The following is a 115,343-nucleotide window of genomic DNA, read 5'->3' as shown; positions in this document are numbered from 1 at the left end:
GCACTCAGCTATGCAAAGCCCGATCGACAATACCTAGCGGTTGAAAGTGCCGATCGAGGCAAACTCTCACTCCGGCGGATAGGGTTTGACTCGATCGGGCGGTTAAGACTCGGTTATGCTCTTGAGTCCGCTGGGAGGGGACATCGTTTGACAACACCAGGTTTCAACCGCTGTTTGAGCTTCGGGATATCTAGAGATTAGCTCACTGTTGATTTAGTTGAGCTCTGAGTGTCTCAATTCGTTTGCGGTTAACTCCTAAATCCGACTGTCCCAGACGCGATGCCGATCGCGCGTGAATGACTTTTGCGCCATCATCTACCAAAAATTCCACGTCATCGACAAACCCCATCAAAGGACTCGTGAACTCCGCATAGAGGTAATTATCAGTTGCAGTGATAATTTTAGTTTTCCCCGACGACTCGATCGCCCCTTTGAGCTTTGCCATTGCTTCTGTAGGCGACGAAGTGTAGGCCAAAGGCTCAATTTGGTGTTCGGCATCTTGACTGAAGCTGCTGACGCAGTTAGGCGAAGCAGGGCACGCTGCGAGTTTTCCTGACACAATACCGATATTGGCGGGTTTTTTTCCAGCAAACATTGTTTTTTCTCCGGGAATTAGGATAAAAATAGCGATCGACAGTACCGCTACCGCTAGCAGTGATATTAAAATAACTAGGACTCTTTTCAATGCTTGAGGCGATTTTGTTTCAACTGTCTGCAAAGGATTATCCCTCCTGAAAGTGCAAATTCATTCTAATTTTAATATTATTAATTGAAATTGACCTCAAAAAATCAAAAAACTTTACCTTGTTCTTCAATCAACCAATAAGTCAACATTGTTCCTTTACCTTTTACCGAAATCTCACCCCGTTCTTCAAAAACAAACCGAGCTTTCAATCGCTCGTAAGTTGTCGCAGTCACTTGAATTTTACCCGGCAATCCGTTCGACTCCATCCTAGACGCAACATTCACAGTATCCCCCCACAAATCATAGCTAAATTTGCTAATTCCAATAATTCCCGCCACCACCGAACCGCTGTGAATTCCGATCCGCAATTCAAAACTTTCTCCAACTTTAGTATTAAAACTTCTCAAAGCTGCCTGCATTTCCAAAGCTAAAAGTGCGATCGCCTCAGAGTGATCCTCCCGCACCGTCGGCAAACCTCCAACCACCATATAAGCATCCCCAATCGTCTTAATCTTTTCCAACCCGTGCAACTCAGACAACCTATCGAACTCCGAAAAAATCGCGTTCAAAATTTCTACCAACTGCGTCGGACTTTTGTGAGCAGAAAAATCTGTAAAACCCACCAAATCAGCAAACAATACCGTCACATCATCAAAATGATCCGCTATCAACTTTTGCTCTTTTTGCAAGCGATCGGCAATAGGTTTCGGTAAAATATTCAGCAGCAATTTCTCTGTTTGCTCTTGCTGCAATTTCAGCGCTGCTTCAGCTTGTTTCCGCTGAATCAGCGAACCTAGCTGCATCGCAACCGCACTCACCAATTCCAACAAGCGCGGCTGACATTCCAGATTGTTTTCTTGATAAAAAATCAAAATTGCTAACACTTGATTGTCTGCCAAAATTGGCACACCAAAAGCCGCTTTTAACCCCACATTCATCGCAATTTGCGATTGTAAAAAAACTTGTTCTGGTGCAGTAGAAACATCCTCTATCCATTCAGACTGCTGCGACTGCCAAATCCTCCCCGGGAGTCCCACACCAGCAGCAAAAGTTAACTCCCAATTTGTCTGTCGGAATTGGGCAAAACTCGAATCGCTGACGTACCTACCTGTAGCGCATTTTAAAACGCCCTCACTGCAAGGAATCCAAGCTTCGCCCAGATTCCATTCAATAGTTTGGCAAATTAAACCTAAGATCACATCTATAGCCGACTCAAAACTCTCAGATTTACTAATAGCTTGAGTAGCCTTCAGCAGCAACCTCGTTTCCATTTCCACCTGGTGACGTTCGGCAATTTCCTCGTGCAACTGGACATTTTTAGTCGTCAATATTTGATTTTTTTCTTGCAATTGCATTTGCAAGGAACGCACAGTCAGTTGATTGCTAACTCGCGCCAATACTTCTTTTACCTGAAAAGGTTTTGTGATATAATCTGCTCCGCCCACCTCAAAAGCTTGTGCCTTATTTATTCCTTCTTCTAGCGCGCTGAGAAAAATAATCGGAATTTCTTTAAATTCCGGTTGTGATTTCAATTTCTTACAGAGTTCGTAGCCGTCAATATCCGGCATCATAATATCTAGCAAAATCAAATCTGGTACGCTAGATTGAATTGCATCTATAGCAGAAAAACCGTTGGTAACAGGTCGGACTTTATAACCATTTTTTTGCAGAATTCTAATCAACAAACGCAGATTATCTGGCGTATCATCAACTACTAAAATATCTGCTTGATAGTTTTCAGTTTGTTCCGCCTTCATCTGCATTATTTGATTCCTCCGCCTCGGTAATTAAATTAAGAATTTTCTGATAATCAAAATTATCGAGATGCCCCTGGAGGATGTCGGAAAATTCACGATGAGCATCCCTTATTTCCTCGATTGTCCTGGAAATTAAGTCAAAATCAGCATTACGGATTACCTGCTTCATCTTCTCTATCCATTCTGCGGGAAGTGCAGGTAAATAAGCAAGCGCAACAATAGAGGGAGAGTTAGATAGATTATCGCCCCTTGACATCAAATAAGTCGAGGGAGAGTAGAGATACTTGACCCCTAAGTGTTGGTTGAGGCTATTAAATATATCATTTTTGCGGAAAGGTTTGCTAATAAAATCGTCGCAGCCGACTAATAAAGCAAAGGATCGCCTGCCTTCAATTGTACTAGCAGTCAAAGCAATAATCTTCGGAATCGGAGATTCAAACTCACAAACACTCATTGGAGCCTTGCCTTGCTGCTTTTGCTCTCTCTGCTGTATTCGGGTTCTAATTTCTTTAGTAGCTTCGTAGCCGTCCATCACTGGCATTCGCACATCCATCAAAATTAAATGCGGCTGCCAGTTTTCCCAGATTTCTACTGCTTCGCTGCCGTTGCTGGCTTGTTGCAGCACAAAACCCAAAGGAGAAAGCATTTTGACTAAAAGTTGGCGGTTGTCTTCGCGATCGTCCACAATTAAAATCCGGTAGCAAGGTTGATTTGGTTCCAATCCCGTAACTTCCAGGTTAATTTGTGGTTCGGGAATATCCGCAGCATAAACCGCACCGACTGGAATCTCAAATTTAAAACTCGTGCCAATTTCCAGTTGACTTTCTACGACGATTTCTCCTCCCATCAAGCGGACAAATTGACGGCTGATAGTCAATCCTAAACCAGTACCTTTCTGAGCATTTTGACCGGAAGTCGTCTGCACGAATGCCTGGAAAACATTGCCCACTTCTTCGGGAGAAATGCCTACTCCTGTATCTTTTATTTCAAACTGAAGGAAAACCATCGGTTCTGAGTTTAAATCTTCAGTATCCTTTGTCAATTCAACTATTGCTAATTCCCTGGAAGTTATGGCGAAGTCCCGAATACTTGTTGCGGTATCAAACATAACTGTAGGTCTATCTAATAAATCTACTATTCCAGAATATTTTAACTTTCTAATTCTTAAAACTATTCCGCCTGTCGGTGTGAATTTAACGGCATTGCTGAGGAGATTTATCAGGACTTGCCGCAGTTTAACCTCATCGGTTCGCACGTACTGGGGAACGTCAGCCTCGCGCTCGAAAAGCAATTGCAATTCTTGACTCTGTGCTCGAAATAGAAACATATCTTCCAAGTCATCAAGCAAGCGGTAGAGGTCGAAGTTTTTCGGGACGATCGCCATCCGTCCCGCTTCGATTTTTGACAAGTCTAAGGCTTGATTGATCAGAGTCAGCAAGTGTTCGCCGCTGCGGTGAATAATTCTTAAATTTTCTCGATTTTCAGCAGAAAAATTGGGGCTTGGTTCCATGATTTGTGCAAACCCGAGTATGGAATTGAGAGGGGTTCGCAACTCGTGGCTCATATTAGCAAGAAACGTGCTTTTAGCTTTGTTTGCTGCTTCAGCAGCTAAGGCGGCTTGTTGCAGTTGTTCTGTGCGTTCGTCAATTTGGACTTCTAAGGTGTGCTGGTAGTCTGCTAGTATTTTTTCGGCTTGTTTGCGATCGCTAATATCTTGAAAAACTGCGATCGCATAAGTAATATTTCCGCTAGCGTCAAAAATCGGTGTGGTATTGATCTCGATCGCAATTATTTTGTCATCCTGACGGATTTCTACATCGTCAACCCTGACAAATTCCCCTTTCAGCGCGCGCAAAACTGGCAAATTATCCGGCGGGTAAAGCTCATCAGTATTGGCAACATAAAGTTGATAACTTGCAGCTAATTGTTCCGCTGTGCTTTCCGGGATCGTGTCTGCACCCAGCAAATCCCGCGCTGTCTGGTTAAAATAGGCGATCGAGCCGTCTGGATTGTAAACAGATACCCCCACTGGTAAAGCTTCTAAAAATTGATTCAGGCGGCTTTCACTCGCAGACAGCGCCGCATTTACTTGCTTCAACTCCTGATTTACTTCTTGCCGTTTCAGGATTTCATCTGTTAACTTTTGGTCTTGCAAATAACTGTGAACAGCTTCTACTACCGTTAATTTCAAATCTTCATTTTGCCAAGGTTTAGGGATATAACGGTACAACTTAGCATACTTAATAGCATTGCTCAAAGCTTCCAAATCTGCTTGGCCCGTCAGCATAATCGTCAGCGTATCCGGCGAGCGTTCGTGAATTTGCTTGAGCAATTCGTCCCCTTTAATATCCGGCATGATATAATCGGAAAGCACCAAAGCAATCTCGTATTCATCTGCCTGCAAATCTGCCAGCAACTCTAAAGCATCTTCCCCTCCTTCCGCCGTTTCAATAATACAACTATCCCCGATCGCCTTTTTCAGCTCAATCTTTAAACTCTTCAAAACATCAGGTTCGTCGTCAATACAAACAATTACAGGTTTTTTCATAACTTGGCCAGCCCAGATTTTATTGTCTCTATTAACTCTTTGCTACTCCAAGGTTTGTACAAACAGCAGTATAAATCGGCTTTTTTGACTGCCCGCTCAACTGCCGCTGCATCCGCTTGTCCCGTCAACATCACCGTAATAATTTTAGGATATTTTTGGTGAACTTTAATTAAAAGTTCGTCACCTTTAATTCCCGGCATCAGCCAATCAGAAACAACCACAATCACCTGAAATTTTTCTTGAAAATCCTCAAGTAAATCTAAAGCTTCATCACCACTTTCAGCCAATTCGTAAAAGTAATCATCTTTAAATTCATTCTTGAGCTGCATCTTGAGAGTATTCAAGATATCTGGTTCGTCGTCAACGCAAAGGATTACAGGCTTACTCATTTGTTTAATCGCTGTTGGGATTTTAGCCAGCGGGCTTGCGAAAATTACTTGCTGCTAGGTGATTGATTTCAGGCGAGCAGACAAGGTATCTATCCCCCATCTTATACCATTTTCCATTGGAGCATAGGAATTGTCAATTTGGAATCATTCATGACATAATAGTAGGGAGCGCCGGTTTAAATTTGCCTTCTTTTTTAAAAAAAAGTAAGTTTTATTTAATAGATTGGCAGCGACACTGTAAAGGTTGTCTGCCCCGGTACAGATTCTACATCAATTGTGCCTTCGTGTTTCTTAACAATTTTTCTCACAATATCCAATCCCAAACCGCTACCTTCCCCCGCAGATTTAGTCGTAAAAAATGGCTGAAAAATTTTGGGAATAACTTCTGGGGGAATACCTTTGCCATTATCAGTAAACTTGAGAATAATATTTGCCTCTTGCTGCTGAGTCTCTAGAGTCAAAATACCTTTATAATCCATTGCTTGCAGGGCATTGTGAATCAAATTCGTCCAAACTTGATTTAAGTCATCGGGATAGCAAGTTATTTCGGGTAGATTTCCATAATCTTTAACTACTTCTATACCGTGTTTCAGTTGATTTTGATAAAGAGTTAACACCGTGTCAATACCGTCGTGCAAGTTCGCATGGACTTTTTCTTGCTTGTTATCGAAATGAGCGTAACTTTTCAAGGCAAATACTACTTTCCCCGACTTAGCTGTCGCTCTTTGGATCAGGCTAATACTTTTTTTAAAGCTCGAAAATTGATAAGCAGTATTGAAAACTACTTCCCAATCAGGCAATTTGAAAAATGGCAACAACTGTTCTATGTTGTCGTAAATTTCCATATCAACTAAAGTATCAGCAATTTCATCAGGGGTTGGAACCGATTCTGCAGTCAAATCTCTAATCAACTGCTGCTTAAATTTGCGTTTCTCCCTACTGGTAAATAAATTTGTTTGATTGGTAGATCGGTAAAGTAAACTTAAGAAGTAACCTTTACTTTCTTCAGAAATCTCTTGAAAAAATTGAGGCATTTTGGGTAAATTATCGTCCCAAAAATTAGCTATGTTATCAATAGAGGAACCTATAATGCCCAGGGGCGTATTGATTTCGTGGGCAATGCCGGCAATCAGTTGTCCTAGTGCAGCCATTTTTTCCGATTGAATCAAATGCTCTTGGGTGGCTTGTAGTTCCTGGATCGCAGTTGCTAAATCTTGATTTTTTTCTTGCAAAATTTGTTGTAGCGAACAAATTTTTAAATGAGTTTCGATCCGGGCTAAAACTTCTTCAACTTGAAACGGTTTGGTAATAAAGTCCACTCCCCCAACTCCAAAAGCTTTGACTTTATCCATCACGTCATTAATCGCACTGATGAAAATCACCGGAATATCTTTTGTGATTTCAGAATCTTTAAGCTGCTGACAAACTTCATAACCGTCCATTTCTGGCATCATCACATCGAGCAACACTAGATCTGGGGGCATTTTTTGAGCTGCAGAAAGTGCTAGTTTGCCGTTGGGAACCGGGCGAACTTTATAGCCTTTTTCGCTCAATATTCCTGCCAGCAATCGCAGGTTTTGTGGCGTGTCATCTACTACTAAAATATTAGCTCGATTAATGTTAGTCAAAGTTGAATTCATTGGGTATTTACTGTTTTTGGCTGCGAGAAATTGTGTTTAAAATTCTGTCGTATTCAAAATTATTAATGCAGTCTTGAAGCGCGTCCGCAAGAGAGGGGTTGACAGTGCGAACTTGTGCGATCGAACTGGCGATCGCCTCCATGTCCACACTCAAAATATTTTGCTTGAATTGAGCCATCCAATCGTCGGAAACAGAGGCGATCGCCTCCGGTGTCAGTATATCTTGACTTGAGTCCCCTAAACCTGTCGCGCTGACGGCAGTTGAATCTTCATAAATATAGCGTACTCCTAAATGTTTACCCATTGCCACAAAGATATCCTCTTCTCGGAAGGGTTTACGCATAAAATCATCGCAACCGGCCGAAAGAATCACCGCCCGTTCTTCCTCCAAAACACTAGCAGTCAAAGCCACAATCGCCGTTGCTTGCCCGCTAGTTGTAGTTTTAATCTGTTTCGTTGCCTCGTACCCGTCCATCACAGGCATTCTCATGTCCATCCAAATCAGATGCGGTTCCCACTCCATAAAAATATCCACCGCTTCTTTACCATTACTTGCTTCTCTCAACTCAAATCCGAGCGGACTCAGAAGTTTTACCAAAAGTTGACGGTTCAGGGGTTTGTCGTCCACAATTAGCAAGCGGTAACGCGGCTGATCGGGTGCGAGGGCAACAACTCGAACTTGAGTTTTTTTGCTTTCAATATCGGCAGTTTCCACCAGATGAACTTGGATGTCAAACTGAAATATTGTGCCATTTTCTAGCTCGCTGCTAACAGTAATTTCACCTCCCATTAATTGTACAAACTGTCTGCTGATCGCTAAACCTAAGCCAGTTCCTTCCTGAGAATCTTTACCTGTTTGTGTCTGTACGAACGCTTCAAACAAATGAGGAATTTCCTCAGCAGCAATACCTGCACCAGTATCTTGAACTTCAAAATGCAGCCAGTAGCGACCGGGCAATTGGTTAAGGCTGTTTTTGTGTAGCTTTCCTCTTCCTGCTTTGACTTGCACCGACACTCCCCCTTCGGAAGTAAATTTAATTGCATTGTTGAGCAAATTAATTAAAACTTGGCGCAATTTGACTTCATCGGTGGAAATATAATGGGGAACTTCCGCCTCTCGATCGAAGATTAAATGCAAGCTTTTTTCCTCAGCTTTGAGCGCAAACATATCTTCTAAATCGTCTATTAATCGGTATAAATCGAAGTTTTTTTCATAAATAGTAGTACGTCCTGCTTCGATTTTTGACAAGTCTAAAACTTGGTTTATTAAAGATAGTAAATGTTCGCCACTCCGCAGGATAATTCCGACATTTTCTTGATTTTCTTGAGACATAGTTTTACTGCGGAGCATGACTTGAGCAAAGCCGATGATTGCGTTTAGGGGCGATCGCAATTCGTGACTCATATTGGCGAGAAATGTACTCTTAGCTTTGTTTGCTGCTTCAGCCGCTTCTTTCGCCTGCTGCATTTTGATTTCCGCTTGTTTGCTATCAGTAATATCCTTAATAAAACCTTCGTAGTAAAGTAGACTTCCGGCGACATTGCAGACAGCGCGAGAATTTTCAGAAATCCAGATAATGCTGCCATCTTTGCGGTAAATTTCCGATTCAAAGTTAGCCAGTATTCCGTACTCGTTCATCAGCGTAATAAATTCGTCGTGGCGATTGGGATTTACATAAAGCTGGTTATTGAAATTCGGCTGGGATGCGATTAGTTCTTGCGACGATTCGTAACCGTAGAGGTTAGCTAAAGCGGGGTTAGCGCTGATGTATTGTCCGTCAGCAGCAGTCTGAAAAATGCCGTTTAAAGCGTTTTCATAAATATTTCGGTACTTTTCTTCGGCTTCCCGGAGAGCGTTTTCTGCTTTTTGGCGATCGGTAATATCGCTCGAAATCGACAGAAAACAAGGTTCTCCGTCAATTTCGATGGTTTCAATAGACAGCAGCGCCGTTCTTTCTGTACCGCTTTTATTGCGAAACCTGAGTTCGTAATTGTGAATAGCCGTTTTATTTTTTAACATTTGAATCATCCGATCGCGCTCTGCCAAAGTCGCCCAAAAATTCAGTTCAACCGCTGTTTTTCCAATAATTTGATCGTGACTGTAGCCCATCATCCGGCAAAAGCTGTCATTAACTTCAATGTGACTACCATCACTGATTCTCGTGATCGTAATCGCATTGGGACTGGAACGAAAAGCCTTAGAAAACTTTTCTTTTGCTTTCACAAAATCGGCGGTACGTTCTGCAACTTGTACTGCTAAATTTTGGTTGTATTCGGTTAACAGTTTGTCCGCCTGTTTGCGTTCAGTAATATCTTGAAAAGCGCACATTCCGTAGATAATGTTGCCTCGATCGTCGTAAATAGGAGTGCCCCAAACTTGCAGGGGAACAATTTTGTCAGTCAAGTAGATTTCAACGTCATCAACAGTGACACTTTTGCCCTGCAAAGCGTTTAAAACTGGGTCGCGCTCCGCTGGATAAATTTCCTGAGTACCAGCTAAATTAACTCGGTAGGATTGTCGCAAATTTTCAGAGTTTGCTGCTATAATTCCTTGACCTAAAAGTTGCTCCCCTGTAGGATTAATATAGTGAGGTTGACCATTTGGCTCGACAATAAAAATGCCAATCGGTACTGCATTTAGAAATTGTTTTACTCGGTTTTCGCTTTCTAAAATCGAAGTAAATGAGTGCTGTAATTGCTCTGCCATGCTGTTAAAAGCAGCCGCAAGTTCTCCGAGTTCATCTTCGCGATTCAGAGCGAGCTTTGTATCCCATTCATTCTTTGCCAAAGCTTTCGCCGCTGCATTCAATTTTAAAATCGGCTGCACCACCCATTTAGCAGTAAAAATTCCCAGAATTGTCGCTACGATCAAAGCTGCAACCGACAGCAAAACAGTCGTGCGGGTATTGGCGTTAATTTGCTCCATAAAGTCGGACTCTGGTACAACTACGACAATCAGCCAATCCAACCCCCGATCGTCTTTAAAAGGAGTTACCTCCATAAAATTGCGCTTTCCGTCAATATCAAAAGTAAGCTGTTGAGAATTTTTGATTTTAGCTAAGCTTTGGTAGGTTTTTTCTAAATGCTGTGCGGTTAGGCGAATTACGGGATTTTTGCTGACTGAAGCTTGGACGCGCTTTGCTTCTTTACCTTCCACTGCGAATTCTTCGCCCGCCGTTGAAGAGGCAATTAACATTCCCGATCTTTCCATCACAAAAGTTTGCCCAGATTTACCAATTTTGAGGCTGACGAGAAATTGTTTAATTTTGGAAAACAGCAAATCGCTGCCAGCTATTCCTAACAGCTTCCCCGCAGCATCGTAAATAGGCATAGCAGCAGTAATGGCTAGCTCTCTTGTCAAAAAGTCTGTATAAATTGGACTCCAGATAGGTTTTTTTGCGAGCGCCGCTGCTACGTACCAAGGACGAATTCGCGGGTCGTAAATATTATTAGATATTTCTACTAATTTAACGCGGTTTCCTTGAGAATCACCAGTATATCGAGCTAATTTATTGCCAGTAGATTTGTCAGCAGCAGAGATGAGAATCCGATCTTTAGTGCGAATTGCTCCAGAGTGTTCTCCATTTTCTGTGGCTACGTAAATGATGCTTATTGTATCAAAATATTGAATTTGTTCGAGGAAATGAAGTTCTAATTTTTGTTTTTCTTCGAGGTTCAACTGCCCCAATTTTATGCCTTGAACGTTGAGGTGATTGACAATGTGGGGAATTGACATATAGTTTTCCATGCGGTCTTTGATGCGATCGCTAATTTCTCCCCGCAACTGAGCTGCTACATCGTTAACCGCCCGCTGACCGTTTTGGAATGATAGCCAACCGACAACTCCTACGGTGCCGACAATTTGCACTAAAAAAGGCACTACGAGCACTGTTTGTAATGGAACTTTACCTAACATTTTGGTGGCAAAGCGATTCAGCGGTTTAGGAAACATATTCATCCTAAGAATAATTGAAATTGGCAAGTGAAATTAGTAGATGTTAAAATTTTGGAGCGATAGACGAGCTAGTTTTATTGAATCCGGTTACTTACTTAAAAAAAAGTGGGGAGCATTTGGGACTTTTTACAAAGCCCCAGATGCTCCCGAGAGATTATTATGAGTGCAGGGCTGGGATTTTACCTTTTTGACAAACGTACAGGCATTCATTAATATTAATATACCGTATTTTTGCGGAGAACAGGTGATTGGGCGCGATCGCCCTATCGGTAGCTGCCGGCCCCCCTAAAACTGCTTTTACTTGCGATTCAACTCCACCCTTTCGCCGTAACGCAACAGCATATCCAAACTCTCCAAACGATTTTGCCAAGTTTGTACCTGATAGCTATTGTCCCGAGAATGCAGCCGCATCAAAGATGAAAACTGAGATTGAAAATTTGCCAACAATCTTTTAGCCGTCGCTAAACTTTCACCCGAAGGATTTGCCGCCAATTTGCTCAAAGCTTGCGCCAATTCATCCGATCGACTTTGGAGAACTTTCAGTTCAGATTCCGACACCTGCAACTGATTGTTAGCCAACAAAAAACTCCATTCCTGCTTGAGAGCAGTATAGCGCGAAGCCGCGGCTGCAAACGGCTGCCGGTAAGGAATCGGTTCTGCAGCATTCGTAGAACGCACCCCTCGCCCTTGAGTGCGGTTAAAAAAGCCTTGCATGGCGCTGCTGATACTTTCCACCGCAAAAATAGCATAGCCCCCTGTCGGCAAATCGCGCAAAGCTTGAATTTGGTCGATCGCCACAACTTGCGGGAGAGTCAACAACTTAACCGACGGAGAAATCAAAGCCGAACCGAGCATTTGTTCCTTCGCCAACGGTTCCGTAACGCGCTGAAGTCGGTTAGTATCCAAAGCATAAGTCATCGGCACAATCAAATCTACAATACCCTGACGGGCCCAAACTTCCCAATTTTGCTGAATTTTGTAAATCCGCTGACTTTCTGGGTGAGGAAACACCGCCACCGACAGAATTGTGCGGGGAGAATTCGACCCCAAAAGCCGATAAACTTCAGCGACAAAACTATTAATTTGATTAGTTTTAAATTCAACCCACTGCCGCCACAAACTGCCGTCCTTGGGGGAAATATTCACTGGATCTGTACCAGTCAACTGTTTGAATTGCTGCCTCGCCACAGCACCGTAGCCGTAGGTAAAACCCGCGTTATCATTTTGAAAAGGATAGCGAATGTAGTCTAACTGTACTCCATCTACTTTGTAGCGGGTGGCAATTTCGTTGATAATTTGGAGTAGATAACTGCGCGCTTCCGGGTTTGCTGGATCGATATAAAATTTACCGTCATTAGGATTTTGGATGCGTCCTTTATTGTCAATATTTGCCCAACTTGGATGAGCGGAAAGCACCGGGCCAGGATAAGAATCAGGTTGACCAATTAAAGCATTGTGGCGTTTATTTCCGGTGGCAAAAATCCAAACCCAAGCGTGCAGTTCCAGGCCTCGCTCGTGGGCTAATTTAACAGCAGATTCCAGCGGGTCCCAGCCAACTGTGAGGGGGTTTTGTTGGGGTGCAACTTGACTGGGATAAATTGGATATCCGGCATTCACAGTTTCAAAGAAAACGGTATTGATACCAGCGGCGGCGAGCCGATCGAACACTGCGGCCAAACCTTGTTCAGATCGAGCGGCCACGATCGTACCGCGATCGAGCCAAACCGCCCGAATTTCCGCCCCGACGCGCGGCCCTTCCTGGGGGTAATTTTGCCAGAGTAACTGGCGCGCTTGCACCCACTGCTGTCTGGCCTCGGCGTATTTTTGTTGTTGCAGGAGTTGGTCAAAATTTTGCAAAACCTCCCGCGCGTTGGCGATCGCCCGCATCATAGTCCCTGGTATCACAGACGGACGAATGGCGGCTGGGCCGCCGGCACTGTTGCTTCCAGCCACGAGTTGAGCGGGGTTAGGAGCACTGAGATTGACGGCGGTATTCCCGGAATTAGATGCTGTCAAGGCGCTTTCAAACCTACCGAGGAGGTTGGTGAGTTCTTGGCGCATCAAGTAGGCTTCAATGCTGACGATCGGCTGATTGGAATTTGCCTGCACGTCCAAACCCGCCGGCGCTGACTGATCTGAAGGGTCTGTAAAATTTGCGGGGACTGGTTCGGGAAGCGAGGGAGCAGGAGAAAGTGTACTCAGCGGGGTACTGCGCGGCGCAGGGGCGGTGTTTCTAGAGACTCGGTTGGGGGGGATTGGCAGCGGGGGGGATGCCGCTGTTGGCTGCGCTGAGGAGGCAGCGATTGTGCCTCCCCAGCGGGCGATCGAGGCCTGCAGCCAAGCTTTGTCTAAATTTGACGAACCGTCGGTACCCCAGCGCCAGCCGAGATAGGTAGCGCGATCGGTGGCGATCGCCGCCGAGGAACCGGAACTATTTTTCCAAGTCGCGACTGTTTGACTGTTGGCGTCGGCGGGAATCAGGACACCGCCTAGAACTGAGCCGTTTTGTTGTTGGGCCGGCATCCAATTGCTAGAAGTATTGCAGGCGAGATCCCGACAGCGCGCGCGCGGTTGTGGTACCGCCGGCTGGGTTAACGGAAAAGCCCAATAGGCCCCAAGGAGCGATCGTAAAGATTGGCGCACCAAAGCCGGGGAACTGCGCCCTACAGGGCCAGAAGCAATCAAACGGCCGCCCTGGGATGCCCAAGCTTCTAAAACTTTAATTTGCGCCGGGGTCAAAGTTTCTATGTTGGGCAAAAACAGGACGTTAACGCCTGCTAAATCCGCCGTACTTTTGATTTCTTCGAGATTAATTGGTTTGTAAGCAATGCCGCTTTCCCAGAGGCGCGTGGTAATTTTCACCCAGTCAGGAGAATTTTCGGAACTGCGAACAACGCCCAGAACTACTTCGGCGAAACTGGGTGAGGGAAATAGAATGAATGTATTTAGTAATGTACTCGCTAGGGTTCCAATCAAGACTCTTTGCAAGAAGGTGAAAAGGCGATTTTTTTGAGTCTGAGAGATGGTTTTAGGCGTTTGACTGGTTCTTTTGAGCTGTTGCATTGACACGAGAATTACCCACCACACCGCTTAATAAAATTTTAATAACAATTTAGATCGATCCGCACCATACAATTTTTTCTTCTGTCGTGCAACGTGCGATCGGGAAAATATACGATCGCCCGCTGAGGATGGGAGCGCATTCGATCGCAAATTTTATCCTAAACTCAGATTGCGCGCGATCGAACAACCGCCATAAAAAAGGTTCGATTGTTCGGACTTTAGTCCGCAAAAATCAGGACTTTAGTCCGAACGATCGAACCTTCACTACTGAATTGCAGTTTCATTTACCGGGAATCGATCGATCAACTGCATCGCCCGACAAGCATTCCTCCGCAAAGAATCCGAAACGTGAGGAACATGAGGAATCTGAGACAAGAAATCCAAAGTCCGGCGCAAAATTCGCACCACATCTCCTTCATCCAAACTCGTATGACTAATCAGTTCCAGCCATTCCACACCCAGAGCCCACTGTTCCACCAAAGTCACTAAATCCCGTTCCAGCCAAATCGGGATCGCAGCTTCGTGGCGGTACTGCACTTGAAACAACCGGCGGCGCAGGCCTTTTTGCAGGTTGTCCAAAGGTGCTAAAACTTCCGGCGACAGCGAGTAATGAGTCCAACTGTCAGGCCTGGAAACTTCTGTAACCAAGGCCGCGCAAGCAGCAGCGAGGTGGTGGGGGTCGAGTTCGTCAAACTCTGAAGACATCAGGGACAAACCCAGCCACAGTTCGTTATCGCCGCGAATGGCGGCGCAGGCTTGACCCAAAACTGTGGGTACTAATCTGTCGGAGGAGTCGTCTCGGTTTCCATCTGCCGAAATTACTCTTTCCAAACAGCCGAAGTTTAGCAAGATGTCAATTAAGTTGAGAAATTGCTCCCAATAGCGAGCTCGCTGCTTTTCTAAGTCTTGTTCGCTTTTGCGGATTTCTTTTTTCAATTCTTCCCGGCGGCGCTGGCGTTTGAGCAAAGTACCGGGATTGCCCCATTCTAGAACTGGGTGAATTTCTAGTCGATCTTCTAGGGCTGCGATTTTCTGCAGTTGCTCGATCGCCTCCGGGCTCGGTTCCGGTGCGGGCAATTCTGGGATCGATCGGGCAATTGCCACGGTTTCTTCGGTTCCCAAGCGACACTGGCCGAGTCTCAGAGTCAGTTCGGCCGGGGGGATCAAGGTATCTGCGACACTCAAGCGAGGTAGTTCGGCGTGGAGGGTGGCGACATCGCTAATGGCGACGATGTACCAGCGGTTGTCTTTACCCAAGCACACCAAGTTTGGTGCTTGGCCCGAACCTGCGATTTTGGCAACTAAGATGGCGGGTACGGGGGTTGCGTGCGATCGTTTGGCTGTCGGAACGTGCTTGCCTTTGAGACTCAGAACCGTGCCGAGCACTGCAAAAGACACGGCTACGGACATCTCCTTAATGCGCGCTTCTTCTGCTTGCTGCAATAAAATTTTGAGCAAACGTTTGTCTTCTTTGAGTCTTCCCTGCAATTTTTCGTAATCGGCGAGTTGTTTTTCTAGGTAAGAGACATTACCTCCGGCCGCCAGGGATTTGTCGATCGCCACTAATTCTGTTTCCAGTCGGTCTAATTCTGCTTGCTGCGGCTGCAAGTACAAGGTAGACAGGTATTGACCGAAACTGCGCTCTACTAACTCTTGAGCTTCATCGATCGTGTGAGTTTGCAGCAAATTCAGCACCATGCCGTAGCTGGGCGTAAATTGACTGGCGAGGGGGTCGGCTTTGGCTGTTGCCAAATAAGAGGCTTCTTTTGCACCTTCAAAGCGCGTCTGAACTGCGACAACGTGCCCCAGTTCGTCCATCCCACGGCGACCGGCCCGACCGGCCATTTGCAGGAATTCTGAAGCGTTTAGCAGTCGGTGTCCCTTGTCGGTGCGCTTGGACAAGGTGGAAATGACTGTGGTGCGGGCGGGCATATTAATGCCGGCTGCGAGGGTTTCGGTGGCAAATACGACTTTAATCAAACCTCTGCCAAAGAGTTCTTCTACTAAGCCTTTCCAAGCGGGTAAAATGCCTGCGTGGTGGGCTGCGATGCCTTTTAAAAGTGCTTCTTTTTGACCGAAGCGTTCTGCTTCTGGGTTTCGCTGTAAAAAATCGTCAATGATGCGTTTGAGTTCGGCTGTTTCGGCTTCGTTAACCAGGGATAAATTTCCGACTTCTGCGACTGCTTGGTCGCACCCGCGACGGCTGAAGATAAAGTAGATTGCTGGTAGCATATCTCGATCGTCCAACCGGCACAAAACATCGGTCAAACTGGGAGTGGGAATGCTGCCTCTTTCTGCTTTTTGCTGCTTCTTTTTGGGGACTAACCGCGGATTAGCTCTTTTGCCGGTTTCGTCTAGCAGGGGAAATATGCCTTTTTGATTGGCAAAGTGGAATTGCAGGGGTACTGGTCGAAAGTCTGAGTAGACTAGCTGTGTGGGCCCGTGAACTTTGTTAATCCAGTCTGTGAGTTGGTCGCTATTGGCGACGGTGGCTGAGAGGGCGAGCAGTTGAATTTCGCCGGAACAGTAAATGATCGATTCTTCCCAGACTGTACCGCGCTGGCGATCGTTCATGTAGTGACATTCGTCGAGCACTACGGTTTCGACTCCGGTGAGGGAAGCGCCGACTGCTCCGATCGGCGTACCGTAGAGCATATTCCGAAATATTTCCGTAGTCATCACCAAAATCGGCGCATCTCGATTGACAGAGATGTCGCCCGTGAGCAAACCTACGCTGTCGTCTCCAAATTGCCTGCGGAAGTCGCGCAGCTTTTGGTTGGAGAGAGCTTTTAGGGGAGTGGTGTAGAACACGCGCCGCCCCCGGAAAAGTGCTTGATGGATGGCGTATTCGCCGATTAACGTTTTCCCGGAGCCTGTGGGAGCGCACACCACAACGGATTTACCTGCATCGAGGGCGGCGATCGCCTCTCTCTGAAAGTTATCTAGCTCGAATGGAAATATGGTCTTCAGATCCAGCTCTGGGCGGTTCTGGGAATTATCTGGCACAAGGATTATTCTGAGGTTGCAGGGTAATTATGCTTAAATCTTGCTGAAAGCAAGGCAGCAGAGGACTGTATTGATTTTAAACCTTTGTCAGCCGATCGGAACTCGGAGGAAGTAAGGGAGTGGGTGATTCGGGCTTTTATACTTAGTGCCTCAAAAATCTAGTATAGCGATCGAACCAGGTTTGCAGTCTGGACTGCTGTTTTTTTTTCGATCGTGTCCGATCGATTAACCGCACGCACGCGCAGGTTAATCGATCGGACTTCAGTCCGCACTACTAACCATGTTTGTTATGGTAATCTACCGGACACGATCTAACCTGATATTTCTTGACCTACCTTTACCCCACACGATCGCCGATAAATTCCAAATTTTGGGAAGATTTTTCCTAGAAGGGCGGGTTTATTTAGATTGTCATTAAGCTGCCTAAATTAGGGTTAACCCTCCCCTACAATATCAGTCAATTTATGGTTGAATGAAAATACCGATCGCATTATGGACTCTCGCAGCAGTAGACGGCGGGCGATCGAGCAAACTCCCTCCCAAATACAAACTCGTCGAACTTCCCCCATCCAAATTTAAAGCCTCCACAGCACCCATTTGCTGCAATATCTGCGCCAGTTCCGCAAAATTTGGGCCCGCCCCGCCCGCGCGATTGTGCACCGCTACAATCAGCAAATTCCCCGCAGCAGTTCGCCCGATCGCACTCCGAATCGCCGTCTGTCGAACATAGGCATCGCTAAACCCTTCCGCCTTAGCATCCAAAACAACTCGACTGTTTTGTACCAACACCGGCCCGCCGCCTAGAATGTAAGGAAAACGGTTAAAATCTGCCGGAATTGTGTTAGTTTCCAAACGCAATAAACTGCCAGCAGTTAATTGAGAAGCAGGGGAAAAATTGGAACGCAAAGCCAAAACATAACCGTTTGCTGGAATCGGGAAATTTGTTGTTCCCGGCGCGCCTCCGGGAGATTGACTGACAACTCTATCGCCCGCAACTGTCACAACTATTTCATTATCAGAAAACGGAGTATAAGTTTTTCCCCAATCGGGATTGTAGCGGCCGATTCCTGATGTCACATAGGCACTATTTAACTGTGAAACAGACAAACGTTGATTTGCAGGAGTTATTAAAGTTTCTTGCAAAGTCAAACGAGCGATCGCAAATTCGCCCCGATCGTTCCAAGCGATCGCCCCCCGATTCAAAATTGGCCCGGAAAGCCATTTATTTTCCCGCCGAATCGCGCCTAAAGCTAATCGATTGATGCGATTGAAAAATCCGGCATTAATTGCAGCCACAGTTCCCGAAAGTTCTGCTGTTTGCAATAGAGGTGCAGTACCTTGATCTGTCGGCGGATTGCTCAAAAGCGGTCTAATTGTGACACCGGATTGGCGGGGATTAATTTCTAACCCAACTACGGGAAAACGAGCGGTTCCTAAATTTTGATATTGCTGCCGCCACCGCACGCCCGGAGCCCAAAGAATGTTTTTTTCTACTAGGGAATCCGGGCGAATGTCGATAACTAATCGATTGGGATTTCCTAAACTGAAAACTTGTGGCCGCCAACCTAATGGAATTTGTACCTTGACTTTGGTTTGATTCCCCGCAGGTTCGATTTTTAACGATCGCACTTGTTTGCTGGTTGCAAAAGCGCGATCGATCGAAGTGAGATCGATCTTGGCATCGATCGCGATCGACCATTCTTGAGTGGCGATCGGTGCAGAGGGCGCTAGCGGCTGCGAGAACGCGGGTTTAGTCGGGTCGTCTGGTGTTTCGAGGTTTCGGGCTGGGGGCGCTGTCTGCTGCGGGATAGCGGGCTTTGTGGGGTCGTCGGGAGTGTCTCGCGGTGGGGTTGTTGGGGACGGGCTCGGTGTATCGACGAAGTTGACTTGCCAGGGGGCGGGGCGATCGAGATCGATCACTGTGCGATCGCCCCATTCTCTCGCTGCTTGCCGAATGCCGGTAATATTGGCAGTTGGAGAAGTAATTTTTAGAACATTCCCCTCAGCAGATATCTGCCAGCCTGCAAGTTTAGCAAAATCTGTAACATCTAAGTAGCGATACGAGCCTGTTGCCCTGGCTGTCAAACTTTTAGCATCGGTGAAAGATACCGAAAACCACTGCACCGGTTGTTTGTTACTGTCGGCGGTGTTGAGCAAATCCACTCCCGCACTCTGCATCAAGCCCACATCAGCAATCCAAGTTCGGAAATTTGCCGAAGTGCTGTTTGTTGGCTGCACAGTCCAAGCTAAGGGCAGAATCCGGCCGTTGAGAGACACTTGGCGGCCTTGTTTAATTCTGGCAACTGGCGGTACAGATTGAGCCAAATTGACCTCCGTTAATTCACGATTCAGGAACAAGGAAGAGGGCAATAAATTGTGTAATGGATTGGAGGAAAAACTAGAAGTTCTCCCACTCGAAGCCTCTTGCGCTATTCCGGGTTGATTCCAAAGCAAAGACTGGGCGATCGCCAGTACAGGTAAAATCGAGACTGACAATATTGAACGCCAATAAGACAAATTACATTTCATATCAAATTCGTTAGCATCGGAATACTAAATTCACTGTTGACTGTTGACTGTTAACTGTTGACTGTTAACTGTTAACTGTTGACTGTTAACCGTTAACATAAAGAGTGCAACCGGAATTGATATCACAACTTACAACTCACAATTTCAATCCTAAACGAATATAGCAATCGTAAATCATTTGTGAATTTCTTACTCCCTCTCCTTAGCAAGGGGAGGGTTGGGGCAGGGTAAAAAGTTTACGACTCCTGCAAGGATTGCTATAGGTATATAGCAACCCGGAATATCCCTATGTTTCTTCTTACTAAACGGCGCTAATTGCGTTAAAGTCTAGCACGAACTGCTCATACCGGAATAGAAATCACAAACTCCGAACCCTGCCCCAAGGAGGAATTCACGAGTAACGTACCTCCATGTTTTTCCACAACAATTTGGTTGGCGATCGACAATCCCAATCCAGTTCCTTGACCCACAGCCTTAGTTGTAAATAAATGGTTAAAGATGTTTTCCTTGACTTCCTTCGACATCCCCACTCCATTATCCTTAATCCGAATCAAAACCTGATTTTTATCTTCGCTCAGAACAGTTTGAACCGTGATTTGATTAGGTAGGACTTTAATTTCACTAAAACTGCGCTCCTTATTTGACTCTTCCAGAGCGTCAATGGCATTAGCCAGCACATTCATAAATACCTGGTTCAACTGTCCGGGAAAGCATTTCACTAGGGGCAAGTTACCATACTCTTTCACAACTTCAATAGCAGGGCGTAACTCGCTCGCTTTTAAACGGTGCTTGAGAATCAGCAGAGTGCTTTCAAGTCCGTCGTGAATATTGAAAGAAACTGGTCGATCGCTATCAGCCCTAGAAAACGTTCTCAAACTCGTACTGATATTACGAATGCGATCGACTCCCTCATTCATTGAGCTAATCAATTTCGGCAAATCTTCTCGCAAATACTCCAAGTCCATCTCCTCAATTTCTGCTTCAATTTCCACTCCCGGAGCCGGAAATTTTTCTTGATACAAGTCGATCAAGTGGAATAAATCCCCCACGTATTCTTGAGCGGGTTGCAAATTGCCGGCGATAAAGCCTACGGGATTGTTAATTTCGTGGGCTACCCCTGCGACTAAATTTCCGAGAGCAGACATCTTCTCACCCTGCACCAATTGCAGTTGCATCTGTTGAAGATTGTGGATAGAGGACTCTAGTTTTTGGGCATAATCCTGAGATTGTTGATACAATTGGGCGTTTTGTAAGGAAATTGCTGCTTGCGAGCAGAGGATGTTGAGGATGGCGACGCGATCGCGCGTGAATACTCCTGTTGCTAGATTATTTTCCAGATACAAAATCCCCATCATTTTGCCTTGATAAAGGATGGGAGTGCAGAGGATACTCTTAGATTGCTGTTGGAGAATGTAGGGGTCAGATGCAAATCTTGGTTGAGTGCTACCATTATCCAAAACTAGGGTTTCTTTTGTACGTTTGACGTAGTTGATTAGGGTTAGAGGAATTACTTCGCTCTCCTCAACCGGAATAGATTGCAGAAGGCAGTCTTGACGGTTTGTGCAGTGGACGTTTATCTTCCAGTTTCCCTCTTCATTCAAAATTAATGCTCCGGTTTGTGCTCCGGCATTCTTCACCACCACTTGCATCAGGGTAGTGAGCAATTGATCGAGTTGAATTTCGCTAGATAAAGCTTGAGAAGCTTTGATAACTGTCGGCAAATCTACTAATTCCGAACTGCAGCTAGTGCTACCGATAAGTGTTCTATTCGTGTTAGATAGGGATGATTCACTATGGCTGGAGGTATGAATTGTTTCGCTTGGATACTGGCGAGTTCGCTCCTGTTGCAGGATCGGAGCAAGCAATTGGGGATAGCGCTGTTCTAGATAATCAATCTTTGCTTTTGCTCCCCAACGAGCGTAGGCATAGTAAGCATCGATTAGATAGGGTTGTGCAAGTTTTTCTTTCCCCCATTCTAAGTAAAATTTGGCGGCAAGTTCGTGAGCTAGTGCTTCTTCGTTGATGTACTCGTTTTCTTGGGCGAGGGCGATCGCCTTGTCATACATTTCGATCGCTTCTATTTTTTGGTTTAAAACCCGCTGCCGTTCTGCCTCCACTAGATAGAATTTGTGCAGATAATTCATGGGGGCATGATGCGCCCATTTCTGCATTTTTTCTTGATTAGCTTGTACTCTGTCAAGAATACCCTGTTGCTCTGACTGTGGAGTATCAAAATACACCGCCAACCTCACTAGAGAATCGTAGAAATAGAAGATAGGAACAGCAGGTAATCCTATCACTGCGTCTAAATAATTTTCTACTAAAGCAATATTTTCCATCGCTTTTGAGTAATTTTCAAACCAGTAATTAAGTAAAACTTTGTTCCAATATATGTAAGCAACACCCAATCTGTCGTTTGCTTGCTGGTGCAATGGTAACGTAATTTGCTCGTCGCAGGCTTCACCCTTTAAAATGCAGGAACTTTCACTTTTGCCGAGCATATTTAATGTAGCCTGCCAATAGGTTTCTATATAATGAAGCGGTGTTTCTTGCTTGATTTTATCAACAGCATCTCTGTAAGTTGCCATCTCTCTTTCAAGGACAGTCAGTTCTTTGCCACTCAAGTAACTGAAACACGAGTACATTAGTAGACCATAGCCAGCAAACTCTAAATCACCTGTCTCCAGTCCGCTAGAGTAAACTGACAGTAAAGGTTCTAAGGTTTCTCTCAGATGATCTTTCCAAGGTCGGATAAATATATTTACTATGAGGAGTGTCTTGGCTTTAATTTCTTGAGCATTTAACTTTGACACGAGAGTTAAAGCCAATTGACCGAACTGATAACCTGAATCAATATCTCCTACAACTCCGCAAAGCAGAAGACCATAATTGGCATAAGCAAAGGGAGACACGGAAGCATTCCCATATTGAACGGATAAATCTACTTGTTTGCACACCGTCAAAGGCACCAGTTCTGGGGCTGCTATATATGCAGGAGTAAAGATAATTGATAAAAGTCTTATGGCTGCTAGTTTATAGGGATCGCTCATTTGAGGTAGGTCAATTAAATCCTCAATTCGCTTCCCCTTGAAAATTGATGCAGTTGCCCCTAGTGCCTGCTCAATATCTGACGGGTTCACTTGAGAAGGAAATTCGACTCCCAACACCTTTAAGACTTGTAGCGTTGTATTAACTGCTTCTAGTAACTTGTTTTGAGCTATATAAGCTTGAATTTGAACTTCGTACACTTTTACTTTGTCCAGCAGCGTTTTGGCGCAGTTTTCCACGACTGATGCTAATTTGTCCATCTGGTCAAAATCACCGCTGAGATAGGCCGCTTCTGCTGCTTTTGTAGACAATGCCAAGGTTAGTTCGTATTGATTGTACCAACAATTTTCTGTCAGTAATTTCCTGCCAATATTGAAATATTCAACCGCTGCAGTATAAGCGGTAGCAGCTTTGGCTTTTTTTCCAGCAACCAGATTCAACCGTGCTAGTTGCTCCCGTTGTGCCTCTTGGGTAATTAGCTCAACTCCCACATTCAAGTGGTTGACAATATCAAAAATTCTTTCTTCTCGATCGGCTTCAGGCGTATTCTTTAACAGCAGTTGACCGATTTTTAAGTGCGTAGATCGCTTTTGGTCATCGGGAATTAGGGAATAGGCTGCTTGTTGAACGCGATCGTGTAAAAACTTGTATTTGGGTAATTGGTCGTGGGTAATTGATAATTGATCAAATTCATTCCCATTCCCAATTACCGATTCGCTATTTCCCTCTCCTTGATAAAACTTGTAAACCTCGCTAACAGGTAAAATCAATCCTTCTTGCAGCGCCTTCCATAAAGCTGTTGCGGTTTCTACTGGCGAATTTTCATCAACAATTGCTAAGGTCGCCAAATCGAACTGACTGCCAATACAAGCAGCTAACTTTAAAACGAACTGTGTCCTGGTTGGCAACTTTCGCAACTGAAGTGCCATGAATTCTACTACATCATCTGTTAGTGCCAAGGTTCGCACTCGGACGATATCGCACTGCCAATACCGAGATTCACAATTAAATTCAATTAGCCTATCTTCATGCAAAGACTTGAGGAATTGTGTGCTAAAAAATGGATTGCCTAGGGTTTTTTGATAAACGAGTTCTGTCAAAGGTAGAGCCAACGCTCTAGAACAAGCTAGAGTATCGGCAACTAAACTATTTACGTCGGCTCGATCGAGGGGAGCTAAGGTAATAGTATTCACCTGGGCCGCGGTTTTTTGAATCTCTGCTAACGTCAGCATCAATGGATGCGCTGGAAACACTTCGTTATCCCGATAAGCCCCAATTAATAAGAGATAGCGGTTATCAATATCGCTCATCAGCAGTTGAATTAATTTTAACGATGCTGAGTCTGCCCATTGCAAATCGTCCAAGAAAATCACTAAAGGATGTTCTTTTACTGTGAAGACTTGAATGAATTTTTCCAACAACAAATTGAAGCGATTTTGACCGGCACTGCCCGAAAGTTCGGGGACTGGCGGTTGCGGCCCCATAATACGTTCGAGTTCGGGAATGACTTCAACTATCGCCCCAGCGCTATCGCCCAAAGCTGCCACAATTTCTAACTTGAATTTTTCTAGTTTGGCATCTGTTTCCGATAGCAATTGTCCCATTAAATCGCGAAAAGCTTGGACAAATGCTGAAAAGGGGAGGTTGCGTTGGAATTGGTCGAATTTGCCTTTAATAAAGTAGCCGCGCTGCCGCACGATGGGTTTGTGGACTTCGTTGACGACGGCGGTTTTACCAATGCCGGAGAAACCGGCCACTAGCATCATTTCTGTGCTGCCGCCACTGACGCGCTCGAAGGCGGATAGCAGGGAGAATACTTCGCTTTCTCTACCGTATAATTTTTCGGGGATGATGAAGCGATCGCACAAATCTCGCTCCCCGATTGTAAAGTTAGTCAGCGCCCCTGTCTCTTGCCACTCGTGCCAACAAGTTTCCAAATCAAACTTCAGGCCTAGGGCGCTTTGATAGCGCTCTTCAGCATTCTTTGCCATCAGTTTGCTAACAATTTCAGACAGCACCAATGGAACTCTCTGGTTGATAATTGAGGCTGCGAGTGGTTGTTTGGCGAGGTGGCAGTGTACCAAATCCATTGGATCGTCTGTTTGGAATGGTAATTTTCCTGTTAGTAATTCGTAGAATGTTACTCCTAACGAGTAGAAATCTGTGCGGTAATCAATGCCTCGGTTCATTCGCCCAGTTTGTTCAGGAGATATGTAAGGTAAAGTGCCTTCGAGGACGTTGGGAGTTTGAATTTCTTGGGTTTCGCGAGGTAGCAGTGAGGCGATGCTGAAGTCAATCAGCTTGACTTCTTTGCTGGTGGGGTTAATTAGAATGTTGGCGGGTTTGAGGTCTTTATGAATAACGTGGTGGCGATACAGTCCATCAAGCGAGTTGGCAATTTGAATTGCAATGGGAAGAAACTCGTTAATGGGCAAGCCTTCCAGAGGTTCCTTGCTGGCGAACACTAAACTAGCGAGGTAGCTACTTAAGGAAATTCCGCCAAAGTCTTCCATCACCAGAGCATAGTGGTTATGGTAAGTTTCCAGGCTGTATGCCTTGACACTGCCGGGGATCTCTAAGTTTTTAGCAATGACGTACTGGTTACGGAAGTGAACCAGTTCGTTGAAGCAGGGAAAGTTATTTCGCAGTAGTTTGATCGCGACCGGCTGCCCATTTGAAGAGCGAAGACCGCGATACACTAGAGTTCGAGTGCCTGCGTATATTTGCTCGTTTATGTGATATCCTAGAAAAAGATTTGTTATGCTACCCATACCTACGTATTCCTACTGTTTTTGTCAAGCCTGAAGCTTTTTATAGTTGCTATCTACTATTGTCGCTCTATCTCCCGTGCTCTAGCTTGAATTACATCTTTCTTAACATATTTGGGAGAGCAATTTATGAAAGAGCTATTTGAACAACAAGACTTAATATTTTATGTAAGAGCTGTTGATACGGCAGTTGAGACTAAGTAGAAAATGACTTAGCTAAAGCTGATGGAACAACAGCAGTTCAGGGAAGAGGAACTTCAGAAGCCCATTAATAGGCGTGGCATAATTATGGGATAATTTTTGACACTCTCGGCCCTAAATAAACTGAGATTCTTGATTCAAAAAGGTGGCGCTGGCTCTACCAGATACTCCCAAGTTGTCAGAAATCCTTGAAATAGCCTTCATTGATGAGTTACAAACGAACGTTTGTAGCTAAAAAAATACAAATTAGGGTTAGGGACAACTGTCAACCTTTTTCGGCAAGCCATCTTAGCCGGGGTTCTGGACGATCGCTTATAAGACTTGCACCCCAACTCTGACTGTAATGGGTGAAATTTTATCAATTTTTTGATAAACTTGATGTTCGCGGCTTGAGAGTTGACTTCACAATAAGACAGGTTTCACCAGTTGTGAACCGCGCTGCTACATTGCACCTACCGACTGAGCGGGCAGGTGGTTTTTGTGTCTGCGGGCGCTGACGAAAGCAACTCAACAGCGCAGCAAGCAAAATAACGCTAAAGTTACTATCTACCTGAGTCCGCAAGGCTACCCTTCCGAACTCAGGAAAAACCCACACAAAAAACTCGCGAAGCGCAGCTATCCCGTAGGGAATCCCCTGCAATGTATCTAGTTGCAGGGCGGCGATCGCCCAAAGAATCACTGTTTTTTCACAGCAGGGTATTCTAGGAGACATCTCCGAGAGGATGCGAGCGACATAATTTAAAATTGGCAAACAGGGTTTCAGTCCTCAGTGCAGGCAGCATCGACGTAAATTTTTATCTAAATCAGCTTGCTATGTGCTGTTTCAAGATTTACTAAGATCCCACCACTCGGCAGCCTTCTCTCTCCGAGCTATAAAAACGCATCAACCACACAATCACGGAAATAACATTCAATCAACATGGGTAACACGATCGATCCAAACAGAAACGTGCATCAGACTGAGCGAGGAACTCCCTATGCCGGCCAAAGCTGGTTAGTGGAAGAAAGAGATGCCTGCGGTGTGGGGTTTATTGCCAACCAAAGCGGCGAAGCTACGCACTCGATTATTGAAAAAGCACTCCCAGCTTTAACTTGTTTAGAACACCGTGGCGGTTGCAGCGCCGACCAAGATTCCGGCGACGGTGCGGGTTTGATGACCGCGATTCCTTGGGAATTGCTGGATGCTTGGTTTGCCGAACAGGGAATTGTGCCTCCGGCACGGGAAAACTGCGGCGTGGGAATGCTGTTTCTGTCTCAAGATAAATTTCAAGCAACTATAGCGCGGCAGGTGGTTGAGCAAGTTCTGGCCGAGCGCGGGCTGAAACTTTTGGGATGGCGCCAAGTTCCCATTGTACCGTCGGTTTTGGGCCCGCAAGCGCTAGAAAATCAACCTCAAATCGAACAAGTAATTGTCAGTTCACCGGACTTAACCGGAGACGAACTCGATCGGCAGCTATTTCTGGCGCGCCGCACGATCGGACACGCCCTGTCAAATCGCCCCAACTTCACCCGCGAAGACTTTTATACTTGCTCTTTCTCCTGCCGCACGATCGTCTATAAAGGCATGGTGCGATCGGCCGTACTAGCAGAATTTTACCCAGACCTGAAAAATCCCGCTTATAAAAGCTCCTTTGCCGTCTATCACCGGCGCTTCAGCACCAACACCCTGCCCCGCTGGCGCTTAGCCCAGCCGATGCGCTTGCTGGGACACAACGGGGAAATTAACACGCTGTTGGGCAATATTACCTGGATGAAGGCGCGGCAAGCCAATTTAGCTCACCCGAATTGGAGTCAAGCTGATATCGACACGTTCAACCCAATTGTCAATCCTGAAAGCAGCGATTCGGCAAACTTGGACAACGTGATGGAGTTGTTGGTGCACTCCGGCCGCACCCCCCTGGAATCCCTGACAATTCTGGTGCCCGAAGCTTACAAAAATCAGCCGGATTTGGCGACCTATCCCGAAATTGTCGATTTTTACGAATATTACAGCGGCATTCAAGAACCTTGGGACGGCCCCGCACTGCTGGTATTCAGCGACGGCAAACAAGTAGGTGCTACGCTCGATCGCAACGGTTTGCGGCCGGCCCGCTACTGCATTACTAAAGACGGATTGGTAATTGTGGCTTCCGAAGCCGGAGTTGTCGATATTCCCGAAGCAGATATTGTCGAAAAAGGCCGTTTGGGGCCAGGACAAATGATTGCAGTTGACCTGCAAACCCAAGAAATTCTCAAAAATTGGCAACTCAAGCAGCGAATTGCTAAGCGGCATCCCTACGGTGAATGGCTGCAAAAACACCGCGAGACCTTGGAACCGCAGCCTTTTGCGGAAACCCCAACCCTCGACTCGCAAACGCTGTTAGCAACCCAAACTGCTTTCGGTTATACAGCCGAAGATTTGGACATGGTAATCGTCGAGATGGCGAGTTCTGGGAAAGAACCGACTTTCTGCATGGGCGATGACGTTCCCTTAGCTGTGTTGTCAGAAAAGCCTCAGTTGCTGTACAACTATTTCAAACAGCGGTTCGCTCAAGTGACAAATCCGCCGATCGACCCCCTGCGCGAGGGAATGGTGATGTCGCTGACGATGAGTGTGGGCCTGCGGGGCAATTTACTGCAAGCAGTGCCGGAAAATGCCAAGCGGCTGAAAATTGATTCCCCCGTACTCAACGACGCTGAACTGTCTTTCTTGAAAGAGCAAAAGTCTTTCCTAGCTACCGAATTATCAACGCTTTACAAAATTTCGGCCGGGCCTGGCGGTTTGAAAACCGCAGTCGAGCAACTTTGTCAAAAGGCGGCTGCTTCGGTGCGCGAGGGTTCGAGGATTCTGATTTTGAGCGATCGAGTCTCGAAGGCCGAAGGCGAATCTTATGCTGTTGGATTGAGTGCAGAATGCACTTATATTCCGCCCTTCCTCGCAGTTGGTGCGGTTCACCACCACTTAATTAGCGTCGGGCTGCGGATGCAAACTTCGCTGGTTGTCGATACCGCGCAATGTTGGAGCACTCACCACTTCGCTTGTTTGCTGGGTTACGGGGCGGTGGCTGTTTGCCCTTACCTGGCCTTGGAAAGCGTGCGCGCTTGGTGGTCTGACAGCAAGACTCAAAACTTGATGCAGCACGGCAAAGTTCCCAATATTACAGTGACACAGGCTCAAGCTAGATACCGCACAGCGGTGGAAAATGGGCTGCTGAAGATTATGTCGAAAATGGGGATTTCGCTATTGTCTAGCTATCAAGGGGCGCAAATCTTTGAGGCGATCGGCATTGGCGGCGATTTGCTAGATTTGGGCTTCAAAGGCACTGTTTCCCGGATCGGCGGTTTGAGTGTGGCGGAACTGGCTAACGAGGTAATGTCTTTCCACAGTCAGGCTTTCCCAGAATTGCACCTCAAAAAGCTGGAAAATTACGGCTTTGTGCAGTACCGCCGCGGTGGTGAATATCACATGAACAGCCCGGAAATGGCGAAGGCTTTGCACAAGGCTGTGACTACTTTTAAGGCTCAGACTAACGGTAACGGCAATGGGGCCGAACCAAAAATGACACCCATGGGTGTCAAAAATTCTGACACGGCTTACGATCACTACGAGGTTTACAAGAAACTGCTCGAAAACCGCCCGGTAACGGCTTTGCGGGATTTGCTGGATTTTGTGAGCGATCGCCCTTCCATTCCCATCGAAGACGTAGAATCTGTAGCAGATGTGGTCAAGCGCTTCGCCACCGGCGGAATGTCTCTCGGCGCTTTGTCCCCGGAAGCCCACGAAACGCTAGCGATTGCGATGAACCGCATCGGCGGCAAATCCAACTCCGGCGAAGGCGGCGAAGACCCGGTGCGCTACAAAGTGCTAAACGATGTGAGCGAAGCAGGTTTATCACAAACGCTACCTCACTTAAAAGGTTTGCAGAACGGCGATACAGCTTCTTCATCCATCAAACAGGTAGCTTCGGGACGCTTCGGGGTGACTCCTGAGTATCTGATGAACGCCCAACAAATCGAAATTAAAATCGCACAAGGTGCGAAACCGGGTGAAGGCGGTCAATTGCCGGGGGCGAAAGTGAGCGAGTACATTGCTTATTTGCGCCGATCAAAACCGGGTGTGACGCTGATTTCGCCTCCTCCTCACCACGATATTTATTCGATCGAGGATTTGGCGCAGTTGATTTTTGACTTGCACCAAATCAATCCGAAAGCAGGAGTTTCGGTGAAGTTGGTGTCGGAAGTCGGCATCGGGACTGTAGCCGCTGGTGTCGCCAAGGCAAATGCTGATGTGATTCAAATTTCCGGCCACGATGGCGGCACTGGTGCTTCTCCATTGAGTTCGATTAAGCACGCAGGTTCTCCGTGGGAACTCGGATTGACAGAAGTTCACCGGGTGCTGATGGAAAATAAATTGCGCGATCGAGTTTTGCTGCGCGTTGACGGTGGCTTTAAAAGCGGCTGGGACGTGATTGTAGGCGCTTTGATGGGCGGCGAAGAGTACGGTTTCGGCACGGTGGCAATGATTGCAGAAGGCTGTATTATGGCTCGCGTTTGCCACATGAATAGTTGTCCGGTGGGCGTGACAACTCAACAAGAACACTTGCGGAAACGGTTCCCCGGAACGCCGGAACACGTGGTTAATTTCTTCTATTTCGTAGCACAAGAAGTGCGGAGTTTGCTGGCAAAATTGGGTTATAAGTCGATCGCAGATATCATCGGCCGCGCGGATTTGCTGAAAATGCGCGAGGGGGTGCAACTAACTAAAACCCAAGCGATTAATTTGGATTGTTTGACCAAGTTACCGGATACTAAGAGCGATCGATCTTTCTTGATCCACGGCGACGTAAACACCAACGGGCCTGTGTTAGACGACGATTTGCTGGCGGATGCTGAGATTCAAAGGGCGATCGCCAATCACGGCACTGTTAGCAAGAGTGTAAAATTGGTGAATACCGATCGCACTGTAGGCGCAAGAATCAGTGGTGCGATCGCACAGCAACACGGTAACACCGGCTTTAGCGGTCAAATCACCCTCAATTTCACTGGTAGCGCGGGCCAAAGCTTCGGCGCGTTCAACTTGCCGGGGATGACGCTGGTACTGTCAGGCCAAGCCAACGACTACGTTGGTAAAGGAATGCACGGTGGCGAAATCGCGATCGCACCGCCGGCTGGTGCGACTTATGATGCTTCTGAAAATGCGATCGTCGGTAACACTTGTTTGTACGGCGCGACGGGGGGAACTCTGTTGGCTGCGGGTAAAGCTGGCGAACGGTTTGCGGTGCGCAACTCGATGGCGAAAGCAGTCATTGAGGGTGCTGGCGATCACTGCTGCGAGTACATGACTGGCGGTGTAATTGTCGTGTTGGGAAAAGTCGGCCGCAACGTCGGCGCTGGAATGACTGGCGGTTTGGCTTATTTCCTCGATGAAGATGGCAGTTTCCCGGCTCATGTCAACGGGGAGATTGTGAAGATGCAGCGCGTTTGTACGGCGGCTGGGGAGGCGCAATTGAAGGAGTTGATTGAGGCTCAGTGCGATCGAACTGGCAGCAAGAAAGCTGAGAAAATTTTAGCAAATTGGTCGGAATATTTGCCTAAGTTCTGGCAAGTTGTGCCGCCAAGTGAAGCGAATTCGCCGGAGGCTTCGGAACAAAAGATTGCTGTGGAAGTGTAATTTTACAGTTGCTTAAATAGATGAGGGGCGACGCGAGTTGCCCCTTTTTTGGGATTATTCCTTACTATAGCAATCTTCAATCATTTTCTATGTATAGGTGTACTGATGGATTTTGGGAAAATCAAATTTATGTTCCTTTGTGAAAAACTCAAACAAAAATTTAATTATCTTAAAAAACTTACATAAATACCAATACTTTCGTAAAAAATTTTTAGATTGTAACCAAATAGCTTCCACGGGATTCTGTTCGAGAGCATTGGGAGTAAATAAAATACAAGTGATGGATTAATCATCAGGTTATTTCTCACGATTAACTTCTGACAAATAATCTCTAAATTCTCCCTATCTATGATAAATAGCTACATCCAAAATCAAGATAATTTTCCGCTCTTTGTATTTATTTTGTAAGTATTTTTTTATGAATTAAAATGTTGATTTTAAATCCCCAGATTTATAAACTTTAACATGGAATTTTTTGGTTTGATAATGAGCGTGCGCCAAAATAAGTTTGTCTATTTTTTTGATTGGTAATTGGGACTACAATTCTTAGATCGGAGCGAGCCCAAGCTTCGCCATTAATATCGCCATGAAGTAGATGACATTCATCTAAAAAAAATACTATTATTTCTCTAGATTCTATACCAACCTTGTTTTTGGCTAAAATATTGTTAATTTATTCCCTCTTTCTTTTACCAGTTCGGGTTCAGATTTGGGATTGATTTTCTGAGTTTTTTTCCAGATGATCTTCGCCAGAGATAAGAGTTCATAATAGCTATGTTTAGATTTATAGCTGACACCAAATTCTCGCTCTAAATAAGTAACTCGCTCATCAAAATCCCAATATTCTTTATTCTTTAGCCCTTCGATTACTTCAGTTTTGTGTAGAGATGTTAAATATCCTTTTGACCCTTTATACCCTAGTTTGATTCCTGCGATGCCTTTGGTTTTAAATTGTTTTTTCCAATAACCAATAAAAAATTTACTTACACGCCATATTTTGCTAATTTCATGGTAGAGCTTACCTTTGATAGCTATCCTTACAGCTATTGCTCGCTTGAGTTCTCTTACAGTTCGATCGCTTTTAATGAAAGATTCTAACGCCGCTCTTTCTTTTTCTTATCTTTCTGTGGCAGTTGTAAGTTATTAATCTTTTTATTGTCACAATCAATTATTGCATATAATTATAGCGGTTTTCACAAAAGTGAGGTATGCCCTATGCCCACGGAGGCCTATGTTCTATCCCAAATAGTACCTCCTATGAGAGCTTGAAAAGCTATATATCATAATAAGTTTAGATAATGATTTAGGATTGCTATAGTCTTAAACATTATCAGCGCCTAAACGAACCAAAGTCTTTTGATGTAAGGGTTTTAGGCTTATTCAGCAAGCCCTATTTACTCACTCCCCCTTGACAGATCAAGACAGTATCTACAAAATGCTAATGACCAATGACTACCCTTCGACTTCGCGATCGGCTAAAATGACTAATGACTACCCTTTGACTTCGCGAGCAGCTAAAATGACCACCATTCGACTTGCTTCGGCTCCCTTCGGCTTCGCGATCGGGCAAGACGCTGGCTCACAAGTCGCGAGCGGGTAAGATGACCAATGACTAATGACTTCTTCTATAACATTCGCAATTGACAACCATGCAAACTAGCGAAAACACCGTCAAAATTGCCCTCGCGCCGGGGAATTTGCGCCGCGTTCACCATATCGCTTTAAACGTGCGGGACATGAAAGCTTCCCGCTACTTTTACGGTACAATTCTCGGTTTGCACGAACTCACAGGTGCAGAAATTCCCGCAAGTTTAACAGAAATGGTAGCAGCGGGTAAAGTGGCTAATTTCATCACCCCAGATGGGACTGTAATTGACTTATTTTGGCAGCCAGATTTGGAACCGCCAAACCCGAACCCGGAGAAAGCTTTTACTCGCGCCAACCACTTGGCTTTTGATATCGATCGCGATTTGTTCGATCGCGCGATCGAAGTGCTAAAATCTCATCAAATTGCGATCGACAGCGGCCCCGTCACGCGCGCTACAGGACGCGGCATTTACTTTTACGATCCCGACGGATTTATCATCGAAATCCGCTGCGATGCAGCTTAAACGGTCGCTATCAGGTTTGCGGTGCGCTATCCACGCCCCACATTTACTAGATTTAAAGTTGTGTCACTTCCCTCTTTGCTAACAGGTTGCTTCGGCCAAGTAAATCTAAAAATTGCTCCTTCACCTTCCGCAGATTCCAGCGAAATAGTGCCCCCTTGGCCTTCCACAATCTTCTTCACCAGCGACAAACCAATACCAGTATTTTCAACTTTATCGCGAGCTTCCAAGGTCTGAAAAATCACAAAAACTTTATCGTGATATTGAGCAGCAATCCCCGGCCCGTTATCGGCTACTGAAAATTCATAAAAATCATCTAACTCTGTAACGGATATATTTACATCACCGGATTCAGCTCGATTGTGCTTGATAGCGTTACTAATTAAATTAGCAAAAACCTGGTGCAACGCCAATTTTTCGGCGACAAAAGTTGGCATTCCCGATTCAACTTTCACATCAAATCCCGCCGGCGGTGCCAAAGAATCAATAATTTCTGCTAATAAATTCTCAACTTTTACAGTTTCTGAAGCTACTTGAATGCGCCCGACGCGGGAATATTGCAGCAGTCCCTCAATCAATCCTTCCATCCTGTGAACTCTGCCGCGCAGCAGGTTCATTTGGTGCAGAGTATCCTCTGTCATGGACTCGCTGAGGTCTTCTTCTATCCAACTGCTGAGATTGGCGATCGCCCTCAGCGGCGCTTTCAAGTCGTGAGAAACCACATAAGCAAACTGGTCTAATTCTTGATTCCGCTTTCTCAAAACACTCGTCATTTGAGCCAGCGACTGCGCCGTCCAACTCAACTCTCTAGCGCGCAACTTAAGGGATTCCTCAGCTTGTTTGCGTTCCCTAATATCCTCTATCACACACATCAAAAATTGACTGCCATTTTGTTCTCGCAGCAGCGAAACCGTCAAGTTTGTCCACACCAACTCTCTGTCTGGGCGGACAAAGCGCTTTTCTACACAATAATTATCAATTTCTTCTGCTAACAATTGGCGCAAAAATTCTAATTCCTTTGCCAAATCTTCCGGCAAAGTAATCTCCTGATTTTTTTTCTGCATCAATTCTTTCCGGCTGTAGCCCAAAATTTCGCAAAGTTTTTGGTTGACTAACATAAATTTGCCTTCTACAGTGGTTTGGGCCATGCCGACTGCCGCTTGTTCAAAAGTATGGCGAAACCGGAGGGCACTTTCAGCTAAGGCAATTTCTGAACGTTTGCGATCGCTAATATCGTTGCTGATCTCCAAAATTGCCACCGGTTGATCTTGCTCGTCGTGCTGCAAAGTCCACCTGCTGGCTACCGTTATTTTTCTGCCGTCTTGCTTGGTTCGCACCATTTCTCCTTGCCAAGAACCATGCTCAAAAAGCATTTTTTGAATTTGCTCAAAAGGCTGCTTCCATTCAGTTTGCAAAATATCGTGAATATTTTTGCCGGTTGCTTCCGACTTCCGCCATCCGTAGAGCAACTTCGCCCCCAAATTCCAATAATAAATCTCCCCTTTCAAGTCTAGTACCGCGATCGTATCGTTCGCCAAATCCAGCATTTGCGCTTGCTTGCGGAGAGTTTCTTCAGTTTGTTTTCTTCCTCTGATATCGCGGCAAATCGCAATAAACAAGTGTTGATTTTTCAGACGCATTTCGCTGATGGCCAACTCCATCGGAAACTTGATTCCGTCGCTGCGAAGTCCCATTGTTTCTTGCTGGTAAGTTGTCAGCTTAGCATTAGGATTTAATGTGAAATATTCGATCGAATAATCTCCGGCGCTGCAGTGCGGTTGCGGTTGAGCTATCAGCCGGCGCAGGTTCGAGCCAATTGCGCGATCGGCACTTTTGCCAAAAATCTTTTCGGCTGCCGTATTAAAAGACTCAATATTTCCCCGTTCATCCAAAGTAATGATCGCGTCAGCCGCATTATCTACCACAGCTTGAATGCGAGTTTTGCTTTCTTCTAAGCCAGCTTCCCGCTTCTTCAATTCCTTCTCTAAACTATCAAATAAATACCAGCAAGCCACGGCACCCAAACAGCCGACAAGCAAACCACCTATTTGCAGGAAATTAGTTAAATCTCTCAACTCCCGTATTTGCCGCTCTTGAACGTTCTGGTAAGCTTTGTTTGCTTCACCAAACGCATCAATTTTATCGCGCAGCTTATCCATCTTCAATTTGCCTATACCGAACACCTGATTTATTTCTGGCGACGGCACTCTTGTTGCCGAACTATCGAGCTGCTTTAAAGTGTTTTGCAAGAAATTGATGTGTTGTTCGGTAATTGTTTTAATTTCTGCAAATTCCTGAGCTTGCGGTTGATTTTTCCCCACCCTCAACTTGAGTTTAGCTAACAGCGGAGGCAATTTTTTTTTTGCTTCTAAATATGGTTCGAGAAATTCGCGCTGCTTCGTTAACCCGTAACCGCGAATTCCGGTTTCTGCATCCACTATCCCTGTTAACAAGCGGTTGGTTTCGTTAAGTATTTCCTTGTTAGTATTTGCTTGATTTCTGAGCTGTATGGCACTCTCGCGGAGTCCTGAAATTGCGATTAGTGAGGCAAACATACCAATCAAGGGGATGGCAACGATGACTGTTCCCCGCTGGCGAATTGGTCGGTTTGTCCAGATCAGTTGGACTAAGCGATCGAGCAAATACTTCACGGATCTTCAAGGAGAAAGTTTGCTGGCAGTATATCGCTTTTTGGCAATTTATGCTATTGATTAAGTTGTTTTTTTTGTTGGGCGCGAGCCCGGGCGTAACCGTGGAAACTAGATCCGGCCCGGGGCGATGGCTATCTGCTGAGAGTGACAACAGATTTTTTAGCCAGCTTTTTGAAGGGAGGCAATGAGAAGGAAAGGCGTTTGTTCGGCAACGATATTGTAGGCGAAACAGGAATTGTTGTTTCTGCTTTACCTGCGTTTTCGCTTTCGGCTTTTGCTTTCCAACTAGAGTCTGTTGCGGAAGGGTTCTCAACTGTTGCGATTACAGTAGTCCACCTGCCTGTAGCGGGATCGCGATGACAAGTGAAAGGATTTGTGTTTAGCGGTTGACTGCAAGGTTTAATCGACATATAGATGCACTCCTTTGATTCTGATAACTTGCGCGCTGTTGAAGGCGGCATTGCTATGAAGCCTGTAGAGGCTGCTGTTGGAAGGCCCTTCGGATTCGGCAAAAGACACCTATGGTGTTTCTGCCTCCTTAAGCCTGTGAGAATTCCTGATTTCCTGTTAACTTTTGCCTTCTACTGGTTAGCGACCCTAGCATTATTTTTAACAAATTGTCTTTCTACAAGCAATCCCCCCTCAATCTGATTGAGGTGCGACTTTTGAATAATGCAGCGAGGCGCTAGATCCGGGCGACGGCAAAAGTTTAGGATAATAAGATATTCTAAGCTGGGAACAAATATTATTGTGTGATGAGCAACAGAGGTCGATCGCGATCGGTGTCACAATTAACAGATTATGATAATTAGGGATAGGTCTTTAGGAATAGCTCATATAGCCTGTCTCAAAAAGCTCAGGATTTTAGATTTTCGATTTTCGATTGGGGGATTGAGGGATTGATACCTCATTTTTGTGAGAACTGCTAGATTAAGTGCGATCGATTACCACAACAAAAAGGGTTCGTAGTGTGGACTTTATTGATTGCATTTAATCCACCGAACATGATATTATTAGGAGTTTGTCATTGAGAATCGCTTGACCAATGACCAATGACCAATGACTAATGACCAATGACCAATGACCAATGACCAATGACTAATGACTAATGACCAATGACCAATGACCAATGACTAATGACTAATGACTAATGACCAATGACTAATGACTAATCTCAACTTGTGCCTTTAATTTAACAGTAAAAGTAGAGCCGACATCCAACTGACTATCAAGACTAATATCGCCGCCCATCATCTGACAAAACAAGCGGCTAATCGTCAATCCCAAACCGGTGCCGCCGTACTTGCGAGTAGTCGAAGCATCGCCTTGCACAAAAGGTTGAAACAAACTCTGCTGCTGCCCGACCGACATTCCAATGCCCGTATCAGATACCTGCAAATAAACCCAATCGCTACCCCCTGCTGCTTCCCTAGTCGCACTCAGCAGCACAGTTCCACCTTCGGTAAACTTCAAGGCATTCGATAGCAAATTGAAGAGAATTTGCCGGACTTTAGTTAAATCTGCGTACATAATTCCCAAATTCGGAGAGTAAGAAACCTGCAATTGATTGTGATTTTTTTCCACTAAAGGGTGCAAAGTTGCAACGACTTCTTCTATTAAATTACCGATGTCGAATTCTTCTAAATAAAGCTCCATCCGACCTGCTTCTATCTTAGACAGATCGAGAATGTCGTTGATTAAAGTCAGCAAGTGTTTGCCTGCGTTACGAATTTTTTGGGTATCGGGAATGATGTTTTTTAGTCCTGATTCGAGTGCTTCTTCTTGTAGCATTTCGCTGTAACCGATAATCGCGTTGAGCGGTGTTCGCAACTCGTGGCTCATATTGGCTAAAAAAGTGCTTTTAGCTCTGGAAGCTGCTTCAGCTTTGTGTAAGGCTTCTTGCAAGGCTATTTCGGCTCTTTTGCGCTCGGCAATTTCGATGCGGAGCAGTTTGTTGGCGGCGGTGAGTTGAGCGGTGCGCTGATCGACGGTCATTTCTAGCTGGGCTTTGGCTTTGGAAAGTGCTTCCTGAGCGCGCTGGCGTTCAAATCCTTCGATCGCCAGCGCGACCAAATTTGCTAAAGAATCGGCGAAGGTGCGTTCCTCCAGAGCCCACTGGCGGGGCGCGCCGTGTTCCAAGGAGAGGATGCCTACGATCTGACCGCCGAGCCTGATTGCTACATTTAATATAGATGAGTTTGGTTTGTTGGGATTCGGTAGCGCGGGGGAGTGTTGGGCTACCGGAGATGAGTGGCACAAATTTGTGGCGATCGAGTTTGAAGTGTTGGGCGCAGTTTTTAATGCTTTGTCCTCAGCTAAGTTTTCGCCCGGTGTGTCGCCTTCGACATCATCTAAGATTGATGAAAGTTGTAAATCGCTTGTCGCCGATAGGGGCTGGCGGCTCAAATGATTCTCGCTGGTGCGATCGTACAGGTCGAGACAAACTAATCTGAGGTTGGAGATTTTAAATTTAGAATGATTGACCAAATCTGGGTTTTCTTCTCGGGCGGCGGTTTCTGGATCGAGTGATTCTGTTTGGCTGCGGGCGATCGCTCGGTTGATAAAATTTAGCTGGGGTTCGATCGAATAGCGACTGCCAAATCTGAGATGGTTGTAAAGCCAGACGCTGACTTTTTCCACCTCCAAAGTGCGGGCTGCAGCCTCGGTAATTTCGCGAATTCCCACATTCAGCGCACCGCTGTTGAAAGTCCTCTGCCGGCCTAGCTGCAACAAAGCCAGACTCTGGCGGCGGAGACGCTTTTCGCTCTCTTTAAGGGTTTGTTCTGCTTCCTTGCGCTGGGTGAGGTCGTACAAGGCGCACAATGCTGTCTGTTGACCGTTAAACAGCAGGGACTCAACGGAGATTGTGGCCCAGAAGGGAGTACCATCTGACTTTTTGCAGTGGAGTTCGTAGTTTTGGAGGTATCCGTTTTTGGCGAGGGCTTCTAGTACCTTTGGGCGATCGTCCGGGTTTAAATAAAAGTCTGGGGTGCTGCAGCCGATCAATTTTTCTAGGGGTATGTTCAGCAGAGAAGCCAATTGAGAATTCGCATACATAATTAAGCCGTCACCGAGGCGAGAAACCAATACCGGAACGGGAGTTGTTGAGGCGATCGCCCGAAACTGCTCTTCGCTCGATCGCAGCGCCACATCAGCTTTAGAGAGCAATTGAGCGTCCATCGTGTCCGAATGTTCGGTGGTAGTCTCCAGCAAAATTTCTAGGTCAGCTTTTTCGCGCTTCAAGTTTTCAAGTTCCGCACTCAGCCGCTGAACGTCCAAAAGTAGCTGTTCTCTCGATGGTTCTTCCTGCATGGCAATTGACAATTGGTATTTTTTAGTTGGGTCGGAAGTTTTTTAAGGTTCGGGGCTAGCTTAACTATGACTTACGAGCCTTCACTTGAGTCTCCCGATCTCGGTTCTCGGACTTGGGGTGGGACTCACATAGAGCTTTTGCGATTTACTATTCCAATTGTAAGTGCAAGGAAGGGATCGGCTGCTGTAATTTTTTCAGGAATTTTTCCCGCCAGGGTATTTGTTTAGAGCCTTTTAGGGTTATTTGAATATTTTTTTGCTGGCGCACTTCGATCGCAAATTTTGAGAGGATGTTAATTCCCGAAATATTTAAGAATTCTGGCTTTCGTAAGTCTAAAGTAATCGTGTTTGGCGAGGAGTCAGCAACAAACTTGAGCAGCATGGGCGATCGGCGCGTGTTCTTGGGCCTGTCTGAGCCGGAACGAGCCGCAGCAGGTGATTGTTTGGGCAGCGCGATCGTACTCAATGCTATAATCTTTAACCTGAATCTCCATACTTCAGTTGCCGGTTGTGAACGGTAAAGAAGTTGTGGCTGCGGTAGCCAGCCACCCGTGCGTCAGGCTGGAGCGATCGAATTTCTGCCTAAATGTTGCCCAATGCCTTGGTTGGTGTATTGCACTGCATCTACTGCCAACTCTACCATTGTGGCAGGGCATTTATGAGTTATTTTGCGATCGATCTGTTGCAAGTTGTGGAAGTTGACGAGACCAGCTTTTGCTGAAATTCCGAGTTATCAATTCAGTTTGTTTTTTCGGTTTGCTATTGACAAAATCCCCAAAATGTGAGAGAAATTTCACATCTAGCACCTCAGTGAGTTGGAGAATATTTAATGGCAATTTCTGAAATTACAGAAAAGCTTTTGGCTGCTAAAAAAGCTAAAGGAATTAGTTTGGCCCAATTGGAAAAAATTTTGGATCGCGACGAAGTTTGGATTGCTGCGGTTATTTACCGTCAAGCTACGGCATCGATCGATGAAGCAGAGAAAATTGCCTCAGCCTTGGGACTGTCGGGCGAGATGGCTGCGTTGCTGACCGAACCTCCGTTAAAAGGTTCTTTGGATGCTGCTGTTCCGGTAGATCCGTTGATTTATCGCTTCTATGAAATCATGCAGGTGTACGGAATGCCGCTCAAAGCAGTAATCCACGAAAAATTTGGTGACGGGATTATGAGCGCGATCGACTTTACTATGGATGTCGAGAAAGAAGTAGACCCAAAAGGCGATCGAGTAAAAATAATTATGTCAGGCAAATTTTTGCCCTACAAAAAATGGTAAGCCCGTGCCGCTTTGCCCGAAAGTGAAAATTTAAAATTTAAAATATGGTCGCAGGGCTGACGACTAATGACCGTGCTTCAAAAGTGCTAACTTAGAAATAGAGACCGCGAAGCTTGACCAGGCAAAAATTGAGACAAGCCCCCTGACTTAACTCGTGTATATCCCCAAGTTTTAGACCAAGGTTCAACTTCAAAAAATTATTTGTGGAGTAAATCTCAAATCTCAAACTCGTACGCTCGCGAAGCCGAAGTATCTCAAATCGACAGACTGGCTTGGGTGTTCTTTCGAGAAATTTTTCTAGGGCAAAGATATCGCTCCCGCCGCAACTTCCCCAGTCAAAACAAGCAACCGCAACCGTAAAGTAAGAGGCAAATATGTCAAAGTATGACTCCAATCTCAGATGCTCCTTTTGCGGCAAGTCGCAGGAGTACGTCCGCAAGTTAATAGCTGGGCCCGGCGTGTACATTTGCGATGAATGCGTGGAACTGTGCAATGAAATTTTAGAGGAAGAATTTTTTGACTCTAGCAAAACAATTGGTCAACAGATTCCTCAATCAGAGGTGCGAGAGTCTCAGGGACAAGGAACGCGACGCCCGAGTCGATCGAACAAATCTAAAATTGTTTTAGCTCAAATTCCAAAACCAACAGAGATTAAGCAGCATTTAGACAACCACGTCATCGGCCAACATTCAGCCAAAAAAGTCCTTTCTGTCGCAGTTTACAACCATTACAAGCGCTTGAGCGCCGACCAGGCCAAAGACAGCGGCAAATCTTCCCCCGACGGCGATGTCGAACTGCAAAAATCCAACATCCTGCTAGTCGGGCCCACAGGTTGCGGTAAAACTTTGTTAGCGCAGAGTTTGGCACAAATGCTCGAAGTTCCTTTTGCGGTAGCCGACGCAACAACGCTAACAGAAGCTGGATATGTCGGCGACGATGTAGAAAATATCTTGCTGCGGCTGTTGCAAATGTCGGATTTTGATGTCGAATCAGCACAGCGCGGGATTATTTATATTGACGAAATTGACAAGATTGCTCGCAAAAGCGAAAACACTTCGATTACCAGAGATGTATCGGGAGAAGGAGTGCAGCAAGCGCTGCTGAAAATGTTGGAAGGAACGGTGGTTAATGTTCCCCCGCAAGGCGGCCGCAAACATCCTTACCAAGATTTTATTCAAGTTGACACGAGCAAGATTCTATTTATTTGCGGCGGTGCTTTTGTCGGTTTGGAAAAAATAGTCGATCAGCGTTTGGGTAAAAAATCCTTGGGCTTTATTCAGCCAACTGAAAGTGACAGCAACTCGACACTGGCTGCGAAGGATAAGCGGGTTGTTGATATTTTGCAACAGGTACAGCCGGACGATTTAGTTAAGTTTGGTTTGATTCCTGAGTTTGTCGGGCGGATTCCGGTGGTGACGGTGATTTCGCCGCTGGATGAGGCGGCTTTGATGCAGATTTTGACTGAGCCCCGGAATGCGCTGGTGAAGCAGTATCAAAAGCTGTTGAAGATGGACAGTGTGGAGTTGGAATTTGAGCCGGATGCGCTGCGGGCGATCGCCCAGGAGGCCTATCGGCGCAAAACCGGCGCGAGAGCTCTCCGCAGCATTTTAGAGGAGTTAATGCTGGATGTGATGTACGAGTTGCCTTCTCGTAAGGATGTTGCTAACTGTATGATTACCAAGGAAATGGTCGAGAAGCGATCGACTGCTGAATTGCTGTGGCATCCCGCATGGCGGAAGCACGAAACAGCTTAATTTGTAGTATGTAGGGTGTGCGGCGCGCACTCTACAGACTTAGCAAATGTACTTTATGGCAGTTAAAAAAATGTCAGTCAATGTAGCTAAAACCAGTAAAAAATCGAGATTGCCAGTATCCTGTTTGCTGCCGAGGATTGCAATTTACAGCGCGCTTGGGGCTGGCATCATGGCGTTATGTTACGATTTCCAACTCAATAGGATCGTCCCGCCCCCGTCTCCGGCAACGGCTAAGATGAAATTGTTAGAAGCCACACAATATATGTCAAGCATCTATCAAGGGCAGCAACATTACTATGCAGAATACGGTCAATTTAGCGATTCCATTGCAAAATTGGGTCTGGGACTTAAAGAACAGACCAAGAACTATAATTACACAATCGTCTCATCAATGGGCCCGGTTCAAACTAGGCACAATCACCGCGAACCAGCACAATTTGAAAGCGCGATCACGATCGCCAAACCTACTTCTAGGAACCCCGGGAAATCCTACACTGGGGCAGTATTTGCTTACAAAGAAAAGGGTAGCAATCTAATAACAATTATTGGTGATACATGCGAGAGCGATCGGGAGAACGCAAGTTATTCAGAAACTTGGAGTCCGCCAACTTTTGACGGCAAAGAAATTCACTGCCAGCCCGGAACAACGTTGTTACCGCCAAGTGCCGTGCCACCCCCCCCCAGAGTTAAGGTAAGACCTTGAAACTATTTTGCGTCACTTTTTGACCGTCTAAGTAAAATTGAAATTGCCAATTGCCGGGTTTGTCATCTTGTTTAAACTTGTACCAGCACCAAGTATTTAATCGATCGCCCGTCGTTTTTAAATAAGATTGACTCTGGGCTGCGAATAGTCCTTGAGGGTTGACAACCTTACAATAACTTCTATATTCTCCTTCTGCCAAGTTAGCAGCACTTACAGCAAAATAGACTTTTTTCTTTTGCTTCAAAGACCAAACATCCCTAAGTTTCGTTGATTCTAATTCGTCAGTTAACATTACTTGAGTCTTAGGGTTCAAATTTGCTGAGTTGATTACTCGTTTGAGATCTACTGCTGTTGGAGGTTCGGGAGATTTCCCAAAAAGCGGAATAAAAATAGCAGAAATTGCTGTTAATACTCCGACTGATATCAATACCGGTTTTAAGTTGTTACGCTGCTGAACTACTTCGAGGGGAATTAAAGCATTTAAGGCGGCCTCTGCTGAAGGATAGCGGTGTTTGAAATTAGGTTCCACCATCTTTTGCAGCCAATCAAGAAACTCTGGAGTTAGCTGTGGCAACCGATGTTTAAAATTAATCCGCCCGGTATCGTCCATCAAACTTCCAACTTCGGTAGAATTGATGCCGATTAGCAAGCAAATTAGCGTCGCGCCGAGACTGTATAAATCCGATGCAACAGTTAGCTGCCGATTGAACATTTGTTCTGGCGGCATAAAGCCCAAAGTGCCTTTAACAACGCTGCTGGCGGCCACTTCTCCCCCGCCGATTCTAGCAAATCCGAAATCGACAAGGCTGACATTCATCCGGTCATTTACTAAGATATTTTCTGGTTTTAAATCTCTGTGGATGACTGGCGGAACCCGATTTTGCAGGTATTTGAGTATTTCTAAAACAGAGATAGCAATTTGCTTGATTTGTTCGGGCTTCCAGCGGTTAGAATTTGCCAAGGAAGGGGCATTTTTGTATTCTTGCACCATGCAGAAACCCGATGCAGTTGGGAAGGAATCTAAATAGCGGGGAATGCTAGGATGGTCGAGTTCTCGCAAAATCTGAATTTCTTGTTCGCACGCTTGATATTGAACCCAATTAGCGCCTGTTTGGGCAAATTGAAATTGTTTGACGGCGACGGAACGTTTGGTATTAATTTCGGTAGCGAGATAAGTAACTCTACCGCCAGCGCGATTGTGTCCGAGTTCGCGGGTTATTTGATAGCCGTAGTTGGAAAAGTCAGGAAAAGCATTCATAGGTAAATAGTTGATAGTTGATAGTTGATAGTTAGTAGTTGAGAGTTGTGATAGTTAATAGTCAGGTTTTTAAAAGTGGGATTTAAAGCGAACTCTCGAAACAATCCGCCAACAACAGGCAGGAATGCAGACTTTTAATATTTAGTAAGGTTGGTAGTGAGGACTTCAGTCATTGAGGTTGAAAGTCCTTGCTGCGAACAAGTTTTTACGGTTTAATTAAATTTGGTCGGGATTTGCGATAGTTGGCAAGCATTCTTTTTGGTTTAAAAACGATCGAGTCAATTAACGGAATTCCAGTGACGGCTAGAGATGTCATTATCGTTCCTCCTACAAATAATATTTCTCTGGGTTCAACCCATTTTAATTGAAATTCTAATACTCTAAATAGTATAAATGCTACTAACAAACTCATACAAAATCCGGCAGTAAAGAAAGCTCTTTTGGTAGCATCTACTTCAAGAATTTGTCGGGCTATCTGCTGGTCAATCAGCTTGTTAAATACCGAATTGACTATCTTGTAAATCAGGGATGCCAGCGCTAGAATCAATAAAACTCTAAAGCTATTAGCATACAATGAAAATGATAAAAGCAGCATGATTACTGCTACTATCGTAATATTTTCGAGCGTAACATTCGTAATCCTTCCTCCTAGTATTAAGGCTCCAAATAAAGTTACTGCGAGCGAAACCAGCACTGACCCAGCATACACAAAACTTATTAATTGATAATCGATCGTACCCTTCGCGGCATCAAAAAAAATACTGGTTAATATGCTGCTAATAAAACCAGAAAAAATCAATCCTATTAACCCTCCACATAAAGCTAGAAACCAATTAAAATCATATTTGTTTGATTGGGCTGTAATGGCGATTTCGGCGACTAAAAATCCCAATAAGCCACTCGTAAAACAGATTGGAAGCAGGATAGTAGTAGTCCCAGAATACAAAAAGATGTCACCCTCCAGATAGGGGTAAGTAGAATCAATCAAGGCAAATATCAAAACTGTTAACAGCAAACAGCACATAGAAGTTGCTAAGATCAAACAGCACATAAAAGTCAGCCTGAATACCGACAAAAAATTAGTTTTTTGCGGTACGGGCAGCGGGGCTGTCGTAGTTTGCAATTCTATTGTATGAGTTTCGGGTTCCGAATTTGCGCGCAAGATGATTTGGCGGTTGTAAGTTTGACTTGCCAGCAATTTGCTCGTATCGACTGCGATTTGGCACTCGATATTATTGCTTTCAAATGCCTGCGGTTCAAAGGATATCCAAGAGTGGTCGTAGGGCGTGTGGGGCGGATCGTTCGGATGCGGCGCGACTTCCCACCTGCCACAAAGCATTGTATGGGGAATTGGGTTGCTAATTGCAATAGTTTGTGTTAAGATTTCTCCATATTCAGTAGCCGTGAATTGAATTCGATCGCGCTCAATTCTCACTTTCGGCAAGCTGCTGACATCCAAAGATTGTAGCGCAGTTAAAGCATCCGCAGCCGATAAATATCTGTCTTGCAATCTCGGCGCTACCATCCTCTCCAACCAATTCATCCAACCCTGCTGCAGTGGGGGTACTAAATGCCGGAAATGAATGCCATAATTGGCATCAACTAAGTTACCGACATCCGCAGATTTCGTACCAGTTAACAAGCAAATCAGCGTTATCCCCAAGCCGTAAAGGTCGGATGCTTGTGTTAATTCCCGGTTAAACATTTGCTCTGGCGGCATGAATCCCATTGTGCCTTTGACAACGCTGCTGGCGGCGATATTTCCGCCTCCCAAGCGCGCAAAACCGAAGTCTACTAAGTAAACGTTTAAGTCTTCGTCTATTAATAAGTTCTCTGGTTTGATGTCGCGGTGAATTACGCGCGGTTTCTGGGATTGCAGGTAAGCTAGAATTTCTAAAGTGCCGATCGCAATTTGTTTAATATCCGGCGGCGAGAAATTTCGGGCGATCGCACTTTCGGCATTTTTGTATTCCTGCACCATGCAAAATCCGCTGTCAGTCCCGAAAGCATCGAGATAGCGGGGAATTCCAGGGTGTGCGAGCTTTTTGAGCACTTTGATTTCCTGTTCGTAAGCTTCGTATTCTGTCCAACTAGCACCTAATTGCGCGAATTGAAATTGCTTAATTACAACTAATTTTTGAGAGTTCGTATTTTTTGCTAAATAGGTAACTCTGCCACCGAGACTGTTGTGGCCAAGTTCTCTTTCAATTTGATAGCCGTGAGTTGAAAAATCGGTGAAGGCATTCATATAGTTTCACTCCTCAGATTCAGATTCAAAATCCACGCGGTCGTAAATATCACCCAACCGCATCTCAAACTCAACACAACTCAATTGTAATACCGTATCAGCACCATCATACTCAGACAAAATCCACTTATTATCATCCGTCTTGCAAAAATGTTCAACGTGCATCTCGTATTGATCGATCAAAACATACTCTCGAAAACTAGGAATAGAACGGAAAAGCTTAAACTTGCCGCCCCTGTCATAATCCTCCGTCGATGGCGATAAAACCTCAGCCACCATCACCGCATTAGTAATCGTATCTTTCCTACCCTCAGCAAACTCCAATTTCCCCGCCACCAACATTACATCAGGATAAGTATAAACCCGCTTCGACGGTATCCACAAACGCAAATCGTTGATAAATACTCGATACGGTTGTCCTTTCGTAGCAAAATTTAGTGTACCGCTCAAATTAAGAGCTATTTGATTGTGATTTGGTGTTCCGCCTGTCATAGGGATTATCCTGCCATCCTGATATTCACTTCTAAATTCTGCGATTTCTTCCAGTTTTAAATACTCTTCAGGAGAGTAATAAGTATGTACTTTTTTCTCAACTTTTTCCTCAACTACTTGTTCGCGGATTTCTGTTAATGCAGTCATAGTACATCCTCGGACTATCGTATTTACAATTATACAGGAATTCAATCCTTAAAAAATTGGAATGTCAGGACTAAAATCCTTGCTAAGAACGGGGTTGATTTATGTGTGTAGATATTAAAACTTGCTTTTACCAAGATAACTTTTTTGGAAAAGGGCGCCAAGTGCGGTATGATATGAAATTGCGATCGGTTCTAGCGGGGAGCAGCCGCTAGAGGAAACGGGGAAAGTTCGGTGCAAGTCCGGCGCTGTCCCGCAACTGTAATGAAACCCTTGTGGTTTATAAAGTCAGAATGCCCGCCGATATCTAACTCACTTTTGAACGCATCTGCGAGGTACGGATGATGGATGGAATTAATGCTGCTGTACGCACAAAGCACAGTCTGTTTGTTTGTACTGCTTGCGCTAGTATTTGGAAAGACGGCAAGCGCGAAGGCAAAAGCGGCGGCCAACAATTTATGGAAGATTTATCGAAACTTGCTAAAGATTGGGAGTTTTGCGATCGATTTGAGATTCAAGAAGTTGAGTGCATGAGTGCTTGCAGTCACTCTTGTGCGGTGTCTTTTGCTGCTGTGGGAAAGTACACTTATCTATTTGGTGATTTGCCTGCAAATGAGCCGGAAAGCATCGAGGCTGTACTGGAATGCGCGGGTCAATACTATGCTAAACCTGATGGTTTGTTGCCTTGGTCAGAGCGTCCTCAAGCTCTGAAAAAAGGCGTTTTGGCTAAAATTCCGCCGCTGGGGAATTAGAGCCTTTTCTCGTTACCAGGCTCTGCTTATTGGTGACAACTTAACGTCAAGCCGACCGGATCTCTTGTTTTTATCAAAATCTAGATCCCCCCTAACCCCCCTTAATAAGGGGGGGGCAAGAAATATGCTCAAAGTCCCCCTTCTTAAGGGGGATTTAGGGGGATCTAGACTTCGCATAAAAACGACATTTATTGTGGGTTTTAGTCTTAAATTCTCACCTATGGGCAGAGCCTGGGAACGAAAGATCCCATCACAAAACAAAAAACAAAATTATCAATGCACAAAATTCCTGTTACGGTTATCACTGGTTTTCTCGGTAGCGGCAAAACTACCTTAATTCGCCATTTGTTGCAAAACAATCAAGGCCGCCGCATTGCTGTTCTGGTTAACGAATTTGGCGAGATTGGAATTGACGGAGAGTTGCTGCGCGATTGCCAAGTTTGCGATGAAGAAGAAACTGTCAGCAGCAATATTGTTGAACTGACAAATGGTTGTCTTTGCTGCACTGTTCAAGAGGAATTCTTGCCGACTATGCAGGAGTTATTGAAGCGCAAAGACCAAATTGATTGTATCTTGATTGAGACTTCTGGCTTGGCACTTCCTAAGCCTTTGATTCAAGCTTTTCGCTGGCCGGAAATTCGCACTGGCGCTACTGTAGACGGTGTGGTTGCTGTTGTTGATTGCGAAGCTATTGCTAGCGGTAATTTTGTCGGTGATATCGATGCTTTGATGGCGCAGCGGCAGGCTGATGATAGTTTGGATCACGAAACTCCGATCGAGGAATTGTTTGAAGACCAGTTGGCCTGTGCTGATATGGTACTGTTAACGAAGGTCGATCGCGTGGATGCGGAAACTCAACAGAAAGTTCAAACCTGGTTGCAGCAAGAGTTGCGCCCGAGTGTGAAAATTGTTCCGTCTAAGGGTGGCGAAATTAACCCTGATGTGCTGTTGGGATTTAATGCGGCGGTTGAGGATGATTTGGAGTCCCGCCCGAGTCACCACGACACGGAGGAGGAACACGAGCACGATGATGATATTAACTCGACTTTCTTTATTGCCGATCGCGAATTTGAACCGGAAGCTTTGGTGAAAAAGCTGAAAGCCTTGATGCAGCAGGAAGAAATCTATCGGATTAAAGGGTTTGTGGCGGTTCCCAAGAAGCCGATGCGGATGGTGTTGCAAGGTGTGGGCGATCGTATAGAATATTTTTACGATCGCCCTTGGCAACCTTCCGAACTCCGTCAAACCAAATTAGTGCTAATCGGAAGAGAGTTGGAGCGCGATCGAATTGCAGCTATAATTAGCAGTTAATTATCCGAAATTCTTAGTCATATCGCGTGCGATCGACCCACTACAAACGGTTCGTAGTGCTGACTTCAGTGCGCTTTCATGTGGCGGACTTAAGTCTGCACTACGAAAAACTTTGATGGCGGTTAATAATAATCGCCCGCGATATCAGCATCAACAACGATTCGATCCAAACACAAACAATTGAAAATTTAGTCTTGACAAAATGCTAGATTACGATAACATTTTAGTCAAGGACTGAATTCCTCACTACTAACCCATTTTATCGCAGGTTTGCTGCACTATCCTTAAGGGCGATCGACAATTATGAACAAACAGCAATTTCTCGAACAACTCAACAGCATTCTCGACCAAAACCACCTGCTGAAACACCCATTCTACCAAATGTGGAACGAAGGCAAACTAGACATCGCAATGCTGCAAGAATACGCACAAGAATACTACCTGCAAGTCCACAATTTCCCCACCTACGTCAGCGCTACCCACGCCGCCTGCGACGACATCAAAATTCGTCAAATGCTCCTCGAAAACCTGATAGAAGAAGAGAGAGGCGCAGCAAATCACCCCGAACTGTGGCTGCGCTTTGCCGAAGGTTTGGGTTTAGACAGAAATGCAGTTCTCGAACGCGAACACTTAGAAAAAACCACCGAATCCGTCCGCATTCTCAAAGACTTAGCCCGCAGCGAATCTCCCGCCAAAGGTTTAGCAGCCCTTTACGCTTACGAAGCGCAAATCCCCGAAGTTTCCACAACCAAAATCGCTGGTTTAAAGGAATTTTACGGCATCGATTCACAAGCAGCTTTGTCTTTCTTTCAAGTTCACGAAAAAGCCGACGAGTTCCACTCCGAAGCCACTCGCGAAGCTTTGTTACAAGTCTGTGAAACTGAAGAAGCACAACAGGAAGCACTGTTAGCTGCTGAGAAAGCAACTTCTGCTCTTAATTTACTGCTTGATGGGGTTTACGAAACCTTTTGTCAAGCTAAGTAAGCTTCAGTTGACTGTTGCTTTCTGGTAAAAAACGCATATTTGCAGGGCGGGTTTAGGTAGTGATTTTGACACTCGCAAACAATCCTAAAAAACCCGCCCCCTCTCGCTTTGTTTATCTCTTAAAACTATCTGCGTCGCTCTGGGTTAATCTGCCTTATATTAAATCCTCTCTTCATCGGAATAGTAAATTCAGGCGTGGCTTAATCAGGGTATGAAAAAAATAAATTGAAAATTTAGAAGTTTTGTGGATTCTGGTTTCTATGACTTGCATATTTAGCATTTCATACCGTAAATCAGCAACGCCCTACAGTACACAATTTCTAACCAAACTAACGCGAACTAACCAGGGTTCGCCCGTTATCGCATCCTACACGCGAAAAACAACTGCTGCTCGTTAGTTGCAGTAGCACTACATCGCTGCTAACCTCAACCCTGTTGGCAAGAAACTTCTTCTTAACAATCCAGGCGACACCAGCACTACATCGCTGCTAACCTCAACCCTGTTGGCAAGAAACTTCTTCTTAACAATCCAGGCGACACCAGCGCTTACAGCCGCGTTCACGCCCGCTACCACCCGGTTTTTCGCAATATAGTTGAAAAATACGGTTACGATTAAGCGTCAGAGGGCGTGAATTCAGGATTAGCTATCTTGACTCGATTTCGTGGGACTTCGACCAAATTAATCGCTGCGTTCAAGTCCCGATTCAGCAACAAACTGCAACACTCACATAGACGGTAGATTCTTCGCTTCACTCAGAATCACAAGTATTTAAATCGATCGCCCAATGTGAATTTTTCTCTCTGCAAGCGATCGCAAATTTGCACTTTTTCAACCGCCAAATATTGCTGAAACTCCGGTTTCTCCAAACCGCTGCGCCACATCACCAGAGCATCTTCTCCGGTATCTTCGTAGTATCGTTTCCGCCTTCCTGCTTCTTTAAATCCAAATTTTTTGTACAGCGCCACTGCTGCTAAATTAGATTCTCGCACTTCTAAAGTAGCCCGCTCTAATTGTCTGTCACACGCGGATTTTAGCAGCGCCCAAAGCAGAGCTTGCCCGAAACCCCGACCTTGAAACTCAGGATGAATTGCCAGCATGATAATGTGAGCTTCTTCTAAAATTGCCCACAAACAACCGATACCGATGAGAGTTGGGGGAATCTGTAGGGGCGGTGTCTCCGTGCCCGCCCGGTTTTGACTTGATTCAGAGTCCTCAATTTCGCGCAGCCACAAACCCAATAAATCGCTGTTAGGACTGTGTAATTCGCGCCTGTAGCCTTCGATCGTCCAAAGTCCGCCAAAACAAAGGCGATCGAGCTCGACCGCACTGTTGAGGTGTTCGGTGGCGATCTGTTTAATTTCTAGAAAACGCACGGCAGTAAATTGTACACTAGAAAATAAAGTAGCGATTAGTTTTTTTTTGCTATTGTCGAGTAATTGCTAATCAGTCTCCTAACATTAGTCTACAGCAGCGACTGTTCGCTGCCGGCTGAGGACTGCTGACACATGAATAATCACCAAGGATAGTTATTGCGCCGATGGTATCTACTCAATCTCTGAGGGCGGAATCTGGACTTCAGTACCTGTCTGAGTCTCAAGAGGCTCTCTCAAGCCGATCGCCCAATCAAGAACTTTTACCGCTGACAGCCCGCGTTAACAGCCGAGACAGGCTGGAAATCGGAGGCTGCGAAGTGACAGCTTTGGTGGAGCAATTTGGCTCGCCACTCTACATTTTAGACGAAGAAACGCTGCGGGCGGCTTGCACGCAGTACCGGGATGCTTTTGCACGTTACTATCCGGGCGAAACTCAAGTGCTCTATGCTTCTAAGGCTTGGAGTTGTTTGGCGGTTTGCGCGATCGCAGCTTCCGAAGGTTTAGGAATAGATGTAGTATCTGCAGGGGAAATTTACACTGCACTACAAGCTGGCGTTAGCCATGACAAAATCTATTTCCACGGTAACAACAAGTCCCGCGAGGAACTACAGCTAGCTGTCGAAAGCGGCTGCATTACCGTAGCCGACAATTGGCAGGATTTAGAAACTCTTTCTGAGTTGGGAAAATTGGGTGTCACCAGTAAAACAGGCGGGCCGACACGAGTTATGGTGCGGTTTACTCCTGGAATTGAGTGTCACACCCACGAGTACATTCAGACTGGTCAAATCGACAGTAAATTTGGCTTCGATCCCAATTCGCTCGATCGAGTATTTAAGTTCATCAGCAAACAGCCGTCCTTATATTGTGTGGGAGTGCACGCTCACATCGGCTCTCAGATTTTTGAACTGCAACCCCACGACGACTTAGCCGAGGTCATAATTCAGGCCTTGACAAAAGCACAAAGTTATGATTTGCCTGCGACAGAAATTAATATTGGCGGTGGGTTGGGCATTCGCTATACTGAAACGGACGATCCTCCTAGCATTGACGATTGGGCTCGGACAATTTGCACCGCAGTGGTAGCAGCTTGCGAGCGGCACCAATTGCCATTACCGAAATTGCTTTGCGAACCTGGTCGATCGCTCGTCGGTACAGCCTGCGTCACCGCTTACACCGTAGGTTCTCAAAAAGTTATTCCGGGAATGCGGACGTATTTAGCTGTGGATGGGGGAATGTCGGACAATCCGCGTCCTATTACCTATCAATCAGTTTATCGAATCCTCGCAGCCGGCAAAATGCGCGATCCCTTAACGGAAACAGTGACAATTGCTGGAAAACACTGCGAGTCAGGCGATGTTCTGATTAAAGATGCTAAATTGCCCGAGTGTCACGCCGGAGATATTCTCGCCGTTACGGCGACAGGAGCATACAATTACAGTATGTCTTCTAACTACAACCGAGTACCCCGACCGGCAGCAGTTTTAGTGAAAAATGGGGAAGTTAACACGATTTTACAGCGGGAAACTTACCAGGATTTGCTGAGGCTCGATCGCCTTCCGGCACGACTCGGAACTCAAAAGTAAGAAGTAAAAAATAAAAAGTAAAGAGTAAAAAGTAAGATAATTCATTTTGATTTCTTGATGATTGTCTTTTAACTTTTTACTTTTGGCTTGTTTAGTCACGCGATTGGAATAACAACTGTTCATGGTTCACGGGTTCGAGTGCATCACGGTTCGCGGTTCACAGGCGGTAGCGTTCGATGAACCATGAACAATCAACAATCTGGCTATAACTTTGGCCTCGTTGAGTCCTTATTGGTTCAGGCGATCGATATTGGACTGGTATTTACGCTTGCGTATTTGGTGCTCGTCATTGTCGGGGAGCGCCGGACGCTGTGGATGGTACGGGGATTTATTATTTTGATGCTGGCGACGGCACTGAGCAACTGGGCTGGATTGAGACTGTTGCACGTTGCGCTCAACAGCTTGGTGACAGGTTCTGCTGTGGCAATGGCGGTAATATTGCAGTCGGAGTTTCGCCGATTTCTGGAACAATTAGGGCGGGGGGAAATTGTACAATTGTTTGGACGCGATCGCCGACCAACTCCCGCACCGGACAGCGTAATAGATGAAATTGTGGACGCAGTAAAAGAACTTTCGCAAAACCGCACGGGCGCTTTATTAATTGTAGAAACAGATTCTCCGATCGACGATCGGGATTTTTCAGTGCCGGGAGTCAAGCTAAATGCTGAAGTCTCTAAAGAATTGTTGCAGACAATCTTTCAGCCGCAAACTTTGCTGCACGATGGTGCGGTGTTGATTCGAGCTTCGCGGATTGTGTCGGCGGGGGTAATTTTGCCTTTGTCCGATCGCAGCGCGTCGCGACAGTTGGGAACCCGCCACCGGGCGGCGATGGGGATTACCGAACGGGTGCAAGCTTGCGTGTGCGTGGTGGTGTCTGAGGAAACGGGTTCGATTTCTCTAGCGCAGATGGGAATGTTAAATCGACCTTTGACTAGCAGCAAACTTAAGGAATTGCTGGAAGCAAAGCTGTTTCCGTCGGAGGGAGAAAGAGTTGTGGCTCCAATTCCGATCGGCAATTTCGGACGGCAGATAGGATTGAAGGGAGTGACACTGTTAAAGCGGATACTGCGCCGTTAGTCGGGTAATCGGGAGAAACCATGAGTCAAGGAATTTGCTTGGAAAAGCTGCCGGAGGATCTACAACAAGAACTACTGCCTAAGCACATAGCAGTGATTATGGATGGCAACGGGCGCTGGGCTAAGAATAAGGGGTTGCCGCGGATTGCGGGACACCGCCGGGGGGCTAGCGCCCTGAAGGAATTGTTGCGCTGCTGCAAAGATTGGGGAATTCCCGCTTTAACGGCCTATGCTTTTTCGACGGAGAACTGGGGGCGGCCGGCTGGAGAGGTGGATTTTTTGATGAGTTTGTTTGAAGGCAAGCTGCGACAAGAATTGCGGGAGATGGTGGACGAGGACGTACAAATTCAATTTATGGGGAATTTGGAGGCTTTGCCGAGGTCTTTGCAGGCGGAAATCGAGCGTTCTGTAGCCGCAACGGAGCACAATCGGGGGATTTTGTTTCGGGTGGCGACGAATTATGGCGGCCGCCAGGAGATTGTACAGGCTTGTCGGGCGATCGCCACTCAAGTACAAGAAGGCAAGTTGCAGCCGGAGGAGATTGATGAGGTTTTATTTAAACGCTATTTGTATACTGCTGATGTTTGCGATCCGGATTTGCTGATTCGGACTAGCGGGGAAATGCGGTTGAGCAATTTCTTGCTGTGGCAAATGGCTTATGCGGAAATTTACATTACTGAGACGCTGTGGCCGGATTTTGATCGATCGGAGTTTCACCGCGCTTTGTCGGATTATCAAAAACGCAGCCGCCGATTTGGCAAAGTCTAAGGATTTGGGATTTGAGATTTGAGATTTTTTGGTTGATTTGTCAGTTTCTAATTAGATGTGGATTCTCGCTTGATTCCCAATCTAAAATCTCATAGCAATTTCACCGATGTCTCGATCGACAGAACAATCCGATTTTAGATCGTCGATTGGATTACAAATCTAAAAATCTCAAATCGCCAATCTAAAATCAAATTAGGGGCCCGAGAAAACGGCATCTTCAATGTCGTGACGCGAGAGAGAGTATTTGAAGGCTCGTTGAATGTCTTTACCGTCGGCCCCTGCGTCAATGTAGCGGACGGTGATTTGGTCGATATCCAGGAAAAGTTCTGCTTTCCAGGTAGGTCGATCGATCTGCCAGCAGTGTAGTTCTTGCCGGTCTTGCTCGCAGCCGCGGCTTTTTAGCCACTGCTCGATTTCTGGCAGCGGATGGTTGTACAAAGGAGTATCAGCGGAAGGAAGAGTCATGGGATTTTAGATTTTAGATTTTAGATTGGGAGATTTTGGATTGGGAATTTGAGCGTTTAATTGCCGCGAATTAAGCCGATCGCGATCGCCAGTACCAAACATCCGATTAAAGTAGTTCCCATGATAAACAGGGCGAATATTTCTCCTGGGGAAAGAGGGCGATCCGTGGGGTCTAGATAAGCCGAGTTAGAAGTTTTTTCACGCGATCGAGAAACCGGACTGTTGAAGCCTGGGGGCGACTGAATCACGTTCACGCGAGAGTAGCCTATTTTGAGGTCGTAGGCGAGGCGGCGTTCTGGGTTGCTGAGAATGGCGTAGGCGTTATTTAGCTGCTGAAATTTGGCGGTGGCGACGGAGGGCGGCAGGTCGGTGGTATCGGGATGGTAGAGTTTGCTCAGTTCCCGGTACGATCGCCGAATTTCGATCGCGCTGGCTGAAGGATGGAGCCCTAACAAGCCGTAATGACTGGAACCCAAGGGGGTTTTGCCTGGTGTTTTCTGACTTTTGTTTTTAGCAGTTGCCTGGTTAGGATTCACCTCAGCGCCTCTAGGCTTGTTATGAATACTTTTCGATCATTTTAGCCTAAAGTTGGGGGCAACGCCTGTGTCGATCGCAAGTTCCGCACATCCTCCAGCGTCAGCCCTGTTGTTTGGCTGATGGTTTCGTCATCTAGACGTGAAAGTAGTTGTCGGGCGATCGCCAACTTCTCCAATCGCATCCCTTGTTCTATGCCCTGTTCTATGCCTTGTTCTATGCCCTGTTCTATGCCCTGTTCTCGCGCTTCTAGAGCCGCTTTCATAATCGCCCCCTGTTGGTCATAAATAAACTGTTCTCTTCTGTCCAAATCTGCCACTTCCTCTCGGCTTAACTTGGATTGATTCGCAATATTAAAAGCTGACTGTATTTCGGGTATGCTATCCATTGCTTCTGGGATTGATGTGAGACTTCTGGCATTTTTCATGAAATAAATCCATTTATCTGCTAAGGTTTCCAGTTCATCCTCTCCTTTAGTAAACTTGGGCAACTCTACAAACACTAAATCCAGGTCATTTTCGGGATAAGTAAAGTTTTTATTCACTTCCTTGAACACAAATCTCGAAATAAATTCTTCACTGTTAGCAAACATTTCAAAATCCGTAATTGTCAAAGCAATCACTGGCTTCAGCAATCGATATCCTTGTGCTGCTTCCAATTGAAAAGCATAGGTTTTTGCTGCATTGTACAAAACTCGCTTGCCAAAAGACTGGACGTTTAGCACTTGCATTTCAATGATGACTAAAGTGCCGTCTTTGAGTTGGGCTTTCACATCCAGATAACTATCTTTTAATCCTTCAAGTTTGGGCGGCAGATTTGGGTTGATAATTTCTAAGTCTTCGATGGTAGAATTACCTTCATAAATTAAGGCGTTGAGAAAGCTAATCAGAATATCTTTGCTTTCTGATGAACCAAAGATTTTTTTGAAGGCGTAATCGGTTTTTGGGTTGATAAATATCATGGCTTTAATATTTAGGTTTTTGGTTATTAGTTTTGTGACGGAGTAGGGGATTTGAGAGCAGTCAAACTGCTGATTTTGTTTCAGGCAAAGACTTGACATCTTTGGGTAAATGTGCATTAGCGATCGCCAGCACAGACTCATCGTCTCTTTGTTCGCCGTCAATGGGGAGCTGGCAAGAAATTAGTTCTGTGACAATCCGATCGCCCAGAGCATCTTCCCAATCCTGCAACTGTTCTCTGGCTGCGATCGGGGAATTGACAGCAACATCTACGCCCATTTGGTGCAGGTTAAGGCTGTGAGTGGTCGATCGGCGGTTGACAAACTCCACCAACCAAACGCTCAATCCGACAGCAGCCATCAAAGGCAAGACAATGCGGTAATCGCGGGTTAATTCAAACATCAACAGGATGGCTGTCAGCGGTGCTTTGGCGCTGCCGGCAAGGATCGCGGCCATGCCCACCATTGCATAGGCAGCAGGGCCTGCAACTCGATCGCTCATTGCCGGCAACATTTCCAAAAAGATGCCGTAAGCCGAACCCAGACAAGCTCCCAAAAACATCGCCGGAGCGAATATCCCCCCTACCAAACCGCTGCCGAGGCTGATTGCTGTCACCGCCAGTTTGACGAATAGCAGCAACAACAGCAAAGGCAAGGAAAATTTCACATCTTGCAGCATGGCTTCAACTGTTTCGTAGCCTACGCCCAAAACTTGAGGAAATTGCAGGGCGACTAAACCAACAATCGCACCGCCGACGATCGGATGAAACGGGCGGGGCATTCGTCCGAGCCAACCAAATCCTCGGATTTTTCCTTGAAAACAGCGATCGGTCAATTGAATTGCTTCTGTATAAGCTAGGGACACACAGCTCGCCAAAAGCCCCAATCCCATGTATAGCGGCAGTTCTAGGGGGCTGCGGACATCGTAGACAGGCAAAGCAAAGGCCGGCTGAGCTCCCAAACAAATTTGAGCGATCAGCGCCGAAACGACAGCAGAGAGCAAGACAACGCTGACTGACGAAGTGGCGAAGGTGCTGCCGAGCACGACTTCTAGCGCAAAAAAGACTCCGGCGATGGGAGAGTTAAACCCGGCGGATAAACCTGCTGCTGCTCCGGCGCCCAGGAGCAAGCGCTGCCGTTCTGGGGAGAGCTGCAAGACTTGAGCTAGCAGCATTCCGAAGTTGGCGCCGATTTCGACGCTGGGGGCTTCCGGGCCGAGGGATGCGCCGGTGCCGAGGGATACTGAGGCGGCCACCATTTTGGTGATGGGTTTGAGGGGGGAGAGTTCTTGCAGCCCGCGGGTGGCTGCAATTAACGATGACATATTCGGGCCAAAATCCCGAAACCGCCAGCGCATCAGCCCGATGATGACTCCGCCTAGGGTGGGAATGCAGGCTAGCGTCCAAGGGCCTTTCGAGGCGATCGCCCCCATGAAGTCTTCCAGCATCACGCTGTGGATGAAGTGGATCAGATAGTGAAAGGTGACAACGCCCGCGCCCGTAACTCCCCCAATGACTAGGGAGAGGATCAGCAGGAGGGTTTCGGGGCTAGGGTGCAGGCGGGTGAACAACGGGCTGAGGCGGGAGGCGTCGGGAGTTTCTGCGGTTGGCTCAGGTGGCGGCAGATCCACAGGAGGGGTGGCTGTCATTGAACGGTTAATTCTTCTGTGAGAATTTAGATAAATATTACATTTTATTTCTTATTTTCATTTTGAGTGATTTTAGGGGAATTGACAACTTAATTAAGGCGTATTTTACGGTAGATTTTGGCGGCCAGTGGCTGGGGTGGAACGACCGATTCTGAGAGTCAGCAAATTGGGCGCGATCGAATTCTCAGTTACATTCAAACCTAGATAGATTCTGGCGATAATAATGCTCATTAACTATATTTACAGTGTTGGCGCTAGCGGGCGATCGCATCCATGAACTTGTAAAATCGTATAATTCAGTGAAATACAACATTCCGATTGAAGAATTGGCGATGCGAGATTCTACCTTAAAACCACAAATCTCAAAGCTAAAATCGATCGCGCGCAACATCAGATATGTTGTTTATCCGGCGGGATTCTTGGTCTGGCTTTGGCGATTAACATTAACGGATCGCCGATGGTGGCGACTTTCCAGGGAGGGGATTCTAGCTGGCGGGCTGCCATTAAAAAGGGTGCACCTCGTGTTAGGCGATCGACCATTATTTTAGGTGGAAGAAATGCAGCCAAAAAAGGTTCGTTGACGCTACCAATATAGGCGTAAGCGCCATTTTGCAACCACCTACCAGCAACGGTATTTACATCATCGGGAGCTGATGCTGACCAACTGTGAATCATGTGGATTGCTGCAGGAAATTGCAGCTTTGGTATGTCGTCAACTGCCGCGTCGCCGTTACCGACTTGAAATGATTTTGGATAGCCTTTGGAATTCATCAATATTAAGTCAAATGCCCACGGTATTGCTGCTAAACTCCGCCATCTTTCCAAGCTAGCTTGTGGTTGTTGCACTAATTCTACGTTAATGCCTATGCTTTTTAGTTTGTTAGATGCTTCTTCCATTCCATATTTTCCCCAGTTTCCTTCTGTGGGGTAGCTATTATAAAGCATGGCTGTTTGGCTATCAAGAAATATCGCACACATGGCTTGATAGATCGATCGCACTTCGGAGCCGTAAATCCAGCCTGCGGCGGCCCACCGTTCGCCGTTGGGATGCCTTCCTAAACCGTCGGTAACAGCCCATTGTTCGTCTTTGTTTTTGGGGGATTGATATTTTACTGCTAGTTGGCGTACAATGGTAATTGTGTCGATCGGATCTCCGAGTTGAGAGTAAAAATATCCAGTGGATTCGACGGCTTTTGTAACCGCTGCTTGCAGATTTTTCCACTGTGTATCATTGAGGTTATCGTTGGGTTTTCCGAAGTTACCTTCGAGAAATACTAAAGGTTCGCCGCGGGCTGCTGCTAAGGCAACTGCTGCTGTACGTGCAGGGTCGTTTTCTGATGTGATTACTACTCCTGGAGGTTCCCAGCCCAGCTCAGTCCATTTTGCTTTTAAGGTTTTAGTATCCGTGGCATTCCAGGCTGCTGCTGCGCTGTAGAGCATTAATTGTTGGAGTTTTTGACCTTTTGGGAGTTGCTGTTTGATGCTCGGCAAACGGATGATTTCTTCGGGTTGGAAGCGCTGCACAAACATCGGCGCGTATTTTTTGTCTTCGATGAGAATGGGCCAGTTTCCTTTGAGATTCCATTTTTGGATTGCTGCTAAGAATGTGGCTTCGTCTGGTACTAAAACTATGCGATTAACTGTTGGGATGTTTTCGCGGAGGATGTTGACTCGGAGGCCTGTTTGTACTGGCCAGGGTTCTTGTTTGGCTGAGTCGGGAAGTTTAAAGGATTTTGTTGCAATAAAAAAGCTACATCCATTAATTATTGTTAAAAACGAGTACAAAAATAGGATTAATGCTAACATTTTAAGGTGTAACTTTTTGCGATTTTTCATATTTTTTTACCGCAGATTGAAGCAAATTGAAGCGGATTAACGCAGAAGTCGATGGGTTCTATTAATAAATGCCCGGAATGAGTTTTTTGACTCGCTGCCGATATTCTGAATAGTCGGGATATTTTTCACTCAACCAGGTTTCTTCACGATTGGCTTTGATATCAAAAAATATCAGTAAAATTGCAGTTGCTATTAAGTGCGATAGGCTCATTTGAAAAATTGCCCAACCGAAAGCTGCTAAAACTAAGCCGCTGTATAAGGGATGCCGCACTATGCTGTAAATTCCTGTTTGGATTAATTCTCCGTTTTCTATGGGATAGGGTAAAGGTGTGAGGTTTTTTCCTAAGTCTATCAATCCTTTGACGATTAAAATTAGTGCACCCAAGCCGAGCATAGCTGCCAGAAACCAGGTAACATAAATTAATTGAGTTGATTCAATTTTGAATCCCGGCATTTGATAAACTGGTAAAATGGCAAATCCTGCTAGCAATGCTCCTTGCAGTAATACTAAATATTCGCCGCGGCTGTTGTGACGCAAGCTTTCGCGGGTGAAACCCCAGTCAGTTAAAATTTTCATAATAGAAGGAAGAAGGAAGAAGGAAGAGGGAAGAAGGAAGGGGGAAGAGGGAAGAAGTCATTAGTCATTAGTCATTAGTCATTAGTGCTGTCCCCGCCGAGCTTTCCGTCCAATGTCATCAGGAAGAAGGAAGAGGGAAGTAAGCTGTTGCGGCATTTAAACTGTATCTCAAAAAACAATAAAACTCTTGTGGGGTGGACATCCTGCCCGCCCTGAATATGCAATTAAAATGCGCGACAGCTTAAAACCCAACCTACGCCGAACAGTCAACAGTCAACAATTAACAGTCAACAGTCAACAATCAACAGTCAACAATTAACAAATTTATTCTAGCCAAGGACGTGTCATTAGCTCTAGTTGGTTGACTTCATCTTGGCTTAAAGTCCAACCTAATGCGCCTGCATTTTCTTGGGCTTGTCTTGCGGTTTTAGCGCCGGGAATGGGGATGACTCCGTTTTGGGCTATTAGCCAGTTTAGGGCTACTTGGGCGGGCGTGCGAGATCGCTTTTTGCCCATTTTCCGCAGGGTGGACATGACTAATTCGATTTTTGCGATGCCTGTTTTGCTGAAGCGGGAGTCCAGTTTGCGGGCTCCTGCCGGTTGTTCTTCGGCGGTGTATTTACCTGTCAGCAATCCTTGGGCTAAGGGGCTGTAGGCTAAAATTGTTACTCCCAATTCCGAGGCGGTACTGACAATTTTTTGTTTTTCTACTTGCCGCGACAGCAATGAATAACGGACTTGATTGGTTGCTAGGGGTACGCCTCTGGCTGCGAGTATTTTGTGGGCTTCTCGCATTTGTTCTGCTGAATAGTTGCTGACTCCTACTGCTTGAATTCTGCCTTTTTTTACTTCGTCTGCTAAGGCGTTCATTAGGCTTTCTTGACTCAGTAAAAAAGTGAAGGGCCAGTGGACTTGGTAGAGGGTTATTTGTTCTACTTGCAAGCGTTTTAAGCTGGCACTCAAAGCGTCGGAAACAGATTTTCCGGTAATCCGCCAAGGTACGGGGCCGAATTTGGTGGCTATTTGGACGGGTTGGCTGGTTTTTTTGATAAACTGTCCCAGCAATTCTTCTGACAAGCCGTTACCGTAGACTTCGGCTGTGTCGAAAAAGTTGACTCCTGCGTCTAGGGCTGTTTTGAATGCTGCTTCTACTTCGGTGGCGCCGTAGTTGCTACCGTAGTTCCAAAATAGTTTATCGCCCCAAGCCCAAGTTCCGACGCACAGGGGAATGACGGCTGGGCCGTTTTGTCCTAGGGTAATGGTTGTCACGGTTGGTAAATCCACAGTTATTGATTCTCTTTATTTTTATATTAATTTATACGAATAATCGCATTTGAGCTTCGGGCTTTGGGAGGAAAGGCGGCTGTATCTCAGTTACTATAAATGAGTCATGCTGTATTTATTTTAATAGTTATGTCGATCGACCGTTTGCCAGATTCTAGATTAACAGATTCCGCGACTGCTGCTATCAAGAGAGTTACCCTCGTGACTATGTTCCGGCTGGGTTTGTTTCAGATGGGGCTGGGTATGATGTCGATTTTGACGCTGGGGGTGCTCAATCGCGTGATGATTAAGGAGTTGGCGATTCCGGCTACTGTGGTGGCGGGTACTCTGGCGATGCACCAGTTTGTCGCCCCGGCTAGGGTGTGGTTCGGGCAAATGTCTGATGCTAAGCCTTTGTTCGGGCATCACCGCACGGGTTATGTGTGGCTGGGAGGGCTGTTGTTTGTAATTTCGGCTTTTTTGGCGGTGCAGGTGATGTGGTGCTTGGGCGACAGTTTGGAGGCTGTGGGATGGACGACTCCTACTTACGGTTGGGTGGGTTTGTTGGGTTTGGTTTTTGCAATTTACGGTATCGCGATTTGTTCGAGTTCGACTCCTTTTACTGCTTTGTTGGTGGATGTTTCGGATGAGGAAGACCGATCGAAGTTGATTGGTGTTGTGTGGTCGATGCTGATGGTTGGTATCATTATCGGGGCGATTGTCAGCAGCGGTTTGCTGAAGCAAATTGATGGGGATGTGCCTCGGGAAGTGTTGCAGGCTTCGATTAACGGTTTGTTTGTGAAAGTGCCGGCAGTTGTTTTGCTGTTGGTGGCGGTTGCAACTTTTGGGGTTGAGAAAAAGTATTCGCGGTACGGGGTGCGATCGATCTCAGTTAATCGAGAAGATAAAATTACTCTGGGAAGTGCGCTGCGGATTTTGACTGCTAGCCGTCAAACCGGTTTATTTTTTACTTTCCTGCTGATTATGACAATTTGCTTGTTTATGCAGGATGCGGTTTTGGAACCTTACGGCGGGGAAATTTTTAAGATGCCGATTTCGGAAACTACGCGGTTGAATGCTATTTACGGTACTGGCGTGCTGTTTGGTTTGAGTGCCACTGGTTTTTTAATTGTGCCGCGCATTGGCAAGCAAAATACGATTAGGTTGGGTTGTTTGTCGGTGGCTGCTTGTTTTTGTTTGATTATTTTATCGGGATTTACTGGTAATCCAATTGTGTTTAAGTCGGCTTTAATGTGCTTCGGATTAGCTTCAGGAATTACGACGACTGGTGCGCTAAGTTTGATGTTGGATTTGACTGCTGCGGAAACGGCGGGGACTTTTATTGGCGCTTGGGGTTTGTCGCAGGCGATGGCGCGGGGTGTGGCGACTGTTAGCGGCGGTGCTATTTTGGATTTTGGCAGGAGTTTGTTTGGGGTGCCGATGTTGGCTTACGGGTTAGTATTTGCTGTACCGGCGGTGGGTATGATTCTGGCTGTTTGGCTGTTGGGTAGGGTGGATGTGCGGGAGTTTCAGGATAATGCTAAAAGTGCGATCGCCACTATTCTTGAAAATGAACTAGACTGATATTTTGTCAGTTGGCAGTTGGCAGTTGCCCGTTGCCCGTTGTTAGTTTCAATAACTAATAACTAATAACCAATAACCAACAACAAATAACCAATAACCAATAACCAATGACTAACAACAAATAACCAATAATCAATAACCAATGACTAATTTTTGGGACTCTATTTTAACTTTTTCTCAAACTACTGTCAAGACAATTGGACAGCAGTTTTTGAAAGATTTCGGTTGCGTACAAGCCGATGAGAAGGATGATGGCACTTTGGTTACGCAGTCTGACAATTGGGCGGATGCGGAAATTAGAAGTGCGATCGCAATTGCGTTTCCCAGCCACGGGATTTTGAGCGAAGAAGGAGAACACGTTTTGCCCGATACTGAATGGTGTTGGGTTGTAGATCCCTTGGATGCTACGACTAATTTTGCTCGCGGAATTCCAATTTGGGGGATTTCTTTAGGCTTATTGTATCGCGGAACTCCAGTTTTTGGCTGCGTGCATTTGCCGCCGCTGAATCAAACTTTTCACGGTTTTTATGCAGAGGATTTGGCGGGCAATGATGTATTGACAAATATGCCTCAAGGTGCGTTTTTAAACGATCGCCCAATTCGCCCTAGTCCTGATAAAATGAGCGGAAATCATATTTTTAATTTGTGTTCCCGGAGTGTGGGAATCGGGCCTAATCTTCCGAGTAAAATTCGGATGTTGGGGATGGCTAGTTACAATTTTTTGATGGTGGCTTCGGGTGCCGCTATGGGAGGCGTGGAAGCGACTCCGAAAATTTGGGATATTGCCGGGAGTTGGGTAATTGTGAAGGCTGCGGGTGCGGTTTGGTTGCCGCTGGAGTCCCAGGCGATTTTTCCGTTGGAAGTGGGGAAAAATTACGGGAGGGTTTCTTATCCGACTTTGGTAATGAACCGGCAGGAGTTAGTGTCGGTATTTTTGCCGTTTGTGGAAGCTTGGAAGAAAAAGAAAATGGGCTGATATTAATGTAGCCTCGAACCTGTTTTATCGTCGTGCAGGGATGACCCAATCGGACAATTTTAAATAAAACTGCATGGCAGGTGTGACGGAGGAGTCTCCCACGCCTGCCGTGCGGTTTGTAACAAGTATAACCGACCGATGACCGATGGTTAAATTATGCTTGCTCTTGTGCATTTCTGCCAATGTGCGATCGGGTGGTTTTCTTTAGGTCGATCGGGTGATGCGGTAGTGGTAAAATTTGTGGTAATCTTTTTGCGAGTTCAGGGATTCGTCAGACGGATGATTTTCTAAGTGCGATGCTAAAGCACGGCTGCTGGTTTTTGCTAGCGCTGCTTCTTCAGTTGTCAGTAATACAGGTGCTGAGTTTGGATTTCCGGTGAATGTCATGTTAATTTTGGGGTGAGAATCACCAGCAATCAACTATAGCCTTTATCAGAAAGATGAGGTACTATCCGGCATTGGGCATTGGGCATAGGGCATACCTCACTTTTTTGATAACCGCTATATAATTGTAGCAATTTGAGGACGCGATTTGCGATCGGGATAGCCCATATGCACGTACTTTATACAGCAAGTAAAATAACAAATATTAGGATTGGGACACAACATTGTTGTGTCCCTACCGCCAAATCAATTTATCGCCTTATGCGATTAATTTAGACAGGATATTCGACAATTTAGCACCGAGATTTTCCACAGATTCCTGCTGTTGGGCATCTTTCATCGTACCGTCATCATTAAACGCTTCAAAAGCTTTGGGAATTGCTTTCTGATCCGGGAGGACAAACACGCTAATATTCCCCAGGATAGAGCGCAAATGAACCAATCCCCGCAAACCGCCAAGTCCGCCAGGGGAAGCACTCATAATTACCGCTACTTTGCCAGTAAATGCCACTAATCCCGGTTCGCCGGGAGCTGGGCGCGATACCCAGTCGATCGCATTTTTCAACACAGGCGTAACCGAACTGTTATACTCAGGGGAAGCTATCAAAAACCCGTGATGCGCTATCATCAATTCCTTCAACTTCCGGGCATTTTCTGGCATTCCCTCTTTTGCTTCCAAATCTTCATCAAATATCGGCATCGGCAAATCGCGCAAATCTACATAGGTAACTTCTGCACCCGCCGCCCTAGCACCAGCCGCAGCAACTTTTACCAGCAGTTTGTTGTAGGATGCTTCGCGGGTACTTCCGGCAAATGCCAGTATTTTTGGTCTGTTTGTCATTGATTTTTAGGGATAATTGCTTCCGAGTAAAATTTTACTATTCTTGGTGCTGCCAAACAAAGTCAGCAATGGATTTTTCTGCCGACAAAGTAGAATTTTCACTGGAATTGAATACAACGGATCGCGTTTTTACCTTCCCGACTCCCAAACGCCTCTCGACGCGGCTGGGAATGCCGTAACCGTAAATAATATGCCCTTTTCCCGCCAACACTACAACTTGATAGTCGGGGTTAGCTTTGACAAATTTAGCTATACTTTCGGCCATAGTTTCATCCCACAAAACTTGGGCTTGCAAAAATCTTTCAAAAGCCGTACTATTTCCCTGTGCTGCCTTTTGGTGTTGCTGGTAAACTTCTAGCAGCATTTGCCGGTATTCGGCGTTGTCGGTGCGAATTTCCGAAATCGGCGGAATGTGCTTTTTTTCCTCGGCTGTCAGGCTTTCTAAACCTTGACTGGCAACTTTTCTCGTTACTTCGGACGGTGTATTTAAGGCGAGGACTGGTAGTTGATTTAATGCGGCAAACCGCAAAATGGGGGCGTAAGATTCCCAGGGAAAACGCCATCTGCGATCGTACTCTGTTTGCTCGACTAATTGCTCTTCAGTCAGTTTACCTGCTAAGTAGTTGTCGATCGCACTTTGGAACGGACGCTGAAACATTTCAAGGGCGATCGCAATTTTACGATTTTGCCGCTGCATTTCTCGAATAATTTTCAGTTGAGCTTGGTGGTCTGCCTCGCTATCGTGGGTTTCTCCGAGATACACAATTTTCGCCTTCACCAACTGTTGCAGAATCTCTTGGTTAGTATAAGTTTGCTGGGGTTGAGGCTTCACAGTCGGTTCTGCTGTCGCTATTACATTGCTACACAGCAGGAAAATGCTCAGCGATAAAACACACAGTTTGATGAGTTTGGTTGTTTTCATAAAAATATTATGCCTGTTTCTCGCAGCAGCAACCACAGCCGAACTCTAGGATTTTACCTGGGCATCCACAAAGCTCAATGCTTCATTTAACTTCACAATTTTCCGCAATTATCTACGCCCCTAGAGGGTTGTCTTCCCTCTTCCATATTCCATATTCCATATTCCATATTCCCTCTTCCATATTCCCTCTTCCCTCTTCCATATTCCTTCTTCCTTCTTCCCTCTTTTGTAAAGTTTAGTTGCAGGTGCTTGCGCTTCTTGAAAAAGGTGGTAAATTAAAAATATGAAGCGAACAAAAAGCTTCTCTGACAGATACCACATCCAGATACCACAGCGAAGTTCACAATAGAATCTAAGGAGTAAAACGCTGTTTAATCTCACATCTGTCTCATTAAAAACCAATAGCAGCACCCACCAACAAAGCTGATACTTCCTCAACTAATTAGAAGGGAGAAATGCAAGTTAATCCGAGGATTATTGCAGCTCCGAATCAAAGTTGAAAAAGAGGAAATCACTCGGTATATATGGCTGGGTGCTGTTGTTGTTAAAGTTGTTAAAACAGAATTATCGACACTTACTGAAAAATTGTCTCGTCTTCCTTTCGCCACGCGGGATCGACGATACAAATAAATATTAGCGGCTCTGTGCCGCAGTTGTAAATAAACTGCTTGGCGTTGGGCGGAATGTAAACTGCATCTCCGGCTTCCACCAATTGAGTCTCATCATCGATGTGCATTTCCCCAACGCCGCTGAGGATGTAGTAAACTTCAGAAGTTGTCAGGGAGTGCAGCGCCGAAGTTTGTCCCGCTGGCAAAGTGGCGCGGGCTAAACTGTAACGCAAATCCACAGCTTGTTTGTCTGGATGCAGCAATTCTCGCAGTTGAGTACCGTCGCCAGCAATAAACTCGTCACAGTCATTGAGCTTTTGAATTAGCATTCTTTCCACACTCCTGAAAATCTCTTGAGCACAACTTAAGTTTAATTGAAAGAGCGAGGAATATTAAGAAATGTTTAAAAAGGCGGTCGATTTTTTAACCGTAAGTTCCCGAATGCGATCGATAATCAGGACAGTCGATCGCATCTTCAGATAAAGCTATTGTAGGCTGAACGGGACACTTGAGGTGGTAGTCGCCGGTAAAAAATACGCAGTTAGCGCAAGGGATTTGGTGCATCCGCCCAGCTCGGTGCACAGAGTCGGCGACAGCGCGCCCGACACTCGAACACAGCAAAAAAACTAAAGCCCAAGCGGAGACAAAACACAGCGGAACTAAAATAGGTCGTATTGCCTGAAGCAAAAAATAAAGCATAGCCAGAAAATTTAGCGGTACAAGGCGGGCTATAGATTACCGTAATGGAATTGGCGGGCGATCAACCAAAAAGTTTAGAATCATTTACAGTGCGATCGATAAACCGGGCAATTATGGGATGATAGAGAACCGTCGTTAAATAAAATTAGAGGAAATCAGTTATGTCACTGCGATTAGGCGATACAGTTCCCAACTTTACCCAAGCCTCGTCTAAAGGGGAAATCAATTTCTACGACTGGGCCGGCGATAGTTGGGTGGTGTTGTTTTCACACCCGAAAGACTATACCCCAGTGTGCACCACCGAACTCGGTGCAGTCGCCCGTCTCAAGTCGGAATTTGACAAACGTGGCGTGAAAACCATCGCCCTCAGCGTCGATGATGTGGATTCTCACATGGGTTGGATCAAAGATATTGAGGAAACTCAAAATGTCACCCTCAATTATCCGATTTTAGCAGATGGCGATCGTAAAGTTTCCGACATTTACGACATGATCCATCCCAACTCCCTCAACAACTTAACAATTCGCACCGTTTTTGTAATTGACCCAGAAAAGAAACTGCGTTTGAGCATTACCTATCCGGCGAGCACCGGCCGGAATTTTGGTGAAATTCTGCGAGTAATTGACTCCTTGCAACTTACGGACAAATACAGCGTTGCGACTCCAGTTGATTGGAAAGACGGCGACGACTGCGTAATTATACCTTCGATTACCGACCCTGCTGAGTTAGCAGAAAAATTCCCTAAAGGTTACACACCAGTCAAACCTTATTTGCGGATGACTCCTCAACCGAATAAATAAGTTTGATTTACAAACAAGTTTGTAGTTAAGGCTTTAGTCCTCAATCCTGAATTTTGAGGACTAAAGTACACACTACAAACACAGAAATCAACATTTTTATTTAATGATTTAGATTTCAGGAAAACCAAAATGCTGTCATCAAAAATCCTGTTGCGAATACCGCCCAAATTGCAAATGACAGACGAAGATTTTTTCGAGTTCTGTCAAATCAATAGTGAATTACGCATTGAACGCAACAAATCGGGAGAATTGCTAATTATGCCCCCTACTGGTTCGGAAACGGGAAACCGCAGCGGTAGCGTCTTTGGAGAGTTGTATATTTGGGCCGGCCAAGATGGAACCGGTATTTGTTTTGACTCCAGTACGGGATTTAAGCTTTCAATGGGTGACAAGTCTCCCGATGCTGCTTGGATTAAACTGGAAAGATGGAATGCTTTGTCACCAGAACAAAAGCAAAAATTTGCTCCTATTTGCCCGGATTTTGTAGTAGAACTCAGGTCTGCTTCAGACAATCTCAAGCCGCTGCAAGAAAAAATGCAAGAATACATGAGAGAACCAGGAGTGCAGTTGGGTTGGCTTATCGACCGCAAAAATCGCAGAGTTTACATTTACCGTCCCGATTTGCCAGAGGAATGTTTGGACAATCCCGCAACAGTCAGCGGCGACCCAGTTTTGCCGGGATTCGTACTCAATATGAGCAAAATTTGGTAAGCTTAGCACAGGAGAAACCCACCTGAAAACTCAATTATGCTGTCATCAAAAATCCTGTTGCGAATACCGCCCAAATTGCAAATGACAGACGACGATTTTTTCGAGTTCTGTCAAATCAATAGTGAATTACGCATTGAACGCAACAAATCGGGAGAATTGCTAATTATGCCCCCTACCGGTTCGGAGACGGGAAACCGAGAAGGCAATATATTTGGGCCGCTGTGGGTTTGGTCAGAACAAAACGGTACAGGTTTAGCATTTACTTCCAGTACGGGATTTAAGCTTTTAATGGGTGACAAGTCTCCAGATGCTGCTTGGATTAAACTGGAAAGGTGGAATGCTTTGTCACCAGAACAAAAGCAAAAATTTGCTCCTATTTGCCCGGATTTTGTAGTAGAACTCAGGTCTGCTTCTGACAATCTCAAGCCGCTGCAATCAAAAATGCAAGAATACATGAGAGAACCCGGAGTGCAGTTGGGTTGGTTAATAGACCGCAAAAATCGCCGAGTTTACATTTACCGTCCCGATTTGCCAGAAGAATGTTTGGAGAATCCGGCTACAGTCAGCGGCGACCCAGTTTTGCCGGGATTCGTACTCAATATGAGCAAAATTTGGTAGCACAACAATAAATATCAACTTATTGTCAGACTTAATAATAGAATGCAGTAGGCAAAAAATATGGATATCAAAAGCGGCTTTGTAGGCACAATCGGTAACACACCACTAATTCGGTTAAACAGCTTCAGCGATGAAACAGGTTGCGAAATTCTGGGCAAAGCAGAGTTTCTCAATCCCGGCGGTTCTGTTAAAGACCGGGCTGCTTTATACATCATCAAAGATGCAGAAGAAAAAGGCTTGCTAAAACCTGGCGGCACCGTTGTTGAAGGCACTGCCGGCAATACTGGCATCGGTTTGGCGCACATTTGCAACGCCAAAGGTTACAAATGTTTGATTGTGATTCCCGATAACCAATCTCAAGAAAAAATCGATGCTTTAAAAACCTTGGGCGCTGAAGTTCGGACTGTTCCCGCTGTTCCTTATAAAGACCCGAATAATTATGTCAAATTGTCGGGAAGATTGGCTGCGGAAATGGACAATTCAGTCTGGGCAAATCAGTTTGATAATTTAGCCAATCGCCGAGCTCATTACGAGACAACTGGCCCGGAAATTTGGGAACAAACAAACGGAAAAATTGATGCTTGGGTAGCCGCAACGGGTACGGGCGGGACTTTTGCTGGGGTGGGAATGTTTTTGAAATCAAAAAATCCCGCGATTAAAGCTGTTTTGGCAGACCCGATGGGCAGCGGGCTTTACAGTTATTTTAAAACTGGGGAAATTAAGACTGAAGGTAGTTCGATTACTGAGGGTATTGGTACCAGTCGCATCACTGGGAATATGGAGAATGCGCCGGTAGATGATGCTATTCAAATTGATGATGCTGAAGCTGTCCGCGTGATTTACCAATTGTTGAGACAAGAAGGGCTGTTTATGGGCGGTTCTGTGGGGATTAATGTGGGGGCGGCGGTGGCTTTGGCGAAGCAAATGGGGCCGGGACATAGGATTGTTACGGTACTCTGCGACGGCGGGGCGAGGTATCAGTCGCGTTTGTTCGACAGAGAATGGTTGGCGGCAAAAAATCTGTCGCCAGACTAATCGTTTGATGCGCGCGCCGCTGCGGTTCTAGAGGCATGATGGCTCAAAAAAACTGGTTTTTTGCAGAGTCTGCGGGGCTGACGGGAGTTTTGTGGAAAAAAAATCGGTTTCTGACTGCTGGCGAGTTCAAAACTGATTAATCATCAAGTAGGCAGCGCGCAACCTAATTTTCCAAAAATTGTCACAATAGATGTTATATGGCCGCACCTATTCCCATGATAAAAAAATATCATATATGTAGTCGAATGTCAAGTAAAAAAACATGAAAATCACAGAATCTTCTAGGCGAGTTCTTGTTTGCCAAAACCGCACTTGTCGCAAGCAAGGTGCAGCAAAAGTACGAGCAGCATTTGAGAAATTGTCCCCCTCAGAAGTTGAAGTTGTTGCTAGCAGTTGTTTGGGGCAGTGCGGCAACGGGCCGATGGTGTTGGTGCTGCCCGAAGAGGTTTGGTACAGTGGGGTTTGTGCTGAGGAAGTTGCGGCAATTACCGATCGACATTTGCGGGGAGGAAAGCCGGTAGAGGCGATGCTTTACCGCAAGTTTCACGGGCTTTCTCAGCAGCCATAACCCGGTGTTTGAGCAATTGCTATCTATTAATTAAAAACAATAAAATTGGTTCGATCGTTCGGACTTGAGTCCTTGATAAATGCTGACTAAAGTCCGAACGATCGAACTTGGGGACTAGATATAGCGGTTATCAAGCGTGGTGAGGTATGCCCCATGCCCTATGCCGCATAGTACCTCATCTTTATGAAAAAGGCTATATCTGAGTGCTAGTTTTGCATTGTCAAGCTTTTTTGCCATGTACTTGAATGCGTTTGTCGTTTTTTTGTTTCTTCACCCAAGAGAGAAATTTCTGGAATTGGGGGTCATTTTTGAGCTTTTCTAGGGTGTTGAGCTCTTGGGCGAGGTGTTTGTTGTCGAACAGAGAGTGAATCTGGCGGTGACAAGCGGAGCAAATGTCGATCGTCGGGCTGGGATCTTCGTTTTTCCGCTTGGTGTTTTGTTTGGGGATGAGGTGGTGGGCGGTTAATGCTGCCATTTGTCGATCGCACAATTCGCACTGCATAATTTTCTCAATGCTGTTTGATAGGCAATTGCTTCTTTTAATTTAGCCTAGTTTAGGGCGATCGGCTTTCAGAAAGTGAGTAAAGGTCGATCGCACTTTGCAAACAATAAAAAACCCCCAACGGGGGGTCATATTAATTTCTAGTGGGGCAGCCTTCTTGCCTGCCCCTAAGTAGAACTACCTACAGGTTCAAATCACGTACAACAGTACAAACAAAACAATCCAAATCACATCGACAAAGTGCCAGTAAATCTCGGTAGCTTCGATGCCAAAATGGTGTTCGCTAGAATAATGACCTTCCACGCGCGATCGCCAAACTACCCCGGCCATCAGCAGCACTCCAAATGTAACGTGCAAGCCGTGAAAAGCAGTCAAAACGTAAAAGCAACTAGCGTACAAATTAGTTGTCAGGCCAAACTCTAAATGAGTGTATTCGTAAACCTGACCGCACAAAAACACTACGCCCATGAGGATAGTTGCAAGCAACCAATTCCTCATACCCGCTGCATCGTTCTTTTTGATTGCAGTATCGGCATTGTGAATCACAAAACTGCTAGCAATCAAAATTATCGTATTAATTCCCGGCAGCAATAACTCGCGATCGGGCGTACCTTCAGGCGGCCACACCGGGGCCATCGCTCGATAAATCAAATAGGCCGCAAACATACCCAAAAATATCATGCCTTCAGCGCCCAAGAACACAATTACCCCTAAGATTCGGTGGTCGGGATGCTCTTCGTGCCCTTCTATTTCGGCGCTGTGGTGGTAATTGAGAGCTGTTTTTTCTGGATCGATCGTTGGAATTTGTTGCATGATAAATTGCTAGTTGGTAATCAAGAAGTCAGTTGGCAGTTGGTTGTTGGCAGTTGGTTGTTGTCATCAGTAGGGGCGGTGCCCCTGTGCCCGCCCTTCTTACTTAGCAGTCATCAGTCATCGGTTAGTTGTTGGTTGTTAGTTGTTGGTTATAATAACTAATTAGCAATTCCCAATTCCCAATTCCCAATTCCCAATTCCCAATAACTAATGACTGATGACTAATTGTCATCTTGACTTTCATCCGCAGGAGAATCAGCTTTTATTTCTGATTCAGGAGCGACTAAAGTTGCAGTACCGCCAAAGAAAGTTGAAGCTTGAGCCTCTGCAATCGGAATACCTTCTTTCTTGGCGCTGCGGGTGGCATTTTCCCTCAACTTCAGCCTGAGACGCTCCCCAGTATGCTGAATTTTTTCCATGCCGTAATCGTAAGGCCCGGTTGCTAATACCGGCACTCCTTCAAAATTTTCGATCGGCGGTGGCGAAGTCGTCATCCATTCCAAACTCAAAGCTTGCCAAGGATTGTCACCTGCTTTCGGGCCATATCTCCAGCTCCAAATCACGTTAACAATAAACGGGATTGTAGAGACTGCCAGCATATAAGCGCCCACAGTACAAATGACATTAATCGTGGTAAATTTCGGGTCGTACATTGCCACCCGCCGGGGCATTCCTTGCATCCCCAAAGCGTGCATCGGCAAGAAAGTTACAGTGAAGCCCACATAAGTTAAAACAAAGTGAACTCTACCCCAAAATTCGTTAAGCATCCGCCCAGTCATTTTGGGGAACCAGTGGTAAAAAGCAGCGTAAATTCCAAACACTGAGCCGCCAAACAGCACGTAATGTAAGTGAGCGACGATAAAATAAGTATCGTGAACGTGAATGTCAAAAGGTACGGAAGCTACCATGATCCCGGTGATGCCGCCGAGGACGAATGTTGAGATAAAACCCATCCCAAATAGCATGGCGCTAACTAGGCGGAGTTTTCCTCCCCAAATAGTGGCCAACCAGCTAAATATTTTAATCCCAGTGGGCACGGCGATGATCATAGTTGTGATCATGAAAAACATCCGCAGCCAGCCAGGAGTGCCACTGGTAAACATATGGTGCGCCCACACGATTAAGCCCAAAAAGCTGATCGCGAGACTGGAATAGGCGATCGCCAAATAACCAAAAATTGGCTTGCGCGAATGCACCGGCAAAACTTCTGAAATCACCCCGAAAAAGGGCATGATCATAATGTAAACTGCCGGGTGCGAATAAAACCAGAATAAATGCTGGTAGACAATGGGATCGCCGTTACCTGTCGGGTTAAAAAATGCCGTCCCCGCTAACAAGTCAAACGACAGCAAAATCAAAGCTGAAGCTAACACTGGAGTAGCAATTAAAGTCAGCGCTGCCGTCGCAATCATTGCCCAGCAAAACAAAGGCATTTCATTGAGACTCATGCTCGGAACCCGCATCGTGAAGATGGTAACGGCAAAATTCACAGCTCCCAAAATCGAAGAAGTTCCGAGAATCAAGACGCTGAGAATCCAAATTTCTTCTCCGGCTTGAGCAGTAACTAAGCTCAAAGGCGGATAGGAAGTCCAACCAGCCTGCGGAGCTCCCACCAAAAAACTGCTCAGCAGCAATACGCCGCCTACTGGAATTAACCAAAAGGCAACCGCATTCAGCCTAGGAAATGCCATGTCTTTTGCCCCAATCATTAAGGGGATCAAAAAGTTAGCAAATCCAGCTCCGGCTGGTACGATCCACAGGAAGATCATCACCGTGGCGTGAACGGTAAATAAACTGTTGTAGAGTTCGGGGGTGACAAAATCGCTATCGGGGGTGGCGAGTTCGGTTCGCACTATTGTCGCCATCACGCCGCCGATTAGATAGAAACAAAATGTTGTAACTAGGTATTGAATACCGATTACTTTGTGGTCGGTACTAAAACCGAAGTAATCTCGCCAATGTCTGTCGGCCGGCGCTGTGCCGCGAGCCTCAAGGTTGGCAGTTTCTTGGAACTGTGCTTGTGTCATAAGAACAATATAAAGGCTTCCTAGTTTGCCGTGAAAACTTCAATCTTAGTTTGTAGTAACTTTTTCAGTTTTTTCTACCCTTGGGAGCCGGACTAAAGTCCTTACTACGACAATTTTTGCAGTAAGGATTTTAGTCATTGCAATCTTGAGCCGGACTAAAGTCCTTACTACGAACCTTTTAGATGAAGGTACGGACTATTTTTAGTGATGGTTTGGGTGAAGTTTTTCTAGGGTTTCTGGATTAATTTTTATTTCCCTGACGTAGGGAGCTAAAAATTCTCCGTCTGACATTTCCCCAGGATTAATTGCTATTGCTTCCTCTAAGTTTTGAGTGCTAGCAATTTGCTGTTCCTTGACCCAATTATCGAAGTCTTCGGGGGTGTGAACGAATGCTAAAGCTTTCATCGCTCCGTGATAAGCGCCGCACAATTCTGCACAAACAATCCGGTATTCGCCGACTTTATTTGCTGTAAATCTCAGTTCGCTCGGCCTGCCGGGAATTGCATCTTGTTTGAGGCGAAATTCCGGCATCCAAAATGCGTGCAGCACGTCTTGAGCTGCAATATTTAGCTGCACGTCGCGGTTGGCTGGCATATGCAGTTCGCCGGAACTGACACCGCTTTCTGGATAGCTAAAAATCCAGGCATACTGCAAACCCATGACGTTTACAATTAAGTCTGGTGCTTTATTTTCATTTTTTGGGGATGCGCCAACGCCAAGAGCAACGAGCTTTTGAGAGGGAATTTTAGGGGCGTTTTGGGGTGTATCTGACAGTGTGGCCGCGATCGCACTTCCGCGCATTTGAGATTGCGATTGCATGGTGCCGTGGTCATGATTGCCCATCGGATCGAGGCCTCCCATTGAGTTGTAAATCTCAAAACTGTAGACTCCGATTCCTAAAATTATCACCGCTGGCAAGGCTGTCCATAGAATTTCTAAAGGAAAGTTATCATGCCAAGGCGGGCCGTCTGTGTTGTCTCCTTTACGGCGGCGGTATTTAATTGCAGCAACGATCAGCAGTCCCTGAACCATGATAAATAGTCCGGTGGAAATGGTCATCATTGTGTTGAAGAGTCCGTCTACCTGGGAGGCCTCCTCAGAAGCGGCGATCGGCATTAAACCATGATTCTGCCCGTACCAGAGACTGATCAGAGTCACTCCGATACCGGCGAGCATGGTGATGATGGAACTTGGAATGTTCACGCTGATACCTTAGTAGTAGCGACACTTCTTCGCTTGAACAATTAGGGAAGCAACTCTGGGTTGTCAATTTTTAATTGTAAATTGACATTTTGAGTGCAATCCCTATCTTAATGCTTACTTAAGGCTTATACCATTTTTGATTGCTGATTTGATATTTTTGATGGGGAATGACTTATGCTCTAAGGGTTTGGAGCTAAGAGGAGCGGTAACATTTTTTTGTGAAACTGAGATGAGTTTTTTTTGGCGATCGCTCGTTCAAATTAATACGGTTTATGTCCCTTGACAAAACTTAGAAAATATGGTAAACAATTGGTATTTTTTGTTACTAAACTTGAGATTGTTTCTCAAACACCATTAAATGCTGCTGGGGTAACATATCTTTTGTCTCTTTCCATACTAAACCGACGGCGGCCATTTCTTTTTTTACCTGTTTTTGGGTCATTTTGTGCAAGCCTTTAATGGGAATCATTGGATTTTCGCCCCGATACTCGATCGATACCGCGCGCCCTCCCGGCTTGAGTGCTTTGACAATTCCTTCCATCATTTCTCTGGGATATGCAAACTCGTGATAAGCATCCACCATCACAACTAAATCCACGCTATTTTCCGGCAAATTCGGATTGTCAAGACTGCCCAAAACTGGCTCAACATTAGTAATATTTTTTTCTTTTTTGTTCAACTCAAGAAAATTAATCATTTCCGGCTGCACGTCAACGGCGAAAACCTTTCCTTCGGGAACTAGGGCAGCGATGCGAAAGCTAAAATACCCGGTTCCGGCTCCAATGTCTGCTACAATATCAGTTGGTTTTAAATCGAGATTGTTGACTAATCGAGCGGATTTTTCTTCCATGCCGCGAGATGGTCTTTCCAGCCAACCAGCGCCTTCATATCCCATGACTTGGGCAATTTCTCGACCCATGTAAAATTTGCCTATACCGTCGGGATTGTGGACGGTTCGCTGCTGATAAATGGTGTCGCTGCCGACAATTTTATTTGCTTGTGCTGCGGTGCAAGCAGTCTGGGAGAACAGGCAAATAATTGTCAGGATTATTACTGTTAATGGTTTAATCAACTGTGCGGCTTTTTTCACGACGATATTTCGGATTTTGTGTTTGAATATTGGCTCGTTGTTTCTCGTTCCCTGGCTCTGCCTGGGAACGCAGATCCAGAGGCTCTGCCTCGGCAAGAGCGAAAATATTTCACTATTTAATTGACAGCGGATTCTAATAATTTGATTGTACCAGAATTTGCATCGATTTCGACTTCTTTGCCGATCGGCAAAGTGAACTTATCCCGAATGTGTCCTGTCATGGAACCGTACCACGCGGGAATATTCAAGGGGCGAATCAGATCCGTCAACACTTGATCTAAGGTTAAGGACTCTTGCGGTTTTTCAGCTTCGCACTTGGTACACTGTCCGAAAATAAAACCGGATATTTTATCTAGAATGCCCGCTAATTTAAGCTGCGTTAACATTCGATCGATTCGATAAACTTCTTCGCCCACTTCCTCGACAAACAAAATACTATTTTCCCATTCCGGCAAATAAGTAGAGCCTACCATTGCTGCAATTACTGATAAATTGCCGCCGATTAGTTTTCCCCTAGCTGTGCCGCGCCGGATAACTTGAACTTGCACGCTTTGGGAGTTTTGCATGGTGACAGCACCTCCGTCAAACAAAACTTTTTTGACGTAATTTACTGTAAAGGGACTCCAACTTGAGACACCTAAAGGGCCGTGAAAAGTAACTATATTAGTTTTAGCATGAATCGCTAATAAAAGTGCTGTAATATCGCTGAATCCCATAATTATTTTGGGATTGTTGCGGATAATGTTGTAATCTAGGAGCGGCAAAATTCGGTTGCAGCCCCAGCCGCCCATCCCGGTAAAAATAGCTTGCACTGAGTTATCGGCAAAGGCGCTGTTGACATCGGCGGCGCGATCGGCATCCTTCCCTGCTAAATAGCCGTAGCGATCGTAAAAATGCTTTCCCAGTTTAACTTTTAAACCCAGGTTATCCAATACTTTAAAAAAATCCTGGATTTCTTTTTCGTAACTGAAAGCGGCAGGATTGATTAAAGCAACTGTATCACCGACTTGCAGGCGGGGAGGCTTAATAATTGTTTGGGGTAAAATGTTGTTTTGGGCGATAGGCAAAAGTATCGTGCCAATAGCAGTCAACCCAAAAGTTTTGAGCAGATAGCGGCGGGGGAGAGTCATAAATGTTATACCATTTTTCAATTAAGTGAAATTTTAGATACTTCGGCTTCGCTCAGTACGAGTTTTAAATTTTATATTTGAGGAATTGTTAATTAATTGGTGAATACTTGACTCGCTTGAGAACGGCTATAGATAACTTCTGCTATAGCGGTTCGATCGCGTTGTGAGGTATGCCTTATGCCCTATGCCCGGTTTGGCCTATGCCGCACAGTACCTCCTATGAGAGCTTGAAAGGCTATATAATTGTATATTGAAATTGCTGCCAGCCCAGTTAAAAATTGCCAGTTTAACATGAAAACAGACACTAACATCTCAGCTAAAAAATCCTGGGCTAAAGCTTTAGCCACTCCGGCTGCGGAGTTTCCGTTGACTCAGCTATCGGTTAAAAGCGGTAAAATTCCCGACGGATTGCGCGGCAGTCTCTATCGCAACGGGCCTGGACGTTTGGAACGCGGCGGCATGACTGCGGGACACTGGTTTGATGGCGACGGTGCAATTTTGGCAGTACATTTTACTGATGTAGGTGCTACTGCTGTTTATCGCTACGTGCAAACAGCGGGATATTTAGCTGAAGAAAAAGCTAATAGATTTATCTATACTAATTATGGCATGACAGCACCGGGGCCTGCGTGGTTGCGGTGGACTAAATCTGTTAAAAATGCTGCCAATACTTCAGTTTTAGCTTTGCCCGATCGCCTTTTGGCATTATGGGAAGGTGGCCCGCCTCACAGCCTAGATTTGCAAACTCTGGAAACTAAAGGAATCGACAATTTAGGCAATTTAGATAGTAAATTTTCTTATTCAGCTCACTGCAAGCGCGACCCGATTACTGGCAATATTTTTAACTTTGGAATTACCAGCAGTGCGAGTCCCAAGTTGAATTTGTATAAAAGCGATTGCACGGGCAAAATTGTGCAAAAAGCAACTATTCCTTTAAAGGGGATTTCTCTCGTACACGATTTTGTTTTGGCGGGAAAGTATCTAATATTTTTTGTGCCGCCGATGCGACTCAATGTTTTGCCAGTGTTAGCTGGAATTAGTAGTTATGGCGACTCTTTTGACTGGAAACCGGAGTTAAAAACGCAGATATTAGTTATTGATTCGGAAACTCTGTCTTTGGTTAGTTGTGGCGAAACTGATGCTTGGTTTCAGTGGCACTTTGCTAACGGTTTTGTCAAGGAAGATGGTTCGGTGGCGGTAGATTTTGTGCGTTTCGCTGACTTTCAAACTAATCAGCGACTGAAAGAAGTACCGACAGGTGAAACTCGCACTGACGCGGAAGGTTCTCTGTGGCGGGTATGTTTAAATCCTGAAACTGCCGAGGTGATAGCAGCCGAACAATTGCTGGATCAAGCTTGCGAGTTTCCGGTTGTACCTGCTTACGAAATTGGTCAAGACTCGCGGTATATTTATCTGGCAATATATCGGTCTGATGTTGATATTGTAGCGGAACGTTACGGGGCGATCGCCCGTTTGGACACACAAACCCGAAATCTCACAATTGCCGATTGCGGCGAAAATCGCTATCCCACAGAACCCATCTACGTTCCAGATATTTCCTCGGAGAAAGGTTGGATTTTGACAGTTGTTTATGATGGGAATTCTGATAGCAGCGAAGTCTGGATATTTGACAGCGACGGACTAAACAGCGCTCCTATTTGTCAGCTAGAATTGCCCGGTGTCATACCTTTGAGCTTTCACGGTACTTGGAAATCCGCCTGATGAGAAAATTGTAAAGAAGTGTTGCGGAAGATTTATTAAAAATTGTTGCCACTTTTCTGTCAAGTTGTTAAGGTGTGTGTAGAAGCGAAAAACTCATATCTAGGAGGTATGTGATTGATGCTCTATATTGCTCAAAAATCCCCGGCGAATATAATTCGCGGCTGCACAAACAAAGTCCGCCTGCGCTGACTAACCAAACAGGGGAATTAAGCCAACCAAATTCGGTAAGATTTCTTACCTTGTTTTACAATCTCAAGTTTATCTGCTTGAGTAAGGTATAGCAGCCAGATTTCTGGCAAATTTCTGGCAAATTTCTGGCAAATTTCTGGCAAATTTCTAGCAAATTTCTGCCAACCAAAAGTTTAGAGGACTTATGCAAAAACTCTGTTTGTACGGTTCGCCCACAAGCACCTTACAGCAATACCACATCGAAGGATTTTTTGCATAAGTCACAGTTTAGTTGAGTTTAAATCGCGCGCGTGTTGGCGATTCAAAAGTTTTGAATTAACTCCACAAAATTCATAACTCGCAACTTGTAACTCCGCGCGCGGCGATCACTTCAAATCCAGAGGGTTTAATGTATGCAACTTCAAGGAAAAACAGCTCTAGTGACAGGAGCTTCGCGCGGAATTGGGCGATCGATCGCTCTGGAATTAGCGCGACAAGGAATCAAGCGCTTGGTAATAGTAGCGCGCAACCGCCGGCAATTAATTGAACTGGCAGAGGAAATCGATGTTTTTGGTACAGAAATAGTGCCGTTAGCTTTGGATTTAACTCAGTCAGTAGCGGTGAATATTGCGATCGCCCAAGCTTGGCGCGATTGCGGCCCAATTCACCTGCTAGTCAACTGTGCGGGCGTAGCGCACCAAGCATCATTCTTGCGTGCCCCGCTACCGTTAATCGAGGAAGAAATCGCCTTAAATTTGCTCGGAACCTACACAATTACCCGCTTAATAGCGAAGCGAATGGCGGCGCAAAAAGAGGGAACAATTGTCAATGTTTCGAGCTTGATGGGCAAAATTGCGGCTCCGACAATGGCGACGTATTCTGCTACAAAATTTGCAATTTTGGGATTCACCCAAGCCTTGCGTAGCGAGTTAACTCAGTACAATGTTCGAGTCACAGCTTTATTGCCATCTCTCACAGATACCGACATGGTGCGAGATTTGGAACAATTCCGGTGGGTAGTGCCCACAACTCCCGAAAAAGTTGCCCTAGCGCTTGTGGCGGGATTGCACAAAGATGCGCCGGAAATCTTGGTGGGATACCAAAGTCATCTAGCAGTTTTGTGTCACCGAATTGCCCCTTGGCTGCTAGATTTTGTATTGCGGATGGCAACTCCAAAACTTCGCAATGGGGCGCGGGACGATCGCAAATTGCGCGAGGCTTAGGCTAACGGGCGATCGACTAATATGATGTCTAGTCGATTACCGTAACAAAAACGGTTTGTAGTGCGGACGACCGTCCGCACTACAAACCTGTCAATTTACAACCAATTGCCAACTAAAATATATGTCGCCCAAATATTCGCCGGCTCATATCTTTCCAACAGAGACTTTTGTGCAAAATGCAGCGCTTTTGCCCTAGTCATTCCGGGTTTCGACAGTTCCTCATAAAACCGTAACATCAGTTCCGTATTTGGTGCATCCTGCGCTTCCCACAAAGTTGATAAAGTGCTGCGCGCCCCCGCACGTACCGCTATTCCCGCAAGTCCTAAAACTGCTCTATTATCTCCCGATGCAGTTTGACAAGCACTCAAAACAAGCAATTCAATATTAGTTTGCTGCTGCGGAGTTTCGGTTTCGATTAAATTAGCGATATCTTGACCTTTCAGGAGTTTTTGGTAAGCCACAATATAGGTTTCATCTGGGTCTGAACTGAATTCGCCGTGAGTTTTTAGGTGTATTGCTGAAAAGTTGCCTGTTTGGAGCTTATTTTGAATATTGGCTTTGGTGAAATTTGCCTCAAGCAGGGGTTGACTGGCGGGAACTTTTTGGCTAATTCCTTCTAATTCTTCCTTTAATTTTTGGATTGTTTCAAACTGTTTGCCGTCAATGTTTTGTGATTGACCGATGCCGCCGACGAAGACTTTGAGTTTTTGTTGTAGCGGTTGAGGTGCAAAAAGTGTGAGTTGTGGCGAAATGGCGATCGCATATTTATCTTGTACTAAATATTGCTCGGTTTTTTCATCGTAAAGTACCGCCATCGGGATGTTCCGCAAATCGCCATCGAGGACAAATACTAATGTTTCAATTTGAGGATTTTTGTCGAGTTCGGGTTTCAGCGGTGCGATCAACCATTGGTACACTTTTTTGGCATCCGCTATTACTTCAGGATTATTGCCCGGTGTTTGCAAATTCTTGCGGAGTTGTTGCAGGGTAGTTTCTACTTTTTTTCGGGCTACAGGAGTTTCACGATATGTCAGGGGCTTTCCTGCTACTTCAAAAATTAGTGCTATTTTGTCTTCTAAGATAATTGGATAAATTAGTGTAGCTTCAGGATCGGGTATTTGATTGATGGCAACGGTAGGAGATAAACTGCACCGCAAAAAGTTTTCAATTTCGGCTAGTTGAAGTGCGTCAATCTGTTGGATTGCTTGTTCTAAATTTGCTTGATTTGGTTGAGTGTTTCCCTCAGTTGTCACGAGTAAATCTACGAGTTGGCGGTAAACTGGTTCGGCATTATCTCGGAAGGAAAACTGCACGTCGGGATTGACGGCAATTAAATCTTTGCGTAAAGATTGGAGGGTTTGAACTGATGCTTGATAAGCTGCGATCGCACTTTTTTTGTCTCCCTTACTTTTCACCGTCAATCTGCCTAATTGCCACTGCCACCGATAGGCAATATCCGCCGCCTGAATTGACTGTGCAATGCCTAAAGCTTCCGTGGTTAATTGTTTGGCATCGGATAATTGTCCGGTGATTTCGTACAATTCGCCGAGACTGCCTTTGGCGTAGGATTCTGCTCGCAAATCGCCTAATTTTGTAGCATCTTTTGCTGCGGATGCCAATAGTTTCGCAACATAAATTAATTCTGGGTTTCCTAGGGTTTGACTTTTGGCTGCGACAGCACAGTGTTGGACTGCAGGCGACAAAGGTAGTAAGATTTTCTCGATGTGCGATCGCTCCATTGTTTGCACTTTCAAACAAGTCAGGCTTTCGGCAAAGTCGATGCGGGCATAGATGGATTCAGTGGTGACGGGCAAATTGTCAACTTTTGACTGGATTTCTTGCCACAAATTGCTGATATCTGAGTATGGTTGAGTTTCCACAAGCAGGCTCAGTTTACTTAATTTAGCTTGCAATTGTTCGGTTTGGGCAGCAAGGGCGATCGCCCTTTCGTAAAATTCCAAAGCTTGGGCATAATTAACCTTAGCATCCTTGCGGATATCTTCTTGCCGTTTGGCGATCGCTCGCTGGAGATTTCCCAAACTGAGATAAGCGGCGCTGATAGCTTCATTTAACTGCAAATTTTGGGCAATTTCTAAACTGCGGTTTAACATGATTGCGGAAGTTTTCAAAGCACCCGTGACGCGCAGTACATCGCCTAAAGTTCTCAATCCCGATGCGCTGAGTTCCGTGTCTGCCAAGTTTTCAACTGTCGCTTTTTCTGTCGGAGATAGTTGATTGTCGATCAAGCTTTGGCAGTTGAAATTACCAATTTCTAAAACAGGGAGCAAACTATTGCAAGCTTGGCGGTAAAGTCCGGCTGATTGGAGATTTTGGGCGGCGGTGAGTTGGCTGTTGGTTTGAGGGGTGATCGCACCTGCAATCCTAGCAGAAATAGGCACTTGCAAGCAGCATAAAAATGCTGTAAATCCTGCTAATATCAACCAACTTTTATACTTTTTTGTCTTCATTCTTTGCGGCTTGTTGAGAGGTTTTTTATGCGGACAAGGCTTATTTTATAGGATATTGCTGTCAACTATACCGCGCGTTTTACCGACAGTCCTACAGGGGTTGAACCCCCCGCATTATAGCAAAAATAGGTTAAAACTCACATATTGCACAATAGTTAATAACGGGCTCTCCGGCTTGTTCCACAAAAGATTAATTTTCTTGCGGAACAGGCTCTCCGGCCTGTTCCCAAACAAGTAATTGAGAATGGTGCAACATTTCAGTTAAAACCGACTGTGAAATCTGACAGAAACTGCGAGTAATTTTAGTCCTATAAAAGAGGAGTTTCGCTATGAAACAAAGGTTAAAAACCCCTGTCGGACTCTCGGAACAAGGAAATAATTCTGGCCAAACTTGGTTTTTTTAACCCTTCTAAGTCAACACTTAACAGATAACAGTCAACATTTAACAGTTAACAAATAACAGTCAACAGACAACAGATAACAAATAACAGATAACAAATAACAAACAACAAACAACAAATAACAAATAACAGTCAACAGTCACTCGATTTTAGATTCAAGAATTGAAGCATCAGAGATTTACTTGCAGCATTAAATCTGGAAGCTTCAACTTCTGTCTAAAATTTGGAACCACCGCAGGAGTACGTGGCAGGGTATGGGTTTTTGGGCGTGTCAAAGGCGATCCGATCGGGGGATATCTCTTAGTATTTCTTCACATAGCCTGATTTGGGTCTATGATTATGCCTTATGGCGTCCTTGTGTTTAAAGCCCGTTATCGCGTATCGCTGATGAGTCAATCAACCAATCCACCACAATCCCAACCAATTTCTCGAAGAACCGCCCTCAAAATCCTCGGAGTCGGTGCCACCGGCGGGCTGCTGGGCTACTCTCGATTTTCCAAGCCAGAACCCGCCGTTTTTGGTCAAGATTCTCTTGACTTACCGCGAATGCTGAATAACCGCAAAACCGTAGCAGTTGTCGGAGGCGGCTTAGCCGGGCTCGCCTGCGCTTACGAACTGTGTCAGCGAGGTTTCGCGGTGACGCTACTAGAAAAATCGCCCCAACTCGGAGGCAAAATAGCTAGTTGGCCGATACAAGTCGGGAACGAAACTTTTATGATGGAACACGGTTTCCACGGTTTTTTCCCGCAATACTACAACCTCAAAAGTGTAGTTGAAGAATTAGAAATTACCGATAATTTTGTATCTTTAGAATCCTACGCCGTCCTGTTTAGAGACGGTAAATACAAACCAGAAGTTTTCCGTCCCAACCATTCAGCTTTCCCCTGGAATATAGTTGACCTGGCGATATCTTCTCCCAACCGTCTCAAGTGGGGAATCAACCTGACAAAACCCGCTCACTGGGAAGTGTTTCGAGAAATTGGCGGCTTTCAAACGCAAAAAACTTTTGATCGCCTCGACAATATATCAGTTGCTGATTGGGTAAAAGGTGAATTTCCGCGCGGACTTTACGACTTGTATTTTTTGCCTTTTGCCAAATCCAGCCTCAACGCTCCCGACAAATTGAGCGTCGGAGAATTAATGCAATTTTTCCACTTTTACTTTTTCGGAAATCCCGAAGGTTTGGCCTTCAACGGCACGCGGCAAGATATGGGTACAAGTTTGGTACAGCCTATTGCCAGAGCAATTGAAAGCAAAGGCGGCAAAGTATTAACAGATGTCGCAGTTAGCAATATTCACTGGGAAAACGGCAGGATTGATTCTCTGAGTTATCAGTCGGGAGACGTGCAAAGTAAAGTGCCTTTTTGGGTAAAACGAAACGCCTTGTTAACTGACAGTAACTCTACAGAATATTTCGGCGCGGGAGACAGCGTATTTGCCAGCACCCCTGGAGGAAAAGAAGCAATTTCTCTAAGCTGCACTCACCAAGGCTGCACTGTTCAGAAACAAAACGACGGTCAATTTCACTGTCCCTGTCACGGAGCAGTTTTTGATGCTGAGGGACGAGTTGTGAGCGGGCCTGCTCAGCGGGATTTACCCAGATTTAAGGTCGTCGATAAAAAAGCAGATGAGGTACAGTTGGCAGCAGCAGTAAACAAATCACAACCGCAAAAATTGGGAGAAACATTGCAGGCTGATTACTATGTTTTTGCTGCCGATGTTCCTGGGATGCAGCATTTGTTTAGTTTAGCTAGCGGTGAGGTAAATCAGCAGGTGCAGAGCCGAATCGAGGGCTTGAAAATAGCCGATCCGTTTGCGGTGGGCCGTTTTTGGTTCGATCGCGATTTTCCCTGGGAACACAGCAATTTTAGTTCGCTTTCCGGCTACAAACTGACTGACAGCATCACACTTTACCACAAAATTCAAGATCAATTCATCGAGTGGCATCAGAAAACTGGCGGTAGCGTAGTGGAACTGCACGCTTACTGTTACAAGGAGAAAGAATTTCCCAACCAGGAAGTTTTGCTCGCTACTTTCGAGGAAGAATTGTATGAAATTGTACCGGAATTAAAAGCGGCGACTCTGCTGCACCGGGAATTGGTAAATCAAAAGAATTTCTCCGGTTATCCGCCCGGTAGTTATGCGGAACGGCCAGACACTAGCTGCGCTGTACCCAATCTTTTGTTTGCCGGAGATTGGGTAAAAATGCCGTTTCCTTGCGGTTTAATGGAAAGGGCTGTGAGCAGCGGTTTATTGGCAGCTAATGCTATCTTATATCAGGAAGGTTTGCAGAGGCGATCGCTCTTGACGGTTAATCCAGAAGGCGTGCTGAAAATCTAAGGTTTGCAGCGGGGCGGATTTTAGATAGTGTCTGCAGGGACAAAAACGGGTTTGTAGTGAGGACTTTATTCCGCATCCATAGAAGGACTAAAGTCCTCACTACGAACCTTAATAAAATGGGTTCGTAGTGTGGAATTTAGTCGCAAAATATATCTTGCTATTCGTACCCCTGTGGTGGGTTGGGATCGGTGCAATTTACTATACCACCTCGCGCCAAGATGAGGATAAACCCGATCGCCCGATATGCAGTCCTGCACAACTAAGCTGCGGCTTTTTTGGCGCTACTTTTAGCTCTTTTAGGAGGATTAGGAGCGATCGCCTTTCTGACTTGGTTAGCAATCTTAGTAGAAATTCAGATGAATTACGGTTTGTAGGTGTGGTTTCGCCGATTTAAAAAAAGGCATAGCTTGCGAACAAAAAAATTATCGGTGTCAATATGGGTGCATCTGTGGTTAAAATATTGAATGAGTATAAAGCCATAATAGATGCCCAATAGTAACTGGAAAATTCGTAATAAATCTGTAATGTTTGATGCTTTTGCAACTGAATACGATTTCGCAGCCACCTTGCAAAGTAAAAACAATTTTTTTACTAAAAACCTATCTACCAGCAAAGGTGCAGCATTAGATATTGGCTGCGGTTCTGGAATTTTGGCTTTTGAATTAGCCAAGTATTACGATAATGTCGTAGCCGTCGATATTTCAGCAAAAATGCTGGATATTGCCAATCAAAAACGCTCAGCGCCCAATATCGAATATATCCAAATGGATGCGAATCAATTAGCGCTCGGTCGCAAATTTGATTTAATAGTTAGTGACACCACTTTTCACCATTTATCCAATCTCCCCGCCACTCTATCATTAATTAAGAAACTGTTGAATCAGCAGGGAAAAATTGTCTTTTTAGATGACATTTCTGGAGTCGAAAGACCTGCTAAGATAAGCTATATATTAGGTGCCGTGAGAGATTTTATGCCCGACTGTTCCAAATACGGATTTCGCAAGGCTTCAAGATTATTAAAATTTAGATTGTCGCCAAGCTGGTTGAAGCATTTAGCCAGCAACAGGTATTTATCAGAAGCGAGATTTAAAAAAATGTACGGTCGTTGCTTTCCCGGCTGTTATTTTGTAAGATTGGATTGTTTGATGGGCGTGATTTGGGAAAATTTGTAATGCAAAACAACGGGATAAAATCAGTATCTGCGCGGGAAAAAAATAGTCACATCCGCGAGTTGAGCATTAATTTGGAGCAATGGTATGCAGTCGCCCGCAGCACAGAGGTACAGAGTCAGCCACTACCCGTGATATTGTGGCATCGGGCGATCGTGCTTTTCCGCGACAGTGCAGGCAAAATCAACGCTTTAGAAGATAGATGTCCGCACCGACAAGTTAAACTTAGCCACGGCCAAGTTAAAGGCAATTTAATCGAATGTGCTTACCACGGATGGCGGTTAAATGCCAGCGGAGAATGCGCCGAAGTCGATTATTTAGCAGAAAATCAAAAACTACCTAACTGCAAAATTCGCTCCTATCCAGTCCAAGAACAAAACGGTTTTATCTGGCTGTTTCCCGGCGATGCAACCCAAGCCCAAAAAATAGATTTATTAGACTTACCAGAGTGGGAACATCTCAATTATATTGCCACAGTTTCAGTCATCGACTGTCATGCCCACTATTCATTTTTAATTGAAAACTTGATGGATATGTACCACGGACATTTGCACGAAGACTTGCAAGCTTGGGCAAATCCAGTATTAGATACTTTAACAGAAGACGAGCATCAAGTAACAGCTTGCTATCAGGCACAAAGTTATTACAAAATAGATAAAATATGGTCAATTTCCCAGTTGTTTTTTAAATCTCTGCGCCGACTGCACCCGGAACCCCTGGATGTGAGTTATGTTTACCCGCACTGGGTTTCAACTTTGGGGAGCGATTTTAAGATTTACTGCTTGGTTTGTCCGGTGAGCGAGACGGCAACTCGCGCTTATTTAATTCATTTTACCTCATTAAATGCGTTTTGGCGGCTGCACAAATTGCCTGTTTGGTTTCGCAGGTTTATTAAAGATAGTTTGTTCGGTGCTGCTCAAAAGTTATTAGATGGTTTGGTGCGGCAGGATGTGTTAATGATTGAAGAAGAACAGCAGGCTTTTTTGCAGAATTCGGAAAGAAAGAGTTACGAATTAAATCGGGCTTTGGGGAGCGTGCAAAAGTTGATGAGAAGTCAGGCAGAAAAACCGTAAGGTTAGCTTACAAACTGATAATTTTGTTTGTAGTAAGGACTTTATACCAATTTTTTATGAGGCCCCGTAGAATCCGATCCCCCCTAGCCCCCCTTAATAAGGGGGGACAAGATTCCGATCAAAGTCAACCCCTACTCCCCTTCTTAAGGGGGATTTAGGGGGATCGAGATATGTGCAACTTCACATTAAATTGGTATTAGTCCTAATTGATATCAAATCCACTCTTCATCAGAATTATTCATCTCTCTTATCTCCCTCTGTGTTCTCTGCGTTCTCTGCGGTTAAATCATTCCGATACAACGGGAAACGATATGACTCGGAGGAAGGACTGAAGTCCTCACTACAAACCTAAAAAATCTAGTTACCGCCAGCACAAACTTTACTTTTTAGGTCGCTGCTGCTGGTAAACTTTGACAACTTTATCCGCATAAGTAGCAGTTGCGCCACTTTTACAAGCTGCGGAGTCCCCAGTCATCCACCAGCAAGCGGCGCGGCGTACAGCGGTTAATTCATTGTTGCTGCTAGCTTTGTATTCGTCGCGCAGCAAATCGCCCACTATACAGGTAACAATTGATTTGGCTTTTGTCGCGTCGGCCTCAAATTGTTGGGGTGTTAAATCTTGTTTGGTACAGAATTTTGCCCAGCGGGAAATATTGTTCGGTAAAACTTGCCACTGACTGTACATTCCGTCATTTGCGGCTTGTGGCGGGGCGGCTTGTCGCAGCGCTTCTACGAGGGCGGAAACTTGCGCGTCGGTGACTGCTTGCGCTGTGGCTGGAAGTGCTTGCAATCCGAGGCTAATTATCAGGCTGCCGAATAGTAGATTGGTTTTTGCGATCGATTTAAAGTTCATTCACAATGCCCTGTTTGATTTAAACTTTGTTTCCTCAAACAAGGTTTACTATTTTGTCGCTCGAATGCCTCTGTCTTAAGTATGATTTGCCCACTTAATGCACTGTCATCGCGCTTACGATAGAAATTGTTAATGAATTAGGATAAAATTATGGAAGTACAACCGAGGGAAATTCGACGTTACATCCGACCCGATGGCAGGATTCCTTTTTTAGAGTGGTACTATTCCCTACGAGATGGCAAAGCCCAAGTTAAAGTTGATGCAAGACTTGAGCGAGTTAGTCTCGGCAATCTGGGGGATTATAAGTCAGTCGGAGATGGTGTCTGTGAACTTAGGATTAACTACGGCCCTGGCTACCGGATTTATTTTAGACAAATAGGAGCGACAATTGTGCTTCTGCTCTGTAGTGGGGATAAAAGTACCCAAGAACAAGATATTCTCAAAGCGAAGGAGTATTCGGCAGACTATGAAAGAAATGAAAATGCCTACCAGCGATAGCTACCGCGAGTACCTCATTGAATCTCTCAAAGATGCCCAACACGCTGCTGGTTTTATCGGGGCTATCTTAGAAGAAAAAGACCCTGAACCAGCACTTTTGAGAAATGCCATCAGAAAGGTAATTGAGGCTCGAATCAGGATGAATGCTCTTTCGGAGTCAGCAAAAGAGCATCACGAAAAACTCGATAAGATGCTGACTGAAAGCGGCGGTTCGGAAATTAACTGTTTGGTAGAATTACTCGAAGCATTAGGATTTAAACTAGAAATTACTGTCGCAGATACTGAGTTGTCGGCTGACTCGAAATCAACGGATTTTGGGGAATCAGAATTATCGCCCGAACCAGTAGTAATTAATCCCAGTTAATGAGTAAATCGCCCCCTCACCCGTTCATCACAAAATCTAACAATCGGTGAGCCATTTCTAGCTTGCTGCAAGAGGCAATTTCTACTTGCTTTCCGGCGGCGTTAATTAATATTGCTTGATTGGTATTGCTGCCGAAACCTGCACCTATTTGATCGATCGGGTTTGCGGCAATTACATCCAGTTTCTTTGTCCGCAATTTCTCCCAAGCAGGCTTGACAATATCCCCAGTTTGTGCTGCAAACCCGATTAATTTTTGGTGCGGCTGTTTCAATTTTCCCAACTCTGCCACAATATCCGCTACCGGTGCCAACGGCAAACAATTCGGGAGCGATCGCTTCGGCAATTTCTCACTACTGTACTCAGCCGGCTTCACATCCGCTACCGCCGCCGCCATCACCGTTAAATCCGCCTCGTGAAAGCATTGCAGCATCGCCTGCCGCATTTCTTCTGCACTGGCAACTGCGATCGCCCGCACGCCTGAGAGCGGCAATTCGCCAGTTATACTGTGTACCAGCGTCACTGTCGCGCCGCGGTGCTGTGCAGCTTGCGCCAAAGCTATACCCATTTTGCCGCTGGAAGGATTGCCGATAAACCGCACCGGATCGAGGTGTTCCCGCGTTCCTCCCGCACTGATCAACACCCGAAGGCCCGCTAAATCTCGATCGCCCTTCGCATACAACAGCGATTCAATATGAGGCAAAATCTCATAAGGTTCTGCCATCCGGCCGACACCCGCGCGATCGCACGCCAGCATACCCGCCCCCGGATTCGCAGCATGATAGCGCCGATAAGTCAACACTTCCCGCCAATTCCGCTGCACCGCCGGCTGTTCCCACATATCCGTATTCATCGCCGGTGCCAGCAAAATTGGGCAATTAGAAGCTAAGACAGTATTAGTCAACAAATTATCAGCAAAACCCCCCGCCAACTTAGCCAAAGTATTAGCCGTCAAAGGAGCAATCACAAAAACTTCCGCCCATTCTCCCAGTTGAATATGCAGGGGTCGCCCGTGACTTGGTTGCCAAAAATCTTTGTCAGTAAAAGCAGGATGGCGGCACAGAGTAGCAAAAGTTAAAGGCGTTACAAACTCCCCCGCAGCCTCAGTAAGAATCGCTTTCACTTCAGCTCCAGCTTTTGCTAAAGTTGAAACTACTTCGCAAACTTTGTAAGCCGCAATCCCGCCACTAACGCCGATTAAAATTCGTCTGCCTTTCATGTCATTTTTTCATAAAAAAAAATCAAGAAAGAAGTTGAGATTAAAACAGACAACAATCTATAATTCATCTGTTCAACCCGCAACAAAAAATGCTGCTAACTTCTTCCTTAATTCCGTCGAAATTTTTAAGCTAGATTTTTAAGCCTATGCTTCGTCGTAGGCTTCCATATCCAGAAGGTGGAGATAAGGTTCAACCAGCTCCGGCCGCTGAAAGGCAAGCGATCGCAACAAATGCCAATCATTCAATCCCTCAAAAGGATCAGTATAATCGTCAACCTCCAAACGGACAGCCAATTCTGCCACGTCTTGAGAAGTAAGTACAGCAATATCGCGCGATGCTTTGGTTAAAGTTTTCATGTTTTTTACCCCTGCCCTAGACTTCCGCCATACTATATACTAAGCCTTTAATCACATTTCGACACAGTTTCTACAACAAAACTTCGCATTACATCTACAACTTCCGGTAGAATCTCGTGTCCCATCTTAAATTCTCGATACTGCACCTGAGCTCCCCAAGCAGTCAAACTGTCGCGCGATCGCACCGCAGCACTAATCGGCACAATAGTATCTCGACTACCGTGCGCGATTAAAACAGGCGGCAAAGCACTCCCGGCAGCGGGCGAAATCGACGAGTGCAAATAACCGCTCAGACAAATTAAACCCGCTAGGGGCAAAGTCAATCCCACATCCAGAGTCATCGCTCCGCCTTGAGAAAAGCCACCTAAAATCGTGCGAGACAAAGGCACGCCCGTGCTGCTTTCCAAAGACAGCAACAATTCCCTCAGCAATTGCCTGCTTTCTATCAATCCCTGAGCATCTTTGTTTGCCAGGTCATACCACATTTTGCCACTCATTACCTGGGGATGGGGAAATGGGGCGTCGGGAAACACAAACTGATAATCCGGCAAATTGAAAGCCGGTGCTAAAGAAGTCAAATCCCGAGCATTAGCACCCCATCCGTGTAAAGCGACAATCAAAGCGACAGGTTGGCGATTGGTAGTTGGCGGAATGCTAATAAATTTTAAAGACATCGTAGTGAGTAATTGGTAATCGGGTCTTGTGAAAATTATAAATTGTTGTGGCGGTTCAAACCCAACTTTGAACGGTAGGGTGCGCATTGCGCACCTTACCTAAGTCAATTCGCACCTGACTAACTGTTAAATTTAGGGTGCGCTGCGACCTTACCCAAGTAGCAATCCGCCGCTTACAAAACAGTCCCGATTTCCTTCAAATAAACCCGCGCAAACGGTTCCCCATCCCCCAGACTGTACTGTTCGATCAACCCCTGGCGGCGAATAGAAATACTATTTCCTTCCCGCACCACAACAGTATCGTCATCAGTGCTTTCTCTGACCAAAATCATCTCAGTTTCCCCCGGATTGTCCAGCACCACCATATTGCTGCGCTGATAAAACATTCCCTCAGCTTCCAAAACATCTTCGGGATATTCAGCAATCAACAAATCTAGCTTGGGATTCCGCAGCAAAGTTTGCACGTTAAGATTGTAATTATTGTGCAAAACTTTTTCAGAACGGTTGACAAAAAGTCCAGCGCGACAAACAGCACCGATTGTCCAATCGGGATGCAGCAATAGAATATGGTCGATGGTTTCTTGCAGTTCCGGCACGGAAATTTTGTTGAAACTAATAATCGGAATTCGGGCGGATTTTCCCGATTCAAAAAAAGTATCGATAATATGCGAAGGCACATCAACACTTTCTCCGACAGCCGGGTTGAGGTGCATAAAAATTCCCGGCGCGGCATTGATTTCAATAATCCCAAAATTTCCGGTTTTCCAAGATTTGGCCAGGGATTCTGTTACCACATCAATTCCCAAACAAGTTAACCGAAAATGTAGGGCGATATCTTGAGCCAAAATAATATTATCGGGGTGCACGGTGCGGGTAGCGTCGATGCTGACGCCGCCTGCGGAAAGATTGGCCACTTTCCGCAGAGAAACAGTGCGATCGCCTTCTAACACGCTATCCAATGACAGCCCTTGTTCTTCCAGATACATTTCCATCGCTGCGTCGGACTGAATTTTGCTCATCGCCGAAGTTGGCGTATCCAAACGTTCGGGTTTGCGGTTTTCGCGGCGGATTAATTCGCGAATAGTTGAGTCGCCGTCTCCTGTTACCGAAGCGGGCCGGCGTTCAGTTGCAGAAACAAATTTGCCGTCAACGCACAGCAGCCTAAAATCCGATCCTTTGATGCTATTTTCCACAATTACTCGCACCGGTTCTGTTTCGGGAATTGCCTTAACTGCTCTTTTAAAAGCCGCCTGCAATTCTTCAGCATCTCGGACATCTGCGGTGACACCAATTCCTTTATGACCGACTACTGGCTTAACAGCAACTGGGTAGCCAATTTCTTTGGCAACTGCCAGAACTCGGTTTTCTGTGGAGACGATATCTCCTTTGGGAACGGGAAATCCCAAGGTAGCGAGAAAAGCTTTACAATCGTCTTTGCGTGTGGTAAAATCTGAGTCTAAATGGCTGTCGCAATCAAACGTTGTTGCAGAGCCGCGCACCAGTTTTTTGCCGTAACCGTATTGCATCAGTCCTTCATCCCACAAATAAAATGCGGGAATGCCTTTTTGGGAGGCCGATCGCATTAATGAATAAACTGTCGGGCCTCCGTAAACAGACTGCCGGAACATATTTTGCAGCGCGCCTATTTGTGCTGACAGTGGGAAGTCTTGATTTTGATCGATGGCTTCAAACCAATCCCAAACAGCGTAAACTACGGCTCGGGCGCTGCGGGCGTGAAGTGCTTCTATGCTGATTCTGTCAAACTGAGAAAATGCCTTGATGTTCCAGTGTTGGAAGTGCAAACCCATGTCTAGTTTGGCTACTTCTGAGGCGGTACGCCCGAACAGTTGAGCGTGGTTCGAGAAAGTTTCGTGCAGCAGTTGCGGGTAGCGATCGCCAATAATTTTACGGTAATGCGCGATCGGCTTTGGTTGCCGATCGTCCGTCACTGCAAAATCGAAAACTAAAGCGGCTGTTTCTAAATAAGGGTTGGGCCCGATATAGTATTTGAAATGGAAAATATCAAATACATCTGTTTTTCGAGCATTGACGCGGGCTATCTCGGTGCTTTTTTCTTGCAGCATTTTCTAACCTCCTTGTAACTAATTTGTCAGATTAACTCTCTTGTCGGTGCATTGCATACTACCTGCCGACATAGATATAGCCTTTCTCAAAAAGCTGAGAAGTTGAGATTTGAGATTTGAGATACTTCGGCAACGCCGGCGTACAAGTTTTAGATTTCAGATTGACGACTCGATACCTCATCTTTGTGAGCACTGCTATATTTCAGAGAGCGAGCATCTGTGTTTGGCTTTCGCAGTGATGTCCTCAGTCGCGAAGTATACAACACTCGCGCAGCATACAAGACCATTAGTGAAAAGTTAAAACTAACGCTGCATTTGTCAATCGATAAAATTACTCAAAAAACTGCTTTTGAGAAAAGTAGAAAATTCGCGATTTGGGGTGAGGGGGCATAAATACGGCGCTCCCCACGTCCGCCCAAATCTCAGTTTTATAGCCAAAATATAAGTAAAATATGAGTAAAATTGCTGATTGACAAATGCTTCCCTAGTTGAAGTCGTCAGCAATAATACAAAACTCGCGAGCGTGACAGCACTCACACAAAAAAATTATTTTCACAGATAACGATCTGCTCCCCAGGTATAGTGCGAGAGGAAGACAATTGCCCGATCGCCAATTGCCCGCGAGCAATTACCAATAACTAATGACTACTTAAAAAAACTATAACTTTGGAGAGGTACAACGCCAACTAAAATTGGCTATGACTGTGAAAAAGGATTTAAGAGGTACCCAATTATGAAAATCGCACAAACTGCTCTAAGGGATAAAGTTCACCAATTAGCTGAGGAAGCATTTCACCTGAAGCTGATTTCTGGGTACGGCGACGGTCAAAACAGCAACGAATATCAGATTGTCTGGAACGGCAAACCGAGACACTTGCCTTTAGAACGGGCGCGTACAATATTGAGCAATTTGATCGAGCGATCGCACTAACTGGCGATCGGACTCATTTAGCACTTGCGCTCATCAACCCGGTTTGTCGGAAAAACTAACATCAGGATAGGCGAAAAATCTTATCCCAAAGGCGGTTGATGACCCCGCCCGCGTAAGTCCGAGAAGGTAAACTCATTTTTTGACCCCTCCCCTGCTAGGAGGGGTTAGTTTTTTTCGATCGAAAACTGGGAGGGCGATCGCCGCATTTGTAATTCTGTAAAAAAAATATTTACTGCATTCCGACACAAATGCTTCCTCACAATCTCCGGTGAAAGCAATCCCAAACTTTTGCTAAACCCTACTAATCCGTAAGTTATAAAATTTCTGTATGCATATCTACCTTTTAGTAGTTTTTCGGAAAAAAACTTTATGTTTTATTTAAATATAATCAATTAAAAGTGCAAAGCGTATGGCGGGCAGCAAAAATCAGGGGAAGTTGCTAATTATTGGCGGCGCTGAAGACAAAGACGGCGACTGCAAAATTTTGCGGGAATTCTTGCGGTGCGCCGGAGGCACTAAAGCCCGCATTGTAGTGATGACGGCTGCGACAAGCCTGCCGGGAGAAGTCGGAGATAACTACATCCGAGTTTTTGAGCGGCTGGGCGCAGAAGAGGTGCGAATTGTTGACACCCAGAGATCCGAAGATGCCGACAATCCAGATTATTTAGAAGCGATCGAACAAGCGACCGGGATATTCTTTACCGGGGGAGATCAAGCGCGGATTATTAGCTGTTTGAAAGACACCAAACTCGACGCAGCTATGCACAAACGCTACTCCGAAGGAATAATCATTAGCGGCACCAGTGCCGGCGCGGCGATGATGCCAGACATGATGATTATTGAAGGAGACTCCGAGACAAATCCACGGGTTGAGGTGGTAGCAATGGGCCCGGGAATGGGTTTCCTGCCGGGAATTGTCATCGACCAGCATTTCGCCCAGCGAGGTCGTCTGGGACGCTTAGTTTCGGCACTCTTGCTGCAACCAGCAGTCTTGGGATTTGGGATTGACGAAAATACAGCTATTTTAGTCAGCGACGACGAGTTGGAAGTCATTGGCGAAGGCGCTGTAACTGTCATCGACGAGTCGGAAAAACTCCACGACAATATAGACGGACTGTTGAAGGATGAGGCTTTGGCGATTTGCGGCGCGAAGTTGCACATTCTCCCCCACGGATACCGATTTAATTTGAAAACTCGCCAGCCGATGTTGGATCGGTTAGCAGCGGCAGTATAGAAAGAAAAAGCTAACTTATACCATTTTTCTAAAGATGTGGTATAGATAAAATCTTAGCCACCCCGCGAGTTCGGGGGGTTGAGGGGGTAATATCTAGCGCTACTTTATGAAATTGGTATTACTTGCAACGCCGCCAAAATCTCAAAATTGTCTAGGGTGTACGCCTCTTCACCGGTTGAGCTGGCAATGCGTCCGCGAACTAATAAAAAGAAGAGGATTTGACCTCTTCTTTTATTGCTGCGGTTTCTGCTTGTTTAAGCACTTTTCTGTTGGTCAAAAAACGAATTCTGCCCTTCTTCAGTCGATATTAAATTCCACCCTTGAGTTGTCAGCTTCTGAAAAGTTGCCCATCCCTTAGAACCGTCCTTTTCCAGGTAGTCGGACGCCGCGAACTGCGGAAAAGCTGTATAAGGCCGCCATGCTTGACGTACTTCGGTACGCAAGTGCAATATCTTTTCTCCATTGCCTCCCAATCGGGGCAACCAACACATTTGTTTTAGCATTTTTAACACTCCAGAGTTTTACAGTAACGGTAATTCGCCAACATCCCAAATTAAACTTTTAGAACCCTAGAGATACTGCTCGGAATATCTAACAGGTAACAGGGACGGATGAGATTTTCACCGATTACCAATTACTGAGGTAGCAGCAGTCGTCAAAGTTGATTTGGGTTCTCGAAAATTTCTCATTCCAAGACTAGAGAACTAATACTGTCAAGGCATAAGCAAAAATAATCATTGCTATGATCTGCTCAAACTTGACTTAAAGGCGATCGCGCGAAAATCCAGTTGCATAAAGCATTAATTTTTCTGGTTTCCCTTGCTTGGTAATTACAAGCTCATGCTCCCCCTTTCCGCCTAAAATTACATCTTTCTACAGTATTAGTTTTGTAAGCTAAAAAATGTTCCTTTAGTTACAATTATTAAATTTTTGTCACGATTTATATTGTTATCAAAAGTTCAATTACTTTTCATAAACAGCGATTAATAATTTTTAGTAACTTTAGCTACATTTGCTCTGGATGGGTGAACAGTTTGGACGATCGACAGGGCGAACTCCCAACCGGCCCAACAAACTGCAATGGTTTTTATTAAAATATAGACCTAATCATGAGTTTCTGGAATGTTACAAAAACCTGATTTTGGTGCGGCTAAGTTTGCCTGCACTTTAAACTAAAAATATATATTTTATCCAGAATATTAAGCAGCTAAAGTGTTAGCTTACTACCGTTGAAACGATTATAAAAGGCGAGCTGTAGTAACCAATTCTTATGATAATTATCTATCTGGTAACAGCATTCCTAACTTTCCTGCTGTGGGGGCTTGGCACATTGGGCGTACAACAAAATTGTACAAGTTGGGGAATAAGACTTTAAGTTTGATTGGCGGACACGGTGAGCGCTGGTATTTGTTTGAGAGTGGGAGAATTTATGTCTCGAGACAGATGATCTGCGAACTCATGCAACATTAAATGGTATTTAAGACTGGCGCAAACAACTCACAAAACCCGGCTTTCCTAGCGGGGATGATGGTGAAACGATGTTTTTTTGTATAAAAATTCGGTTTCTGCGTCTAGCGAGTACGATCGCAATTCCTGGTATTGAGCATAACAAATGTACTGCGATCGGTCAACTGTCACTTAACACAAAAATTAACACAAACTTTGTCGGAGGACAAACTCTATGGGCTGGCTAAAAAGATTGTTTGGTTTAGAAAAACTTGAAAATCAAGAAAATGTGCAAGCTCCGGCTTACCAAGCGCCTGTAGCTCAAGCTCAAGCACCTGCTCAACCTGCTGCTGCGAGCCCTCAGACAATCCCGCCGGAACGCATGGGATTGAATGGAGAATACGATCAAAGCGGTTTAGCTAAACGGGTAGCTCAGGCCTTTGATGCAAATCCTGATGTTGCGGATATTGAGACTGTTTATGTGGCGCAACTCGGCACTACGGTTGTTCTCAAAGGTACAGTTCCCAGCCAAGAAATTGTCAACAAGTTGGTGACAATTGCTAAAGGTGTTAAGGGTGCAACTGCCGTGGAAACGAATGAAGTTACTGTCGGCTAGCACGAAGGTTTTTTATAACAGTTAACATTTAACTGTTAACTGTTATAAAAAACCGCCCGTCATAGTTAGGCGTTCTTAATTGCACTTTCCCCATGCAGTCGATTGCAACGGATGCCTCGGGAGTTTTGCAAAAATCATTTTTATTATAGTGCGAGCGTCCCCGTTCGCGAGTTGTAAAATACGTTATTCGGGGACGCTCGCACGCTCAAATGCAAAACACCAGATGCTCCCGACTGCAACGGAGGCTTCTGGCGACGATAACTAAACAGTTCATTCTTATGCCTCCAGCCTCCAGCCTTCTTCCTAATGACTAGCCTTCGACTTCGCTCTTTGGCTAGAACGACTACTGACTAATGACTAATGACTACTGACTACTAAGAGGGCCCGCACGCACCATCCACCGCCCCTACTGACTACTGACTAATGACTACTGACTTCTTATATAACAGTTTTTTTGAATTATCTCGCTGTAGCTAAAAAATATGACCGGGGAAATTTTAGTACCTACTCGTGGCAAATTAGAACGGACTCTTGCACAGGGTGTTCAAGCTTTGTACCGCTCTCTACTAGGACACCAAACGAGTCAGGCTCTGTGCAATATTTTGGATAATAAATTGATAATTGTGATCGAAAATGCGATTACTCAGCCTGAAAAGTTGCTGGCTCAGAACGGTCAGGAAGATTTGGCTTCGCAGGTACGATCGCAATTAGACTCTGTTCTGGAATTGCAACTGAAAGACTTAATCAAAGAGGTTTTAGGTGTGGGCGTGACAGATTTGCTCAGCGATGCGACTTTGGAGACTGGCCGCACGGGAACCATAGCAATTTTGGAGTCTGCACCTAAAGTTCGCGAGGCGAGTTCTAAGTCTAAAACTCAACCAGAAACGGCTGATAGTTGAGGTGGTGGCGGATAATAGTTTCTAAATCCTTGATATTAAAAGGTTTAGAAAGGTATGCAACACACCCGGCTTGGAGAATCCGATCGCGGTCTTCTGTTTTTGCTAGGGCTGTGACAGCCACGATCGGAATATTGGCGAGTTCGGGGTTTTGTTTGATTCGCTTGACGAATTCTATACCGTCTAGATCCGGCAGGCAAATGTCGAGTACGATGAGGTCGGGAGAGCGATCGGCTGCTGCTGCTGACAGAGCACTGTAGCCGTCAACGGCTCCGATGAACTCGCAGCCGAACAAATCGAGTATTTGCGTCAGCAGTTCCAAGTTGTCGGGATTGTCGTCTACCGCCAAAACTAGAGGACGGTTGTTAATCGCCCATTGACCGTTATTTAAAGACGATGATTCCAAAGTCTGAGTCCAATTAGGGTAGTTCATAAATATCGATCGAAAAACGATCGTCAAAGTTATCAGCGAGGCATTCCTCAAGTGGCGCTCCGGCACTCGAAACAGATTGGCTCGTATTTGTAGCTCTCAGACGATCGGTCTTTGGTCTAGCTCGATTGTACAATATCGCTGCTAGTTGGGGCAAAGACTGTATCAGTCTATTGATACCATAGCATCTCCATAATTTTACTGATCTAGAGTGCAAATATATCAACTTATACGAACCCGTGCGCCAGCCTTGGCAAGCAGAGGCGATCGCCACCAAAAGTCTTGCCAGAAAAGCCTTTTATTTTAATTGCTTTCATTGTTTTCAACAGTGGTAAAGGCTTTGCTGAATACTACCTGCACAGTCCCGGAGGCAAAAAACCAGATTTCTCGGAAAAATCGTCGATCTATTCCGAGAGATGCTTGACGCAGAAACCGGGTTTTCGACCTCGCCCCCGCGCAGGACTACCAACAGCACACTGAGGTTTAAATCAGTAAATATACCTAAAGCAAGATTATAACAGACACAAATGTTTAACAATTTCCCCCTGTTGAGAGATACTTGTTGAGCAGATTTATATTTTAATGTTTGTAAGTAGTAATTATGGCAATTTTAGCAATTAAAAATATGATTTTTTACTTGCTGTTTGCCGGATATTAACCAAGGAGATATTGATGACAATTGCAATCAGAGACGACCTGACTTACATTTTGCTCAAACAGATTGGCAGCGGCAACGCCAAGGGAGAGTCGGCAATTAGGAATGCAGCCGAAGAATATGTCAGTCGAGAAGTGGCTGAAGCGGAATTGCTAGGTCACTTGGACTACCTCAACCAAAAAGAATTTATCAAAGCAGAGTTTAGCGGAGAGCCTTACGGAGGGACTGAGTTATTGCCGCCTTTAGTGGCATTTCAAACAGCCGATTTAACCGAAAAAGGTCGCAAAATGTTGCAGAAAATGGAGACGAATCCTCCTAAATCCCTGCATCAAGAAGGGTCAGCAGTTCCGATCGCTTCTAAGGATATGCCCTTTTTGGAAAAAGTGATGGTAAACGGTCATTTGGAGGATATTTTTGATGCCCGCGATATTACCGAATTGGTGTACCGGACAATGCGAGACTTGATGACAACAGAAGCAAGCGATCGCGTGGAAGCCGAACTGCACACAGAAGTTTTGCCGACGGACGACAAAACCCTGCAAAAAGAAATAGCAGATCTCTGGAAAGATACGAATCCGCTGGTGGGATTGCTGAGCCGGGTGCGCCCGCCTTGGCAAGGGCCTGCACCTTTTGTCATCGATTCCAACTTGTTTATTTTTCGGGTGGAACAAGAAGGTGGACTTCCTTCTGGGGTAAAACCGGAAACTGCGATCGCCGCCGTATTTTCCGCAACAAAGGATGAGTTGTCCGAGGAACGAATTCAGGAAATAGCGGGCTTTTTGCCGGACAGAATTCTGAAAATTTGGCAATCGGCTTGACAGGATATTTCCGAGTATAAATACTTAGCAACCGGGTTGAGGAACCAGCATTCTGTGCGTATTGCCAGAAACTTGTCTCGTCAGCCCGGTTTCTGTGTGCCTCCAATTAGTTCGATCGAGACGAATGCAAGTCCTAAATGGATCTGGAGTTCCATGTTTGTCGGTCGAACCTTGTAATTGCTTGCTGTGAGAAACCGGGTTTCTCGCCGAAATTTGTCGGCAAGTCAGAACGATCCCTAAAAACCAAATTTCTTGGTTTTACGTTGAATAAATCCCCCAGACGCAGCGAAAGTGTTGTATTCTATACTACAGGGCGAGTTGACACAGCAGCTCGCAAAAATGCTGTCAACAGCCGGAGATCAAAAGGGATGGCCCGTGCAAAAGTTAGACCCATGTCAAGATCGACTCTCGAACAAGAAATTTTACTCAATCGCATTACTAATCGCATTCGCAACTCTTTAGAACTGCAAGAGATTTTGACGACAACAGTGCGAGAAATTCGCAGTTTTTTAGGCAGCGATCGGGTAAAAGTTTATCGCTTTCAACCCGACGGTAGCGGTGAAGTGATTGCTGAGTCCATCAACGGCGACAATTTGCCATCCCTGCTTGGTTTGCACTTTCCGGCAAGCGATATTCCCAATAGTGCCCGCCAAATGTTTGTCAAAGCGCGGCAGCGAGTGATTGTAGATGTCCAATTGCAGCATCAAACAATTAATCGGTTAGATTGTCCCGAAACCGGCAAAACTTTAGCAGTTGAAGATATTCGCTATTCTCCTGTAGACTCCTGTCACGTTGAATATCTCACGGCTATGGGGGCGCTTTCTTCTCTGACGGTGCCGATTTTGCATCAAAATCAGCTTTGGGGGCTGTTAGTCTCTCACCACGGCAAACCGAAACGGTTTAGCGATCGAGAATTGAAAATGGTGCAGTTGCTAGTGGATCAGCTTTCCATTGCGATCGCCCAATCTTTTCTGCTGAGTCAAGCCCGACAGCAAGCGCGCGACGAAGCCGTTGTCAACCAAATTAGCAGTTTGCTGCACTCTCCTCTAGAACTCCACGAAATTCGGCAAGTAGTTCTCGAACAAACTGTCAAGCATTTGCACGGTTCGGGAGGGCGGCTGTACATTGCAGCCGAGTTTGGCGATCTGCCCGCTCAACTTTATACCTGCGGCCAGCAGCCTTCGGAGGGCGACTTGGAACTCAGCGAGTTTTGGCAGCAGATCATGGGGTTTTCCAATGAAAACGAAGCAGAAAAAACTGCCGTTAATACCAGCCAATTAGGTGTTTTTCCAAATTTACATTCCGAGCATTACAGTTCAATTGATACAAATATTTCCGGTTTAATCGTACCGCAATTGTACGCGATTTCCGATATTTCTCAAGAACCTCAACTCAAATCTTTATCTGCCAATTTGATCGAATCTGACCTGCGGTCATTTTTGGCAATACCGCTGCAATACGGCCAACAGTGCATCGGCTGTCTCACCGTTTTTCGCAGCCCCGTAGAAACCGAAATTTGGTGGGCTGGAAATTGCAATTCCGACGCCCGGAACGATCGTCCCCGACAGTCCTTTACAGCTTGGAAAGAAATCAAAACCGGGGAAACTCAACAGTGGAACACTGAGGAACTGAAGCTAGCAAAATCTTTGGGAACGCACCTGTACATGGCTGCAATGCAGAGGCGCGTCGAGGCGATGATCCGACATCAAGCTTCTCACGACCAACTAACTGGTTTAGCGAATAGATTGCTGTTTAATCAAAGGCTGTCTTTAGCTTTAGCTAATGCTCACCAAAACGCCGAAATGCTGGCGGTAATCTTTCTAGATTTGGACAGATTTAAAAATGTTAACGATACTCTCGGACACCCCGTGGGCGATTTGTTGCTGCAAGGTGTATCTCGGCGTTTGACTAACTGTTTGCGCGCGGGTGATTCCCTCGCTCGTTGGGGCGGGGATGAATTTACCGTGCTGCTGCACAATATCAACAGCCCAGAGGAAGCAATTAAGGTTTGCAAGGAAATTATCCACAGTTTGAGCAGTCCTTTTGATTTTGACGGGCTGGAGCTTTATACTAAGGCTAGCTTGGGAATTGCTTTGGCTCCTTACGACGGAGAAGATGCAGAAACTTTGCTAAAAAATGCTGATGCTGCGATGTACAGAGCCAAACAGAAGGGTCGGAATAATTATCAGTTTTACACGCGGGCGATCGGCAATCAAGTCTCCGAAGAACTTAACTTAGAAAATCAGCTTTACAAAGCTCTGAAAAACTCAGAATTTGTGCTGCACTATCAACCGCAAATAAACTTAAATACCTGCAAAATAGTCGGAGTGGAAGCTCTGATCCGCTGGCAGCATCCCGAACGCGGTTTGATTGCTCCCGATCGATTTATTCCCTTGGCTGAGGAAACAGGATTTATCTGCCAAATAGACGAATGGGTGATGCGGACTGCTTGCTTGCAAAATCGTGCGTGGCAGTTAATGGGATTGCCGCCCATGCGGATAGCTGTGAATTTATCAGGCCGCCAGTTTATGCAGCCTAACACGGTACAAACCATCGCTAAAATTTTGTCAGAAACCGAGTTAAATCCTGAGTATTTGGAAATAGAAATTACTGAGAGCATTGCGATGACCGATGTGAATTTTACGGTGTCGGTATTGCGGCAGTTACAGCAAATGGGAATTCACATTTCTCTGGACGATTTTGGCACCGGTTATTCTTCTTTGTGGTCTCTGAAAAACTTTCCGCTCAATAATTTAAAAATAGACAAATCCTTCGTGGCAGATTTGCTCAACGGCAGCAGCGGTGCTACGATTGTGAAAGTGGCGATCGCCCTGGGACAGGGCTTGAATTTACAGGTGATTGCAGAGGGTGTGGAAACTGCCGAACAGTTGGCATTTTTGCAGTCGTTGCAGTGCGAGATGGGTCAAGGTTACTTCTTTAGCAAACCATTACCGGTGGCTGCCGTAACCGAATTGTGCCGGGAAAATCAACTGAGTAAAATATGTAGTTTAAATTAACAACCCGGAAGCAAAACAAAAAAGGGCGCTGCCTAATTGCGGGATGATTTTGATTGTTTTGTGGGATGGGAGTCGGGCCCGAAGGCGTGTATTTTCAAAGCACGTACTACCAGAGGCAGGCATTCGCGGGGTGTACAGCAACGGTCACAGCGCGATCGGGCATTTTCGAGTGCCCAAATCATTGCTATTATTACCTCTTCCTGCTGCCTGCTGCCTGCTGCTGTACTTCATAAACCTGGAATATGCTGTATTTCTTGGGTTCAGGGCATCGGTCTACACTGCTTTCTCCTGTAAGTTGCTTTCCTCAAAGGAGGCAGAGCCTCCGGATCTGCGTTACCAGGCTCTGCCTGGTAACGAGCAAACAGTCAACAGTCAACAGTCAACAGTCAACAATTCCGGTATGAGTGCAAGCGGAATTGATATTACTGCCAAACAAAGACTTTTGCTTCGTATTCCGGCAAGTCAATCATAATATGGTCATCGCCGGATTCAACATCATAATTTCCCGTCCATTCATGCCAAGTTCCGTTGGCCGGGAAGTGGGGAACGCTGTAATCTGCCAGATAATTTTCCGACATATTCGCCACTACCACAACTCTCGAACCTTCATCGTTCCAACGAGTGTAAGCAAACACTTTCGCGTCGGGATCTTCGTGGAAAAAGTCGATGTTTTCTGTGTAAAGTGCTTGGTTATTTTTACGCAGGTGAATCAAGCCTTTGTAGTATTCCGACAAACCTTTATTCATGTCATTTCCTAGCAGCGTCCAGTCGATTTTAGATTGCTCGATTGTTTTGGGTTTGTATTCGCCAAATTCTTCGCCCATCCAAATCAGCGGCACGCCAACTGCCGTCATTAACAGCGCAACTCCCAACTTCGCCCGCTTGAATGCTGCTTCATCCAAAATTCCGCGATCGCCCAATTCTGAGAATAGGCGATCGTGGTCGTGATTGCTCAAATAATTGACTACATTTGTAGCGCCCAAGAAACCTTGGCGCTTGCAGTCGATTATCTCTTTGAGCCGCTCTAAATCAAAATTATCGCCGCACAGTTGTGGAATCAGCGAGTGATAGAAACTGTCGTGCCAGCAGCCGTCCATCGGCCCGTCTACATTGGTGATGCTAGGCTCTTCGGGAATGTATTCGGCAATAGTGTAAAACGGTTTTGGGCCGGCGACATTTTTGGCTTCTTGAACGATCCAGTGCATGAAATCGTAGTTGGCAATTTGTCGCGCTGCGTCGAAACGAATGCCGTCGAGATGGTATTCTTGAACCCAATAGCGGACTGCATCGCCGGCAAATTTGCGCGCTGGGTAAGTTCCTAACTTTTCGTCGTAAAATTCGTAGTTGAATTCCGGGCCCCAATTGTTGTCTGGATCGCGGGGGGCGTGGTGGTACCAATAATCGTGATCGATTTGGGTGAGGGGGCTGGATGATTCGGAGTGGTTGTAAATCCCGTCGATGATGACGCGAATGCCGCGGGCGTGACACTCGTCTATGAGGTTTTTGAGTTCTTCTGTGGTGCCGTAGCTGGACTCAGCTGCGAAGAAGTAGCGGGGGTTGTAGCCCCAACTGTAGTCGCCAGGGTATTCTTTGAGGGGCATTAGTTCGATCGCGTTGATGCCGAGATCTGCTAGGTAATCGAGTTTTTCGACTACGTGCTTGTACTTGCCGCGGGCGAGGGGATCTGCTTCGCCGCCGGAAAAGTCGGCAACGTGCATTTCGTAAATTACTAATTCTCGATCGGCAGGGAGGGGTTTGTCGTCGTGTTTCCAGACGTAGCTATCGACGATGCGATCGCCATTTTTGATCCTAACAACGGCGTTTTGACTCGGATCGTCAATGTCAGTCGCGTAGGGATCTACCACATCTACCCACTCATCTGCTTCCAGAAACCAGCTTTTCGACTGCACGCGGAATTTGTATTGATAAACGCCATCCTCTAAATCTACTTTGGTGCTGAAATTACCTTCTTCATCCTTTTCCATCGGAATTTCTTCCCAATTAGAAAAACACCCCATCAAGGCAGCTCCTTTGTTGTAAGGAGCAAATAATTTGAATTCAATTGGAGCCTCCATAGTACCTCTTTTAGAATATTTCAGTAAGAGTTGATAATTTTAATTTCGCAAATTTAAGCTAACTCAGGCATCAGTCTGCGGATATAACTTTTTTAACTGCTCAACTATTCCTCAAAGCAGGGTATTTTGCCCAGGCTTCTGCATTTTGTGAAGTGAAATCGCGCCAGTATTCTTGACACTCCCCTGCTATCGAGGCGAGGGGATTCTTGGATCAACCAGTCGAACTTATCTCTGTTTTGTCGCCACCAGCGAGTAGAGATCGGTCTGTCCCCCAGCGTGAATTCCGGTGTGCCCCACCGTATTTAAATTGATTCCTGCACGGGCTTTCAAACCCTTTGCTAAAATATTTCTTCCAGCGTTGTGGTCGCGATCTAGTATCGTTCCGCAACCGCAAATATGCGTTCGGGTTGATAAAGTTTTCTTAACAATATTGCCACAGTTTGAGCATTCCTGAGATGTGTATTGTGGCGGAACAGCGATAACTGTTTTGCTGTACACTTTTCCAAAATACTCTAACCATTCGGCAAATTGTGACCACGCGGCATCACTAATTGATTTAGCAAGTTTGTGGTTCTTGACCATGTTACGCACTTGAAGGTCTTCGTAGGCTACAAAATCGTTAGATTTCACCACGTACAACGCCGTCTTAATGGCAAAGTCTTTACGCTGCCGACTCACCTTTAGGTGCTTTCTTCCTAACTTGTTGATTGCCTTTTTACGGCTTTGGGAGCCTTTCTTTTTCCGAGAAACTCGCTTCTGCAATCTCTTCAAAGCTTTTTCGCTTTTGCGGAGATACCGAGGATTGGGAACTGTTTCACCGTCGCTGTCAGTATAGAAGTGGTTTAATCCCACATCTATGCCGATAGTTTTGCCAGTAGAAACGGCTTCCTCTTTTCGTTCGATGTTGATGCAGAATTGGGCATAATAGCCGTCGGCACGACGCACTACCCTAATTCGCTTGATTTCATCGGGTGCGGAGAAATGCAAATCCCGATTACCAATTAACTTGAATTTTCCAGCAGCAAAGCCATCCTTAAACGTTAGGCATCTTTTGTCACTAGAAAGCGCCCAGCCGGATTGTTTGTACTCGACGGAACGAGTGTACTTCTTGAACTGCGGGTAGCCCTTTTTTCCGGGCTTCTTAGCTTTACAATTGGCGAAGAAACGTTGGATAGCAAAAATAGCACGTTCCGCCGAAGCTTGACGGGCCGTCGAGTTAAGCTTGCCTGCCCATTCAAATTCTTTCGCCACAACGGCGCATTGTTTGTACAGGTCTACTAACTTAATCCTGGAATTGTCTATCCAATGTCTAAGAGTTTTGTTTCTGACAAATTGAGCCGTCCGAATCATGTCGTCGATGATTCGATATTGCTCCGCTTTGCCTTTCAACTTAAACTCTAAAACTATCATTGGAATAGTTTATCACTTTTGCTAAAATTTTTACTTATAAGTCTGTATACTTAACAAGTCTTCACACTTTGTTATAATTAAAGCCGTCCTATAAGGACGGGGCTTTAGACCCAACTTTTTGGTAAGTGCGATCGCCATTTGTTTTATTTACGATCGTTCAATCTTAACTATTAGTATTTATATCATTATTTGACATCTATCTTAAGGTGTATTTACTGATAAATAATGATTTAAAAATATCTGCACTGGGATAGATGCGGAGGTAAATATAGCTTTTTAATACTTAAAAATATCGGGGTGGCGATGGTGAGATTGCCGTCTATATTTCTGGCAGTAAGGTGCGCGTTGCACACCCTACAGGATCTGGGTAAGGCGCGCCACGCGCACCCTATGTTAACTACTTTTTCGCCTTTGGATAACGCTTCATCCAACCAAGCCAGAACGGAGGGCGAGCACGGCCGCCTGAGTGCGATCGTCAGCGCACAACTTGTTTAAAATATTGCGGACGTGAGTCTTGACCGTACCGACAGTAATGTAAAGCTTTTCGGCGATCGCAGCATTGCTGTAACCCTGCACTATCAGTTCCAAAACTTCTAATTCTCGCTCGGTTAAAGGGTAAGTTTCAATGATGTGAGTGAACTCGGGTTCGGCAGCCTTAATTGTGACTCTTTTGCCCTCAACCTTCGGTTCTTCCGGGGCAGACTCTTTGGTGCGAGCTTGTTTCAGAACAATGCGCGCGATCGCCGGATCGATCCAAGAGTTACCTTCGTGAGTTACTTTTACCACATCTAACAACTGATCGAAGCTGATATCTTTCATGCAGTAAGAATCAGCTCCGGCGGCAAAAGCTGCCAGCACTTCTTCTTCATTGTCCTGAAAAGTCAGAATCAAAATTTTGGTATCCGGATCGGACTCCGCTACCGATTTTTTGAACTTTTGTGTAAGTTCAATACCGTCAAAATCTGGCAAACCAATGTCTACAATTGCCACATCAGGCTTTGAAGATTGAAGCAGTTTCAATCCGTCTGTAGCGTTAGCTGCATCGCCGACAACTTCTATCGTGTCACGCTGTTGTAAAGCTGTGCGGATGCCGACTCTTGTCAGGTCGTGGTCTTCTATCAATGCAACGCGAATTTTACTCATGTTTCTTCCAATAGTCCCCTAAACTTTTAAAATATCGTCCACTGACTCAGCCAAACTGAGTAAATTTGAGAATGTGTGCTGATTTAGAGTTTGACAAGCCGCACATCTTGTTTAAGCATACTCATGCAGTTGCCCTCTTGCAAGTTAATTTTTAAATTATTTTGCCGCCCTTGCCGGCTTGCGCCCGATCGCGGGACGGTTCAACAGTTGACCGGGGACTGTTGACTGGGGACTGTTACCTCGTACTCGATCGCGAAGAGATGGTCAGCGAGGGAAATTAATTTTTCCTTTCTCCCTCCAAAGGGAGGCTTTAAACCCATTTTTTTGCTGGTAAGCTCTCAATGTTTTTAACAGTTTAACTGAATTATGCCATTGTCCGCCCCTTGATAGAGGTAAAGATAACACTACTCAGATACATTTAAACTATAAAAACTTTTGATGCTTTCGGGCAATCAAAATAAATAAAGCTAGTAGCGCGATTCTTGAGTCGATGTTAGGGCTCGAGTTGAGTGCTTATTGATAAAAACCAGTTATGACTCACTATCACAGCAATAACTCTTTTCGCTCCGAGTTTTCCGACACGGAAGTGTTACACAAAGTATCAGAAATAACTTCCCCCCAACGACAAGTTTGGGACTGCAAAACTCAGGACGATCGCCTGCGATCGGCAATTCCTCACATAGTTTGGAAAGTAAATGCAAAGGGCTGGGCGACTTATTTAGGTCATGGCTGGGAGGAGTATACGGGGGTACCAGCAGCAGCAGCCTTGGGTTTCGGCTATTTAGCGCGCGTTCACCCAGAAGACCGTCCTCGTCTTTTGGCCCGATCCTCTTCGTTGGCGCAGCCCCCGCAGGGGCGGGCTTCGCTAACGCACAATCCTCAAACCCCGCCGCCAAGTTACGAAATAAAATTTCGTCTATTGGCGCGCTGCGGCACTTACCGCTGGAACCTAGCCAGAGGAGCGCCCGCGAACCCAGAAAGTCACGATATTTTAGAGTGGGTGGGAACCTACACAGATATGGACGCGATCGAACAAACTCAAGCCGGGACAGAAGCAGAACCAGAATTTTTGGGGCCCCAAGCGTGCTCGCAAGCTAACTTCCGAGCCGAAAATTTGTGCGAAAACAAGACGCTAACGCAGGTGGGGCAAGATTTGCAGGCGATCGAGCGGTTTACAAATTTGTTAAGCCAGCGCGCGGGTAACTTGTCGGAATTGTTACAAGCAATCGCAGACGCTACTTTAGAGGCGATCGCCGGAGCTGAATTTTGCCTGGTAGCGCTCCCCGACTGCGATTGCAGCGGCCTCAAGCTCACCGCTGTCGGAGGCTCCCAAAGCTTTGAGAAAGGCAAAACCCCGCAGGTGCAAAACAACCTGCTGTTGAAAGCGTTTGCGACGGGAGAGTCGCAACTGTGCTACTCTGACTGCGACTCGGGATTCCCGGCGGCGACAATCGCTGCGGCGATCGAGTCGGGAGAAAGTGGGCGTTTGGGCGTGTTGGCGATCGGCACCGGGAAAGAGTGCGCGGCAATTGAGGGATCTGTGCAACTGCTGGCGGTAATGGGAAAACAAGCTGCGATCGCCATTAACAACGCGCGGGCGATCGAAAAATTAAAAAAGCAAGAACAGCTTTTAGAGTTGCAAAACGAGCTATTAATTCGCCAGCAGGAAGAACTGGAAAATCAGGGCCGGCGCATTCAACAGCAAAAATTGCAATTGCTAGAAGCAGCGAAGTTAAAATCCCAATTTTTGGGCACCATGTCCCACGAATTGCTAACTCCCATGAATTCGATTATCGGCTTTTCTCAATTGCTGCTGCGCCAGCACAAACAACTGCTGACAGAGCCGCAAACAAAGATGGTATCGCGGATTTTAAATAACGGCAAAAACCTGCTAACCCTGATTAACGATATCCTCGAACTCTCCAAAATTGAGAGTTGCCGCACAGAATTAGAAATAGAAGAATTTAATTTAGCGCACTTAGTAATGGATGCCGCTCGGGAATTTGGAACTCAAGCCACCGAAAAGAATGTAGCAATGTCTGTCAGCGTCTGCTTGCAGGAGCGGTTGATAGTTAATGACAAGTGGCGGCTGCGGCAAGTTTTGGTTAACCTAATTTCCAACGCGATTAAATTCACGCATCAGGGCTGCATTTCGATCGAGGTGCGGGAATTAAATGGCGATCGGCTAAGTATCACAGTTCGGGATACAGGAATCGGCATCTGTGAAACTGATATGCCCAAAATTTTTGACAAATTCCGCCAAGCCGACCAAACCGCAGCCCGCGCTTATCCAGGTACGGGTTTAGGATTAGCGATTTGTACTTCTTTAGTTCAGATGATGGACGGCACAATTGCCGCAGAAAGTCAACTAAAACAAGGTTCGACATTTACGATCGAAATTCCGCGCAAAATTCACGCTCAGCTATAAAAAATGCAGGAAACAAAAGGAAGAAGGAAGTCCGGTTAGATCCTTTTTGATAGCATCAAAATTATGTATTGCTGTCTCCGAAGAGCGAAATCGATCGCTATTCGGGGACAGCACTCTTAAGGATGCAAATATACAATTCTGATGCTACCGAATTTGATATTGGCGATCGTATTATGTGCGATCGATTACCAAAACAAAAACGTTCCTAGATTGCGGACTCGCATTCCGCAATCCAGGAGCGGACTCCCATTCCGCGCTGCGAACTAACCTATCTGTGCGGTTAATCGCTCGGACAGGATTCTGCGTTTAGCTCGAAGCGGTTTTAACAACCGACTAAAGACTAGAAGTTTTCCCAACTTCAGCCTGAGTAGCAATTGGTTTAACATCGGTGTGGCCCATATTATTAGCTACATCGCGCAGCACCGAAATTTGCTGTTCAAAATCAAGACCTTCAATTTCACCCAACACGCCATTGACAGCCTCAGTTGCCTCATATCCTTCGGGGATATCGACAATTTTATCACCCATACCAATAGCCCAAGCATACCAAACCACCAACTGATTATTAGCAGTTAAAGCTCCGTAATCGCGAGAATAAGGCGTGTCATCGCGGTTGACAATAGCTCGCATTATATTCAGTTGTTCATCATCAGAAAGGTTGTAAAAATCACCTAGCAGCACGGGAGCTAATTCTGGCTCTGCGGCTTGGGGAGCTGCTGGTGTAATTGAATCTCCCATTTCTTCATAAATAAAGTAGAGCAGCGCCAGTTTTTCATCTGTACCCAACCCGTTGATTTTCTGAACTATCTTTTGAGTGTCGTTGGAGAGAGAGTGAGAATTGGTTTCGGCGGGTGAGTTCATAAATAAGTTCCTTAAAAATGCTTCCAGAATATATAGATATCAAGATTGGTAAGTACAAGTCACCATCCTCTAGAGGTAATGTGATTTAAGATTTGAGATTTGAGATTTGAGATTTAAGATTGGCAAATGACTGACTTTATAAGGATTTGGGGTACGGTCTGGCGGTTAGATTAGTTTTTTATACGGACGTAATGTTTAGCCACCAGTAGTCAAAAGTCATCCTTAAGATAGAAGCCACCGATACATCTGCAGATAGATGAAAAAGCTGCGAAATTAATTTATTATTTAGATATTGAATTCTTAAATAAAACTAGCAAGGAGTCCGATATGTCTGAAGTCAGTAAACAAGCAAATAACTCTCAAACATTTGACGCTCAGCAAATAACTGAAAATGTGGAAGCTGGAGAACAAAAGTTGCAGAATGTTGATGTATCGGCAGACTACGAAGCTTCCAAAGAATTCAGCGTTAGTGAAGTCGATCGCACAAGTGCAGGTGCCAAAGCTGCCGCCGCCGCAACTAAGCCTAAATTTGATGTTCCTGCTCCTAAAGATATCCCAACATCGACAAATTCAAGCAGCAAGCCCGATGATTTTCGGGCGATGGCTAAGGAAGTTAAGCCTGCTGGTACACCGGCGAATGTTACCGACGATTTGGTAGAGAAGGCGATCGATCGCGGTACTCCTGGCAGTTAATTGAGAAATTCTCAATCCTCGACACATAATATCAATTCCAGTTGCACTCCAACATGATGTTAACTGTTAACGGTTAATAGTTAACAGTCAACAGTCAACAGTCAACAGTGAATTTACTATTCCGATGAAGAGAGGATTTGATATAATACCAATTTCATAAAGTAGCGCTAGATATTACCCCCCCCAAAGTATGGGGGGTAAGACTTCATCAGCAGATCTTAAAAAAAATTTTATATCTATGAAGTTTTAAGTGTCGCTAATTGCTTGATTTTAAGTCGATCGCCCGACAAATCTTGCTCGCAGTGCGATCGTCCAAAATTTCTATTACCAAGTCTACCCGATCGCCCTCCAGCATCGACTGCATAAATAACTCAGGATGCAGCCCTTTCCAGAAATATTCAACAAACCGATTAATTTCGGCTTCCGACATTCCCGACTTACCCGCCGCCATCATTTCCCGTTCCGCCTGATTGCGCCACACTTGAGAAACGCGGTAATCTCGGGGATACAAAACCATCAACCGATCTAATCGGTTCCACAGCGGCAAATAGTCGTGCAGCTTCGCATTCATATCGCGCGCAAACTGACAGTCAGCCTCTGTAGAAAGCGGAAACGGCGCAGTTGCTAAAAACTCGTTCAATGTGGCATCAGCGACTGGATTCATGCCGACAAACCAACCTTCAAACAGTACAATATCCGCACCGCAAATAATTTCGGGTTGAGTTCTGTCTCCCGCACCACCCCAGGCAGATTTGTCAAACCTGGGAATTTCTATATTTTTAATTATATCTGTTTTCGGGAAATCGGATTTTAGATTGTCAACTGCTGCTAATTCGCTAGTTTCTGAACCTCGCAACTTGTCTAAAACTGCGATTCCCAAGTCAATATCGTGAGTTCCGGGGGGGCCGCGCCAAATTAAACGGGGGTCTGTTTTTTGGAGTTGTTGGCGATCGGCATAAGTCTTGTAAAGGTCATCTAAAGAAATGCTGACCGTAGAATATCCCATTTTTCCCAGAATCACCTTCAAAACGTGGCATAAAGTCGTTTTCCCGGTTCCTTGACTGCCTAAAATGCCTTGAATTAGAGGACGGTTAAAACTTGGTTTTTCAGTAGATAATTGGATTGCTAGCGGCAGCCAAAGATTCCACAAAGTTTCGAGAAAAATAGTTGACTTGTGCGGGAAAGTATGCAGTTGGTCAAGCAGAGCAAAGAATAAATCGGTTTTGTGACGGACAACATCGGCTGCTGAGTCGGGAGT

Annotated in this window: 87 protein-coding genes and 1 riboswitch; of the genes, 37 read left to right on the top strand and 50 right to left on the bottom strand. The window is 45.5% G+C overall.

Annotated elements, in window-relative coordinates; all coding sequences use genetic code 11:
* Nucleotides 1-4 precede the first annotated feature (4 nt).
* The 11 genes from QUA01_RS13465 to QUA01_RS13415 all read right to left on the bottom strand — a co-directional run bounded on the left by QUA01_RS13465 (nt 5) and on the right by QUA01_RS13415 (nt 25,391).
* Nucleotides 5-154, bottom strand: a complete 150-nt coding sequence (locus tag QUA01_RS13465) for a hypothetical protein (protein ID WP_333089954.1) — start codon at nt 152-154, stop codon at nt 5-7.
* 48 nt (nt 155-202) lie between these two features.
* A complete protein-coding gene (locus QUA01_RS13460; protein WP_333089955.1) occupies nt 203-718 on the bottom strand; it encodes a DUF1499 domain-containing protein in 516 nt (171 codons plus the stop codon).
* Nucleotides 719-789: 71 nt separating this feature from the next.
* The gene (locus QUA01_RS13455; RefSeq protein ID WP_333089957.1) at nt 790-2,448 is read right to left on the bottom strand and encodes an adenylate/guanylate cyclase domain-containing protein; all 1,659 of its coding nucleotides are present in this window, start codon (nt 2,446-2,448) and stop codon (nt 790-792) included.
* Nucleotides 2,423-4,990 (bottom strand): response regulator, encoded by a 2,568-nt coding sequence (locus QUA01_RS13450; RefSeq protein WP_333089958.1) that lies wholly within the window; start codon nt 4,988-4,990, stop codon nt 2,423-2,425. The genes QUA01_RS13455 and QUA01_RS13450 overlap by 26 nt, the downstream gene beginning before the upstream one ends.
* Nucleotides 4,987-5,379 (bottom strand): response regulator, encoded by a 393-nt coding sequence (locus QUA01_RS13445; RefSeq protein ID WP_333089960.1) that lies wholly within the window; start codon nt 5,377-5,379, stop codon nt 4,987-4,989. The genes QUA01_RS13450 and QUA01_RS13445 overlap by 4 nt, the downstream gene beginning before the upstream one ends.
* 215 nt (nt 5,380-5,594) lie before the next feature.
* Nucleotides 5,595-7,019, bottom strand: a complete 1,425-nt coding sequence (locus QUA01_RS13440; protein WP_333089961.1) for a hybrid sensor histidine kinase/response regulator — start codon at nt 7,017-7,019, stop codon at nt 5,595-5,597.
* Nucleotides 7,020-7,026: 7 nt separating this feature from the next.
* Nucleotides 7,027-10,971 (bottom strand): PAS domain S-box protein, encoded by a 3,945-nt coding sequence (locus tag QUA01_RS13435; protein WP_442921546.1) that lies wholly within the window; start codon nt 10,969-10,971, stop codon nt 7,027-7,029.
* A gap of 300 nt (nt 10,972-11,271) precedes the next feature.
* Nucleotides 11,272-14,037, bottom strand: coding sequence for a family 10 glycosylhydrolase (locus tag QUA01_RS13430; protein WP_333089965.1), 2,766 nt, complete (start codon nt 14,035-14,037; stop codon nt 11,272-11,274).
* A 264-nt stretch (nt 14,038-14,301) separates the two neighbouring features.
* A complete protein-coding gene (locus QUA01_RS13425) occupies nt 14,302-17,043 on the bottom strand; it encodes a DEAD/DEAH box helicase (protein ID WP_333089966.1) in 2,742 nt (913 codons plus the stop codon).
* A 462-nt stretch (nt 17,044-17,505) separates the two neighbouring features.
* A complete protein-coding gene (locus tag QUA01_RS13420; RefSeq protein WP_333089967.1) occupies nt 17,506-19,572 on the bottom strand; it encodes a phosphodiester glycosidase family protein in 2,067 nt (688 codons plus the stop codon).
* Nucleotides 19,573-19,913: 341 nt separating this feature from the next.
* Entirely contained in the window at nt 19,914-25,391 is a 5,478-nt protein-coding gene (locus tag QUA01_RS13415) for a trifunctional serine/threonine-protein kinase/ATP-binding protein/sensor histidine kinase (protein WP_333089968.1), read from the bottom strand.
* Between the two features lie 1,117 nt (nt 25,392-26,508).
* Between QUA01_RS13415 and QUA01_RS13410 the strand changes: the two genes are divergently transcribed.
* Nucleotides 26,509-31,239, top strand: a complete 4,731-nt coding sequence (locus tag QUA01_RS13410; protein WP_333089969.1) for a glutamate synthase-related protein — start codon at nt 26,509-26,511, stop codon at nt 31,237-31,239.
* Between the two features lie 657 nt (nt 31,240-31,896).
* Here the strand turns inward: QUA01_RS13410 and QUA01_RS27415 are convergent.
* Nucleotides 31,897-32,106, bottom strand: a complete 210-nt coding sequence (locus QUA01_RS27415; protein WP_442921604.1) for a winged helix-turn-helix domain-containing protein — start codon at nt 32,104-32,106, stop codon at nt 31,897-31,899.
* 574 nt (nt 32,107-32,680) lie between these two features.
* Here QUA01_RS27415 and QUA01_RS13405 point away from each other — a divergent pair.
* Together QUA01_RS13405 and QUA01_RS13400 are read left to right on the top strand one after the other, a co-directional pair.
* Entirely contained in the window at nt 32,681-32,839 is a 159-nt protein-coding gene (locus tag QUA01_RS13405; RefSeq protein WP_333089970.1) for a hypothetical protein, read from the top strand.
* Between the two features lie 49 nt (nt 32,840-32,888).
* Nucleotides 32,889-33,350, top strand: a complete 462-nt coding sequence (locus tag QUA01_RS13400) for a VOC family protein (protein ID WP_333089972.1) — start codon at nt 32,889-32,891, stop codon at nt 33,348-33,350.
* Between the two features lie 26 nt (nt 33,351-33,376).
* Here the strand turns inward: QUA01_RS13400 and QUA01_RS13395 are convergent, their stop codons facing one another.
* Nucleotides 33,377-35,998, bottom strand: a complete 2,622-nt coding sequence (locus QUA01_RS13395) for a PAS domain S-box protein (protein ID WP_333089974.1) — start codon at nt 35,996-35,998, stop codon at nt 33,377-33,379.
* 144 nt (nt 35,999-36,142) lie between these two features.
* On the opposite strand from QUA01_RS13395, the gene QUA01_RS13390 reads away from it, so the two are divergent.
* Nucleotides 36,143-36,358, top strand: a complete 216-nt coding sequence (locus tag QUA01_RS13390) for a hypothetical protein (RefSeq protein ID WP_194074291.1) — start codon at nt 36,143-36,145, stop codon at nt 36,356-36,358.
* A gap of 801 nt (nt 36,359-37,159) precedes the next feature.
* Here the strand turns inward: QUA01_RS13390 and QUA01_RS13385 are convergent.
* The gene (locus QUA01_RS13385) at nt 37,160-39,310 is read right to left on the bottom strand and encodes a sensor histidine kinase (RefSeq protein ID WP_333089978.1); all 2,151 of its coding nucleotides are present in this window, start codon (nt 39,308-39,310) and stop codon (nt 37,160-37,162) included.
* 290 nt (nt 39,311-39,600) lie between these two features.
* On the opposite strand from QUA01_RS13385, the gene QUA01_RS13380 reads away from it, so the two are divergent.
* From QUA01_RS13380 to QUA01_RS13365, 4 genes are all read left to right on the top strand, one after another.
* Nucleotides 39,601-39,831, top strand: a complete 231-nt coding sequence (locus QUA01_RS13380; protein WP_333133096.1) for a hypothetical protein — start codon at nt 39,601-39,603, stop codon at nt 39,829-39,831.
* Nucleotides 39,832-40,139: 308 nt separating this feature from the next.
* On the top strand, nt 40,140-40,583 hold the full coding sequence (gene cynS, locus QUA01_RS13375) for a cyanase (protein ID WP_333089982.1): 444 nt from the start codon (nt 40,140-40,142) through the stop codon (nt 40,581-40,583).
* Nucleotides 40,584-40,957: 374 nt separating this feature from the next.
* A complete protein-coding gene (clpX, locus tag QUA01_RS13370) occupies nt 40,958-42,337 on the top strand; it encodes an ATP-dependent protease ATP-binding subunit ClpX (protein WP_333089984.1) in 1,380 nt (459 codons plus the stop codon).
* 55 nt (nt 42,338-42,392) lie between these two features.
* Complete coding sequence (locus QUA01_RS13365) at nt 42,393-43,040, top strand: type IV pilin-like G/H family protein (RefSeq protein WP_333089986.1); 648 nt, start codon at nt 42,393-42,395, stop codon at nt 43,038-43,040.
* Here the strand turns inward: QUA01_RS13365 and QUA01_RS13360 are convergent.
* The 3 genes from QUA01_RS13360 to QUA01_RS13350 all read right to left on the bottom strand — a co-directional run bounded on the left by QUA01_RS13360 (nt 43,024) and on the right by QUA01_RS13350 (nt 47,185).
* The gene (locus QUA01_RS13360) at nt 43,024-44,298 is read right to left on the bottom strand and encodes a serine/threonine protein kinase (protein ID WP_333089988.1); all 1,275 of its coding nucleotides are present in this window, start codon (nt 44,296-44,298) and stop codon (nt 43,024-43,026) included. The genes QUA01_RS13365 and QUA01_RS13360 overlap by 17 nt on opposite strands.
* 205 nt (nt 44,299-44,503) lie before the next feature.
* Complete coding sequence (locus tag QUA01_RS13355) at nt 44,504-46,546, bottom strand: serine/threonine protein kinase (RefSeq protein ID WP_333089990.1); 2,043 nt, start codon at nt 46,544-46,546, stop codon at nt 44,504-44,506.
* 6 nt (nt 46,547-46,552) lie between these two features.
* On the bottom strand, nt 46,553-47,185 hold the full coding sequence (locus QUA01_RS13350; protein ID WP_333089992.1) for a Uma2 family endonuclease: 633 nt from the start codon (nt 47,183-47,185) through the stop codon (nt 46,553-46,555).
* Between the two features lie 169 nt (nt 47,186-47,354).
* A riboswitch (cobalamin riboswitch) is annotated at nt 47,355-47,501 on the top strand.
* Between the two features lie 22 nt (nt 47,502-47,523).
* Here QUA01_RS13350 and QUA01_RS13345 point away from each other — a divergent pair.
* The 3 genes from QUA01_RS13345 to QUA01_RS13335 all read left to right on the top strand — a co-directional run bounded on the left by QUA01_RS13345 (nt 47,524) and on the right by QUA01_RS13335 (nt 50,229).
* Nucleotides 47,524-47,934, top strand: coding sequence for a DUF1636 domain-containing protein (locus QUA01_RS13345; protein ID WP_333089994.1), 411 nt, complete (start codon nt 47,524-47,526; stop codon nt 47,932-47,934).
* Between the two features lie 276 nt (nt 47,935-48,210).
* Nucleotides 48,211-49,245, top strand: a complete 1,035-nt coding sequence (gene cobW / locus QUA01_RS13340) for a cobalamin biosynthesis protein CobW (protein ID WP_333089995.1) — start codon at nt 48,211-48,213, stop codon at nt 49,243-49,245.
* A gap of 303 nt (nt 49,246-49,548) precedes the next feature.
* Entirely contained in the window at nt 49,549-50,229 is a 681-nt protein-coding gene (locus QUA01_RS13335) for a CADD family putative folate metabolism protein (RefSeq protein WP_333089996.1), read from the top strand.
* A gap of 759 nt (nt 50,230-50,988) precedes the next feature.
* Here the strand turns inward: QUA01_RS13335 and rimI are convergent.
* Nucleotides 50,989-51,603, bottom strand: coding sequence for a ribosomal protein S18-alanine N-acetyltransferase (gene rimI, locus QUA01_RS13330; RefSeq protein ID WP_333089998.1), 615 nt, complete (start codon nt 51,601-51,603; stop codon nt 50,989-50,991).
* Between the two features lie 164 nt (nt 51,604-51,767).
* Here rimI and lysA point away from each other — a divergent pair, with 164 nt between their 5' ends.
* The 3 genes from lysA to QUA01_RS13315 all read left to right on the top strand — a co-directional run bounded on the left by lysA (nt 51,768) and on the right by QUA01_RS13315 (nt 55,030).
* Nucleotides 51,768-53,186: a diaminopimelate decarboxylase gene (lysA, locus tag QUA01_RS13325; protein ID WP_333090000.1), complete on the top strand. Its 1,419-nt coding sequence runs from the start codon at nt 51,768-51,770 to the stop codon at nt 53,184-53,186.
* A 183-nt stretch (nt 53,187-53,369) separates the two neighbouring features.
* The gene (cdaA, locus tag QUA01_RS13320) at nt 53,370-54,263 is read left to right on the top strand and encodes a diadenylate cyclase CdaA (protein WP_194011314.1); all 894 of its coding nucleotides are present in this window, start codon (nt 53,370-53,372) and stop codon (nt 54,261-54,263) included.
* Nucleotides 54,264-54,283: 20 nt separating this feature from the next.
* Entirely contained in the window at nt 54,284-55,030 is a 747-nt protein-coding gene (locus QUA01_RS13315; protein WP_194069556.1) for an isoprenyl transferase, read from the top strand.
* A 192-nt stretch (nt 55,031-55,222) separates the two neighbouring features.
* Here the strand turns inward: QUA01_RS13315 and QUA01_RS13310 are convergent, their stop codons facing one another.
* The 8 genes from QUA01_RS13310 to QUA01_RS13275 all read right to left on the bottom strand — a co-directional run bounded on the left by QUA01_RS13310 (nt 55,223) and on the right by QUA01_RS13275 (nt 62,317).
* Nucleotides 55,223-55,495, bottom strand: coding sequence for a DUF3143 domain-containing protein (locus tag QUA01_RS13310; protein ID WP_194069554.1), 273 nt, complete (start codon nt 55,493-55,495; stop codon nt 55,223-55,225).
* Between the two features lie 56 nt (nt 55,496-55,551).
* Complete coding sequence (locus QUA01_RS13305; protein WP_333090005.1) at nt 55,552-56,031, bottom strand: J domain-containing protein; 480 nt, start codon at nt 56,029-56,031, stop codon at nt 55,552-55,554.
* A 41-nt stretch (nt 56,032-56,072) separates the two neighbouring features.
* Nucleotides 56,073-56,990 carry an Rpn family recombination-promoting nuclease/putative transposase gene (locus QUA01_RS13300; RefSeq protein ID WP_333090007.1) on the bottom strand — a complete coding sequence of 306 codons (918 nt, stop codon included), beginning with the start codon at nt 56,988-56,990 and terminating at the stop codon, nt 56,073-56,075.
* 61 nt (nt 56,991-57,051) lie between these two features.
* On the bottom strand, nt 57,052-58,635 hold the full coding sequence (locus QUA01_RS13295; RefSeq protein WP_333090008.1) for a chloride channel protein: 1,584 nt from the start codon (nt 58,633-58,635) through the stop codon (nt 57,052-57,054).
* A gap of 105 nt (nt 58,636-58,740) precedes the next feature.
* Nucleotides 58,741-58,866, bottom strand: coding sequence for a hypothetical protein (locus QUA01_RS13290; RefSeq protein WP_333090009.1), 126 nt, complete (start codon nt 58,864-58,866; stop codon nt 58,741-58,743).
* Nucleotides 58,867-59,025: 159 nt separating this feature from the next.
* Nucleotides 59,026-60,471 (bottom strand): hypothetical protein, encoded by a 1,446-nt coding sequence (locus QUA01_RS13285; protein ID WP_333133098.1) that lies wholly within the window; start codon nt 60,469-60,471, stop codon nt 59,026-59,028.
* 61 nt (nt 60,472-60,532) lie between these two features.
* Nucleotides 60,533-61,048, bottom strand: coding sequence for a methyltransferase family protein (locus tag QUA01_RS13280; RefSeq protein ID WP_333090011.1), 516 nt, complete (start codon nt 61,046-61,048; stop codon nt 60,533-60,535).
* 324 nt (nt 61,049-61,372) lie between these two features.
* Entirely contained in the window at nt 61,373-62,317 is a 945-nt protein-coding gene (locus QUA01_RS13275) for an aldo/keto reductase (protein WP_333090083.1), read from the bottom strand.
* A gap of 144 nt (nt 62,318-62,461) precedes the next feature.
* Here QUA01_RS13275 and QUA01_RS13270 point away from each other — a divergent pair, with 144 nt between their 5' ends.
* Both QUA01_RS13270 and QUA01_RS13265 read left to right on the top strand, forming a co-directional pair.
* Entirely contained in the window at nt 62,462-63,895 is a 1,434-nt protein-coding gene (locus QUA01_RS13270; protein WP_333090085.1) for a BCD family MFS transporter, read from the top strand.
* 142 nt (nt 63,896-64,037) lie between these two features.
* Complete coding sequence (locus QUA01_RS13265) at nt 64,038-64,871, top strand: inositol monophosphatase family protein (protein ID WP_333090012.1); 834 nt, start codon at nt 64,038-64,040, stop codon at nt 64,869-64,871.
* Between the two features lie 204 nt (nt 64,872-65,075).
* Here QUA01_RS13265 and QUA01_RS13260 read toward each other — a convergent pair whose 3' ends face one another.
* From QUA01_RS13260 to QUA01_RS13240, 5 genes are all read right to left on the bottom strand, one after another.
* On the bottom strand, nt 65,076-65,258 hold the full coding sequence (locus QUA01_RS13260; protein ID WP_333090015.1) for a hypothetical protein: 183 nt from the start codon (nt 65,256-65,258) through the stop codon (nt 65,076-65,078).
* 256 nt (nt 65,259-65,514) lie between these two features.
* Nucleotides 65,515-66,096, bottom strand: coding sequence for an NADPH-dependent FMN reductase (locus QUA01_RS13255; RefSeq protein ID WP_333090016.1), 582 nt, complete (start codon nt 66,094-66,096; stop codon nt 65,515-65,517).
* A 37-nt stretch (nt 66,097-66,133) separates the two neighbouring features.
* Nucleotides 66,134-67,018: a ChaN family lipoprotein gene (locus QUA01_RS13250; protein WP_333090018.1), complete on the bottom strand. Its 885-nt coding sequence runs from the start codon at nt 67,016-67,018 to the stop codon at nt 66,134-66,136.
* 574 nt (nt 67,019-67,592) lie between these two features.
* Nucleotides 67,593-67,955 (bottom strand): cupin domain-containing protein, encoded by a 363-nt coding sequence (locus QUA01_RS13245; RefSeq protein ID WP_333090021.1) that lies wholly within the window; start codon nt 67,953-67,955, stop codon nt 67,593-67,595.
* A gap of 94 nt (nt 67,956-68,049) precedes the next feature.
* Nucleotides 68,050-68,325 carry a hypothetical protein gene (locus QUA01_RS13240; RefSeq protein WP_194069534.1) on the bottom strand — a complete coding sequence of 92 codons (276 nt, stop codon included), beginning with the start codon at nt 68,323-68,325 and terminating at the stop codon, nt 68,050-68,052.
* 161 nt (nt 68,326-68,486) lie between these two features.
* On the opposite strand from QUA01_RS13240, the gene QUA01_RS13235 reads away from it, so the two are divergent.
* The 5 genes from QUA01_RS13235 to QUA01_RS13215 all read left to right on the top strand — a co-directional run bounded on the left by QUA01_RS13235 (nt 68,487) and on the right by QUA01_RS13215 (nt 72,057).
* Nucleotides 68,487-69,125: a peroxiredoxin gene (locus QUA01_RS13235; protein WP_333090025.1), complete on the top strand. Its 639-nt coding sequence runs from the start codon at nt 68,487-68,489 to the stop codon at nt 69,123-69,125.
* Between the two features lie 129 nt (nt 69,126-69,254).
* Nucleotides 69,255-69,836 carry a Uma2 family endonuclease gene (locus QUA01_RS13230; protein ID WP_333090026.1) on the top strand — a complete coding sequence of 194 codons (582 nt, stop codon included), beginning with the start codon at nt 69,255-69,257 and terminating at the stop codon, nt 69,834-69,836.
* A gap of 36 nt (nt 69,837-69,872) precedes the next feature.
* On the top strand, nt 69,873-70,454 hold the full coding sequence (locus QUA01_RS13225) for a Uma2 family endonuclease (protein WP_333090028.1): 582 nt from the start codon (nt 69,873-69,875) through the stop codon (nt 70,452-70,454).
* Nucleotides 70,455-70,514: 60 nt separating this feature from the next.
* The gene (locus QUA01_RS13220; RefSeq protein WP_333090029.1) at nt 70,515-71,489 is read left to right on the top strand and encodes a cysteine synthase A; all 975 of its coding nucleotides are present in this window, start codon (nt 70,515-70,517) and stop codon (nt 71,487-71,489) included.
* A 262-nt stretch (nt 71,490-71,751) separates the two neighbouring features.
* The gene (locus QUA01_RS13215; protein ID WP_333090030.1) at nt 71,752-72,057 is read left to right on the top strand and encodes a (2Fe-2S) ferredoxin domain-containing protein; all 306 of its coding nucleotides are present in this window, start codon (nt 71,752-71,754) and stop codon (nt 72,055-72,057) included.
* 220 nt (nt 72,058-72,277) lie between these two features.
* Here QUA01_RS13215 and QUA01_RS13210 read toward each other — a convergent pair whose 3' ends face one another.
* The 6 genes from QUA01_RS13210 to QUA01_RS13185 all read right to left on the bottom strand — a co-directional run bounded on the left by QUA01_RS13210 (nt 72,278) and on the right by QUA01_RS13185 (nt 78,822).
* The gene (locus QUA01_RS13210; protein WP_333090032.1) at nt 72,278-72,559 is read right to left on the bottom strand and encodes an HNH endonuclease; all 282 of its coding nucleotides are present in this window, start codon (nt 72,557-72,559) and stop codon (nt 72,278-72,280) included.
* Nucleotides 72,560-72,748: 189 nt separating this feature from the next.
* Entirely contained in the window at nt 72,749-73,372 is a 624-nt protein-coding gene (locus tag QUA01_RS13205; protein WP_333090033.1) for a cytochrome c oxidase subunit 3, read from the bottom strand.
* Nucleotides 73,373-73,593: 221 nt separating this feature from the next.
* On the bottom strand, nt 73,594-75,399 hold the full coding sequence (gene ctaD, locus QUA01_RS13200) for a cytochrome c oxidase subunit I (protein WP_333090035.1): 1,806 nt from the start codon (nt 75,397-75,399) through the stop codon (nt 73,594-73,596).
* Nucleotides 75,400-75,600: 201 nt separating this feature from the next.
* Complete coding sequence (locus QUA01_RS13195) at nt 75,601-76,602, bottom strand: cytochrome c oxidase subunit II (protein WP_194068229.1); 1,002 nt, start codon at nt 76,600-76,602, stop codon at nt 75,601-75,603.
* Nucleotides 76,603-76,927: 325 nt separating this feature from the next.
* Nucleotides 76,928-77,692: a class I SAM-dependent methyltransferase gene (locus QUA01_RS13190; protein ID WP_194068228.1), complete on the bottom strand. Its 765-nt coding sequence runs from the start codon at nt 77,690-77,692 to the stop codon at nt 76,928-76,930.
* A gap of 116 nt (nt 77,693-77,808) precedes the next feature.
* Nucleotides 77,809-78,822, bottom strand: a complete 1,014-nt coding sequence (locus QUA01_RS13185; RefSeq protein ID WP_333090037.1) for a S66 peptidase family protein — start codon at nt 78,820-78,822, stop codon at nt 77,809-77,811.
* Nucleotides 78,823-79,113: 291 nt separating this feature from the next.
* Between QUA01_RS13185 and QUA01_RS13180 the strand changes: the two genes are divergently transcribed.
* Complete coding sequence (locus tag QUA01_RS13180) at nt 79,114-80,544, top strand: carotenoid oxygenase family protein (protein WP_333090039.1); 1,431 nt, start codon at nt 79,114-79,116, stop codon at nt 80,542-80,544.
* A 581-nt stretch (nt 80,545-81,125) separates the two neighbouring features.
* Nucleotides 81,126-81,935: an SDR family NAD(P)-dependent oxidoreductase gene (locus tag QUA01_RS13175; protein WP_194068224.1), complete on the top strand. Its 810-nt coding sequence runs from the start codon at nt 81,126-81,128 to the stop codon at nt 81,933-81,935.
* Between the two features lie 95 nt (nt 81,936-82,030).
* Here QUA01_RS13175 and QUA01_RS13170 read toward each other — a convergent pair whose 3' ends face one another.
* Nucleotides 82,031-84,403 carry a CHAT domain-containing protein gene (locus QUA01_RS13170; RefSeq protein WP_333090041.1) on the bottom strand — a complete coding sequence of 791 codons (2,373 nt, stop codon included), beginning with the start codon at nt 84,401-84,403 and terminating at the stop codon, nt 82,031-82,033.
* 788 nt (nt 84,404-85,191) lie between these two features.
* On the opposite strand from QUA01_RS13170, the gene QUA01_RS13165 reads away from it, so the two are divergent.
* From QUA01_RS13165 to QUA01_RS13150, 4 genes are all read left to right on the top strand, one after another.
* Entirely contained in the window at nt 85,192-87,144 is a 1,953-nt protein-coding gene (locus tag QUA01_RS13165; RefSeq protein WP_333090042.1) for an FAD-dependent oxidoreductase, read from the top strand.
* A gap of 127 nt (nt 87,145-87,271) precedes the next feature.
* Nucleotides 87,272-87,538: a hypothetical protein gene (locus QUA01_RS13160; RefSeq protein WP_333090043.1), complete on the top strand. Its 267-nt coding sequence runs from the start codon at nt 87,272-87,274 to the stop codon at nt 87,536-87,538.
* 91 nt (nt 87,539-87,629) lie between these two features.
* Nucleotides 87,630-88,316 (top strand): class I SAM-dependent methyltransferase, encoded by a 687-nt coding sequence (locus QUA01_RS13155; RefSeq protein ID WP_333090045.1) that lies wholly within the window; start codon nt 87,630-87,632, stop codon nt 88,314-88,316.
* Nucleotides 88,316-89,386, top strand: coding sequence for an aromatic ring-hydroxylating dioxygenase subunit alpha (locus tag QUA01_RS13150; RefSeq protein ID WP_333090048.1), 1,071 nt, complete (start codon nt 88,316-88,318; stop codon nt 89,384-89,386). Before QUA01_RS13155 ends, QUA01_RS13150 begins: the two co-directional genes overlap by 1 nt.
* A gap of 379 nt (nt 89,387-89,765) precedes the next feature.
* Here the strand turns inward: QUA01_RS13150 and QUA01_RS13145 are convergent, their stop codons facing one another.
* A complete protein-coding gene (locus QUA01_RS13145) occupies nt 89,766-90,239 on the bottom strand; it encodes a hypothetical protein (protein WP_333090049.1) in 474 nt (157 codons plus the stop codon).
* 150 nt (nt 90,240-90,389) lie between these two features.
* On the opposite strand from QUA01_RS13145, the gene QUA01_RS13140 reads away from it, so the two are divergent.
* Nucleotides 90,390-90,737: a type II toxin-antitoxin system RelE/ParE family toxin gene (locus QUA01_RS13140; protein ID WP_332983946.1), complete on the top strand. Its 348-nt coding sequence runs from the start codon at nt 90,390-90,392 to the stop codon at nt 90,735-90,737.
* A complete protein-coding gene (locus tag QUA01_RS13135) occupies nt 90,706-91,101 on the top strand; it encodes a helix-turn-helix domain-containing transcriptional regulator (protein WP_333090051.1) in 396 nt (131 codons plus the stop codon). Before QUA01_RS13140 ends, QUA01_RS13135 begins: the two co-directional genes overlap by 32 nt.
* A gap of 16 nt (nt 91,102-91,117) precedes the next feature.
* On the opposite strand, the gene coaBC is transcribed toward QUA01_RS13135, so the two are convergent.
* From coaBC to QUA01_RS13115, 4 genes are all read right to left on the bottom strand, one after another.
* Nucleotides 91,118-92,317, bottom strand: coding sequence for a bifunctional phosphopantothenoylcysteine decarboxylase/phosphopantothenate--cysteine ligase CoaBC (gene coaBC, locus QUA01_RS13130; protein WP_333090053.1), 1,200 nt, complete (start codon nt 92,315-92,317; stop codon nt 91,118-91,120).
* Between the two features lie 144 nt (nt 92,318-92,461).
* On the bottom strand, nt 92,462-92,674 hold the full coding sequence (isiD, locus tag QUA01_RS13125; protein ID WP_006632739.1) for a protein IsiD: 213 nt from the start codon (nt 92,672-92,674) through the stop codon (nt 92,462-92,464).
* Nucleotides 92,675-92,721: 47 nt separating this feature from the next.
* Complete coding sequence (locus QUA01_RS13120; protein WP_333090054.1) at nt 92,722-93,348, bottom strand: alpha/beta hydrolase; 627 nt, start codon at nt 93,346-93,348, stop codon at nt 92,722-92,724.
* Between the two features lie 173 nt (nt 93,349-93,521).
* Complete coding sequence (locus tag QUA01_RS13115) at nt 93,522-95,432, bottom strand: ATP-binding protein (protein ID WP_333090056.1); 1,911 nt, start codon at nt 95,430-95,432, stop codon at nt 93,522-93,524.
* Between the two features lie 733 nt (nt 95,433-96,165).
* Between QUA01_RS13115 and QUA01_RS13110 the strand changes: the two genes are divergently transcribed.
* Complete coding sequence (locus QUA01_RS13110) at nt 96,166-96,363, top strand: hypothetical protein (protein ID WP_333090057.1); 198 nt, start codon at nt 96,166-96,168, stop codon at nt 96,361-96,363.
* Between the two features lie 409 nt (nt 96,364-96,772).
* Nucleotides 96,773-97,597: a cyanophycinase gene (locus QUA01_RS13105; protein ID WP_333090058.1), complete on the top strand. Its 825-nt coding sequence runs from the start codon at nt 96,773-96,775 to the stop codon at nt 97,595-97,597.
* Between the two features lie 254 nt (nt 97,598-97,851).
* Here QUA01_RS13105 and QUA01_RS13100 read toward each other — a convergent pair whose 3' ends face one another.
* Nucleotides 97,852-98,100, bottom strand: a complete 249-nt coding sequence (locus QUA01_RS13100) for a hypothetical protein (RefSeq protein WP_194068215.1) — start codon at nt 98,098-98,100, stop codon at nt 97,852-97,854.
* 1,178 nt (nt 98,101-99,278) lie between these two features.
* Between QUA01_RS13100 and QUA01_RS13095 the strand changes: the two genes are divergently transcribed.
* Together QUA01_RS13095 and QUA01_RS13090 are read left to right on the top strand one after the other, a co-directional pair.
* A complete protein-coding gene (locus tag QUA01_RS13095) occupies nt 99,279-99,659 on the top strand; it encodes a BON domain-containing protein (protein ID WP_333090060.1) in 381 nt (126 codons plus the stop codon).
* A 482-nt stretch (nt 99,660-100,141) separates the two neighbouring features.
* On the top strand, nt 100,142-100,558 hold the full coding sequence (locus QUA01_RS13090) for a DUF2294 domain-containing protein (protein WP_333090062.1): 417 nt from the start codon (nt 100,142-100,144) through the stop codon (nt 100,556-100,558).
* Here the strand turns inward: QUA01_RS13090 and QUA01_RS13085 are convergent.
* Complete coding sequence (locus QUA01_RS13085) at nt 100,527-100,988, bottom strand: response regulator (protein ID WP_333090065.1); 462 nt, start codon at nt 100,986-100,988, stop codon at nt 100,527-100,529. The genes QUA01_RS13090 and QUA01_RS13085 overlap by 32 nt on opposite strands.
* Before the next feature lie 669 nt (nt 100,989-101,657).
* On the opposite strand from QUA01_RS13085, the gene QUA01_RS13080 reads away from it, so the two are divergent.
* Both QUA01_RS13080 and QUA01_RS13075 read left to right on the top strand, forming a co-directional pair.
* Nucleotides 101,658-102,458 carry a DUF2267 domain-containing protein gene (locus QUA01_RS13080; protein ID WP_333090066.1) on the top strand — a complete coding sequence of 267 codons (801 nt, stop codon included), beginning with the start codon at nt 101,658-101,660 and terminating at the stop codon, nt 102,456-102,458.
* 368 nt (nt 102,459-102,826) lie between these two features.
* A complete protein-coding gene (locus tag QUA01_RS13075; protein ID WP_333090068.1) occupies nt 102,827-105,475 on the top strand; it encodes an EAL domain-containing protein in 2,649 nt (882 codons plus the stop codon).
* Nucleotides 105,476-105,897: 422 nt separating this feature from the next.
* On the opposite strand, the gene QUA01_RS13070 is transcribed toward QUA01_RS13075, so the two are convergent.
* The 3 genes from QUA01_RS13070 to QUA01_RS13060 form a co-directional block, all read right to left on the bottom strand.
* Complete coding sequence (locus QUA01_RS13070; protein WP_333090069.1) at nt 105,898-107,550, bottom strand: alpha-amylase family glycosyl hydrolase; 1,653 nt, start codon at nt 107,548-107,550, stop codon at nt 105,898-105,900.
* Nucleotides 107,551-107,775: 225 nt separating this feature from the next.
* Entirely contained in the window at nt 107,776-108,960 is a 1,185-nt protein-coding gene (locus QUA01_RS13065) for an RNA-guided endonuclease InsQ/TnpB family protein (protein WP_333090071.1), read from the bottom strand.
* Nucleotides 108,961-109,383: 423 nt separating this feature from the next.
* Entirely contained in the window at nt 109,384-110,103 is a 720-nt protein-coding gene (locus QUA01_RS13060; protein WP_333090073.1) for a response regulator transcription factor, read from the bottom strand.
* A 532-nt stretch (nt 110,104-110,635) separates the two neighbouring features.
* Between QUA01_RS13060 and QUA01_RS13055 the strand changes: the two genes are divergently transcribed.
* Entirely contained in the window at nt 110,636-112,531 is a 1,896-nt protein-coding gene (locus tag QUA01_RS13055; RefSeq protein WP_333090076.1) for a sensor histidine kinase, read from the top strand.
* A 333-nt stretch (nt 112,532-112,864) separates the two neighbouring features.
* Here the strand turns inward: QUA01_RS13055 and QUA01_RS13050 are convergent, their stop codons facing one another.
* Complete coding sequence (locus tag QUA01_RS13050) at nt 112,865-113,392, bottom strand: orange carotenoid protein N-terminal domain-containing protein (RefSeq protein WP_333090077.1); 528 nt, start codon at nt 113,390-113,392, stop codon at nt 112,865-112,867.
* A 327-nt stretch (nt 113,393-113,719) separates the two neighbouring features.
* Here QUA01_RS13050 and QUA01_RS13045 point away from each other — a divergent pair, with 327 nt between their 5' ends.
* Nucleotides 113,720-114,085, top strand: a complete 366-nt coding sequence (locus QUA01_RS13045) for a hypothetical protein (RefSeq protein ID WP_333090078.1) — start codon at nt 113,720-113,722, stop codon at nt 114,083-114,085.
* A 256-nt stretch (nt 114,086-114,341) separates the two neighbouring features.
* Here QUA01_RS13045 and QUA01_RS13040 read toward each other — a convergent pair.
* A partial coding sequence (locus tag QUA01_RS13040; RefSeq protein WP_333090080.1) for a glycerate kinase occupies nt 114,342-115,343 on the bottom strand: 1,002 nt, incomplete at its 5' end.

Origin of the sequence: Microcoleus sp. S36a_B3 (genome assembly GCF_036700745.1) — a bacterium.
Taxonomy (GTDB): domain Bacteria; phylum Cyanobacteriota; class Cyanobacteriia; order Cyanobacteriales; family Microcoleaceae; genus Microcoleus.
The sequence above is the reverse complement of the archived record's forward strand: the minus strand, read 5'-3'. Positions and strand labels throughout refer to the sequence as shown.

Excerpts from the sequence above, each read along its gene's own strand:
- QUA01_RS13455 (WP_333089957.1), bottom strand. The coding sequence starts at position 2,448 with ATGCAGATGAAGGCGGAACAAACTGAAAACTATCAAGCAGATATTTTA.
- QUA01_RS13450 (WP_333089958.1), bottom strand. The coding sequence starts at position 4,990 with ATGAAAAAACCTGTAATTGTTTGTATTGACGACGAACCTGATGTTTTG.
- QUA01_RS13445 (WP_333089960.1), bottom strand. The coding sequence starts at position 5,379 with ATGAGTAAGCCTGTAATCCTTTGCGTTGACGACGAACCAGATATCTTG.
- QUA01_RS13440 (WP_333089961.1), bottom strand. The coding sequence starts at position 7,019 with ATGAATTCAACTTTGACTAACATTAATCGAGCTAATATTTTAGTAGTA.
- QUA01_RS13435 (WP_442921546.1), bottom strand. The coding sequence starts at position 10,971 with ATGTTTCCTAAACCGCTGAATCGCTTTGCCACCAAAATGTTAGGTAAA.
- QUA01_RS13430 (WP_333089965.1), bottom strand. The coding sequence starts at position 14,037 with ATGCAACAGCTCAAAAGAACCAGTCAAACGCCTAAAACCATCTCTCAG.
- QUA01_RS13420 (WP_333089967.1), bottom strand. The coding sequence starts at position 19,572 with ATGAAATGTAATTTGTCTTATTGGCGTTCAATATTGTCAGTCTCGATT.
- QUA01_RS13415 (WP_333089968.1), bottom strand. The coding sequence starts at position 25,391 with ATGGGTAGCATAACAAATCTTTTTCTAGGATATCACATAAACGAGCAA.
- QUA01_RS13410 (WP_333089969.1), top strand. The coding sequence starts at position 26,509 with ATGGGTAACACGATCGATCCAAACAGAAACGTGCATCAGACTGAGCGA.
- QUA01_RS13405 (WP_333089970.1), top strand. The coding sequence starts at position 32,681 with ATGACCAATGACTACCCTTCGACTTCGCGATCGGCTAAAATGACTAAT.
- QUA01_RS13400 (WP_333089972.1), top strand. The coding sequence starts at position 32,889 with ATGCAAACTAGCGAAAACACCGTCAAAATTGCCCTCGCGCCGGGGAAT.
- QUA01_RS13385 (WP_333089978.1), bottom strand. The coding sequence starts at position 39,310 with ATGCAGGAAGAACCATCGAGAGAACAGCTACTTTTGGACGTTCAGCGG.
- QUA01_RS13380 (WP_333133096.1), top strand. The coding sequence starts at position 39,601 with ATGTTAATTCCCGAAATATTTAAGAATTCTGGCTTTCGTAAGTCTAAA.
- cynS (WP_333089982.1), top strand. The coding sequence starts at position 40,140 with ATGGCAATTTCTGAAATTACAGAAAAGCTTTTGGCTGCTAAAAAAGCT.
- clpX (WP_333089984.1), top strand. The coding sequence starts at position 40,958 with ATGTCAAAGTATGACTCCAATCTCAGATGCTCCTTTTGCGGCAAGTCG.
- QUA01_RS13365 (WP_333089986.1), top strand. The coding sequence starts at position 42,393 with ATGGCAGTTAAAAAAATGTCAGTCAATGTAGCTAAAACCAGTAAAAAA.
- QUA01_RS13360 (WP_333089988.1), bottom strand. The coding sequence starts at position 44,298 with ATGAATGCTTTTCCTGACTTTTCCAACTACGGCTATCAAATAACCCGC.
- QUA01_RS13355 (WP_333089990.1), bottom strand. The coding sequence starts at position 46,546 with ATGAATGCCTTCACCGATTTTTCAACTCACGGCTATCAAATTGAAAGA.
- QUA01_RS13350 (WP_333089992.1), bottom strand. The coding sequence starts at position 47,185 with ATGACTGCATTAACAGAAATCCGCGAACAAGTAGTTGAGGAAAAAGTT.
- QUA01_RS13345 (WP_333089994.1), top strand. The coding sequence starts at position 47,524 with ATGATGGATGGAATTAATGCTGCTGTACGCACAAAGCACAGTCTGTTT.
- cobW (WP_333089995.1), top strand. The coding sequence starts at position 48,211 with ATGCACAAAATTCCTGTTACGGTTATCACTGGTTTTCTCGGTAGCGGC.
- QUA01_RS13335 (WP_333089996.1), top strand. The coding sequence starts at position 49,549 with ATGAACAAACAGCAATTTCTCGAACAACTCAACAGCATTCTCGACCAA.
- lysA (WP_333090000.1), top strand. The coding sequence starts at position 51,768 with ATGGTATCTACTCAATCTCTGAGGGCGGAATCTGGACTTCAGTACCTG.
- cdaA (WP_194011314.1), top strand. The coding sequence starts at position 53,370 with ATGAACAATCAACAATCTGGCTATAACTTTGGCCTCGTTGAGTCCTTA.
- QUA01_RS13315 (WP_194069556.1), top strand. The coding sequence starts at position 54,284 with ATGAGTCAAGGAATTTGCTTGGAAAAGCTGCCGGAGGATCTACAACAA.
- QUA01_RS13310 (WP_194069554.1), bottom strand. The coding sequence starts at position 55,495 with ATGACTCTTCCTTCCGCTGATACTCCTTTGTACAACCATCCGCTGCCA.
- QUA01_RS13300 (WP_333090007.1), bottom strand. The coding sequence starts at position 56,990 with ATGATATTTATCAACCCAAAAACCGATTACGCCTTCAAAAAAATCTTT.
- QUA01_RS13295 (WP_333090008.1), bottom strand. The coding sequence starts at position 58,635 with ATGACAGCCACCCCTCCTGTGGATCTGCCGCCACCTGAGCCAACCGCA.
- QUA01_RS13290 (WP_333090009.1), bottom strand. The coding sequence starts at position 58,866 with ATGAGCATTATTATCGCCAGAATCTATCTAGGTTTGAATGTAACTGAG.
- QUA01_RS13285 (WP_333133098.1), bottom strand. The coding sequence starts at position 60,471 with ATGAAAAATCGCAAAAAGTTACACCTTAAAATGTTAGCATTAATCCTA.
- QUA01_RS13280 (WP_333090011.1), bottom strand. The coding sequence starts at position 61,048 with ATGAAAATTTTAACTGACTGGGGTTTCACCCGCGAAAGCTTGCGTCAC.
- QUA01_RS13270 (WP_333090085.1), top strand. The coding sequence starts at position 62,462 with ATGTCGATCGACCGTTTGCCAGATTCTAGATTAACAGATTCCGCGACT.
- QUA01_RS13265 (WP_333090012.1), top strand. The coding sequence starts at position 64,038 with ATGACTAATTTTTGGGACTCTATTTTAACTTTTTCTCAAACTACTGTC.
- QUA01_RS13260 (WP_333090015.1), bottom strand. The coding sequence starts at position 65,258 with ATGACATTCACCGGAAATCCAAACTCAGCACCTGTATTACTGACAACT.
- QUA01_RS13255 (WP_333090016.1), bottom strand. The coding sequence starts at position 66,096 with ATGACAAACAGACCAAAAATACTGGCATTTGCCGGAAGTACCCGCGAA.
- QUA01_RS13250 (WP_333090018.1), bottom strand. The coding sequence starts at position 67,018 with ATGAAAACAACCAAACTCATCAAACTGTGTGTTTTATCGCTGAGCATT.
- QUA01_RS13245 (WP_333090021.1), bottom strand. The coding sequence starts at position 67,955 with ATGCTAATTCAAAAGCTCAATGACTGTGACGAGTTTATTGCTGGCGAC.
- QUA01_RS13240 (WP_194069534.1), bottom strand. The coding sequence starts at position 68,325 with ATGCTTTATTTTTTGCTTCAGGCAATACGACCTATTTTAGTTCCGCTG.
- QUA01_RS13235 (WP_333090025.1), top strand. The coding sequence starts at position 68,487 with ATGTCACTGCGATTAGGCGATACAGTTCCCAACTTTACCCAAGCCTCG.
- QUA01_RS13230 (WP_333090026.1), top strand. The coding sequence starts at position 69,255 with ATGCTGTCATCAAAAATCCTGTTGCGAATACCGCCCAAATTGCAAATG.
- QUA01_RS13225 (WP_333090028.1), top strand. The coding sequence starts at position 69,873 with ATGCTGTCATCAAAAATCCTGTTGCGAATACCGCCCAAATTGCAAATG.
- QUA01_RS13220 (WP_333090029.1), top strand. The coding sequence starts at position 70,515 with ATGGATATCAAAAGCGGCTTTGTAGGCACAATCGGTAACACACCACTA.
- QUA01_RS13215 (WP_333090030.1), top strand. The coding sequence starts at position 71,752 with ATGAAAATCACAGAATCTTCTAGGCGAGTTCTTGTTTGCCAAAACCGC.
- QUA01_RS13210 (WP_333090032.1), bottom strand. The coding sequence starts at position 72,559 with ATGCAGTGCGAATTGTGCGATCGACAAATGGCAGCATTAACCGCCCAC.
- QUA01_RS13205 (WP_333090033.1), bottom strand. The coding sequence starts at position 73,372 with ATGCAACAAATTCCAACGATCGATCCAGAAAAAACAGCTCTCAATTAC.
- ctaD (WP_333090035.1), bottom strand. The coding sequence starts at position 75,399 with ATGACACAAGCACAGTTCCAAGAAACTGCCAACCTTGAGGCTCGCGGC.
- QUA01_RS13185 (WP_333090037.1), bottom strand. The coding sequence starts at position 78,822 with ATGACTCTCCCCCGCCGCTATCTGCTCAAAACTTTTGGGTTGACTGCT.
- QUA01_RS13180 (WP_333090039.1), top strand. The coding sequence starts at position 79,114 with ATGAAAACAGACACTAACATCTCAGCTAAAAAATCCTGGGCTAAAGCT.
- QUA01_RS13175 (WP_194068224.1), top strand. The coding sequence starts at position 81,126 with ATGCAACTTCAAGGAAAAACAGCTCTAGTGACAGGAGCTTCGCGCGGA.
- QUA01_RS13170 (WP_333090041.1), bottom strand. The coding sequence starts at position 84,403 with ATGAAGACAAAAAAGTATAAAAGTTGGTTGATATTAGCAGGATTTACA.
- QUA01_RS13165 (WP_333090042.1), top strand. The coding sequence starts at position 85,192 with ATGAGTCAATCAACCAATCCACCACAATCCCAACCAATTTCTCGAAGA.
- QUA01_RS13155 (WP_333090045.1), top strand. The coding sequence starts at position 87,630 with ATGCCCAATAGTAACTGGAAAATTCGTAATAAATCTGTAATGTTTGAT.
- QUA01_RS13150 (WP_333090048.1), top strand. The coding sequence starts at position 88,316 with ATGCAAAACAACGGGATAAAATCAGTATCTGCGCGGGAAAAAAATAGT.
- QUA01_RS13145 (WP_333090049.1), bottom strand. The coding sequence starts at position 90,239 with ATGAACTTTAAATCGATCGCAAAAACCAATCTACTATTCGGCAGCCTG.
- QUA01_RS13140 (WP_332983946.1), top strand. The coding sequence starts at position 90,390 with ATGGAAGTACAACCGAGGGAAATTCGACGTTACATCCGACCCGATGGC.
- QUA01_RS13135 (WP_333090051.1), top strand. The coding sequence starts at position 90,706 with ATGAAAGAAATGAAAATGCCTACCAGCGATAGCTACCGCGAGTACCTC.
- coaBC (WP_333090053.1), bottom strand. The coding sequence starts at position 92,317 with ATGAAAGGCAGACGAATTTTAATCGGCGTTAGTGGCGGGATTGCGGCT.
- isiD (WP_006632739.1), bottom strand. The coding sequence starts at position 92,674 with ATGAAAACTTTAACCAAAGCATCGCGCGATATTGCTGTACTTACTTCT.
- QUA01_RS13120 (WP_333090054.1), bottom strand. The coding sequence starts at position 93,348 with ATGTCTTTAAAATTTATTAGCATTCCGCCAACTACCAATCGCCAACCT.
- QUA01_RS13115 (WP_333090056.1), bottom strand. The coding sequence starts at position 95,432 with ATGCTGCAAGAAAAAAGCACCGAGATAGCCCGCGTCAATGCTCGAAAA.
- QUA01_RS13110 (WP_333090057.1), top strand. The coding sequence starts at position 96,166 with ATGAAAATCGCACAAACTGCTCTAAGGGATAAAGTTCACCAATTAGCT.
- QUA01_RS13105 (WP_333090058.1), top strand. The coding sequence starts at position 96,773 with ATGGCGGGCAGCAAAAATCAGGGGAAGTTGCTAATTATTGGCGGCGCT.
- QUA01_RS13100 (WP_194068215.1), bottom strand. The coding sequence starts at position 98,100 with ATGCTAAAACAAATGTGTTGGTTGCCCCGATTGGGAGGCAATGGAGAA.
- QUA01_RS13095 (WP_333090060.1), top strand. The coding sequence starts at position 99,279 with ATGGGCTGGCTAAAAAGATTGTTTGGTTTAGAAAAACTTGAAAATCAA.
- QUA01_RS13090 (WP_333090062.1), top strand. The coding sequence starts at position 100,142 with ATGACCGGGGAAATTTTAGTACCTACTCGTGGCAAATTAGAACGGACT.
- QUA01_RS13085 (WP_333090065.1), bottom strand. The coding sequence starts at position 100,988 with ATGAACTACCCTAATTGGACTCAGACTTTGGAATCATCGTCTTTAAAT.
- QUA01_RS13080 (WP_333090066.1), top strand. The coding sequence starts at position 101,658 with ATGACAATTGCAATCAGAGACGACCTGACTTACATTTTGCTCAAACAG.
- QUA01_RS13075 (WP_333090068.1), top strand. The coding sequence starts at position 102,827 with ATGGCCCGTGCAAAAGTTAGACCCATGTCAAGATCGACTCTCGAACAA.
- QUA01_RS13070 (WP_333090069.1), bottom strand. The coding sequence starts at position 107,550 with ATGGAGGCTCCAATTGAATTCAAATTATTTGCTCCTTACAACAAAGGA.
- QUA01_RS13065 (WP_333090071.1), bottom strand. The coding sequence starts at position 108,960 with ATGATAGTTTTAGAGTTTAAGTTGAAAGGCAAAGCGGAGCAATATCGA.
- QUA01_RS13060 (WP_333090073.1), bottom strand. The coding sequence starts at position 110,103 with ATGAGTAAAATTCGCGTTGCATTGATAGAAGACCACGACCTGACAAGA.
- QUA01_RS13055 (WP_333090076.1), top strand. The coding sequence starts at position 110,636 with ATGACTCACTATCACAGCAATAACTCTTTTCGCTCCGAGTTTTCCGAC.
- QUA01_RS13050 (WP_333090077.1), bottom strand. The coding sequence starts at position 113,392 with ATGAACTCACCCGCCGAAACCAATTCTCACTCTCTCTCCAACGACACT.
- QUA01_RS13045 (WP_333090078.1), top strand. The coding sequence starts at position 113,720 with ATGTCTGAAGTCAGTAAACAAGCAAATAACTCTCAAACATTTGACGCT.